This window comes from Actinomadura sp. 3N407 (assembly GCF_052245875.1).
GTDB lineage: Bacteria > Actinomycetota > Actinomycetes > Streptosporangiales > Streptosporangiaceae > Spirillospora.
Genome location: NZ_JBQQBP010000018.1, coordinates 56,800 through 167,646, shown reverse-complemented (window position 1 = coordinate 167,646; position 110,847 = coordinate 56,800). Strand labels below are relative to the sequence as shown.

Annotated in this window: 112 protein-coding genes, 1 tRNA gene, 1 pseudogene and 1 riboswitch (2 of these 115 cut by a window edge); of the genes and pseudogenes, 58 read left to right on the top strand and 56 right to left on the bottom strand. The window is 73.0% G+C overall.

Annotation, left to right across the window (positions count from 1 at the left end; genetic code table 11):
- Positions 1–659, top strand: the 3' portion of a protein-coding gene (locus ACTWPP_RS35460; RefSeq protein WP_443108778.1) for an FAD-dependent oxidoreductase. Its footprint begins 658 nt before the window's first position; only the last 659 of its 1,317 coding nucleotides appear in the window; the start codon falls outside the window, past its left edge; its stop codon occupies positions 657–659.
- On the opposite strand, the gene ACTWPP_RS35455 is transcribed toward ACTWPP_RS35460, so the two are convergent.
- Positions 656–2,107, bottom strand: coding sequence for a DHA2 family efflux MFS transporter permease subunit (locus ACTWPP_RS35455; RefSeq protein WP_443108777.1), 1,452 nt, complete (start codon positions 2,105–2,107; stop codon positions 656–658). The two genes, ACTWPP_RS35460 and ACTWPP_RS35455, sit on opposite strands and share 4 nt — an antisense overlap.
- Positions 2,108–2,187: 80 nt before the next feature.
- Here ACTWPP_RS35455 and ACTWPP_RS35450 point away from each other — a divergent pair, with 80 nt between their 5' ends.
- Entirely contained in the window at positions 2,188–2,433 is a 246-nt protein-coding gene (locus ACTWPP_RS35450; RefSeq protein WP_443108776.1) for a hypothetical protein, read from the top strand.
- On the opposite strand, the gene ACTWPP_RS35445 is transcribed toward ACTWPP_RS35450, so the two are convergent.
- Genes ACTWPP_RS35445 through moaA form a run of 3 tightly spaced genes read right to left on the bottom strand, consistent with a single transcriptional unit; the run spans position 2,430 to position 4,340 of the window.
- Positions 2,430–2,732 (bottom strand): DUF6457 domain-containing protein, encoded by a 303-nt coding sequence (locus ACTWPP_RS35445; RefSeq protein ID WP_443108775.1) that lies wholly within the window; start codon positions 2,730–2,732, stop codon positions 2,430–2,432. The genes ACTWPP_RS35450 and ACTWPP_RS35445 overlap by 4 nt on opposite strands.
- A 49-nt stretch (positions 2,733–2,781) precedes the next feature.
- Positions 2,782–3,351 (bottom strand): molybdenum cofactor guanylyltransferase, encoded by a 570-nt coding sequence (gene mobA, locus ACTWPP_RS35440; RefSeq protein WP_443108774.1) that lies wholly within the window; start codon positions 3,349–3,351, stop codon positions 2,782–2,784.
- Positions 3,351–4,340, bottom strand: coding sequence for a GTP 3',8-cyclase MoaA (gene moaA, locus ACTWPP_RS35435; RefSeq protein WP_443108773.1), 990 nt, complete (start codon positions 4,338–4,340; stop codon positions 3,351–3,353). The genes mobA and moaA overlap by 1 nt, the downstream gene beginning before the upstream one ends.
- Positions 4,341–4,482: 142 nt before the next feature.
- Here moaA and ACTWPP_RS35430 point away from each other — a divergent pair, with 142 nt between their 5' ends.
- The 4 genes from ACTWPP_RS35430 to ACTWPP_RS35415 all read left to right on the top strand — a co-directional run bounded on the left by ACTWPP_RS35430 (position 4,483) and on the right by ACTWPP_RS35415 (position 6,864).
- Positions 4,483–5,289, top strand: coding sequence for a lysophospholipase (locus ACTWPP_RS35430; protein ID WP_443108772.1), 807 nt, complete (start codon positions 4,483–4,485; stop codon positions 5,287–5,289).
- A 121-nt stretch (positions 5,290–5,410) separates the two neighbouring features.
- Positions 5,411–5,560 (top strand): hypothetical protein, encoded by a 150-nt coding sequence (locus tag ACTWPP_RS35425; protein WP_443108771.1) that lies wholly within the window; start codon positions 5,411–5,413, stop codon positions 5,558–5,560.
- Positions 5,557–6,306, top strand: a complete 750-nt coding sequence (locus ACTWPP_RS35420) for a peptidoglycan-binding protein (RefSeq protein WP_443108770.1) — start codon at positions 5,557–5,559, stop codon at positions 6,304–6,306. The genes ACTWPP_RS35425 and ACTWPP_RS35420 overlap by 4 nt, the downstream gene beginning before the upstream one ends.
- 381 nt (positions 6,307–6,687) lie before the next feature.
- The gene (locus ACTWPP_RS35415; RefSeq protein WP_443108769.1) at positions 6,688–6,864 is read left to right on the top strand and encodes a hypothetical protein; all 177 of its coding nucleotides are present in this window, start codon (positions 6,688–6,690) and stop codon (positions 6,862–6,864) included.
- Positions 6,865–6,996: 132 nt separating this feature from the next.
- Here ACTWPP_RS35415 and ACTWPP_RS35410 read toward each other — a convergent pair whose 3' ends face one another.
- The 3 genes from ACTWPP_RS35410 to ACTWPP_RS35400 form a co-directional block, all read right to left on the bottom strand.
- The gene (locus ACTWPP_RS35410; protein WP_443108768.1) at positions 6,997–8,190 is read right to left on the bottom strand and encodes an RtcB family protein; all 1,194 of its coding nucleotides are present in this window, start codon (positions 8,188–8,190) and stop codon (positions 6,997–6,999) included.
- Between the two features lie 83 nt (positions 8,191–8,273).
- Entirely contained in the window at positions 8,274–10,052 is a 1,779-nt protein-coding gene (locus tag ACTWPP_RS35405) for a SelB domain-containing protein (protein WP_443108767.1), read from the bottom strand.
- Positions 10,053–10,261: 209 nt separating this feature from the next.
- Positions 10,262–10,840: a MarR family winged helix-turn-helix transcriptional regulator gene (locus ACTWPP_RS35400; RefSeq protein WP_443108766.1), complete on the bottom strand. Its 579-nt coding sequence runs from the start codon at positions 10,838–10,840 to the stop codon at positions 10,262–10,264.
- A gap of 91 nt (positions 10,841–10,931) precedes the next feature.
- Here ACTWPP_RS35400 and ACTWPP_RS35395 point away from each other — a divergent pair, with 91 nt between their 5' ends.
- Positions 10,932–12,362 (top strand): MFS transporter, encoded by a 1,431-nt coding sequence (locus ACTWPP_RS35395; RefSeq protein WP_443108765.1) that lies wholly within the window; start codon positions 10,932–10,934, stop codon positions 12,360–12,362.
- A 190-nt stretch (positions 12,363–12,552) separates the two neighbouring features.
- Positions 12,553–14,436 (top strand): propionyl-CoA synthetase, encoded by a 1,884-nt coding sequence (locus ACTWPP_RS35390; RefSeq protein WP_443108764.1) that lies wholly within the window; start codon positions 12,553–12,555, stop codon positions 14,434–14,436.
- Between the two features lie 5 nt (positions 14,437–14,441).
- Here ACTWPP_RS35390 and ACTWPP_RS35385 read toward each other — a convergent pair whose 3' ends face one another.
- The gene (locus tag ACTWPP_RS35385; protein WP_443108763.1) at positions 14,442–14,711 is read right to left on the bottom strand and encodes a GlsB/YeaQ/YmgE family stress response membrane protein; all 270 of its coding nucleotides are present in this window, start codon (positions 14,709–14,711) and stop codon (positions 14,442–14,444) included.
- Positions 14,712–14,834: 123 nt separating this feature from the next.
- Positions 14,835–15,827, bottom strand: a complete 993-nt coding sequence (gene selD, locus ACTWPP_RS35380; RefSeq protein WP_443108762.1) for a selenide, water dikinase SelD — start codon at positions 15,825–15,827, stop codon at positions 14,835–14,837.
- A gap of 178 nt (positions 15,828–16,005) precedes the next feature.
- Between selD and ACTWPP_RS35375 the strand changes: the two genes are divergently transcribed.
- Positions 16,006–17,901 (top strand): AMP-dependent synthetase/ligase, encoded by a 1,896-nt coding sequence (locus ACTWPP_RS35375; RefSeq protein WP_443108761.1) that lies wholly within the window; start codon positions 16,006–16,008, stop codon positions 17,899–17,901.
- A 10-nt stretch (positions 17,902–17,911) separates the two neighbouring features.
- Positions 17,912–18,007 (top strand) — tRNA-Sec (locus ACTWPP_RS35370).
- 9 nt (positions 18,008–18,016) lie between these two features.
- On the opposite strand, the gene ACTWPP_RS35365 is transcribed toward ACTWPP_RS35370, so the two are convergent.
- The 5 genes from ACTWPP_RS35365 to ACTWPP_RS35345 all read right to left on the bottom strand — a co-directional run bounded on the left by ACTWPP_RS35365 (position 18,017) and on the right by ACTWPP_RS35345 (position 20,622).
- Entirely contained in the window at positions 18,017–18,385 is a 369-nt protein-coding gene (locus ACTWPP_RS35365; RefSeq protein WP_443108760.1) for a hypothetical protein, read from the bottom strand.
- Positions 18,386–18,562: 177 nt separating this feature from the next.
- A complete protein-coding gene (locus ACTWPP_RS35360; RefSeq protein WP_443108759.1) occupies positions 18,563–19,183 on the bottom strand; it encodes a dihydrofolate reductase family protein in 621 nt (206 codons plus the stop codon).
- A complete protein-coding gene (locus tag ACTWPP_RS35355) occupies positions 19,183–19,689 on the bottom strand; it encodes an SRPBCC family protein (protein WP_443108758.1) in 507 nt (168 codons plus the stop codon). Before ACTWPP_RS35355 ends, ACTWPP_RS35360 begins: the two co-directional genes overlap by 1 nt.
- A gap of 3 nt (positions 19,690–19,692) precedes the next feature.
- Positions 19,693–20,034, bottom strand: coding sequence for an ArsR/SmtB family transcription factor (locus ACTWPP_RS35350; RefSeq protein WP_443108757.1), 342 nt, complete (start codon positions 20,032–20,034; stop codon positions 19,693–19,695).
- A 279-nt stretch (positions 20,035–20,313) separates the two neighbouring features.
- A complete protein-coding gene (locus tag ACTWPP_RS35345) occupies positions 20,314–20,622 on the bottom strand; it encodes a DUF4333 domain-containing protein (protein ID WP_443108756.1) in 309 nt (102 codons plus the stop codon).
- 182 nt (positions 20,623–20,804) lie between these two features.
- Here ACTWPP_RS35345 and fdhD point away from each other — a divergent pair, with 182 nt between their 5' ends.
- From fdhD to ACTWPP_RS35320, 5 genes are all read left to right on the top strand, one after another.
- Positions 20,805–21,617, top strand: coding sequence for a formate dehydrogenase accessory sulfurtransferase FdhD (gene fdhD / locus ACTWPP_RS35340; protein ID WP_443108755.1), 813 nt, complete (start codon positions 20,805–20,807; stop codon positions 21,615–21,617).
- A gap of 155 nt (positions 21,618–21,772) precedes the next feature.
- Positions 21,773–22,708 carry a metal-dependent hydrolase gene (locus ACTWPP_RS35335; RefSeq protein WP_443108754.1) on the top strand — a complete coding sequence of 312 codons (936 nt, stop codon included), beginning with the start codon at positions 21,773–21,775 and terminating at the stop codon, positions 22,706–22,708.
- Between the two features lie 118 nt (positions 22,709–22,826).
- Positions 22,827–23,672 carry a M24 family metallopeptidase gene (locus tag ACTWPP_RS35330; protein WP_443108753.1) on the top strand — a complete coding sequence of 282 codons (846 nt, stop codon included), beginning with the start codon at positions 22,827–22,829 and terminating at the stop codon, positions 23,670–23,672.
- Positions 23,669–25,438, top strand: coding sequence for an SDR family oxidoreductase (locus ACTWPP_RS35325; RefSeq protein ID WP_443108752.1), 1,770 nt, complete (start codon positions 23,669–23,671; stop codon positions 25,436–25,438). The genes ACTWPP_RS35330 and ACTWPP_RS35325 overlap by 4 nt, the downstream gene beginning before the upstream one ends.
- Positions 25,439–25,527: 89 nt before the next feature.
- Positions 25,528–27,141, top strand: a complete 1,614-nt coding sequence (locus ACTWPP_RS35320; protein WP_443108751.1) for a phytoene desaturase family protein — start codon at positions 25,528–25,530, stop codon at positions 27,139–27,141.
- Here the strand turns inward: ACTWPP_RS35320 and ACTWPP_RS35315 are convergent.
- Positions 27,110–27,520: a hypothetical protein gene (locus tag ACTWPP_RS35315; protein ID WP_443108750.1), complete on the bottom strand. Its 411-nt coding sequence runs from the start codon at positions 27,518–27,520 to the stop codon at positions 27,110–27,112. The genes ACTWPP_RS35320 and ACTWPP_RS35315 overlap by 32 nt on opposite strands.
- Positions 27,521–27,675: 155 nt before the next feature.
- On the opposite strand from ACTWPP_RS35315, the gene ACTWPP_RS35310 reads away from it, so the two are divergent.
- Positions 27,676–28,110: a CBS domain-containing protein gene (locus ACTWPP_RS35310; protein ID WP_443108749.1), complete on the top strand. Its 435-nt coding sequence runs from the start codon at positions 27,676–27,678 to the stop codon at positions 28,108–28,110.
- 21 nt (positions 28,111–28,131) lie between these two features.
- Here ACTWPP_RS35310 and yczR read toward each other — a convergent pair whose 3' ends face one another.
- Positions 28,132–29,547, bottom strand: a complete 1,416-nt coding sequence (gene yczR / locus ACTWPP_RS35305; RefSeq protein WP_443108831.1) for a MocR-like transcription factor YczR — start codon at positions 29,545–29,547, stop codon at positions 28,132–28,134.
- Between the two features lie 146 nt (positions 29,548–29,693).
- On the opposite strand from yczR, the gene yczE reads away from it, so the two are divergent.
- A complete protein-coding gene (gene yczE / locus ACTWPP_RS35300; protein ID WP_443108748.1) occupies positions 29,694–30,329 on the top strand; it encodes a membrane protein YczE in 636 nt (211 codons plus the stop codon).
- Positions 30,330–30,333: 4 nt separating this feature from the next.
- On the opposite strand, the gene ACTWPP_RS35295 is transcribed toward yczE, so the two are convergent.
- The 3 genes from ACTWPP_RS35295 to ACTWPP_RS35285 form a co-directional block, all read right to left on the bottom strand.
- Complete coding sequence (locus ACTWPP_RS35295) at positions 30,334–31,224, bottom strand: hypothetical protein (RefSeq protein ID WP_443108747.1); 891 nt, start codon at positions 31,222–31,224, stop codon at positions 30,334–30,336.
- Complete coding sequence (locus ACTWPP_RS35290; RefSeq protein WP_443108746.1) at positions 31,221–32,318, bottom strand: S66 peptidase family protein; 1,098 nt, start codon at positions 32,316–32,318, stop codon at positions 31,221–31,223. The genes ACTWPP_RS35295 and ACTWPP_RS35290 overlap by 4 nt, the downstream gene beginning before the upstream one ends.
- Before the next feature lie 88 nt (positions 32,319–32,406).
- Positions 32,407–33,174 carry an SIR2 family NAD-dependent protein deacylase gene (locus tag ACTWPP_RS35285; protein WP_443108745.1) on the bottom strand — a complete coding sequence of 256 codons (768 nt, stop codon included), beginning with the start codon at positions 33,172–33,174 and terminating at the stop codon, positions 32,407–32,409.
- 167 nt (positions 33,175–33,341) lie between these two features.
- Between ACTWPP_RS35285 and ACTWPP_RS35280 the strand changes: the two genes are divergently transcribed.
- Entirely contained in the window at positions 33,342–34,352 is a 1,011-nt protein-coding gene (locus tag ACTWPP_RS35280) for a sulfotransferase family protein (RefSeq protein ID WP_443108744.1), read from the top strand.
- Here the strand turns inward: ACTWPP_RS35280 and ACTWPP_RS35275 are convergent.
- The gene (locus tag ACTWPP_RS35275; protein WP_443108830.1) at positions 34,349–36,346 is read right to left on the bottom strand and encodes an ABC transporter ATP-binding protein; all 1,998 of its coding nucleotides are present in this window, start codon (positions 36,344–36,346) and stop codon (positions 34,349–34,351) included. The genes ACTWPP_RS35280 and ACTWPP_RS35275 overlap by 4 nt on opposite strands.
- Before the next feature lie 315 nt (positions 36,347–36,661).
- Between ACTWPP_RS35275 and ACTWPP_RS35270 the strand changes: the two genes are divergently transcribed.
- Positions 36,662–38,590, top strand: coding sequence for a Xaa-Pro dipeptidyl-peptidase (locus ACTWPP_RS35270; RefSeq protein ID WP_443108743.1), 1,929 nt, complete (start codon positions 36,662–36,664; stop codon positions 38,588–38,590).
- A gap of 66 nt (positions 38,591–38,656) precedes the next feature.
- Here ACTWPP_RS35270 and ACTWPP_RS35265 read toward each other — a convergent pair whose 3' ends face one another.
- The 3 genes from ACTWPP_RS35265 to ACTWPP_RS35255 form a co-directional block, all read right to left on the bottom strand.
- Entirely contained in the window at positions 38,657–39,505 is an 849-nt protein-coding gene (locus ACTWPP_RS35265) for an enoyl-CoA hydratase/isomerase family protein (RefSeq protein ID WP_443108742.1), read from the bottom strand.
- Positions 39,506–39,650: 145 nt separating this feature from the next.
- Positions 39,651–39,863 carry a helix-turn-helix domain-containing protein gene (locus ACTWPP_RS35260; protein WP_021596738.1) on the bottom strand — a complete coding sequence of 71 codons (213 nt, stop codon included), beginning with the start codon at positions 39,861–39,863 and terminating at the stop codon, positions 39,651–39,653.
- 116 nt (positions 39,864–39,979) lie between these two features.
- Positions 39,980–41,578 carry an ABC-F family ATP-binding cassette domain-containing protein gene (locus ACTWPP_RS35255; protein ID WP_443108741.1) on the bottom strand — a complete coding sequence of 533 codons (1,599 nt, stop codon included), beginning with the start codon at positions 41,576–41,578 and terminating at the stop codon, positions 39,980–39,982.
- Between the two features lie 262 nt (positions 41,579–41,840).
- On the opposite strand from ACTWPP_RS35255, the gene ACTWPP_RS35250 reads away from it, so the two are divergent.
- The gene (locus ACTWPP_RS35250) at positions 41,841–42,638 is read left to right on the top strand and encodes a VOC family protein (RefSeq protein WP_443108740.1); all 798 of its coding nucleotides are present in this window, start codon (positions 41,841–41,843) and stop codon (positions 42,636–42,638) included.
- Between the two features lie 37 nt (positions 42,639–42,675).
- Here the strand turns inward: ACTWPP_RS35250 and ACTWPP_RS35245 are convergent, their stop codons facing one another.
- Genes ACTWPP_RS35245 through ACTWPP_RS35235 form a run of 3 tightly spaced genes read right to left on the bottom strand, consistent with a single transcriptional unit; the run spans position 42,676 to position 44,732 of the window.
- Positions 42,676–43,431: an AIM24 family protein gene (locus tag ACTWPP_RS35245; RefSeq protein WP_443108829.1), complete on the bottom strand. Its 756-nt coding sequence runs from the start codon at positions 43,429–43,431 to the stop codon at positions 42,676–42,678.
- Positions 43,432–43,440: 9 nt separating this feature from the next.
- Complete coding sequence (locus ACTWPP_RS35240) at positions 43,441–44,094, bottom strand: AIM24 family protein (protein WP_443108739.1); 654 nt, start codon at positions 44,092–44,094, stop codon at positions 43,441–43,443.
- A complete protein-coding gene (locus ACTWPP_RS35235; protein WP_443108738.1) occupies positions 44,094–44,732 on the bottom strand; it encodes an AIM24 family protein in 639 nt (212 codons plus the stop codon). Before ACTWPP_RS35235 ends, ACTWPP_RS35240 begins: the two co-directional genes overlap by 1 nt.
- A gap of 70 nt (positions 44,733–44,802) precedes the next feature.
- Here ACTWPP_RS35235 and ACTWPP_RS35230 point away from each other — a divergent pair, with 70 nt between their 5' ends.
- Positions 44,803–45,198 (top strand): ABC transporter permease, encoded by a 396-nt coding sequence (locus tag ACTWPP_RS35230; protein ID WP_443108737.1) that lies wholly within the window; start codon positions 44,803–44,805, stop codon positions 45,196–45,198.
- A 72-nt stretch (positions 45,199–45,270) separates the two neighbouring features.
- Positions 45,271–46,404, top strand: coding sequence for an EAL domain-containing protein (locus ACTWPP_RS35225; RefSeq protein WP_443108736.1), 1,134 nt, complete (start codon positions 45,271–45,273; stop codon positions 46,402–46,404).
- Positions 46,405–46,420: 16 nt separating this feature from the next.
- Here the strand turns inward: ACTWPP_RS35225 and ACTWPP_RS35220 are convergent, their stop codons facing one another.
- The 14 genes from ACTWPP_RS35220 to ACTWPP_RS35155 all read right to left on the bottom strand — a co-directional run bounded on the left by ACTWPP_RS35220 (position 46,421) and on the right by ACTWPP_RS35155 (position 58,389).
- Positions 46,421–46,693, bottom strand: a complete 273-nt coding sequence (locus ACTWPP_RS35220) for a hypothetical protein (protein WP_443108735.1) — start codon at positions 46,691–46,693, stop codon at positions 46,421–46,423.
- A gap of 78 nt (positions 46,694–46,771) precedes the next feature.
- Positions 46,772–47,101 (bottom strand): metal-sulfur cluster assembly factor, encoded by a 330-nt coding sequence (locus ACTWPP_RS35215; protein ID WP_443108734.1) that lies wholly within the window; start codon positions 47,099–47,101, stop codon positions 46,772–46,774.
- Positions 47,098–47,556, bottom strand: coding sequence for a Fe-S cluster assembly sulfur transfer protein SufU (gene sufU / locus ACTWPP_RS35210; protein WP_443108828.1), 459 nt, complete (start codon positions 47,554–47,556; stop codon positions 47,098–47,100). Before sufU ends, ACTWPP_RS35215 begins: the two co-directional genes overlap by 4 nt.
- 56 nt (positions 47,557–47,612) lie before the next feature.
- On the bottom strand, positions 47,613–48,932 hold the full coding sequence (locus tag ACTWPP_RS35205) for a cysteine desulfurase (RefSeq protein WP_443108733.1): 1,320 nt from the start codon (positions 48,930–48,932) through the stop codon (positions 47,613–47,615).
- Positions 48,929–49,705, bottom strand: a complete 777-nt coding sequence (sufC, locus tag ACTWPP_RS35200) for a Fe-S cluster assembly ATPase SufC (protein ID WP_443108732.1) — start codon at positions 49,703–49,705, stop codon at positions 48,929–48,931. The genes ACTWPP_RS35205 and sufC overlap by 4 nt, the downstream gene beginning before the upstream one ends.
- A 27-nt stretch (positions 49,706–49,732) precedes the next feature.
- Positions 49,733–50,050, bottom strand: coding sequence for a non-heme iron oxygenase ferredoxin subunit (locus ACTWPP_RS35195; RefSeq protein WP_443108731.1), 318 nt, complete (start codon positions 50,048–50,050; stop codon positions 49,733–49,735).
- Positions 50,050–51,186 carry a Fe-S cluster assembly protein SufD gene (gene sufD / locus ACTWPP_RS35190; protein WP_443108730.1) on the bottom strand — a complete coding sequence of 379 codons (1,137 nt, stop codon included), beginning with the start codon at positions 51,184–51,186 and terminating at the stop codon, positions 50,050–50,052. The genes ACTWPP_RS35195 and sufD overlap by 1 nt, the downstream gene beginning before the upstream one ends.
- Complete coding sequence (gene sufB / locus ACTWPP_RS35185) at positions 51,186–52,598, bottom strand: Fe-S cluster assembly protein SufB (RefSeq protein ID WP_443108729.1); 1,413 nt, start codon at positions 52,596–52,598, stop codon at positions 51,186–51,188. The genes sufD and sufB overlap by 1 nt, the downstream gene beginning before the upstream one ends.
- Complete coding sequence (locus ACTWPP_RS35180; RefSeq protein WP_443108827.1) at positions 52,595–53,392, bottom strand: helix-turn-helix transcriptional regulator; 798 nt, start codon at positions 53,390–53,392, stop codon at positions 52,595–52,597. Before ACTWPP_RS35180 ends, sufB begins: the two co-directional genes overlap by 4 nt.
- 135 nt (positions 53,393–53,527) lie before the next feature.
- A complete protein-coding gene (locus ACTWPP_RS35175; protein WP_443108728.1) occupies positions 53,528–54,529 on the bottom strand; it encodes a universal stress protein in 1,002 nt (333 codons plus the stop codon).
- Entirely contained in the window at positions 54,526–55,980 is a 1,455-nt protein-coding gene (locus tag ACTWPP_RS35170; protein WP_443108727.1) for an amino acid permease, read from the bottom strand. The genes ACTWPP_RS35175 and ACTWPP_RS35170 overlap by 4 nt, the downstream gene beginning before the upstream one ends.
- Entirely contained in the window at positions 55,977–56,912 is a 936-nt protein-coding gene (arcC, locus tag ACTWPP_RS35165) for a carbamate kinase (RefSeq protein WP_443108726.1), read from the bottom strand. Before arcC ends, ACTWPP_RS35170 begins: the two co-directional genes overlap by 4 nt.
- A gap of 21 nt (positions 56,913–56,933) precedes the next feature.
- Positions 56,934–57,122: a hypothetical protein gene (locus tag ACTWPP_RS35160; protein ID WP_443108725.1), complete on the bottom strand. Its 189-nt coding sequence runs from the start codon at positions 57,120–57,122 to the stop codon at positions 56,934–56,936.
- 25 nt (positions 57,123–57,147) lie between these two features.
- Positions 57,148–58,389 carry an arginine deiminase gene (locus ACTWPP_RS35155; protein WP_443108724.1) on the bottom strand — a complete coding sequence of 414 codons (1,242 nt, stop codon included), beginning with the start codon at positions 58,387–58,389 and terminating at the stop codon, positions 57,148–57,150.
- Positions 58,390–58,612: 223 nt separating this feature from the next.
- Between ACTWPP_RS35155 and ACTWPP_RS35150 the strand changes: the two genes are divergently transcribed.
- The 5 genes from ACTWPP_RS35150 (at position 58,613) to polX (ending at position 64,121) form a co-directional block, all read left to right on the top strand.
- Complete coding sequence (locus ACTWPP_RS35150; RefSeq protein WP_443108723.1) at positions 58,613–59,539, top strand: ABC transporter ATP-binding protein; 927 nt, start codon at positions 58,613–58,615, stop codon at positions 59,537–59,539.
- Positions 59,540–59,619: 80 nt separating this feature from the next.
- Positions 59,620–60,336: an ABC transporter permease gene (locus ACTWPP_RS35145; protein WP_443108826.1), complete on the top strand. Its 717-nt coding sequence runs from the start codon at positions 59,620–59,622 to the stop codon at positions 60,334–60,336.
- A 3-nt stretch (positions 60,337–60,339) separates the two neighbouring features.
- Positions 60,340–61,278 (top strand): EamA family transporter, encoded by a 939-nt coding sequence (locus tag ACTWPP_RS35140; protein ID WP_443108722.1) that lies wholly within the window; start codon positions 60,340–60,342, stop codon positions 61,276–61,278.
- 233 nt (positions 61,279–61,511) lie between these two features.
- Positions 61,512–62,351 carry a proteasome subunit beta gene (prcB, locus tag ACTWPP_RS35135; RefSeq protein ID WP_443108721.1) on the top strand — a complete coding sequence of 280 codons (840 nt, stop codon included), beginning with the start codon at positions 61,512–61,514 and terminating at the stop codon, positions 62,349–62,351.
- A gap of 51 nt (positions 62,352–62,402) precedes the next feature.
- A complete protein-coding gene (gene polX, locus ACTWPP_RS35130) occupies positions 62,403–64,121 on the top strand; it encodes a DNA polymerase/3'-5' exonuclease PolX (protein ID WP_443108720.1) in 1,719 nt (572 codons plus the stop codon).
- 25 nt (positions 64,122–64,146) lie between these two features.
- Here the strand turns inward: polX and ACTWPP_RS35125 are convergent, their stop codons facing one another.
- The 3 genes from ACTWPP_RS35125 to ACTWPP_RS35115 form a co-directional block, all read right to left on the bottom strand.
- Entirely contained in the window at positions 64,147–65,142 is a 996-nt protein-coding gene (locus ACTWPP_RS35125; RefSeq protein ID WP_443108719.1) for a COX15/CtaA family protein, read from the bottom strand.
- A 48-nt stretch (positions 65,143–65,190) separates the two neighbouring features.
- On the bottom strand, positions 65,191–66,414 hold the full coding sequence (locus ACTWPP_RS35120) for a PrsW family intramembrane metalloprotease (protein ID WP_443108718.1): 1,224 nt from the start codon (positions 66,412–66,414) through the stop codon (positions 65,191–65,193).
- A gap of 82 nt (positions 66,415–66,496) precedes the next feature.
- Positions 66,497–67,420 (bottom strand): heme o synthase, encoded by a 924-nt coding sequence (locus ACTWPP_RS35115; protein ID WP_443108825.1) that lies wholly within the window; start codon positions 67,418–67,420, stop codon positions 66,497–66,499.
- Positions 67,421–68,083: 663 nt separating this feature from the next.
- Between ACTWPP_RS35115 and tkt the strand changes: the two genes are divergently transcribed.
- From tkt to ACTWPP_RS35050, 13 genes are all read left to right on the top strand, one after another.
- Complete coding sequence (gene tkt / locus ACTWPP_RS35110) at positions 68,084–70,210, top strand: transketolase (RefSeq protein WP_443108717.1); 2,127 nt, start codon at positions 68,084–68,086, stop codon at positions 70,208–70,210.
- A gap of 20 nt (positions 70,211–70,230) precedes the next feature.
- Positions 70,231–71,346, top strand: coding sequence for a transaldolase (gene tal, locus ACTWPP_RS35105; RefSeq protein WP_443108716.1), 1,116 nt, complete (start codon positions 70,231–70,233; stop codon positions 71,344–71,346).
- The gene (locus tag ACTWPP_RS35100) at positions 71,343–73,016 is read left to right on the top strand and encodes a glucose-6-phosphate isomerase (protein ID WP_443108715.1); all 1,674 of its coding nucleotides are present in this window, start codon (positions 71,343–71,345) and stop codon (positions 73,014–73,016) included. The genes tal and ACTWPP_RS35100 overlap by 4 nt, the downstream gene beginning before the upstream one ends.
- Before the next feature lie 122 nt (positions 73,017–73,138).
- Positions 73,139–74,860 carry a phosphoheptose isomerase gene (locus ACTWPP_RS35095; RefSeq protein ID WP_443108714.1) on the top strand — a complete coding sequence of 574 codons (1,722 nt, stop codon included), beginning with the start codon at positions 73,139–73,141 and terminating at the stop codon, positions 74,858–74,860.
- Positions 74,857–76,548, top strand: coding sequence for a hypothetical protein (locus tag ACTWPP_RS35090; RefSeq protein ID WP_443108713.1), 1,692 nt, complete (start codon positions 74,857–74,859; stop codon positions 76,546–76,548). Before ACTWPP_RS35095 ends, ACTWPP_RS35090 begins: the two co-directional genes overlap by 4 nt.
- Before the next feature lie 163 nt (positions 76,549–76,711).
- Positions 76,712–78,238, top strand: coding sequence for a glucose-6-phosphate dehydrogenase (zwf, locus tag ACTWPP_RS35085; protein WP_443108712.1), 1,527 nt, complete (start codon positions 76,712–76,714; stop codon positions 78,236–78,238).
- A 17-nt stretch (positions 78,239–78,255) separates the two neighbouring features.
- Positions 78,256–79,293: a glucose-6-phosphate dehydrogenase assembly protein OpcA gene (locus ACTWPP_RS35080; protein ID WP_443108711.1), complete on the top strand. Its 1,038-nt coding sequence runs from the start codon at positions 78,256–78,258 to the stop codon at positions 79,291–79,293.
- On the top strand, positions 79,290–80,078 hold the full coding sequence (gene pgl / locus ACTWPP_RS35075) for a 6-phosphogluconolactonase (RefSeq protein WP_443108710.1): 789 nt from the start codon (positions 79,290–79,292) through the stop codon (positions 80,076–80,078). Before ACTWPP_RS35080 ends, pgl begins: the two co-directional genes overlap by 4 nt.
- A 124-nt stretch (positions 80,079–80,202) precedes the next feature.
- Positions 80,203–81,411, top strand: a complete 1,209-nt coding sequence (locus ACTWPP_RS35070; protein ID WP_443108709.1) for a L,D-transpeptidase — start codon at positions 80,203–80,205, stop codon at positions 81,409–81,411.
- A 60-nt stretch (positions 81,412–81,471) separates the two neighbouring features.
- Positions 81,472–81,804, top strand: coding sequence for a cupin domain-containing protein (locus ACTWPP_RS35065; RefSeq protein WP_443108708.1), 333 nt, complete (start codon positions 81,472–81,474; stop codon positions 81,802–81,804).
- Between the two features lie 289 nt (positions 81,805–82,093).
- Positions 82,094–83,236 (top strand): sensor histidine kinase, encoded by a 1,143-nt coding sequence (locus ACTWPP_RS35060; RefSeq protein ID WP_443108707.1) that lies wholly within the window; start codon positions 82,094–82,096, stop codon positions 83,234–83,236.
- Between the two features lie 48 nt (positions 83,237–83,284).
- On the top strand, positions 83,285–83,713 hold the full coding sequence (locus ACTWPP_RS35055) for a pyridoxamine 5'-phosphate oxidase family protein (RefSeq protein ID WP_443108706.1): 429 nt from the start codon (positions 83,285–83,287) through the stop codon (positions 83,711–83,713).
- A 43-nt stretch (positions 83,714–83,756) separates the two neighbouring features.
- Positions 83,757–84,422, top strand: a complete 666-nt coding sequence (locus ACTWPP_RS35050; protein WP_443108705.1) for a response regulator transcription factor — start codon at positions 83,757–83,759, stop codon at positions 84,420–84,422.
- Here the strand turns inward: ACTWPP_RS35050 and ACTWPP_RS35045 are convergent.
- Positions 84,419–85,903: an MDR family MFS transporter gene (locus ACTWPP_RS35045; RefSeq protein ID WP_443108704.1), complete on the bottom strand. Its 1,485-nt coding sequence runs from the start codon at positions 85,901–85,903 to the stop codon at positions 84,419–84,421. The two genes, ACTWPP_RS35050 and ACTWPP_RS35045, sit on opposite strands and share 4 nt — an antisense overlap.
- 134 nt (positions 85,904–86,037) lie before the next feature.
- Between ACTWPP_RS35045 and ACTWPP_RS35040 the strand changes: the two genes are divergently transcribed.
- A complete protein-coding gene (locus ACTWPP_RS35040; RefSeq protein WP_443108703.1) occupies positions 86,038–86,523 on the top strand; it encodes a MarR family winged helix-turn-helix transcriptional regulator in 486 nt (161 codons plus the stop codon).
- Positions 86,524–86,530: 7 nt separating this feature from the next.
- Here ACTWPP_RS35040 and ACTWPP_RS35035 read toward each other — a convergent pair whose 3' ends face one another.
- Positions 86,531–86,968, bottom strand: coding sequence for a hypothetical protein (locus ACTWPP_RS35035; RefSeq protein ID WP_443108702.1), 438 nt, complete (start codon positions 86,966–86,968; stop codon positions 86,531–86,533).
- 72 nt (positions 86,969–87,040) lie between these two features.
- On the opposite strand from ACTWPP_RS35035, the gene ACTWPP_RS35030 reads away from it, so the two are divergent.
- The 6 genes from ACTWPP_RS35030 (at position 87,041) to ACTWPP_RS35005 (ending at position 90,813) form a co-directional block, all read left to right on the top strand.
- On the top strand, positions 87,041–87,382 hold the full coding sequence (locus tag ACTWPP_RS35030; protein ID WP_443108701.1) for a PadR family transcriptional regulator: 342 nt from the start codon (positions 87,041–87,043) through the stop codon (positions 87,380–87,382).
- A complete protein-coding gene (locus ACTWPP_RS35025) occupies positions 87,379–88,047 on the top strand; it encodes a permease prefix domain 1-containing protein (protein ID WP_443108700.1) in 669 nt (222 codons plus the stop codon). Before ACTWPP_RS35030 ends, ACTWPP_RS35025 begins: the two co-directional genes overlap by 4 nt.
- A gap of 36 nt (positions 88,048–88,083) precedes the next feature.
- Positions 88,084–89,085: a sigma-70 family RNA polymerase sigma factor gene (locus ACTWPP_RS35020; protein ID WP_443108699.1), complete on the top strand. Its 1,002-nt coding sequence runs from the start codon at positions 88,084–88,086 to the stop codon at positions 89,083–89,085.
- Positions 89,086–89,149: 64 nt separating this feature from the next.
- A complete protein-coding gene (locus ACTWPP_RS35015; RefSeq protein ID WP_443108698.1) occupies positions 89,150–89,734 on the top strand; it encodes a dihydrofolate reductase family protein in 585 nt (194 codons plus the stop codon).
- 69 nt (positions 89,735–89,803) lie between these two features.
- The gene (locus tag ACTWPP_RS35010) at positions 89,804–90,211 is read left to right on the top strand and encodes a hypothetical protein (protein WP_443108697.1); all 408 of its coding nucleotides are present in this window, start codon (positions 89,804–89,806) and stop codon (positions 90,209–90,211) included.
- Entirely contained in the window at positions 90,208–90,813 is a 606-nt protein-coding gene (locus ACTWPP_RS35005) for a hypothetical protein (protein WP_443108696.1), read from the top strand. Before ACTWPP_RS35010 ends, ACTWPP_RS35005 begins: the two co-directional genes overlap by 4 nt.
- 3 nt (positions 90,814–90,816) lie before the next feature.
- Here ACTWPP_RS35005 and ACTWPP_RS35000 read toward each other — a convergent pair whose 3' ends face one another.
- A complete protein-coding gene (locus ACTWPP_RS35000; protein ID WP_443108695.1) occupies positions 90,817–91,188 on the bottom strand; it encodes a VOC family protein in 372 nt (123 codons plus the stop codon).
- Positions 91,189–91,395: 207 nt separating this feature from the next.
- Between ACTWPP_RS35000 and ACTWPP_RS34995 the strand changes: the two genes are divergently transcribed.
- From ACTWPP_RS34995 to ACTWPP_RS34980, 4 genes are all read left to right on the top strand, one after another.
- A complete protein-coding gene (locus ACTWPP_RS34995; protein ID WP_443108694.1) occupies positions 91,396–92,511 on the top strand; it encodes a sensor histidine kinase in 1,116 nt (371 codons plus the stop codon).
- Entirely contained in the window at positions 92,508–93,194 is a 687-nt protein-coding gene (locus ACTWPP_RS34990) for a response regulator (RefSeq protein WP_443108693.1), read from the top strand. The genes ACTWPP_RS34995 and ACTWPP_RS34990 overlap by 4 nt, the downstream gene beginning before the upstream one ends.
- A 90-nt stretch (positions 93,195–93,284) precedes the next feature.
- Entirely contained in the window at positions 93,285–93,518 is a 234-nt protein-coding gene (locus ACTWPP_RS34985) for a hypothetical protein (RefSeq protein ID WP_443108692.1), read from the top strand.
- A gap of 5 nt (positions 93,519–93,523) precedes the next feature.
- Complete coding sequence (locus ACTWPP_RS34980; protein ID WP_443108691.1) at positions 93,524–95,617, top strand: MMPL family transporter; 2,094 nt, start codon at positions 93,524–93,526, stop codon at positions 95,615–95,617.
- A 9-nt stretch (positions 95,618–95,626) separates the two neighbouring features.
- Here the strand turns inward: ACTWPP_RS34980 and pdxR are convergent, their stop codons facing one another.
- Positions 95,627–97,093: a MocR-like pyridoxine biosynthesis transcription factor PdxR gene (gene pdxR, locus ACTWPP_RS34975; protein WP_443108690.1), complete on the bottom strand. Its 1,467-nt coding sequence runs from the start codon at positions 97,091–97,093 to the stop codon at positions 95,627–95,629.
- Positions 97,094–97,139: 46 nt separating this feature from the next.
- On the opposite strand from pdxR, the gene ACTWPP_RS34970 reads away from it, so the two are divergent.
- From ACTWPP_RS34970 to ACTWPP_RS34955, 4 genes are all read left to right on the top strand, one after another.
- Positions 97,140–97,868, top strand: coding sequence for a phosphodiesterase (locus ACTWPP_RS34970; RefSeq protein ID WP_443108689.1), 729 nt, complete (start codon positions 97,140–97,142; stop codon positions 97,866–97,868).
- A gap of 192 nt (positions 97,869–98,060) precedes the next feature.
- Positions 98,061–98,402 carry a hypothetical protein gene (locus tag ACTWPP_RS34965; protein WP_443108688.1) on the top strand — a complete coding sequence of 114 codons (342 nt, stop codon included), beginning with the start codon at positions 98,061–98,063 and terminating at the stop codon, positions 98,400–98,402.
- Between the two features lie 10 nt (positions 98,403–98,412).
- Positions 98,413–99,261, top strand: coding sequence for a cytochrome P450 (locus ACTWPP_RS34960; RefSeq protein WP_443108687.1), 849 nt, complete (start codon positions 98,413–98,415; stop codon positions 99,259–99,261).
- Complete coding sequence (locus ACTWPP_RS34955; RefSeq protein ID WP_443108686.1) at positions 99,258–100,022, top strand: isocitrate lyase/PEP mutase family protein; 765 nt, start codon at positions 99,258–99,260, stop codon at positions 100,020–100,022. The genes ACTWPP_RS34960 and ACTWPP_RS34955 overlap by 4 nt, the downstream gene beginning before the upstream one ends.
- Here the strand turns inward: ACTWPP_RS34955 and ACTWPP_RS34950 are convergent.
- Genes ACTWPP_RS34950 through ACTWPP_RS34940 form a run of 3 tightly spaced genes read right to left on the bottom strand, consistent with a single transcriptional unit; the run spans position 100,019 to position 102,757 of the window.
- A complete protein-coding gene (locus ACTWPP_RS34950) occupies positions 100,019–101,455 on the bottom strand; it encodes an NAD(P)/FAD-dependent oxidoreductase (RefSeq protein ID WP_443108685.1) in 1,437 nt (478 codons plus the stop codon). The two genes, ACTWPP_RS34955 and ACTWPP_RS34950, sit on opposite strands and share 4 nt — an antisense overlap.
- A 50-nt stretch (positions 101,456–101,505) precedes the next feature.
- Positions 101,506–102,093, bottom strand: a complete 588-nt coding sequence (locus tag ACTWPP_RS34945; RefSeq protein ID WP_443108684.1) for a GNAT family N-acetyltransferase — start codon at positions 102,091–102,093, stop codon at positions 101,506–101,508.
- Positions 102,086–102,757: a carboxymuconolactone decarboxylase family protein gene (locus ACTWPP_RS34940; protein ID WP_443108683.1), complete on the bottom strand. Its 672-nt coding sequence runs from the start codon at positions 102,755–102,757 to the stop codon at positions 102,086–102,088. The genes ACTWPP_RS34945 and ACTWPP_RS34940 overlap by 8 nt, the downstream gene beginning before the upstream one ends.
- Positions 102,758–102,918: 161 nt before the next feature.
- On the opposite strand from ACTWPP_RS34940, the gene ACTWPP_RS34935 reads away from it, so the two are divergent.
- Positions 102,919–104,001 carry a GNAT family N-acetyltransferase gene (locus ACTWPP_RS34935; RefSeq protein WP_443108682.1) on the top strand — a complete coding sequence of 361 codons (1,083 nt, stop codon included), beginning with the start codon at positions 102,919–102,921 and terminating at the stop codon, positions 103,999–104,001.
- Complete coding sequence (locus tag ACTWPP_RS34930) at positions 103,985–104,797, top strand: class I SAM-dependent methyltransferase (protein ID WP_443108681.1); 813 nt, start codon at positions 103,985–103,987, stop codon at positions 104,795–104,797. Before ACTWPP_RS34935 ends, ACTWPP_RS34930 begins: the two co-directional genes overlap by 17 nt.
- Here the strand turns inward: ACTWPP_RS34930 and glyA are convergent.
- The 3 genes and pseudogenes from glyA to ACTWPP_RS34915 all read right to left on the bottom strand — a co-directional run bounded on the left by glyA (position 104,794) and on the right by ACTWPP_RS34915 (position 107,712).
- Positions 104,794–106,065: a serine hydroxymethyltransferase gene (gene glyA / locus ACTWPP_RS34925; protein ID WP_443108680.1), complete on the bottom strand. Its 1,272-nt coding sequence runs from the start codon at positions 106,063–106,065 to the stop codon at positions 104,794–104,796. The genes ACTWPP_RS34930 and glyA overlap by 4 nt on opposite strands.
- Positions 106,066–106,119: 54 nt before the next feature.
- Positions 106,120–106,206, bottom strand: a riboswitch (ZMP/ZTP riboswitch).
- 104 nt (positions 106,207–106,310) lie between these two features.
- Positions 106,311–107,111, bottom strand: a pseudogene (locus ACTWPP_RS34920) (DMT family transporter); the annotation flags it as partial.
- A 109-nt stretch (positions 107,112–107,220) separates the two neighbouring features.
- Positions 107,221–107,712, bottom strand: a complete 492-nt coding sequence (locus tag ACTWPP_RS34915) for an Lrp/AsnC family transcriptional regulator (protein WP_443108679.1) — start codon at positions 107,710–107,712, stop codon at positions 107,221–107,223.
- Between the two features lie 315 nt (positions 107,713–108,027).
- On the opposite strand from ACTWPP_RS34915, the gene ACTWPP_RS34910 reads away from it, so the two are divergent.
- Positions 108,028–109,701, top strand: coding sequence for a substrate-binding and VWA domain-containing protein (locus ACTWPP_RS34910; protein WP_443108678.1), 1,674 nt, complete (start codon positions 108,028–108,030; stop codon positions 109,699–109,701).
- A gap of 183 nt (positions 109,702–109,884) precedes the next feature.
- Here the strand turns inward: ACTWPP_RS34910 and ACTWPP_RS34905 are convergent, their stop codons facing one another.
- From ACTWPP_RS34905 to tpiA, 3 genes are all read right to left on the bottom strand, one after another.
- Positions 109,885–110,256, bottom strand: coding sequence for an RNA polymerase-binding protein RbpA (locus ACTWPP_RS34905; protein WP_443108677.1), 372 nt, complete (start codon positions 110,254–110,256; stop codon positions 109,885–109,887).
- A gap of 82 nt (positions 110,257–110,338) precedes the next feature.
- Positions 110,339–110,581 carry a preprotein translocase subunit SecG gene (secG, locus tag ACTWPP_RS34900; RefSeq protein ID WP_443108676.1) on the bottom strand — a complete coding sequence of 81 codons (243 nt, stop codon included), beginning with the start codon at positions 110,579–110,581 and terminating at the stop codon, positions 110,339–110,341.
- A 137-nt stretch (positions 110,582–110,718) separates the two neighbouring features.
- Positions 110,719–110,847, bottom strand: the final stretch of a protein-coding gene (gene tpiA / locus ACTWPP_RS34895) for a triose-phosphate isomerase (RefSeq protein ID WP_443108675.1). Its footprint extends 681 nt past the window's final position; 129 of the gene's 810 nt are visible here — the last part of the coding sequence; its start codon lies beyond the right edge, outside the window; its stop codon occupies positions 110,719–110,721.

Below are 110,847 nucleotides of genomic sequence, written 5' to 3'. Positions count from 1 at the left end.
ACCTCGACCGGTCGTTCACCTGCACGCTGTTCTGGCCCAGGGCCGACCTCGAGGCGCTGGACACGCCGGAGAAGGTCACCGCCTACTTCGAGCGTCACTATCCCGACGTCACGGGCCTGATGCCGGACCTGACGGCCGACTACGAGCACAACCCCGTCGGGTCCCTGGTGACCGTCCGGTGCTGGCCGTGGACCCGGTTCGGGGACGGCGGCGCCATCACGGCGCTGCTGGGCGACGCCGCGCACGCGATCGTCCCGTTCTTCGGGCAGGGCGCCAACTGCGCTTTCGAGGACTGCATCGAGATCGACGAGTGCCTCACCGAGACCGGAGGCGACTGGGCCCGGGCACTGTCGCTCTACCAGGAGCGGCGCAAGCCCAACACCGACGCGATCGCCGAGATGGCCCTGGACAACTTCATCGAGATGCGCGACCGCGTGTCGTCCCCGGTGTACCGGGCGAAGCAGGCCGCGACGCACGCGCTGGAGCGGCGCCTGGCGGGACGCTATGTGTCCCGTTACGAGCTGGTGTCGTTCTCGACGATGCCGTACGCGGAGATCCCGGCGCGGATCAGACGCCAGAACCTGATCCTCGCCGGAGCCGTCCTCGGCACCGCGGCCGCATCCGCGCTGACGGCACGCGCCCTCCTCCGCCGCCGCTAGCCGGCGCGGCCGGCGCGGCCGGCACGGCGGCCGGTGACCAGGTCGGCGACGGCCGCCGCCAGCGCCGCCAGGACGAACACCAGGATGACGATCAGCCCGTCGCGGAACGCCGCCGCCCAGTCCCCGCCCGTCCGGGAGAGGGTGGCGAAGAACAGGTACCCGACGGCGGCGATGCCCATCGCGGTGCCGACGCGCTGCCCCGTCTGCAGCACGCCCGCAGCGCTGCCGCCCTCGGTGTAGTGCACCTCCGACAGGGTGATCGTCTGGTTGGGCGCGATGACCAGGCCGCTGCCGAGGCCCGCCACCAGCAGCGGCGCCGCGGTCGCCCACGCCACGCCGCTCCCGGGCTTCAGCTCGACCGCGACCCACGCCGCGCCGAGGCCCAGCAGCACCAGCGCGAGCCCGGCGGCGACGAGCGGGCGGCCGTACCGCGCCACGATCCGGCCCCCGACGGCGGACGCGATGCCCGACCCCACCGCGAACGGGGTGATCGCGAGACCCGCGCCGAGCGCGCTGTAGCCGAGGCCGCTCTGCAGGTAGAGGGTGAAGATGAAGAAGATCGCGGTGAACCCGGCGAAGTACAGAAGCGCGATCGCCGACCCCAGCGCGTACGAGCGGAGCCGCAACAGGCCGAGGTCGACCATCGGCGTCCGGGCGCGGCGCTCCCACGCGGCGAACACGGCGATCAGCGCCGCGCCCGCGGGGACGAGCAGCCACTTGAGGTCGCTCCGCCACTGCTGTTCCTGGACGAACGGCAGCAGCACGCACACGACGCCCGCGCCCAGCAGCACCACCCCGAGCGGGTCGAGACCCTGGCGTTCCCCGTAGATGGGCGCGGGCAGCAGCCTCCACGCCAGCACCAGCGCCACCAGCCCGACCGGGACGTTGACGTAGAACACCCACCGCCAGCCCTCCTCCGGCCCGGCGACGGCGATCAGCCCGCCGCCGAGCAGCGGGCCGACGGCCGTCGCGATCCCGATCACGGCGCCGAGCGCGCCGAACGCCCGGCCCCGGTCGGCGCCGTGGAAAAGCTGCTGGATGAGGCCCGCGACCTGCGGGTTGAGGATGCCGCCCGCGACGCCCTGCACGAGCCGGGCCACGATGAGGAACAGGACCGTCGGGGCGATCCCGGCCAGCGCGCTCGCGGCCGTGAACAGCGCGAGCCCGAACAGGAACACGGCGCGGCGGCTGCGGGCGTCGCCGAGCCGCCCGGCCAGCACCAGGACGAGGCCGAACGTCAGCGCGTACCCCGACAGGATCCACTGCACCCCGGCCTCGGACGCGTGCAGCCCGTCGCGGATCGAGGGCAGCGCCACGTTCACGATGCTGACGTCCAGCAGGGTCATGAACGCCGCGACCAGGCAGACCGAGAGGGCCTCCCAGCGGCGCCGCCCGTCCCGGTCCTGGTCCTGGTCCTGGTCCGGGGCGCCTGAGCCCTCGCTCCGCACGGCAGGGTCCTATCCGGGGATCACCGGGTGAAACGCGGGGCGGGCACGTTCCATCCGGCGGGCTGTGCCACAGTTGACCGATGACCGACTCCGCTCCGGGAACCGGCCCCGACGAACCGCTGCGGTGTTCCGCCAAGGGCTGCCGCGCCGACGCCGTGTGGGCGGTGCGGTGGAACAACCCGAAGATCCACACCCCGGACCGGCGGAAGACCTGGCTCGCCTGCGACGCGCACCGCGAGAGCCTGGCGGCGTTCCTCGACCGCCGCGACTTCCTGAAGGACGTGGTGCCCGTCGCCGACCGGGACGCGCCCCCGGCCGGAGGCTAGGCGTCGTCGAGGACGGGTTCACCCGTCGGCCCGGAAAGCTGCTCGGGCACCTCGGCCCGTTCCCGGGCTCGGGCGTTCCAGCCTTCGGCCATCTCGGTCAGCCGGGCGGCGGCGTCCCGTGCGGGCGCGCCCTGGCCGACCGCGAAGCCGAGCAGGTACGCCGTCAGCGGCGCGCCCGGCCGCGCGACCCCGTGCGCGACGTCGCGGGCCAGGTCCAGCACCAGGTCGCGGTCGATGTCGCAGCGTTCGAGGCCCAGTTCGTCGCAGGCCGCGTTGATCCAGTCCTCAAGCACCGACATGGGTCCCCCTTCACGCATGGTTCTGGCGAATCTGCCCACTTTCGCACGATCAAAGCAGGCGTTCGGCGGCGGCCAGTTCCTCCGGGGTATCGCAGTCGTACCAAGCCGGACGGGTTCCCGCCGGCACCGCGACCGTGACGGGCGCGAGGGGGCCGAGGAGGCCGCGCAGCGACGCGCCCGTGAAGCCGTTCAGGGCCGCCCGCAGCGTCCCGGCGTCCCAGCAGCCGGCGAGCCACTGTTCACGGCCGTCCTCGTCCACGAGCACCGCCCCGGCCCCGTCCCCCATCGCGTCCAGCAGCCGGGTGAGGTGGGCGGGGCGCAGGAACGGCATGTCGGCGGCCAGCAGCGCCAGCCGCGGCGCGCGCACCTCGGCCAGCCCCGCCCGCAGCGCGGGCACCGGCCCGGCGCCCGGAGGGTCCTCCCGGACGAGCACGGCCCCCGCCAGGACGTCCCGCGGCGGCCCCACCACGATCAGCCGGGACGCCCCGGACGCGGCGGCGGCCGCCCACTCGATCAGCGCACGGCCGCCGACGGGCGCGGCGGGCTTGTCGGCGCCGAACCGGCGGGCCCGCCCGCCCGCGAGCACGACCGCGTCGAACGGCCCGGCGGCCCGGGCCATCAGCCGCCGATCGCCGACATGGGCCGGGCGGGCTGCAGGAAGGACGGGTCGTCGATGCCGTGCCCGGCGCGCTTGGCCCACACCGCCTTGCGCCACCGGTCGGCGAGTTCGGTGTCGGTGGCGCCGTCGCGCAGCGCGTCGCGCAGGTTGGACTCCTCGGTGGCGAACAGGCAGTTGCGGATCTGCCCGTCGGCGGTGAGCCGCACCCGGTCGCAGGCGCCGCAGAACGGCCTGGTCACCGAGCCGATCACGCCGACGGTGTCCGGGCCGCCGCCGATCGTGAACGCCTCCGCGGGGGCGCTGCCGCGATCGTGGTCCTCGTCGGGCGCGAGGTCGAACTCCGCCGACAGCCGTTCCAGGATCTCGTCCGCGGTGATCATGTTCTCGCGGGTCCAGCCGTGCTGGGCGTCCAGCGGCATCTGCTCGATGAACCGCAGCCGGTAGCCGTGGTCGAGGCAGTAGCGCAGCAGCGGCACGGCCTCGTGGTCGTTGATCCCGCGCATCAGCACCGCGTTGACCTTGACGGGCCGCAGTCCCGCGGCCTGCGCGGCGGCCAGCCCCTTCAGGACGTCGTCCAGCCGGTCGCGGTGCGCGAGCCGCCGGAAGGTGTCGCGGTCGAGGGTGTCGAGGGACACGTTGACCCGGTCGAGCCCGGCCTCGGCCAGCGGCGCCGCCAGCCGGTCCAGCCCGATCCCGTTGGTGGTCAGGGAGATCTGGGGCCGGGGCTCCAGCTCCCCCGTCCGCCGCACGATGCCGGGCAGGCCCCGCCGCAGCAGCGGCTCGCCGCCGGTGTAGCGGACCTCGGTGACCCCCAGCTCCCGGACGGCCAGTCCCACCAGCCGCACCACCTCGTCGTCGGTGAGGACCTCGGGCTTGGGCAGCCAGTCCAGGCCCTCGGGCGGCATGCAGTACGAGCATCGGAGGTTGCAGCGGTCGGTGAGGGAGACCCGCAGGTCCGTCGCGGTTCGGCCGAAGGTGTCGACCAGCACGGGCGCCCCTTCCTGCTGTCCGGCGGGCCAGGCTCGCTGGCCGCCGGGAATTGCGGTCGGACACTCCAGCCTATTCCGGTGGTTGACGATCCGTCGCATCGCGGGAGACGGTGACGTTCCGTCGACCATCGGGGAGGCCGGAGTGACCACGGCGCGGAAGTGGGAGTTCGCGGGGACGCGGGGAGCGATCACCGCCAGGATCTGGGCGGACGGCGATCCGCGGTACGCCGCGGTGCTCGTGCACGGCTACGGCGAGCACCTCGGCCGCTACGACCATGTCGCGGACGTCCTCGTCCGGCACGGCGCCGTCGTCTGCGGGCCCGACCACATGGGGCACGGCCGCTCGGCGGGCGAACGGGTGCTGATCGAGGACTTCGACGACGTGGTGGCCGACGTGCACACGGTCGTGGAGTCGGCGCGCGGTGACCATCCCGGGCTGCCCGTCGTCATGATCGGTCACTCCATGGGCGGGCTGATCGCGTCCCGGTACGCTCAGCTGCACGGCGGTGTGCTCGCCGCGCTGGTGCTGTCGGGGCCGGTGCTCGGCCGCTGGCACGTCGTCGAGGAGCTGCTCCCCCTGGACGAGATGCCCGACGAGCCGATCGACACGTCCACGCTGTCGCGCGACCCGGCCGTCGGCAAGGCCTACACCGAGGACCCGCTCATCTGGCACGGCCCGTTCAAGAAGACCACCGTGAAGGCCCTCGACACCGCGCTGGCGCGCATCGGCGAGCACGGGTCCCTCGGCTCCCTGCCGACCTTCTCCGTGCACGGGGAGGCCGACCGGCTCGTCCGGCCGGACGACACCCGGGTCGGCATCGAGGCGATCCGCGGCGACGGCCTCACCGAGCGGATCTACCCGGGCGCGCGGCACGAGGTGTTCAACGAGACCAACCGCGGCGAGGTCCTCGCCGACGTCACCGCCTTCATCGACCGCGTCCTCGGCTGACTTCGGGGGGCTTCGGGACTTCGGGGGACAAAGGCACCGGATCACCCCGGAAAGTCGGCAAGGTCGGCGAACGGGTCGCTATGGTCGTCACCGGCGTGAGGCGCGCCGAATGGAGGATGACATGAGCGAACCGCTGCCGCCGGAACCGGAGAACGGTGCCCGCGCCACCGAGACCGACGAGGAGGAGGTCCTCCGGAGCCTGTACGGGGAACCGGACGCCGAGGGCGTCTACCGGGGCGAAGGCCCCCCGGACCCGGACGGTGCCCGGTGAGCGCGGCGGGGATGATCGCGCAGGCCCGGCGGTCGCTGGGCTGGGGCGAGCCCAACCCGATCCACGCCTGGTACGGCGCACGCAACGGCGACTACTTCAAGCGGGGCTCCACGCCCTGGTGCGACATGGCCATCACGTACTGGGCGGCGCACTCGGGCAACTACGACGCGGTGTGCTTCGGCAAGGATTACGCTTACACCGTCTGGCACGCCGAGCGGTTCGCCGACGCGGGGCGGTGGCACACGGGCACCACGGCGAGCGTCAACCGGTGCCGCCCCGGAGACATCGTGTTCTACGACTGGTCGGGCGCCAACTCGATCTCCCGGGTCGACCACGTGGGCGTCGTCGAGCGCGTCCTGGGCGGCGGCCGGCTGCAGACCATCGAGGGCAACACCTCGAACCGCTGCCTGCGGCGCGTCCGCTCGGCGGGCGTCATCGCCGGATACGGACGCCCGGCCTACTCCGGCGGATCCGGGGGCTCCGGCGGATCCGGCTCCTCAGGCTCGTCATCGTGGATGGAGAACCTCATGCGTGACCTTCCCCTGCTCAAGCGCGGCAACCGGGGCGAACACGTCGAGACCGTGCAGGGTCTCCTGCTCGCCCGGTCGCACCCCGAGGTGACGATCGACGGCGACTTCGGGCCGGTCACCGAGCGCGCGGTCAAGGCCGTCCAGAACTGGGGCGGCGTCGTCGCCGACGGCGAAGTCGGACCGAAGACCTGGCCCGTCCTCCTACGGGTCCACTGACCCCCGGCCCGGGCGCGGCCCGGGCCGGAAGGGCTCCGGCCCTTCACGCGGATGAGCGGTTGACGAGATCAATATCACGTTGACCCGCCCTTCTGGATTGCTCACCCCTCGGAGGGGGCACGTTCGGGACACTCTGGCCCCGATCCCGGAAGAACGCGTAGATCGCCTTGCGCCTCCGCGCCTCCGCGCCTTCGCGCCTTCGCGCCTTCGCGCCTTCGCCGAGGGCATCAGGTGCCCGTGCACCCGAAGCGTGAATCCGGGGGTCGGCGTGCCCGAGCCAGTGGGCCGGCGTCCGGACGTCCACGCCGTTCGCCGGTGAGGCCGTCGCCGTGCACTGCGGAGCCCTGGGCAGGCTGAGCGCGAACGCGAGAGGATGACGGCATGAGTAAGAAGCCCGACGACCCCATCGAGCAGATGTGGGTGCACCTCGACGAGATGGGCGAGATCGTCGACGACCTACGGAAGGCGTACGGCGACCGTGCGGCCGAGCCCCTGCTGGCCCTCTCGGTCCGGATGGGCGACACGCTCACCGACATTCAGCAGGGCACGGACACCTGAGCCCGAGCCGAGTACGCGACCGGCGCTCTCGCCCTGACCCCGTGGATACGACGTCGGCCGGGAACTCTCGGGGAACATCCTGCCTGGTCATCTCGGTGATTCGGGGGTCAGTCCCAGGTCACCCCCCAGTTCCTAGCCCTTCACGCAGATGAGCTGGCGGAGGTGCGCCACGACCTCGACCAGGTCGGACTGCGCCTCGATCACCGTCTCCAGGTCCTTGTAGGCGCCCGGGATCTCGTCGATGACGCCGCTGTCCTTGCGGCACTCGACGCCGCGGGTCTGCGCGACGAGGTCGTCCACGGTGAAGTTCTTGCGCGCCTTGTTGCGGCTCATCCTGCGGCCCGCGCCGTGCGAGGCCGAGTTGTAGGCGGTCTCGTTGCCGAGGCCCCGCACGATGTAGGTGCCGGTCGCCATGGACCCCGGGATGATGCCGAGGTCGCCGGCGCCCGCGCGGATGGCGCCCTTGCGGGTGACGAGCAGTTCGGTGCCGCCGTACTCCTCCTCCGCCACGTAGTTGTGGTGGCAGGAGATGATCTGGTTCCAGCGGCAGCGCCCGTCCCCGAACCGCTTGGTCACGACGTTCTGTGCGAGCGCCATCATGACGGCGCGGTTGCGGCGCGCGTACTCCTGCGCCCAGAACAGGTCGTGGCGGTAGGCGTCCATCTTCACGGTGCCGGTGAGGAACACGGCGAGGTCGTTGTCCGGCAGGTCCTGGTTGTGCGGCAGCTTGCGGGCGGCCTCGATGTGCTGCTCGGCCAGTTCGTTGCCGATGTTGCGCGACCCCGAGTGCAGGACGAGCCAGATCGCGCCTTCGTCGTCGGCGCACAGCTCCAGGAAGTGGTTGCCGCCGCCGAGCGTGCCCATCTGGGTGCGGGCGCGGCCGAGGCGGGACCGCACCGCCGGGTGCAGGTCGTCGAACGCCTTCCAGAAGTCGTACCAGCCGCGCTCCTTCAGGTTCGGGAGCCCGTCCGGGTCGACGGCCTGCCGGTGCGAGCCGCGGCCGACCGGGATCGCCTTCTCCAGCCGGCCGCGCAGGCCGGACAGGTCGTCGGGCATGTCCTCGACGGTGAGCGACGACTTCGCGGCGGTCATCCCGCAGCCGATGTCGACGCCGACGGCCGCCGGGGACACCGCGTCCTTCATCGCGATGACGGAGCCGACGGTGGCGCCCTTGCCGTAGTGGACGTCGGGCATCACCGCGAGGCCCTCCACCCACGGCAGGGCGGAGACGTTGCGGAGCTGGTCGAGGGCCTGGTCCTCGACGGTGGCGGGGTCGGTCCACATCCGGATGGGAACGCGGCCGCCCTTGATGGTCTGGTACGGCATGCCTTCTCCTTGATCGACGGGATCCGAACCGTGATCTATGACGCCAGAGTCACCGGCCGCGTTCAACCGGTTTTCGCCCGGGGTCAGGAGCGGCGCCGTTCGGTGAGGCCGAGCCGGTCCAGGTGGCGCAGCAGGGCGACGGCGACGTGGCGGCTGGTCGACAGGGCGCTCCCGGCCTGCCCGGGCGTGAACGGCTGCGGCAGGGCGGACAGGATGCGCAGCGCCTCCCGGTCGGCGCCCGGCAGCAGGACGATGTCGGTCCCGTCGCGGTCGCCGGCCCCGCCGTCGCCGCCGATCCGCAGGACGGCGCCCGCGCGTTCGGCGTCGGCGAGGTTCCCGCCGGTGAGGCCCAGTTCCGCGAGACGGTCGGCGGCGGGCGCCGAGAACGGGGCGTCCGCGAGGTCGGCCCGGAGACGCTCCACGGCGTCCGCCCAGGGCGGCGGCGGTGCGGCCGCGATCGCGGCGGGGGGCATGGGCTGCACGTCCGGCTGCGGGGCGGGCGCGGCGGCGGGGGCGGGGCCGTAGACGCGTCCGGCGTCCACGCGCAGCGGCGGCCGGACGAGCGCGGTGACGAGCCGGCGGGCCGGGAGGCCGAGGCGCAGCCGGACGGTCTCCAGCGGGATCCCCGGGGCGTGCGGGCTCTCGGCCGCGTGCCGCGACGTCTCCTCGGTGAGGCGCTCGAACAGCGAGTCCCAGTGCGCGGGGTCGGCGACCCATTCGCCGTTCAGCGCGACGGCGTCCGGCGGCGGCGCGCAGCCCATGACGGACAGCTCGGACAGTCGGAGCACGCCGTGCCGGCGCAGGACGATCGTGCCGTCCGGCCGGTCGGGCCAAGACGCCAGCTCCCGCGCGCGGGCGGGGCCCGCGTCGCGCCGCACCAGGGTCGGCGGTCGGACGTCCAGGACGCTCACCCCGGCGATCGAGCGGCGCGCCGGGTCGCGCAGGATCCCGGTGTCGCCGAGGTGCAGGGCGACCCGCGTGTTGAGGGTCAGGCGGGCGGTGTCGGGGCCGAGGGGCCGCAGCCGGACCGGGACGGCGGCCGACCCGATGTGCAGGGTCATCCGCCGCGCGAGCCGGCCGGACGCCTCACCGAAGCGGGTGCGGACGTCGATGCAGGTGGTGTGGGTCCAGGCGCCGGCGGCGACCAGGGCCATGCCGCCGTCCACGCGTCCCGCCTCGCGCAGGGTCAGCACGATCCGCGACACGCCCCCGACGGATTGGCACGGCTCGCCGGCGCAGCCGATCGTCCGGACGCGGACGCGTTCGCCGGCGGGCATGAGCAGCAGCTCGTCCCCGACGGCGATCGTCCCGGCGGCGAGGGTGCCGGTGACGACGGTCTGGCGTCCGGCGGTGAAGGCGTGGTCGATCCACAGCCGCACCGGGGCGGCGGGGTCGGGGACGGGGAGGCGGGCGGCGAGCCGGTCCAGGGCGGCGGCCAGTTCGCGGGTCCCGGCGCCGGTGACGGTGCTGACGGCGACCGCCTCGGCGCCGCGCAGCGCGGTGCCGGCGAGCCGCTCGCGGACCTGGCGCAGCGCGAGCTTCGGGTCGGCGGCGTCCGCCTTGGTGACGGCGATGACCCCGAACCGGGCGCCGAGCGCGCCGAGGGCCTCCAGGTGCTCCCGCGTCTGCGGCATCCACCCCTCGTCGGCGGCGACGGCCAGCAGGACGGCGGAGGCGGGAGCGGCGCCGGCGAGCATGGACGGGACGGCGTGCTCGTCCCCGGGTGCGTCCACGAACGCCACGCGGCGTCCCGAGGGCAGCTCCGTCCACGCCCCCGGCTCCTCGGGCTCCTTGCCGGTGAGGGCGCGCACGAGCGCCGACTTGCCGTGCCCACCGTGGCCGGCGGTGGTGACGACATGCATCAGCGTTCCTCCCGGGGAGGGACGCGGAAGGCCGCGCGGCGAGGGGCCGGGCGGGGGAGAACATCGCGGGGGTGGTGCAGACGAAGGTCCACGGAAGGCAACCCTATGGACGCGGGAGCCCGGCGCAAAACCAGATCCCGCACACACCGCGGCCTGGAATATCTCTCTAACCTCACGTAAACCACAAACGACAAGAAATCGTCAGCGGTTCAGATCCGGCCGGACCCGGCATGGCCGGACGGCGCCGCCACCCGGGAACCCGCGCCGGCCGCACCCGCGCCGGCGGTGTCGGTGGTTTCGGCGGGGTCGGCGGGGTCGGCGGGGTCGGCGTCGGAGTGGGACTCGAAGTCGTCCACCATCCGGTTCACGAGCCCGGCCAGCCGCTCGCGCTCGGCGGGCGACCAGGCCGCGAGGGCCCCGGAGATCCAGTGCCGCCCGGACGCGCGGATGGACTCCACGGCCTCCAGCCCGGAGCCGCTCAGCCTGACCCGCTGGCACCGCCGGTCGTCGGGGTCGGGCACCCGCTCGACGTACCCGGCGCGCTCCAGCCGCTGCACCTGCCGGGTGACGTGCGGAGCCTCGACGGCCAGCCGGACCGCCAGCTCCCCCGGCCGCATGGGGCCCTCGTTCTCGGCGAGGGCGCGCAGCAGCGGCACGGCGGCGCGGTCGACCGGGACGCCCGCCGCGACGACGGTGCGGTCGTGCTGCCTGAACCTGGTCAGCATGTGCGCGACCCGGCTGAGCGCCCGCTCGATCTCCACGATGTCCGGCGGCACCGGTGATGACATGCCACCCACCCTACCGCTCTACACTTACTTAACTTAAGTAACAAGATCGCCGATCGGCCGGCTCCCCCGGCGACCGGCCGATGGAGGTTCGATGACCGGCGCCCCGACCACGGCGCGCGAGACGGCCGGGCGCCCGGCACCCGATCCCGGGCGCACCGGCCGCACCCTGCTCGCGCTGGCGTTCGCCGGGATGGCCGTGGCGGTGCAGCAGACCCTGGTGCTGCCGATGCTGCCGCAGCTCATGGACCGCTTCGACGCACCGATCACCGACGTGACGTGGGTGTTCACCGCGTCCCTGCTGGCCGGCGCGGTCGCCACCCCGCTGCTGACCCGGTTCGGCGACATGTACGGCAAGAAGCGGATGATCGTGCTCGCCCTCGCCCTGCTGCTGGCCGGGTCGGTGGTCTGCGCGCTGTCCGGCTCGCTAGTCGTCCTGATCGCCGGACGCGCGCTGCAGGGCGTCTCGGCCTCGATGATCCCGCTGGCCATCGGCATGATCCGCGACACGTTCCCGCGCGAGCGGGTCACCACCGCGATCGGCGTCGTCAGCGCCACCATGGGGGCCGGCGGCAGCGCCGGCATGATCGTGACCGGGCTGATCGCCACCCGCACCGACAGCCACCGCCCGGTGTTCTGGATCGCCGGCGCGATGGCCGCCGCCGGGCTGGTGCTGGTCGGTACCGCCGCCCGCGACGTCGGCGTCCGCGCGGGCGGGCGGCCCGACTACCCGGGCGTGGCCGTCCTCGCCGCCTGGCTGATCTGCCTGCTGCTCGGCATCAGCGAGGGCAACGCGTGGGGCTGGACGTCCGGCGGCGTCCTCGGCCTGTTCGGCGCCGCCGCCGTGCTGTGCGCCGTCTGGGTCGTGATCGAACTGCGGGTCCGCGCGCCGCTGGTGCGGCTGAACCTGCTCGTCGGCCCGCGGTCGCTGTCGGCCAACATCGCATCGGCCCTGCTCGGCTTCTCGATGTTCGCCGCGTTCACGCTCATCGCGGGATTCGTGCAGGCGAGGCCGGACGCGGTCGGGTACGGGCTGGGCGGCTCGGTCCTGGACGTCGGCCTCTACATGCTGCCGAGCACGGTCACGATGCTGGTCTTCTCCTTCATGGCCGGGCGGATCGCCGCCCGGATCGGCCCCGCGTTCACGCTCGCCATCGGGTCGGCCTTCGCGGGCCTGTGCTACGCGTGGCTGGCGGTGTCGAACTCGCACGTGTACGACATGCTCGCGTTCAGCTCCATCCAGGGGATCGGGTTCGGCATCGCCTACGCGGCGCTCGGCACGCTCGCCATCCAGCACGTCCCGATGGACCAGAGCGGCATCGCCAGCGGAATCAACTCGCTCGTCCGGACCACGGGCGGCAGCATCGCCGGCGCGGTCACCGCGTCGGTCCTGGCCGGGCAGGTCATGGCCGGCACCGACGTGCCCTCCCTCGCCGCGTACGAGCTGTGCTTCTGGGTCGTCGCCGCGGGCTCCGTCGTGGCCGCGATCGTCGCCCTCGTCCACGGCTTCCGCCACCACGATTAGACCGCCGCCCGGCGCGGTTCCCCCGCTTTGTCCGGTGCGTACCGGGCGCACGCCGGGTGCGCGCGCGGCGGAGGCCCGGCGGCGCGGGCCCTTGACGAACGGCACCCGCGCCATGCCCTATAGGGGTGCGGCCCAAAATCGCCGAGCGGGCCGGAGACAGCCGGGCCAGGACACGCAACCGGGAGACGACATGGGCGCCTACGCGGCCGCGTACGAACGCAGCATCGCCGATCCGACCCGATTCTGGGGTCTGGCGGCGCGGGACGTGCGCTGGCTCGTCCCGCCCGACCGGGTGCTGGACGACGGGGCGCCGCCGTTCTACCGCTGGTTCACAGGCGGGGAGCTCAACACCTGCGACAACGCGCTGGACCGGCACGTCGAGGAGGGACGCGGCGACCAGGCCGCGCTGATCTACGACAGCCCCGCCACCGGAACCGTCCGGACCTACACCTACGGCGAGCTGACCGGCCTCGTCGCCCGGTTCGCGGGCGCGCTGCGGGCGCAGGGCGTCGACCGCGGCGACCGCGTGGTCATCTACCTGCCGATGGTGCCCGAGGCGGTCGTGGCGATGCTGGCGTGCGCACGGCTCGGCGCGGTCCACTCGGTCGTCTTCGGCGGATTCGCGGCGCGTGAGCTGGCCGTCCGCATCGACGACGCCCGCCCCAAGGCGGTCGTGTCGGCGTCCTGCGGCATCGAGGCGGGCCGGGTCGTCCCCTACAAGCCGCTGCTGGACCGGGCGCTCGACCTGGCGAAGCACAAGGTCGAGCGGTGCGTGATCCGGCAGCGTGAGCAGCTGCACGCCGACCTCGTCCGGCCGCGGGACGTGGAGTGGGACGAGGCCGTCGCGGCCGCCGAGCCCGCCGAGTGCGTGCCCGTCGCCGCCACCGACCCGCTCTACATCCTGTACACGTCGGGCACGACCGGGCGGCCGAAGGGCGTCGTCCGCGACAACGGCGGGCACGCGGTGGCGCTGCGCTGGTCGATGGAGAACGTGTTCGGCGTCGGGCCCGGCGACGTGTTCTGGGCCGCGTCCGACGTGGGCTGGGTCGTCGGGCACTCCTACATCGTGTACGCGCCGCTGCTCACCGGCTGCACGACCGTCCTGTACGAGGGCAAGCCCGTGGGGACGCCGGACGCGGGCGCGTTCTGGCGGGTCGCGGCGCAGCACCGGGTCAAGGCGCTGTTCGCCGCGCCGACCGCGATCCGGGCCGTCAAGAAGGAGGACCCGGAGGGCGCGCTGCTCGCCGGGCACGACCTGTCGGCGCTGGACACGCTGTTCCTCGCCGGGGAGCGCCTCGACCCCGACACCCACCGGTGGGCGTCGCGCGTCCTCGACCGGCCCGTCATCGACCACTGGTGGCAGACCGAGACGGGCTGGCCGATCGTGGCGAACCTGCGCGGGCTGGAGCCGATGCCGGTCAAGCCGGGATCCCCGTCGGTGCCCGTCCCCGGGTACGACGTGCGGGTCCTCGGCCCGGACGGGTCGCCCGTCCCGCCGGGCGCCGACGGCGACATCGCGATCCGGCTGCCGCTGCCGCCCGGCACGCTGCCCACGCTGTGGCAGGACGACGAGCGGTTCGTCGAGTCGTACCTGACCCGGTTCCCCGGGCACTATCTGACCGGCGACGGCGGGCACGTCGACGAGGACGGCTACGTGTGGGTGATGGGCCGCACCGACGACGTGATCAACGTGGCCGGGCACCGGCTGTCCACCGGGACGATGGAGGAGGTCATCGCCTCCCATCCCGCGGTCGCCGAGTGCGCGGTCATCGGCGTCCAGGACTCCCTCAAGGGGCAGGTCCCGCGCGGGCTGGTCGTGCTCAAGAGCGGCGTCCTGGCCGAGCCGGACGAACTGGGCCCGGAACTGGTCCGGATGGTGCGCGACCAGGTCGGGCCCGTCGCCTCCTTCAAGGAGATCACGGTCGTCCCGGCGCTGCCGAAGACCCGCTCCGGCAAGATCCTTCGGGGGGTGATGCGGGGCATCGCCGATGGGCAGGAGGTCTCGGTCCCGTCCACGATCGAGGATCCGGACGTCCTGGAGACCCTGCGTCCGGTCCTGCGGAAGGCGCCGTAGGCGCTCTACCGGTGGGTGCGCTCGGGCCAGAACGCCGCCACGAGGAAGACGCCGACCACGGCCAGGACGATCTGGAGGATCGTCGCCCAGAGGCTCCAGCCGTCGCCCGCCAGGCCGAACAGCTGGGCCAGGCCCGTCCCGGCGAACGCCGCGACGATGCCGGCGCCGATGGTCAGCCAGATCGGCATGCTCTCCCTGCCCGGGGCGAGCAGCCGTCCCAGCGCCCCGATGACGGCGCCCAGGACGACGGCCGCGGCGAGCCCGGCGATGGTCATGGCCGCCCCTCACCCCCTCCGGCCCCGGTGGCGACCCGGTCACCGCAGTCCCCTACCCGCGTCGTGATCGGCGACACGGGGGCGGGCCGGCGCGTGAGACCCGGCATCGGCGCGGGGGCGGTGTCAGCGCACGACGAGCGTGTGGCGTCCCCGGGCGACCAGCTCGCCGATGACGGGGGCGCCGGGGATCTCGCCGGCGATCAGGAGGCCGCCGGAGGTCTGCGCGTCGGCCAGCAGCAGCCGCTCCTCCTCGGCGATCCGGCGGAAGTCGGCGTGCGGGGACACCCACGACAGGTTCCGCCGCGTGCCGCCGGGGACGAAGCCGTCCCGCACGGCTTCCCGCGCGCCGTCCAGGTACGGCACGGCGGAGGCGTTCACGACCGCCGTGACGCCGCTCGCCCGCGCCAGCTTGTAGAGGTGGCCGAGCAGCCCGAAGCCGGTGACGTCGGTGGCACCGGTGACGCCGCGTTCGAGTGCCGCGAGCCCGGCCTCCGCGTTGAGCCTCGTCATGGTCTCGACCGCCTGCGGGAACACCACCCCGGTCACCTTGTGGCGGGCGTTGAGGACCCCGATGCCGAGCGGCTTGGTCAGCGACAGCGGGAGGCCGGGACGCGCGGCGCCCAGCCGCAGCAGCCGGTCCGGGTCGGCGACGCCGGTCACGGCCAGGCCGTACTTGGGCTCGGGGTCGTCGACGCTGTGCCCGCCGGCGATCGCGCAGCCCGCGAGCGCCGCCACGTCCCGTCCGCCGCGGAGCACCTCGCGGGCGAGCTCGGCGGGCAGCGCGTCGCGGGGCCAGCCGAGCAGGTTGAGGGCCATCAGCGGCTCGCCGCCGACCGCGTACACGTCGGACAGCGCGTTGGCGGCGGCGATGCGGCCCCAGTCGTAGGCGTCGTCCACGACGGGGGTGGAGAAGTCGGCGGTGGACACCACGGCCCGGCCGCCCTCGATCCGCAGGACCGCCGCGTCGTCGCCGTCCGCGCCGCCCACCAGGAGGTCGTCGCCGCCGCCGGTGAGGCCGGTCACGACCCATTCCAGCTCCGCCGGGGGGATCTTGGACGCGCAGCCGCCGCCGTGCGCGTACTGCGTGAGGCGGGCGACGGGTGCGAGGCGGGTCACTGGAAGATTTAACGCACAACCATCTCAAATGATCAAGAAACGGACAGTACGGGTCCGGTCACCGAGGGCCCGGATCGCGGTCCGACCAGTCCGGAAAACCCGGAAACCCTTGTCCGAACGACGTTCGGCATGGTGCGATTCAACCCTAGCAAGTCATCACTTACTTCCAAGGGGCGACATGGGGATCCAGGAACAACCGGCCGAGCGGAGCTCGTCGTTCGGACGGCGGCGGGCGGGGGCCGGAGGACGGTCGGCCGAACTCGACCGGGCCCTCGCAGGGCAGACGATCTGCACCGGCCTCGCCGAGACCGCCGAGCGGCACGGCGACCTGCCCGCCTACTCCGAACGCGTCGACGGCGAATGGAAGACGCTCACATGGGCCGCCACCCGGGCCCGGGCGCTGGAGACCGCCGCCGGCTTCGCCGCCCTCGGCCTGGAGCCGGGCGACGTGGTCGCCCTGATGATGCCGAACCGCACCGAGCACGTCCTGGCCGACCTCGGCGCCGTCCACGCCGGCGGCACGCCCACCACCGTGTACGCGACCCTCGCGCCCGACCAGATCGCGTTCGTCGCCGGCGACTGCTCCGCCAGGTACGCCGTCCTCAACGGCAGGGACCAGCTCGACCGCTGGCTCCCGGTGCTCGACCGCCTCCCCGGCCTCCGCAAGATCATCGTCGTGGAGGCGGCCGACTGCCCGGCCGGCGACCGCTACCTCACCTGGGACGCCCTCACCGAACTCGGCCGCACGGAACTCGCCGCCGACCCCGCCGCCGTCGACCGCCGCTGGCGGGCCGTCAAGCCCGGCGACACCGTCACGCTCCTGTACACCTCCGGCACGACGGGCGACCCCAAGGGCGTCCTGATCACGCACTCGATGGCGCTGCACGAGGCCGCCATGGTGAAGCGCAGCTCGGTGCTGCCCGACCACCCGTCCGGCATCTCCTACCTGCCGTTCGCCCACATCGCCGACCGCGTCCTCAGCTACTACCTGCCGGTCGGGCTCGCCTCCCACGTCCACTTCTGCCCCGACCCCGCCCAGCTCACCACCATCCTCGGCGAGGTCCGCCCGCACTCCTTCTTCGGCGTCCCCCGCGTCTGGGAGAAGATCATGGCCGGCATCCAGGCCGTCCTCTCGGCCGAGCGGGACGAGTCCAGGAAGCGGGCCGTCGCCGCAGCCCTCGACGCCGGCCGCGCCTACGTGACGGCCCAGGAGTTCGGCAACACGCTCACGCCCGAGATCACCGCGGCCTTCGAGAAGGCGAACGAGGCGGTCCTCACCCCCATGCGCGCCATGCTCGGCCTCGACCGCGTCCTCCAGGCGTCCAGCGCCGCCGCCCCCCTGCCCGTCGAGGTCGCCCGCTTCTTCGCCGGCCTCGGCCTGAAAATCTTCGACGCCTACGGGATGACGGAGACGACCGGCGCGGTCACCGCCAACCTCGCCGACTCCTTCAAGCTCGGCACGGTCGGCCGCCCCTTCGACGGCGTCGAACTGAAACTCGCCGACGACGGCGAGATCCTCGTCCGCGGCGCCACCTGCACCCCCGGCTACCTGCGACGCCCCGAGGCGACCGCCGACCTCGTCGACTCCGGCGGCTGGGTCCACACCGGCGACATCGGCCGCCTCGACCCCGACGGCTTCCTCACCGTCGTCGACCGCAAGAAGGAACTCATCATCACCGCAGGCGGCGAGAACATCGCCCCCTCCATGATCGAGAACCACCTCAAGGAGCACCCGCTCGTCGGCCAGGCCCTCGCCTTCGGCGACGGCCGCCCCTACGTCGTCGCCCTCATCACCCTCGACGGCGAGGTCGCCCCCGTCTGGGCCGCCGCCCACGGCATCGACACCGCCGACCTCGCCGCCCTCGCCGACAACCCCCTCGTCCTCGACGAGGTCGCCAAGGCCGTCGAGGACGCCAACACCCGCCTCGCCCGCGTCCAGCAGGTCAAGAAGTGGCGCCTGCTGCCCGCCGAGTGGACCGCCGAGAGCGAGGAGCTCACCCCGACCCTCAAACTCAAGCGCCGGGTCGTCCACTCCAAGTACTCCACGGCCATCGACGACCTCTACACCGGCTAAGATCACCGGCGGAGGCGTGTGAGCGCCTGGTGGCCTCCCCGGCCTTCAAAGCCGATGGTCCCGAGGATCTCGGGACGGCGGGTTCGATTCCCGTACGCCTCCGCCACCGGCCGGTTCACCGGCCGCGGCCGGTGCGGCCGGTGCGGCGGGCGGCCGTGGCCGCTCCGGCGGAGGCCGCCAGTGTCAGCAGGACGCCGAGGTTGAGAGACCGGGGCACGCGGGTCACCGTGGAGCCGTCCGCCCATCGGCAGGTCGCCTGGGGCAGGAGCGCTCTGCGGTCCATGTCGACGAAGTCCGGCCCCTGGGAGGCCGGCACGTCGGACGTGTCGTAGCGCCACTGGTTGCAGGAGTGGTAGTCGTTCTCCCACGGGATGAGGAAGGCCAGGCCGGCCAGGTAGAGGCTCGCGGCGGCCATCACGAGCGCGGTCGCGGCACGGCGCCACTTGACACTGGACGGGCGGGCCTCGGGCGTCCTCGTCCTCATGGCGACTCCATCCGCTGAGGGGCGCTGGGCGCTCATGATCGCGTGTGTCGGCCCGGTGCTCAACCCGCCGGTCAGCGTGAGGCATGAGGCGTCGCAACGGTCGATCCCTGACTCGGCTCACGATTCGGGCTGGTTCCTGGCCATTCCACCTGGCGAACCTTCGCGTCCGCCGTGCGCCTACCGCTCCCGGACGGCGTAGGTCAGGTGCGTCACCCTCGGGGAGGGCTCCGCGCGGACCGGCTCCAGGGCCACGCGGCCCGCGTCCACGCCCTCGAACAGGCGGATTCCGGAGCCGAACAGCACGGGTGAGAGCGCGATCGAGAACTCGTCGATCAGGCCGGCGTTCACGTACTCCAGGATCGTCGCGCCGCCGCCCGCGATGCGGACGTCGCGGTCGCCGGCGGCCGCGCGGGCCTGGTCGAGCGCGGGCTCGATGCCGTCGTTGACGAAGTGGAAGGTGGTCCCGCCCGGCCGCTCCCAGGGGTCACGCTTCTCGTGGGTCACGACGAAGACCGGCGTGTGGAACGGCGCCTCCTCCGGCCACGCCCGCTCGCCGGCGTCGAACATGCGCTTGCCCATGACGCTCGCGCCGGTGCGCTCGAACGTCTCCCGCACGATGTCGTTGTCGCGCCCCTCCTCGCCGCCCTCGCCGAGCTTCAGGTTCTCCCGGAGGAACCGCTGCGGGAAAATCCACTGCTGCAGTTCCATCCACTGCTGCCCCATCAAGTCCTCGAGGGACTCGGGCGCGATGAAACCGTCCAGCGACATCGACACGCTGAAGAACACCTTCCCGGCCATCAGCCCTCGGCTCCCTTCCGAACGATCTCGGTGACGTGGGCAGCCAGCTTGCTCAGGGTCTGCCGGCCGCCCTCGATCGCGTGGTACTTCTCGACCGCCTCGTCGCGCAGTTCCTTGGTGGGGAACACCGTGCGCATCTCGATCCGGGTCGCCGCACCGTCCGGCGCGAAGGTCAGGACCGACTCGAAGGCGTTCGGGTCGCCGCGGGACTCACCGTGCAGCAGCGCGATCCGCTCCGGCGGTGCGATCCGCAGCCAGCGGATCCATTCGGCGTAGTCGGTCCCGTCCGGTCCGTGCATCACGAAGTCCCACTCCCCGCCCTCGCGGAACTCGAAGGACCGCGTGGTCGTGGTGAACCCCTCCGGTCCCCACCACCGCGACAGGTGCCGGACCTCGGTGAACGCCTCGAACACCAGCTCCCGCGGTGCGTCGATGACCCGGGAGATCACGATCTCCCGGTCGGCCGTCGCCGGCTCCGCCCGCGCTTCCTGCCCTGCCCCTGCCATCGGTCATTCCTCCTGTCGTGTCTGCTTGAGGTCCTGCACGTAGGCGTCCAGCCGGTCGAAGCTCTCGCTCCAGAACCGCTCGAACCCGCCGGTCCACTCGTGGACCGGCCGCAGCCCGCGGGCGTCAAGGCCGTACAGGCGCAGCTTGCCCGCCTTGCGGTCCCGCACCAGCCCGACCTCCCGGAGCACCCGCAGGTGTTTGGACGCCCCCGGCTGGGTCATCCCCAGCTCCCGGGCCAACTCGGTCACCGGCCGCTCACCCGCCCGCAGCACCATCAGGATCTCCCGGCGCTGCGGCTCGGCGATCGCGTTGAAGACGTCCGACGTCGTCGCTGCTCGTGCCATGGCCGCCATCATATGCCGATATCGGCATGCGTCAACCCGGAGGAATCGGGCGGGTCTGTCAGATGACGATCGTGACCCTTGTCACCTGACTCGGCTCAGGCTGTTGCGCACCTCGTCAGTTGATCTGTGCCAGCGCGTCGCGTAGGTCAGGCGGCAGCGGGGTCTTCGGCGGCCAGGGTGTGGGTGCCGGCCCTGATCTGTACCGTGCGGTAGCGCCGCGCGGGGCGCACGAAACGCCAGATGTGGCGGGCGCCCGAGGGGTCGCCCGGCCCGGGTCGGCTACTGCGCCTCCTTCATGGTGAAGTTCACCTGGTCTCCGTCGACGGAGGTGACGGTGACGATCATCGGGTAGGGGCGGCCCGTGGCGTCATGGACCGTGCATTCGAGCGTGGCGCCGACCTCGCCCGTGAGGTCCTCCGGGCAGTCGCTGGTGGCCGGGCCGATGCCCGCGTCGTCGAACGGCGGGCTGAACTTGGCGTTGAGCTGCTCCTCCACCTGGTCGGCGGAGACGGTCCCGCTCACCTCGCAGCCGGCGGTGGCGAGAACGAGGCCGCCGAGCAGTGCGGGCAGGACCAGGAACTTGCGCATCGGTGTCTTACCCCCGTGTGTCTGCGGCGTCCCCCCGGGAGACGCCTTGGTGCGTTCCAATGCTCGGTCTCCGGGAGCCCGGGAGCCAGGGGGCCCGGTCCCGAGGAGCAGAGGACACGAAACGGGACGCACCGGTGCGAACTTGTCTGTTACCGGTGAGTTTCCGGGGTACCGTCACGCCTATGGGGCGGATCACCGTGCGCAGGTCCGTGCTCCGGCTGAGCACCTCCGGGTCGCGGGGACGCAGGCCCGACACGCTGGCGGTGGAGGAGCCGCTGGAGATCCGCGTCGCGGGCAAGCCGCTCACGATCACGATGCGGACGCCCGGGCACGACTTCGATCTCGTCGCGGGTTTCCTGGCGGCCGAGGGCGTGATCGGCGGCGCCGGTGATCTGGCGACGATGCGCTACTGCGCCGACACCGAGGAGCAGAACACCCTGGACGTCGCGCTCGCCCCCGGGGTTCCGGCGCCGGACGATTCCATGACCAGGGCGTTCACGACGACGAGTGCGTGCGGGGTGTGCGGGAAGTCGAGCATCCAGGCGCTGCGCGCCGACCGGCCGTACGAGGTGCGCGAAGATCCGGTACGGCTCACACCGGATGTGCTGGCGGCGCTTCCGGAGCGGCTGCGGCAGGCGCAGCGGGTCTTCGACCGGACGGGCGGGCTGCATGCGGCCGGGTTGTTCGATGCCGGCGGTGAGCCGCTCGCGGTGCGGGAGGACGTCGGGCGGCACAACGCGGTCGACAAGGTGATCGGGTGGGCGCTGCGCCAGGGGCGGCTGCCGCTGGCGGGAACGGTCCTGATGGTGAGCGGGCGCGCGTCGTTCGAGCTGACGCAGAAGGCGATGACGGCGGGCGTGCCGGTGCTGGCGGCGGTGTCGGCGCCGTCGTCGCTGGCGGTGGATCTGGCCGAGGACGCCGGGATGACGCTCATCGGGTTCCTGCGCGGCGAGACCATGAACGTTTACGCGGGAGCGGAGCGTCTCGCCCTGTGAGGGTCCCGAGTTATCACCCCGGACCGAAAACCAAGCGGTAACTTGTTGGCTGCGCCCCAAGAAACAACCGGGCCCTCTGGAGTTGACTCGGCCCCCAATGGATACGCGCGCGTTCTGCTTACGCGGCGCGACGATGCGTGGAAGCGAGGACCCGAATGACGAGGCCCCTGACAGGCGGCGGACCGGCGTCCGGGATCGACGAGCGCCATCCTCCGATCAAGCCTCGGCGCGTGTCCTTCGACTGGTCGGATACGCCGCTGCACTGGGTCCCCGGTGATCCCGTCGCCACCCACATCATCAACTCGTTCCACATCGTCCTGCCCGAGGGCGAGAAGTGGTTCATCCAGTGCGTGAAGGACGCCCGTCCCTACATCAAGGACGAGCGGCTCCTGGAGGAGATCAAGGGGTTCATCGGGCAGGAGATGGTGCACGCCCGTTCCCACCAGGGCGTCCTCGACCAGATCCTGGAGTCCAACGGGATCGACGTCTCCAGGATCACGGACGCGGCGGCCAAGGGAAACGCGGAGCGGCCCGCGCAGATGGCCGCGCTGAAGAAGAGGAACCCGCGGGCCTGGCGGCGGAGGCTGCGGTTCGAGCTGGCCGCGGTCGCCTCGATCGAGCACTACACCGCCGTCCTCGGCCAGTGGATCATGGACAACGACCGGTTCGAGAAGGCCGGGGTCGACCCGACCATGCTGGACCTGCTGCGCTGGCACGGCGCCGAGGAGGTCGAGCACCGGTCGGTGGTGTTCGACGTGTACAAGGCCGTCGGCGGCGGCTACGTCACCCGGGTCGCCGCGTGGGTGGTGTCGCTGTTCTTCCTGTACTGGGCGCTGATCGGCGGGTCTCTGTACCTGCTCGGGCAGGACCCGACGATCAAGAAGCGGGTGACGCCGCTGCGCGTCTACCGGTCGTACCGGCGGTCGGTCCGGCTGGGCCACGTGCCCGGCATCTTCAAGCTGCTGCTCGGCGAGGCGCCGGTCTACCTCAAGCCGAACCACCACCCGTCGAAGGTGTGCTCGACGCCGCGGGCGCTGGACTACCTGATGCAGTCCCCCGCCGCGCGGGCCGCGGGCTACGACCCGTACTAGACCCGCCTCCCGCCGAGGGCCCGTACCGCCGCGCCGTACGGGTCCTCGGCCATGTCGTGGCGGGCGTCACGCCGCGTCCCCCCTTGACCGGGGGACGATTCGGCGATTTATTAACACCGTGTCCAATAAAGTCGCGCTCGCCCGCGTTCACGATCCGGCGGAGCTCGAGCGATTCCGTGACGTCCAGCGCCTGTGCTACCGGTGCGCCGACGAGGTCGCCGCCACGCTGGAGCCGGGCGTGACCGAACGCGAGGCCTGCCGGCGCATGCGCGGGTGGCTGCGCGAACGCGGCGTCGACGACTGGCTGCACACCCCGTTCGCGTGGTTCGGCGACCGGTCGGCGTTCCGCGGGTTCAAGGTGCCGACGCAGTTCCTCCCGAGCCGGACGCGGCTGGAGGAGGGCATGCCGTTCATCCTCGACATGGCGCCGGTGCGGGACGGCTACTCCGCCGACATCGGGTACGGCGGCGTCCTCGGCGCGAACCGGATCTGGGAGCGCCTGGACGCCGACCTCGCCTCCTACAGGACGCTCATCCTCGATCTGGTCCGCGAGCGCCGCACGTTCGCCGACATCTACGCCGAGGTCGACGCGCTCATCGACCGGCAGGGCCACGAGAGCAGGCACCGCAAATATCCCGGACGGGTCATCGGCCACCAGGTCGGCGTCATCGGCGGAATCCTCCCCAAGCGCGTGGGATTCCCGTTCGGTGTACGGTTCCTCCAGACCATCGGCCGCGAACTGGTCAAGGAGCGACTGGAGGGGCGCTCCCCGCTCTGGAACGGGGCCGCGCAGTCGCAGCATCCCCCGACGCCGGGCCTGTGGGCGGTGGAACCGCACATCGGGTTCCGCGGCGTCGGCGTGAAGTTCGAAGAGATCCTCGTGGTCACCGAGGACGACGCGTACTGGCTGGACGACGACCTGCCCCATGTACGGCGGTGGGCACGACGGGAGACGACGACATGACACCCCCGGCTTCACCCGTCACCCGGCGGAGAGTCCGCGGCGACGGCGTCGATCTGGCCGTCTACGAACAGGGCGACCGGTCGCGCCCGACCGTCCTCCTCGTCCACGGCTACCCCGACACCCACGCGGTCTGGGACGAGATCGCCGAGCGGCTCGCCGGGCTGTTCCACGTCGTCCGCTACGACGTGCGCGGCGCCGGAGCGTCGTCCCGGCCGTTCGGGCGCAAGCGCTACACGTTCGAGTACCTGATGGCCGACATGCAGGCCGTGCTCGACGCCACCGCACCCGACCGCAAGGTGCATCTGGTCGGACACGACTGGGGCTCGATCCAGTCGTGGGAGGCGGCGTGCACGATGCCGGACCGCTTCGCCTCCTTCACCTCCATCTCCGGGCCGTGCCTGGACCACGTCGCGCACTGGGTGCGCCGCAACCTGGCCCGCCCGACGCCGTCCAGCCTGAAGCGGGCGGCCGGGCAGGCCGCCCGGTCCTGGTACATCTACTTCTTCCAGACGCCGCTGCTGCCGGAGCTGATGTGGCGGGCCGGGCTGTCCGCGGTGTTCACCCGCGCCCTGAAGCTGGGCGAGGGCGTCCCCGCCCGCCCCGGGCATCCGGCCAGGACGATGGCGCGCGACGGCGCTTCCGGGGTCGGCCTGTACCGCGCGAACATGGTCCGGCGGCTGCGCAGGCCGCGCGACCGGCGGACGGACGTGCCGACGCAGGTCATCGTCCCCACCAAGGACCTGTTCGTCTCGCCGCATCTGGTGGGCGGGCTCGCGGGGCGCGTCCCGAACCTGTCGCTCCGGCCCATCGCGGCAGGCCACTGGGTGACGCGCAGCCACCCGGACGTCATCGCCCGCTGGATCACCGAGCACATCACCGGTGTCCAGGGCGGACCGCTCACCGCCGCCGAGTCGCGCGCCCTCCGGCGTGCCAAGGTCAGGGGAGATCGGCTCCCGTTCGACGGTTCCCTCATGGTCGTCACCGGCGCCGGCAGCGGGATCGGCCGTTCGACCGCGCTGGCCTTCGCCGAGCGGGGCGCCGAGGTCGTCGCGGCCGACATCGACCTGGCCGCCGCCCAGCGGACCGCGGAACTCGCGGGTCTGCTGGGCCCGGAGGGCCATGCCTTCCAGGTGGACGTGTCCGACCCCGCCGCGATGGAGGACTTCGCCAAGTCGGTCATGCACGAGCACGGGGTACCGGACGTCGTCGTCAACAACGCCGGGATCGGCATGGCCGGGTCGTTCTTCGACCACTCCACCGAGGACTGGAGGGCGATCCTGGACGTCAACCTGTGGGGCGTCATCCACGGCTCACGGCTCTTCGCCGCGCAGATGGTGGAACGCGGGGAGGGCGGCCACATCGTCAACACGTCCTCTGCCGCCGCGTTCACGCCGTCCCGCGCACTGCCCGCCTACGCCACCAGCAAGGCGGCCGTGCTGATGCTGTCGGAATGCCTGCGCGCCGAACTGAAGGGCAAGGGCATCGGCGTCAGCGCCATCTGCCCGGGCATCGTCAACACCGGGATCACCCGGACGTCCCGCTTCGTCGGCCTGGGCAACGACGAGGAGGCGCGCAGCCGGGAGCGGGTCGCGCGGGCCTACGCACGACGCAACTTCGGCCCGGACGGGGTGGCGAAGCGGATCGTCGCCGCCGTCCAGAACGACCGGGCCGTCGTCCCGGTCACGCCGGAGGCGCGCCTGGGCTACGTGACGTCCCGCGTGTCCCCGCGTTTCATGCGGCTCCTGGCCCGCCTCGACCTGGGCTGAACACCGGCGTTGGCTGAACACGGGCGTTGGCTGAACACGGGCGCCCCGGGTACCCGTAGGGTGATCACTCACCGGGGAGGCGGTACCACATGGCGGACGCCGTGGTCGTCGGCGCGGGACCCAACGGGCTCGTCGCCGCCAACATGCTGGCCGACGCCGGCTGGGACGTGGAGGTCCTCGAAGCGCAGCCGGAGCCGGGCGGGGCGGTCCGCAGCGACCGGGGCGTCGACCCCGGCTACGTCAGCGACCTGTGCAGCGCGTTCTACCCGCTCGGCGTCGCGTCCCCGGCGATGCGCGCCCTGGACCTCGAACGGCACGGGCTGCGCTGGCGGCACGCGCCCGCCGTCCTCGCGCATCCGCTGCCGGACGGACGCTGCGCCGTCCTCGAACGCGACGCGGACGCGACGGCCGCCGGCCTCGAAGCGCTCGGCGAGGGCGACGGCGAGGCTTGGCTGCGGCTCTGCGGGCTGTGGGACGAGATGGGGGAGGACGTCCTCCAAGCCCTGTTCACGCCGTTCCCGCCCGTCCGTGCCGCGCTTCCGCTGGCCGCGTCGGCGCGGCGCGCCGGGGGGCTCCGCGTCCTGCGCTCCCTGCTGGCGCCCGCGCGGACGTTCGGCGAGCGGGAGTTCACCGGACCCGGCGGCCCGCTGCTGCTCACCGGGTCGGCGCTGCACACCGACATGCTGCCCGAGACGACCGGCGGTTCGGTGTTCGGCTGGCTCCTCGCCATGATCGGGCAGCGGTACGGCTGGCCGGTGCCCGAGGGCGGCGCGGGCGAGCTGACGGCGGCGCTCGTGCGGCGGCTGGAGTCCCGGGGCGGACGCGTCCGCTGCGACACCCCCGTCGCGTCGGTGATCGTCCGCGAGGGCCGGGCGCTGGGCGTCCGCACCGCGTCCGGTGAGCCGGTGCGCGCCGCCAAGGCCGTGCTGGCGGACGTGTCCGCTCCCCTCCTCTACGGCGGCCTGGTCGGCTGGTCCGACCTTCCCGCCTCGCTCCGCGCGGACATGCGGCACTTCGACTGGGACCACGCCACCTTCAAGGTCGACTGGGCCCTGTCGGGCCCCATCCCCTGGGCGTCCCCGGGCGCGGCGCGGGCCGGAACCGTCCACCTCTCCCCCGGCATGGACGCGCTGAGCGACTACAGTGCGCAGCTCGCCACCGGCCGCGTCCCGTCAGAGCCGTTCGCGCTGCTCGGCCAGATGACGACCGCGGACCCGTCCCGCTCCCCCGCCGGAACCGAGTCGGTCTGGGCGTACACCCACGTGCCCCACCGGGTGAAGGCCGACGCCGGACCCGACGGCATCACGGGAGTCTGGGACGAACGCGAGCAGACCGCCATGGCCGCCCGCATGGAGGACGTCCTGGAACGTCTCGCGCCGGGTTTCCGCTCCCGGATCACCGGCCGCCGCGTCACGGCGCCGCCCGCGTTCCAGGAGCACAACGCCAACCTGCCGAACGGCGCCCTCAACGGCGGCACCGCGATGCTCCACCAGCAGCTGGTGTTCCGCCCCGTCCCCGGCCTCGGCCGCGCCGAGACCCCGGTCGCCGGCCTCTACCTGGCCTCCGCGTCCGCCCACCCGGGCGGCGGCGTGCACGGCGCCTGCGGAGCCAACGCCGCCCGGGCCGCCCTCGCCCACGCCTCCCCGGCGGGCCGCCTGCTGACGCCCGCCCTCAACGCGCTGACCCGGCTCCTCGCCCCCTAGCCGGCGTCGAGGCTGTGCCCGAGGTCGGCGAGGCCGCTGGTCCGGGTGTCGACCAGCCGGTACCCGCGGGTGAGGACCTGGGCGGGCAGGCCGACCGGTCGACCCCGAACGGGCGCGCGACGACCCGCCCGCCGCCGGGGTCCACGACGAGGCCGAGGTCGCGGTGCCGGTACACGCCGAGGTCGCGGCCGTCCAGCGACGCCACCACGTTGCGGGCGGCGGTGCGGGCCTGCCGGGTGGCGTGCTGCGCGGTGGGCCCGCACCCCGCCCCGTTCCCGCGCTCGAGATCGGGGACGGCGGCGGCGTCGCCGAGCGCGAACACGTCGGGGTGGCCGGCGAGCCGCAGGTCCGCGCCGACGACGAGCCGTCCCTTGTCCATGGGGGGCCGTCGGCCGTGTTCGGGGAGGGGTTTACCGCCGCGGGGTTTTCCCAGAGCCCGGAACATGCGACCTTGGCAGAACAAGCCCGGCGACCGGCCCCCGCCCCCGGCGGCCGTCGTCCCACGGGCCCCGAACCGGTACCGGAGCGTGAGGCATGCGGATTCGCGACATCCTGCGGCGGAAGGGAGACACGGTGGCCACGGTGCGGCCCGAGGCCACCGTGCGGCAGCTGCTCGCCGTCCTGGCGGAGCACAACATCGGGGCGGTGGTGGTCTCATCGGACGGCGCGTCGATCGCCGGCATCGCCTCCGAGCGCGACGTCGTGCGGTCCCTGCACGAGCGCGGCGCCGCGCTGCTCGACCGTCCCGTCTCCGACATCATGACCGCGGAGGTGCGCAGCTGCGGCCCCGCCGACAAGGTGGAGGACCTGCGCCGCGCCATGACCGAGCACCGCTTCCGGCACGTTCCCGTCATCGAGGACGGGCGGCTCGTCGGGATCGTCAGCATCGGCGACGTGGTCAAGAGCGCCATCGACGAACTGGAAAGCGAACGCGAACACCTCGTCGGCTACATCCAGCGGGCTCCGTAGGGTTCCGGCGCCTTCGCGGGATCAGACGTAGGCGGGGAGCGGGCGGGCGGCCGGGGCCGACTCGACCTCGCGGTAGGCGAGGGCCAGGCGTTCCACGGCCAGGCGCAGCGTGTCCGGCGGCAGCACGTACGGCAGCCGGACATAGTCCTCCAGCACCCCGTCCACGCCGAACACCGGGCCGGCGACGACCCGGACGCCGAGCCGCTCGGCGGCCTCGGCGAGCGCCGTGGCGACCGGTGCGCCGATCCGCGCCCACAGCGACATGCCTCCGGCGGGCAGCCGGAACTCCCAGCCGGGCAGCAGCTCGCGCAGCGCCCCGGCGAGCGCGTCACGGCCGCGCAACAGGCTCTCCGCCCGCTCGGCGCGGACCTCGTCCACCCGCAGCAGCAGCTCTCGGACGATCAGCTGGTCGAGCACCGGGCTGGCCATGTCGTACGGTTCACGGGCCAGCACCAGGCGCCGGGCCAGCGGCGCGGTGGTGCGGATCCAGCCGATCCGCAGGCCGCCCCACATCAGCTTGGACGCCGAGCCGATGGTGACGACGCGGCCGCCGGAGTCGTAGGACGCCAGCGGCGCCTCGCGCGGCGCGGCGGGATCGTGCGCGAGGTCGGCGAACGTCTCGTCGGCGACGAGGAACGCGTCGGCGCGGCGGCCGGCGTCGACGAGAGCGGCCCGGTCGGCGGAGGCCATCAGCAGCCCGGTCGGGTTGTGGAAGTCGGGGATCGTGTACGCCATCCGGACGGCGGCCTGCCGCATCGCACCCGCGGCGAGCTCGACGTCCCAGCCCTCGTTGACGCCGACGGGGACGAGCCGGGCTCCGCGGCGGCGCAGCGCCTCGAGCGCGTGCGGGTAGGTGGGGCGCTCGACCATGACGGCGTCACCGGCCTCGACGAGGGCCTGTGACAGCAGCGTGAACGCGTGCTGCGCGCCGGTGGTGACGACGATCTGGTCGGGCCGGGTGGGGACGCCGCGCGCCGTGTACCCGTCCGCGACGACCTGCCGCAGGCCCGGCAGCCCGGCGGGCTCGTAGCCGGGGCCGGAGCTGTAGCGGGGCAGCTCGTCGACGGCGGCGGCGACGGCCTCGCCGAAGATCGCCGGGGCGCCGGGGGTGGCGCAGCCGAGGTCGATGAACGTCGCGTCGTCGGGGACCGGGTGCGCCTTGCCGAAGCGGCCGCCGGCCGGCGTGCTCCGCGGCTCGGCCGACGACATCCGTATCGGGGGCAGCACCGTCCAGCTTCCCGCGCCCTGGCGGCTCTCGATGTAGCCCTCGCCGCGGAGCCGGTCGTAGGCGGCGGTCACGGTGGTGCGGCTGACGCCGAGCGCGGCGGCCAGGTCGCGTTCGGCGGGCAGCCGGGTCCGCAGCGCGAGCCGCCCGTCCAGGACGAGGGCGCGCACCGACCGGGCCAGCGCCGCGTAGACGGGGCGTTCGCGCGACATGTCCCCCAGCAGCCGGGCCAGGTGCGGTCCGCTCACGTATCGAGTGCTCACATAAGCCACTTTCGCACATTGGCCCTATGAAAACCAGTCCACTCTGGCCAGAGTGAGCCTGGTTACGTAGCCGGTTTTCCACGTTGGAGCGGATAATGGCCTTGATGGCGCGCCGTCTGGTGCAGCTTTATATCGGATTGGCCCTCTACGGGCTCGGGATCGCCCTGCAAGTGTCGTCGGGCCTCGGCAACGACCCCTGGGACGTCCTCCACCAGGGTCTGTCCCGGCGGCTCGGCCTGTCGATCGGCGCCTGGATCATCATCGCCGGCGCGCTGGTGATGCTCGCGTGGATCCCGCTTCGGCAGCGGCCCGGCATCGGGACGATCAGCAACGTCGTCCTGATCGGCGTCTTCGCCGACCTGTTCCTCTGGGTGCTGCCCACACCGGACGCGCTCGGCGCGCGCTGGGCGTATCTGGTCACCGCCGTCCTGGTGGGCGGTTTCGCGACCGGCTGCTACATCGGCGCCGGGCTCGGGCCGGGCCCGCGCGACGGCCTGATGACCGGGATCGCGGCGCGGGGCCATTCCCTCCGCGTGGTCCGGACGGCGATCGAGCTGACCGTGCTGGCCGCCGGCTGGCTGCTCGGCGGCACCGTCGGCGTCGGAACCCTGCTGTACGCCGTCGCGATCGGCCCGCTGACCCATGTCCTGCTGCCCGCGCTGACGATCAAGCCCCGCGTCCCCGGGACGTCCCCGGAACCGGACCCCGAGCCCGAACCCGCCCGCGCCTGATCGCTCAGTGCTCGGCGGCCAGGGTGGCGAGGACGGAGGAGAACTCCTCCGGCAGCACCAGGGAGTCGCCCTCGTAGCGGGTCTCCAGATAGACCAGCTCCCCGGCGCGCCACCAGTACAGGTGCGGGCTGAGGGAGCCGGGCCCGTCCTCGTAGGCGCGGTGGGCCTGGGCCTGCAGCTCGTTGGCCGCCGCGACGGCCGCGCGGTAGCGGGCCCTCGGGCAGCCCTCGTTGATGCGGAGGGGGTGCGCCACGATCAGGCTGCGGTTGGGGGCGATGACCAGCGCGCCGTACGGGCCGATCGGCAGGTACTCCTCCAGCCACGCCAGGTGGGTCACGGCGTAGAACGTCCAGCCGTGCAGGACCGAGACGCGGACGCCGCCGAGGTCCTGCTCGTCCACCTGGAGCGGTCCGTCGGCACGGACGTTGGAGCGGCCGAGCATGAACAGCGCGTCGCCGGAGACCGGCCAGCCGTTCATCTCCTCGGTGCTGACCGTCCGGACGGAGGTGGGCGTGTCGACGACCACGACCTCGATCAGGCCGGGCGCGAACGGGCGCGCGGCCAGCACGCCGTTGTCGGCCTCGGCGGGGTAGATGCGGGTGCGCAGCAGATGCTGGGCGAGGTCGAAGTCGCTCAGGTCGAGCGGCTCCTCCATCGCGGTGACGATCGTGGTGACGTGGTCGGAGACCAGCGCCGGCCAGTCGTCGCGGGGTACCAGCCGGGCGAGCTGCCGCAGGTCGCGCATGCTCACCGGCAGCCGCCGGGCGCCCTCCAGCAGCATGATCTCGCCGGGCGCGCGGTGGCAGGAGTAGCCGAGGCTCTCGGCCACCAGCACCAGCAGCGAGTCGAGGGTCCCGTCGTCCGACGGTTCGGGACGGGCATGCCGGCCTCTCATCGCGCACCTCCCGGCGCTCGGAGGGTGAGCGCGGCCGCGTCCGGAGGGCCCAGTGCGGTCGTGTCGAGCACGGCGGGGGCGCCGAGTTCCATTGTGCGCTGGTGCGGGCCGTGCCCGGCGGGGACGCCCGCCAGGACCGGGACGCCGAGCGGCCCGAGCCGCGCGGCGAACACCGAGTCGAGTTCGGCGGGGTCGCCGCAGTCTCGCCATGAGCCGAGCGCGATCCCGGCCGCGCCGTCGAACCAGCCGGCCTGGAGCAGCTGGACGAGCATGCGGTCGATCCGGTAGGGCGCCTCGGTCACGTCCTCCAGGAAGACGATGCGGCCCGCGGCGGGCGGCGGCGCGTAGGGGGTTCCGAGAAGGGCCGTGAGGAGCGACAGGGTGCCGCCGGTGAGCGGACCCTCCGCGCGGCCCGGCCGCAGCGCGTGCGTGCCGGGCAGGGCCGCCGGGCCGCCGAACAGCGCGGCGCGGAGACCGTCCAGCGTGCCGTCCGCCCCGCCGTCCGGCGCGGCGGCGCCGAGGTCGGCGATCAGGCCGGCGGGCATCGGGCCGAACGACGTGGTGACGTTCAGGCGCGTTCCAAAAGCGGTGTGCAGGGCCGTGACGTCGCTGGAGCCGTGCAGGATCTTCGGGCCGCCGCCGGACGCCGCGGACGCCTCCGTCGCGGCGTGCAGGGCGTCCCAGTCGAGATGGTCGAGGACGCGGGTGGCGCCGTAGCCGCCCCGCGCGCAGATCACCGCGCGGACGCGGGGGTCGCACCAGGCGGCCTGGAGGTCGGCGGCCCGGTCGGCGTCGCCTCCGGCGAGCCGGTGCCAGTCGTCGCGGACGGGGCCCGGAGGGCCGAGGTTGACACGGTCGAGGGCGTGTTTTCCGACCACCGCGTCAAGGCCCATGTCACGGAGCACGGCGCAGCCGGCCTCCAGGCGGGCGGGCTCGGCGGGGCCGCTGGGGGCGACCACCGCGACCCTGTCGCCGGGTCGCAATCGCCGGTACCTGCGGGTTTGTCGCGTTCGCGGCAGCCCGCCGGGCATGCCGACGGCGGGCGCGTCGGCCGGCCCCTCGACCGCCTCCGCGCGGGCGCCCCCGCTTTTCAACCCGATCCCTCCTCGCACCGCGACGGATAGAGCTTGTCAGGATCCGGACGCCAGTGGAAGAGGCGCACGGTCACGACCCGCCAACAGATCATCGCCCGGTACCGAGCGCGATGCCGGCGAGACGCGGCAGGGCCTCGCCGATCGGCCGGCGCAGCACCGCGTCGGCCAGCCCATCGTACGGCGTCTCCTCCGCGTTGATGATCGCCAGGCGGGCGCCGTGGTCGACGGCCTCCAGGCACAGCCCGGCGGCGGGCTGGACGGTCAGGGACGTGCCCACGGCCAGGAACAGGTCGCAGGAGCGCGCTGCGGTGACCGCCGCGTCGAGGACGTCCCGGTCCAGGGCCTGGCCGAAGGAGATCGTCGCGGACTTCTGGATGCCGCCGCAGTCCGCGCACGGCGGGTCGTCCTCGCCGGCGTCGACCCGCTCGAGGATCTCGGGCATCGGGGTGCGCAGGTCGCAGGACAGGCAGACGGCGTCCCGGACGGTGCCGTGGATCTCGATGACCGTCCCGGCGCCCGATCCGGCGCGCTGGTGCAGGCCGTCGATGTTCTGGGTGATCAGGGCGCGGAGCCGTCCGGCGCGCTCCAGCTCGACGAGGGCGGCGTGCGCGGCGTTGGGCGCGGCGTCCCACACCGGGTTCTCGCGCCGGGACCGCCAGGCGCGGCGCCGCACCTCCGGGTCGCCGAGGTAGGCGCCGATCGTGGACATCGCCTCCGCCGCCGGGTCCCTCGTCCAGATGCCCTGCGGACCGCGGAAGTCCGGGATGCCGCTGTCGGTGGATATCCCGGCGCCGGTGAGGACCGTGATCGCCTCGGCCTTCGGCAAAAGCTCGGCGAGCGTCAGGGGAGCGTCCATCTTCCCCATGGTAGGTCCCGGACGGCCCTGCCCGCCCCTGCCGGAACGGTCCTGTCCGTCTTGGGCGGAACGGCCGGGCCGGCCCTGTTTAACAGATGGATATCGGTCGGTCCTTACGGAGGGTCACGGACGGAGCAGACCTCAAAAGGTGACAAACTTGGCCTCGTATGAGGTCGACGCCGCACATCCTGGTGATCAACGGCACCAAGGTCCGCCGCCCGGTGTTCATCCTGGGCGCGCCGCACTCGGGTGCGGGCTTGCTGGCGCGTGCGGTCAAGCGCTCCCCCGGCTTCCATCTGACCACGGGCCGTCCCGGTGTGCTGCGCGTCACCTACGCCTTCGCCCGGCAGCCGTCGATCGCGACGGAACGCGGGAAGGGGGCGGCGCGGGTCTTGCGCGACGCCTACGCCGAGGCGTGGCTGGTCTCCGCCCGCGCCTGCGCGCAATGCCCGGACGAGTGCCGGGAGCTGGGCGGGCTGCCGCCGCGGCCGCCCGCCGTCCCAGGACGTCCCGGCCAGGGCGGCGACCCTGCGGAGCCGTGCGTCGAGCCGCGCGGGCTGGCCAGGTTCGCCGACGCCTCCCCCGACCTGATCTACAGCAGCGACGTGCTGCTGGACGCCTTCCCCGACGCCCAGCTCGTGCAGGTCATCCGGGACGGCCGCGACGTCGTCGCCGACATGCTGGACGACGAACGCTGCCTGGCCTGGTTCAAGCCGGGCCTGGCCAACCTGGACACGGTGTTCCCCAACGCGTTCCTCGGCGTCGAGGACCACACCGAGCGCAACCGGTGGCCGCGCGCCGCCACCGCCGTCAAGTGCGCGCTGCGCTGGCGGGGTGCGGTGCGGCTGAGTGCGAGACTCCGCCTGCAGGTCCCGGAGGAGCAGCTGTTCACCGTCCGTTATGAGGAACTCGTGGCCAGGCCGCGCCGCGTCGGCGCGGACCTGTCGGAGTACCTGGACGCGCCGCTGTCCAAGTCGGCCCTGTCAGGCCTTTCGGGCCTGGTCCGCGTCGGGGCGCCGGACACCGACCACGGCGTCGGGTCGTGGCGGGACCGCCTGACGCCGCGGCAGGCGGCCCAGGTCGAGAAGATCGCCGGGACCGAGCTGCGGCGGCTCGGCTACCAGCTCGGCTCCGACGCCGGACCCGGCCGGGCGGCCGGTCCGTCCGCCGGGCGCTAGTCCGCGCCGAGCGGCTCGGTCCGCCGCTCCTCGTCGTGCTGGTGCGCGAACTGCGTGCGGTACAGCTCGGCGTACAGGCCGCCCTCCAGCAGCAGTTCCTCGTGCCGCCCGCGCTCGGCGACCCGGCCGTCGTCGATCACCAGGATCAGGTCGGCCTCCCGGATCGTCGACAGCCGGTGCGCGATCACCAGGGACGTCCGCCCGGCCAGCGCCGTGCGCAGCGCCCGCTGCACGGCCGCCTCGGACTCGGAGTCCAGGTGCGCGGTCGCCTCGTCCAGCACCACCACCGACGGCGCCTTGAGCAGCAGCCGGGCGATCGCGAGGCGCTGCTTCTCCCCGCCCGACAGGCGGTAGCCGCGGTCGCCGACGACGGTGTCCAGGCCCTCGGGCATGTCGGCGACGAGGTCGCCGATCTGCGCGGCCGCCAGCGCCGCGCGGATCTCCTCGTCGGAGGCGTCCGGGCGGGCGTAGCGCAGGTTCTCGCGGATCGAGTCGTGGAACAGGTGGGCGTCCTGGCTGACCACGCCGATCTCGGCGCGCAGCGATTCGAGGGTGACGTCGCGGACGTCGGCGCCGCCGATCCTCACCGCGCCGTCGGAGACGTCGTACAGCCGCGACACCAGGTGCGTGATCGTCGACTTGCCCGCGCCGGACGGCCCGACGAGCGCGACGAGCCGGCCGGGCGCGGCGGTGAAGTCGATGTCGTGCAGGACTTCGCGTCCGAGGGCGGTGTCGGTACGGGCGATCGACTCCAGCGAGGCCAGCGACACCTCCTCCGCCGACGGGTAGGCGAACCGGACGTGGTCGAACTCGACCGACGGGGCGCCCCGGCCCCCGGAGCCCTTCGGGTCCTTGGCGTCCGTGAGGCCCTTGGGTTCCTTGGTCAGGCGCGCGCCGTTCCCGGCGGGCTCGCGCGCCTCGCCGAGGGTGCGGGCGTCGTCGCGGTCGCGGATCAGGGGCTTGAGGTCGAGCACCTCGAACACGCGGTCGAAGCTGACCAGCGCGGTCATGACGTCCACGTGGACGTTGGACAGGGCCGTGAGCGGCCCGTACATCCGCGTCAGCAGGGTCGCGAGGGCGACGAGCGTGCCGAGCTGGAGGGCGCCGTCCGCGACGAGGAAGCCGCCGACGCCGTAGACCATGGCGGTGGCCAGGGCCGCGACCAGCGTCAGGGCGGTGAAGAAGACCCGGCCGTACATGGCCGCGATGACGCCGACGTCGCGGACCCGCGCGGCGCGCCCGGAGAAGTTCTCCTCCTCCTCGGCGGGCCGCCCGTACAGCTTGGCCAGCATCGCGCCCGCGACGTTGAACCGCTCGGTCATCAGCGAGCCCATCTCGGCGTCCAGCACCATCTGCTCGCGGCTGACGCGCTGCAGGCGCTTGCCGACCCACTTGGCCGGCAGGATGAAGATCGGGAGCAGCAGCAGCGCGATCAGCGTGACCTGCCACGACAGGATCAGCATGGTGATCACCACCAGCACCAGGCTGATCACGTTGGAGACCACCGACGACAGCGTGGTGGTGAGGGCGCGCTGCGCGCCGATGACGTCGTTGTTGAGGCGGCTGACGAGCGAGCCGGTCTGCGCCCGCATGAAGAACGCGACGGGCTGCCGCTGGACGTGCGCGAAGACCTGGCTGCGCAGGTCGTAGATGAGGCCCTCGCCGACGCGCGCCGAGTACCAGCGCTGCACGAGGCCGAGCACGGCCTCCACCAGCGCGAGCCCGGCGACGGCGACGGCGAGCCAGATGACCAGGCTCTGCCGCCCCGGCACGATGCCGCGGTCGATGATCGCCTTCAGCAGCAGCGGGTTGGCGACGATGATCAGCGCGGACAGCGAGTTCAGGGCGAGGAACAGCCCCAGCTCGCGGACGTAGGGGCGGGCGTACCCCGCGATCCGCCCGACCGTGCCGGGCTTGAGCTTCTGCCGGGTGACGGTGCTGTCCTTGCGGAACGAGGCCATCACCTGCCAGCCGTTGCCCGGCATTCCCGGCATTCCCACAAACGCCTCCGAGGTCCTGCCGCGCGGTCGCGGGAACGGCGGCCGCGCATGAACGTAATCAAGTAAGCATCTCAGTATCCGGCCGGGACAACGCGCGCCGGACAAGCCCCCTTCCCGCGTCCGCTCCCGGCGTAACCAGGGGGCGCGCGGACGGCGGGTCGAGCCGCCGGCGGGTCGGGCGTAGCCCGTCGTTCGAATGGCGGCGGGGGGCGGCCGGAGGACGGTGGAAATCGCTTGTGGACTTCGCTTCACCCACGGAGTAAAAGTGATCAACCCCTTACGTCAGGCTCACACCCCCCGGGAGCCCCAATGACACAACGCCTCCCGCGAGGCGGCGCCAGTGTGATCACCCTCACCGCCGCGCTGCTGGCCCTCACCGCGCTCCCCGCCGGGGCCGCGGGCCCCACCGGGTCCTCGCCCCCGTCGGCCGCCCCGACGCCCACCGTGAAGGGCGGCGAGACACAGCCGGTCTTCCCCCGTGCCGAGGCCGTCACCCAGACCGTCGACATCGAGACCACCGCCGACAGCGACCGGGACGGTGTCCGGGACCGCGTGCAGATGCGGATCATGCGCCCGAAGGAGACCGACACCGCCGGCCTCAAGGTCCCCACGATCCTGGAGCCGAGCCCGTACTGGGCCGGCGGCAACGAGGTGAGCAACCACCCCGTCGACATCGGCGACGCACGGGCCGGAGCCTTCGCCGCACCGCGGCGCGACCTCTCCGCGCTCTTCCCCGGGTACTACGACAACTACTTCCTGCCGCGCGGATACGCCGTCGCCGACCTCGACAGCATCGGGACGGGCGGTTCCACCGGCTGCCCCACGTCCGGCGACCGCAGCGAGCAGGCCGGCGCCAAGGCGGCGGTCGACTGGCTGAACGGCCGCGCCCGGGGCTGGGCACCGGACGGGACGCCCGTCACGGCGGACTGGTCGACCGGCCACGTCGGCATGATCGGGCAGTCGTACAACGGGACGCTGCCCAACATGGCCGCCGCGACCGGCGTGACGGGGCTGAAGGCCATCGTCCCGATCGCGGCCATCTCCAGCTGGTACGACTACTACCGCGCGAACGGCGGTGTGCTCGCCCCCGGCGGATTCCAGGGCGAGGACCTGGACGTCCTGGCCAAGTACGTGCTGACCCGCGAGAACCCGGAGGTCTGCGCGGAGATCATCGATGAGATCGAGGCGACGCAGGACCGCGAGACCGGCGACTACAGCGAGGTCTGGGCCGCCCGCGACTACGTCGGCCAGGCGAAGAACGTGCGGGCCGCGGTCATGGTCGTGCACGGCCTGAACGACTGGAACGTGAAGACGAAGAACTCCGTCCAGTGGTGGAACGCCCTGAAGAAGACCGGTGTCCCCCTCAAGCTGTGGCTCCACCAGGGCAGCCACGCGACGCCGTTCCGCTGGCGGATCGAGGAGTGGCTGCGGCAGACGCACCGCTGGTTCGACCGCTACCTGTACGGCATCCGCAACGGCATCGAGCACGAGCCCCGCGTCGACGTCCAGCACGAGGACGGGACGTGGGAGACGGCGCGGGACTGGCCGGTCCCGGGCACCCGCACCGTGCCGCTCGCCCTGAACGCCGGCCCGTCCGGGCAGCCCGGAAGGCTGGCGCTGTGGCCCCGCCGCGGCGCCACGCAGTCGTTCGTCGACGAGGGCAGGACCCGCACCGCCGAGCAGCTGCTCGTGAACGAGGACCGGGCCGATCCTGGGCGCCTGGCGTTCCTGACACCGCCGCTCCACGCGCCCGTCCGGGTGAACGGCACACCCGGGATCACGCTCCGCGCGTCCCTCGACGGGCGCTCGCCGTACCTGACGGCCCTGCTGGTCGACTACGGGACCGGAACCCGCCCCACGGGCCGCCGCACCGACACCGGCGAGCGGGTCTGCTACGGCCAGGGCGTGCCGGGCGACGACGGCTGCACGACGCGTCAGGCCCTGGCGACGGAGACGGCCCCCTACAAGATCATCTCGCGGGGCTGGCTCGACGTGCGGAACCGGTACGGCCCGGACCGCACCGTGCCGATCAGGCCCGGCAGGACCTACACGTTCAGGTGGGACTTCCAGCCGACCGACTACACGGTGAAGCCCGGGCACCGGCTCGGCCTGATCGTGCTGTCCACCGACTACGACTACACGCTGCGTTACCCGGCCGGGACCAAGGTCACCGTGGAGCCGGGCGTCAGCCGGGTCCTGCTGCCGCTCGCGAGAGGCGCCCGCAGGGCGCTGAGGTAGCCGGGACGCGGTCGCGGCGGGCCGCTCTCATGGACGCCCATCGGGCGGCCCGCCGCCACCCGGCGGTCAGCGCGCGAACAGCTCGCGCAGCCGGCCGATCTGCTCACGGCGTTCGGCGGCGCACTGCTCGCCGAGGGTGTTCTCGGCGGCCCGCCACAGCAGCCGCTTGGTGGCGACGGCCGCGCCCGGGTTCACCGCGAGCAGCGCGGTGACCAGGTCGCGGACGGCGTCGTCCAGGCCGTCGCGCGGGACGACCACCTCGGCGAGCCCGATCCGGGACGCCTCGTCGGCGAGAACGGTGCGGGTGGTGAGGCACAGCTCCAGGGCCCGCCCGATGCCCACGAGCTCGACGAGCGGCTTGGTGCCGGTCAGGTCGGGGACGAGCCCGAGCGCGGGCTCCTTCATGCAGAACTCGGCGTCGTCGGCCACCACGCGGATGTCGCACGCCAGCGCGAGCTGGAACCCGCCGCCGATGGCGTGGCCGTGCACCGCCGCGACGGTGACGATCTCGGGCCGCCGCAGCCAGGTGTAGCCCTCCTGCAGCTCCGCGATGAAACGGTCGGTGGCCTCGGCGTCCGAGCCGTCGGCGAATCCCTCGCCCTCGCCGGAGAACATGCCGAGGTCGATGCCCGCCGAGAAGCTCGGGCCCTCGCCCCGCAGCACGACCACGCGGACGTCCCCGGGCAGGGCGCGCCCGATCGCGGCGAGGCCGCGCCAGGTCGCGAACGTCATCGCGTTGCGCCGCTCGGGCCGGTTCAGCGTGACGGTCGCGACGGCGCCGTCCACGTCGAACCGCAGCCCGCCCTCATCGAGCACCGCGTCATCGAGCACCGCCTGATCGAGGTCGGCGAGGGTGGCCTCCACCGCCGGGTCCGTGACCGTTTCCGGCCGTCCGTCCGTATTCGCGTCCGCCATTGGCCTCCCTCTCGATGAGCACCACGGGCCCGCCCCGCCGTCCACGGGGCGGGACCCGGCGCCTGTCCGCCGCCGCGACCGAACCTTACTCGGCCGGTCGCGGCGCCGGTTCAGGCGGTGCGCTCATCCGGGGGCCGGTGTCCGTTCAGGACTTCTTGCCCCGGGTCGCGCCGCCGCGACCGCGCAGGTTGACTCCGGACTCGGTCAGAATCCGGTGGATGAAACCGTACGAGCGGCCGGTGGCGGCTGCCAGGGCGCGGATGCTCTCGCCGGAGTCGTACCTCTTCTTCAGGTCCGCCGCCAGCTTGTCGCGCTCGGCACCGGTCACGCGGGTGCCCTTCTTAAGGGTCTCGGCCACGAGTACCTCCCGTAGTGATGTGGTGACCGCTGCGTTATCCCCCGCCATGATCAGTCATTCCCGCCGGTTCGGCTACCCACTCGGCCAGAAAAGATCTGCGGAAGTCACCCCGCAGGTCACGCGAGCGCCACCAGATCGGCAAACTCGTCACTCCAGATGTCTTCCACCCCATCCGGCAGCAAAATCACTCTTTCCGGCGCGAGCGCGTCGACGGCCCCCTCATCGTGGGTCACCAGGACGATCGCCCCGGCGAACGTCCGCAGCGCCCCGAGGATCTCTTCGCGGCTGGCGGGGTCGAGGTTGTTGGTGGGCTCGTCCAACAGCAGGACGTTCGCGCTGGACACCACCAGCATCGCCAGCGCCAGCCGGGTCTTCTCGCCGCCGGACAGGACGCCCGCGGGCTTGTCGACGTCGTCGCCGGTGAACAGGAACGAGCCGAGGATCTTGCGGACCTCGACGGGCGCCATGCCGGGCGCGGCCGACTGCATGTTCTCCAGGACGGACCGTTCGACGTCCAGGGTCTCGTGCTCCTGGGCGTAGTAGCCGACCCGCAGGCCGTGACCGGCCAGCACCGACCCGGTGTCGGGCTCGTCGACGCCCGCCAGCAGCCGCAGCAGCGTCGTCTTGCCCGCGCCGTTCAGGCCCAGGATGACGACGCGGCTGCCCCGGTCGACGGCCAGGTCCACGTCGGTGAAAATCTCCAAAGATCCGTACGATTTCGACAAACCCTCCGCGGTGAGGGGGGTCTTGCCGCACGGCGCCGGTTCCGGGAAGCGGATCTTGGCGACCTTGTCGGCCCGCCGCTCGCCCTCGGCGCCCGCCAGCAGGCTCCTGGCGCGCCGGTCCATCTGCTGGGCCGCCTTGGCCTTGGTGGCCTTGGCGCGCATCTTGTCGGCCTGCGACAGCAGCGCGGACGCCTGCCGCTGCGCGTTCGCCGTCTCGCGCTTGCGGCGCCGCTCGTCGGTCTCGCGCTGCTCCAGGTACTTCTTCCAGCCGACGTTGTAGATGTCGACCACGCTGCGGTTGGCGTCCAGGTGGAACACCCGGTTGACCACCGCGCCCAGCAGCTCCACATCGTGGCTGATCACGACGAGGCCGCCCTGGTGGGACTTCAGGAAGTCGCGGAGCCAGACGATGGAGTCGGCGTCCAGGTGGTTGGTCGGCTCGTCCAGCAGCAGGGTGTCGGCGCCGGAGAACAGGATGCGCGACAGCTCCACCCGGCGCCGCTGACCGCCCGACAGCGTCCCGAGGGGCTGGGTCATCACCCGGTCCGGCAGCCCGAGGCTGGAGGCGATCGAGGCGGCCTCGGCCTCGGCGGAGTAGCCGCCGAGCACGTGCAGCCGCTCCTCCAGGCGGCCGTACCGGCGGACGGCCTTGTCGCGGTCGGCGCCCGTCGCGGCCGCCATCGCGTCCTCGGCGGCGCGCAGCTTGCGGATGACCTCGTCCAGCCCGCGGGCGGACAGGATGCGGTCGCGGGCCAGCTCCGTGAGGTCGACGCCACGGGGGTCCTGCGGCAGGTAGCCGATGGTGCCGGAGGACGTCACGGCTCCCTGCGCGGGCTGCGCCTCCCCGGCCAGCACCTTGGTGAGGGTGGTCTTGCCGGCGCCGTTGCGGCCGACGAAACCCACCCGGTCGCCGGGGTTGACCCGGAACGTGGCGGTCTCGATCAGCAGCCGGGGCCCGGCGCGCAGCTCGATGTCTTTCGCGATGATCACAGTGACAGGGCTCCCCTGACGGACGGCTCGGTGGACAGGCACGAAGAAGCGCGCCTCTCGGTCACCGTGAGACCGGGGCGCGCTGGGCGCACTGTCAGTTCGGGAGCGGAACCATGCCACCAGTGTACGGGACGGCGCGCGGGGCCCGCCCCGCCGCCCGGTCCGTGCCGACCGGCGCGGAACCGATGTGTGAACGCTCCGCCCCAGGCCAGGATGGGGGTGACGGGCGTGCGGCGAATCGACACGAAGGAGTGTGAGCGGGATGACCCAGGTCACGAGCAACGCGCCGGAAGGGACGCCCACCTGGCTCGACATCGGCGTCCCCGACATCGACCGCGCCAGGACGTTCTACGGGACGCTCCTCGGCTGGGAGTTCCAGGACGCCGGCCCCGAGGCGGGGCACTACAACCAGTGCAGCCTGCGCGGGGAGCCCGTTGCCGGGATGATGGAGAACCCGGCGGACCAGCCCGACGTGTACTGGTGGGGCGTCTACTTCGCCGCCGACGACTGCGACGGCGTCGTCGAACGCGCCACCGGCGCCGGCGCGGACGTCGTCGCGCCGGCCATGGACGTGATGGGCCTCGGCCGCATGGCGATCCTCACGCACCCTCACGGCGGGCAGTTCGGCCTGTGGGAGGGCCACGCCCATCCCGGCTCGCGGATCGTCAACGAACCCGGATCGTTCGTCTGGAACGAGCTGTTCACCCCCGACTCGGGACCCGCCTGCGAGTTCTTCCGGGCGGTGTTCGGGTACGAGCTTGAGCCGATCCCGGAGGGCGACATGGACTACACCGTCCTGCGGCGCCCCGACGGCCGCTACGTCGGCGGCGTCCAGGGCGGGTCCGGGATCGTCCTCGGCGGCGGCGACGCTCCGGTCCCGTCCTGGACGACGTACTTCGCGGTCGACGACGCCGACGCGGCGGTCCGGGCGGTGCGGGACGGCGGCGGCACGGTCGACGCCGAGCCCGTCGACAGCCCCTACGGGCGGTTCGCCGCCGTCCGCGACCCGTTCGGCGTGCCGTTCATGGTGATGAAGCCGGCACCCGACGCCGGCACGTGACCCGGCACCCGGTCGCACCCCCGGCCGGGCGCCCCGGTCAGCCCTGGCGCTCTGCCGCGAGCCGCTGGGTGATCGTCTGCTGGAGCCGCTGGAGCCCGGACGTGCCGACCAGCCCGATCTGCCCTTCGAGGTCGCGCAGCAGGACGTCCTCGCGCATCACGACCTCGGACGACTGCATCAGCACGGTGCCCTCGCCGGTGAAGTCGAACTGGTGCTCCTCGCCGGACGAGCCGCCGATGCCGAGGACCATCCGGGCGGCGCCGAACGCACCGCGCATGTAGGAGTGGTCGTAGTGGTGGCATGGGGACGGGCAGTCGGCCCAGCCGAGCAGGGCCTGCGGGTCGATCCTGATCGGCGGCTCGACGAAGTGGACCGGGCCGTTGGAGGCGGCGACGAACCGCCCCGTGCCGATCAGCGTCAGGAACCCCGGGATGATCGACTGCTTGAGCTCCAGGCCCGGCTCGAACGCCAGGAGGTTCCCGGCCCGGACCGTCAGGTTCCCGTTGTCGAGGTCGAAGGAGTTGACGTCGAACCCGCGGTCGGCGAGGACGAGCTTGCCCTGCCCCTGCGCGACGATCCAGTCCTGCGCGTACAGCGGGGAGTTGAAGGTGTGCGCGACGAGGGAGTCCAGCGGCCCCGCCGACAGCGCCTCGAACTTGATCTGCCCGTAGTAGGCGATCATCTTGCCCTTCTGCGCGAACCACTGCCCGTTGAGGTCGACGCTGAAGGCGTAGGGGTTGACGTTGTCGTTGGACGGGAGCGTCCCGGCGTTCCAGGTCTGCGTGCCGAACATGCTCACGGGTCAGATCTTCCTCTCGCTGGCCTGGACGTAGACGACGCCGGTGCCGCTCAGCTGGAGCTGGAAGCCCTCGCCGGAGCCCCGCCCCATCATCTCGCGCAGGCCCACGGCCGTGGTGAGCTTGTTCTCCACCTGGCCGCGGTGCGCGACGTACGCCTGCGGGTCGACGTGGACGGGCCGCTGCGGGCTGATCGGCATCTCCATCACGCCGCCGTGCGACAGCAGCGCGCACGAGCCGTGGCCCATGAGCGTCGTGGTGAACAGGCCCTGCCCGGTGACCGCGCCGCGGACCATGCCGCGCACGCCGCCCTGCTCGCCCATGAACATGGTGCCGACCTGCAGGGCCGCGTCGTGCACGAGCAGCCGGTCGGCCTCGGCGTAGAGCGTGTCGGCGCCGTGCAGGTCGATGACGGTGATCTCCAGCCCGGCGTGGCCGAACAGGACGCTGCCCTGCCCGGTCACGTGCATCATCGCGGTGCGCTCGCCCGCGACGGCGCGTCCGATGGTGCCGCCGATGCCCTGCCCGGCGGTGGTGGACGGCGCGAACGACACCGGCCCGGTGTAGCCGAGCATCGCGCCGCGCTTGCTGTAGACCTCCTGGCCCGGCCCGATCGGCACCTGGAGCATCTTCGAGTTGATCGACTGGTAGCCCGGCATCAGATCTCCAGAATTCCGCCGCGTTCGGCCGGCTGGACGTACACCAGCCCGTGCCCCGAGTACCGGAACTGCACGCTCTCCCCCGATCCCTGGCCGATCACCGTGCGCCAGTTGACGTCGGTGACCACGTCCTGCTGGAGCTGGCCGTGATGGCAGACGTAGGCGTGGGGGTCGACGCACAGCGGCGACTGCGGCGACACCTCCAGCGCGATCGCCGGCCCCTCCGACAGGACGGCGACCGTCCCGTGCCCCTCCACCTTGGTCGTGGCGAGGCCCTGGCCGGTGCCCATGCCCCGCAGCCCGACGAACTGGACGCCGGTCTGCAGGTTCCCGTCGAGGGCCAGGAGGCTCTCCGACTCCACGAACAGCGTGTCGCCGGTGAGCTGGACGAGCGTGACCTCCGTCGCCTCGCTCGCCAGGTAGACCGTCCCCTGCCCGGTGATCTCCATGAGGGTCATGCCCTCACCGGCGATCCTGCGTTTGAGGGCGCCGCGGAGCCCCTCGCCACCCGTCATGCCCTGCCGCTTGAACGCCATCTGGCCCTCGTAGGCGACCATGGACCCGTTCAGCGCCCTGATGGTCTCGCCGCCGAGGTCGACGGCGAGCATCTTCGAGCCGTTCATCCGAAATTGCGCCACGGAGCGAGAAGATACAGGCCCCGGCGCGTTGACGGCTCGCCTTGACCCCGGATCGGGAAGGATGGGGACCATGTGGATCGCTCCCGAACGCCGCAGCCTCGGCCGGTGGGCCGTACCCGGGCTCGTCCTGAGCGCCGGTGTGGTGGTGGGGGCCGTGCTGGCCGCCGACGGGCGGTCCGGGACGGCCCTGACCGCGCTCGCCGCGCTGGCCGGCTACGCGGCGTACCTGGCGTACCGGCGCAACGAACCGGCGCTGCCGGTCAGCGAGGGCTTCGGGTCCGGCACCCGGGCCCGCGCGCACCTGCGGGCCGCCGCGATGACCGGCGACGTGCTGACCGTCGCGGTGGTCGGCGCGCTGATCGTCCAGTCGCTGCGCGGCGCCGACATCACCGCCTACGTGTGGCTCGCGGCGGTCGCCGGGGTGACCTACTTCCTGTCGGCCCTCGCCGGCGGCCGCGGCCTCTGAGCCGCGCGAACTGTGGGTTAACTTCTTCTGACAAGTCCGGTTTCACGGTCAGGTGGGCGGCATGACGCGGCTGTGTCAGCCGTCGAAGTCCCAGACGCCCTCCTCCCGGCCCGGGCGGTGTTCCGGCCCGTCGTCGACCTCGGCACCGGCACCGTCGTCGCCGTCGAGGCGCACGCCGCGCCGCCCGGCTCGTCCGGCCCGATGCGGTTCGATCCGGCCTCGGAGGACGTGCGCCGCGCCGTGGAGGCGGCCCGCGCCGCCGCCGGCCTCGGCACCCCGCTGCCGCTGCAGATCGGCCTGCGCGCCGAGACCCTCTCCGGCGGCGACGACCTCCTCGCCGAACTGCACCGCGGCCTCGGCGAGACGGGCCGCCGCCCCCAGGAGATCATCATCTGCGTGGCGGGCGGCTTCCCGCCCGCGATGCGCCCGCCCGTCACCGCCGCGCTGGCCGGGCTGCGCCGGGCCGGCTACCTCGTCGGGCTGGCCGGGCTCGGCGCCGCCCACGCGCCGCTGGACCTGCTCGCGGACGGCACGTCCTACCTGCTGAAACTCGACCCGGAGCTGGCCCGCAGATCGGTGGCCGAGCCGCGCCGGGCGGCGCTGGTGCAGAGCCTGGTCGAGTTGGCGCACCGCCTGGAGACGCACGTCCTGGCGCCGCAGATGGCGACCCGGGAGCAGGTGCTGCACATGCGCGACACCGGTGTGCGGCTCGTCCAGGGTCCCGCGCTGGCGCCGCCCGGGTGGCTGCCGGGGGCGCCGGTCACCATCCCGGTCGCGGCCCGTGAGGAGCCCGCCCGGGCGGACGCGGGGCTCGGGCCGCGGGTCTCGGAGTTCACGCTCCCGGCGGTGACCATGCCGCATACCGCGACCGCCGGCGAGGTGCTCGACGCGCTGAACGCGGAGACCGGCATCACCAGCATCGTCCTGGTCGACGAACGGCAGCGGCCCCGGTGCGCGGTGGACCGGACGCGTTTCCTGCTGGGGCTGTCCGGCGCCTACGGGCACGCCCTGCACGCCCGCAGGCCCGCCGCGCGGCTGGCCGACCCGCCCCGGCCGGTTCCGCGCACCGTCCCGGCGGTCGCGGCGCTGCGGGCGGCCGGGCGGGAGGACGAGCGCGTCTACGACGACCTGGTCGTCGTCGACGAGGTGGGCCGCTGCCTGGGCATCGTCCGCGTCGCCGACCTGATCCGGGCCCTGGCGCGCTGAGATCGCCCGTGCGGCGTCAGCCGGCCCCGGATGATCCGTCATGCGGAACGGGCCCGGAAAACCCGGACGCGGCCGTCTCCTGCGCGAGAATGGCTACCGACACCGACGCGGCCAGCGTCGTCCCGAGCAGCCACTCCGACGTCCGCCGCCGCCCGTACAGGCTCGCCGCGTACAGCGCGTCCCCGTAGATCATCGCGGTGGCGATGCTCGGGCCGAGCACCACGTCGAAAACGTTGAACAGGGTCGCCACGGCCAGCCCGGGGAGCGGCGCCGTCCGCCTCAGCAGCATCGCCGAGCACAGCCCGAGCAGCGGGAGAATGCGAAGAGGCCGCGCCCCGGACGGGGTGCGGCCTCTTCGCGGTGCGGATCAGATGTTGAAGCCGAGGGCGCGCAGCTGGTCGCGGCCGTCGTCGGTGATCTTGTCGGGACCCCACGGCGGAAGCCAGACCCAGTTGATCTTGACGTCCTTGACCAGGCCCTCCAGCGCGCTGTGCGTCTGGTCCTCGATCACGTCGGTGAGCGGGCACGCGGCGCTGGTGAGCGTCATGTCCAGGGTGGCGACCTCGTCGGCGAGGTTGACGCCGTACACCAGGCCGAGATCGACGACATTGATGCCGAGCTCGGGGTCGACGACGTCCTTGAGGGCCTCAAGGATCTCTTCCTCGGGGACGGTGCCGGTGGCGGGCGTATCGGTCATGGTGCCTCTCCGAGTGCGCGGGCGGTCGCGTCCTTCCACGCCATCCAGGCGAGCAGGGCGCATTTGATCCTGGCGGGGTACTTGGAGACCCCGGCGAAGGCGATGGCGTCCTCGAGGACGTCCTCGTCGAGCTGGACGTCCTGGCCGCGCGACTGCATCAGCGCGAGGAACTCCTCGCCGACCGCCATCGCCTCCTTGACGGACTTTCCGATGATCAGGTCGGCCATCACCGAGGCGCTGGCCTGGCTGATCGAGCAGCCCATGGCATCGTAGGAGACGTCGGCGACCGTGGCGTCCTGCCCAGCGCCGTCCAGGTGGACGCGCAGCGTCACCTCGTCACCGCAGGTCGGGTTGACGTGGTGGGCCTCCCCCTCGAACGGCTCCCGCAGCCCTTTGTGATGGGGGTTGCGGTAATGGTCCAGGATGACCTCCTGGTACATCGCCTCCAGCTGCATGTCGTCCCTTTCCAAGCCTTTCTCGCTACAACCGGGCCCGGGCCCAGCGTGTTCCGCTAGGTGGTGCCGAAGAACTTCTGGGCCTGCCTCACCCCGTCGGCGAGGGAGTCCACGTCGGCGAGGGTGTTGTAGACGTAGAACGTCGCGCGGGTGGTCGCCGGGATGCCGAAGCGCCGGCAGATCGGCCACGCGCAGTGGTGGCCGACGCGGACCTCGACGCCGAGGTCGTCGAGGACCTGCCCGACGTCGTGCGGGTGGATGTCCTCGACGGTGAACGACACGGCGCCGCCGCGGGCCTCGGTGGTGCCGGGGCCGATGATCCGGACGCCGGGGATCTCCGTGAGCCGCTCGAGCGAGTAGGCGACCAGGGCCTCCTCGTGGGCGTGCACCCGGTCCATGCCGATCTCGGCGAGGTACTCGCAGGCCGCGCCGAGCCCGACCGCCTGCGCGGTCATCGGCACCCCCGCCTCGAACCGCTGCGGCGGCGGCATGAACGTGGTGTCCTCCATGTGGACGACCTCGATCATGGACCCGCCGGTGATGAACGGCGGCATGGCCTCCAGCAGCTCGGTCCGGCCCCACAGCACGCCGATGCCGGTCGGGCCGAGCATCTTGTGCCCGGAGAACGCCAGAAAATCGGCGCCGAGCCGGGACACGTCCACCGGCTGGTGCGGCACGGACTGCGCGGCGTCCAGCAGGACGAGCGCGCCGACGGCGTGGGCACGCTCCACGATCCGCTCGATCGGCGGGACGGTGCCGAGCACGTTCGACTGGTGCGTCAGCGCGACGATCTTCGTGCGCTCGCCGACGAGGTCGTCCAGGTTCTCCAGATCGAGACGGCCCTCGTCGGTGATGCCGAACCAGCGCAGCGTCGCGCCCGTCCGCCGGCAGAGCTGCTGCCAGGGGACGAGGTTGGCGTGGTGCTCCATCTCCGACACCACGACCTCGTCGCCGGGGCCGACCACGAACCGCTCCGCCTCCGGGCCCGCCGTGGCGGCGTTGCTCATCGCGTACGCGACCAGGTTGATGCCCTCGGTGGCGTTCTTGGTGAACACGATCTCACCGGGCGTCGCGCCGATGAACCGGGCGATCGACGCGCGGGCGTTCTCGTAGGCCTCCGTCGCCTCCTCCGCCAGCAGGTGCGCCCCGCGGTGCGGCGCCGCGTTGTGCCGCACGTAGAACTCCCGCTCCGCGTCCAGCACCTGGACGGGCTTCTGCGACGTCGCGCCCGAGTCGAGGTACACCAGAGGGCGCCCGCCGCGCACCGTGCGGTGCAGGAGCGGGAAGTCCTTCTTCAGCTCCTCCGGCAGCAGGTTCGCGCTCTCCTGCGGGGGGCCGACCCCCCACACCCCCTGGTTCGCTTCGCGAAGGCTCATAGGGAAGCGCCCGCCCCTCGCACCGGCTCCGCGTACTTCTCGTAGCCCTCGTCCTCGAGCTCGTCGGCCAGCTCGGGCCCGCCCTGGGCGACGATGCGGCCGCCGGAGAAGACGTGCACGAAGTCGGGCTTCACGTACCGCAGGACACGCGTGTAGTGCGTGATGAGCAGGACGCCGGTGTCGCCGGCCGCGAACCGGTTCACGCCCTCCGCGACGACCTTGAGGGCGTCGACGTCGAGGCCGGAGTCGGTCTCGTCCAGGACGGCGACCTTCGGCTTCAGCATCTCCAGCTGCAGGATCTCGTGCCGCTTCTTCTCACCGCCGGAGAAGCCCTCGTTGAGGCTGCGCTGCGCGAACGCCGGGTCGATGGACAGCCCCTCCATCGCCTGCTTCATCTCCTTGGAGAACTCGCGGAGCTTCGGGGCCTCGCCGCGGACGGCGGTGACGGCCGAGCGCAGGAAGTTCGACACCGACACGCCCGGCACCTCGACCGGGTACTGCATCGCGAGGAACAGCCCGGCGCGGGCCCGCTCGTCGACCGACATGGCGAGGACGTCCTCGCCGTCGAGGGTCACGGTCCCGGACGTCACCTCGTACTTGGGGTGCCCGGCGACCGCGTACGCCAGGGTGGACTTGCCGGAGCCGTTGGGCCCCATGAGCGCGTGGGTCTCGCCGGCCTTCACGGTCAGGTCGACCCCGCGCAGGATCTCCTTCGCCCCGTCGGAGCCGTCGCCGACGGAGACGTGGAGGTCGCGGATCTCTAGCGTGGCCATAATGCTCGTGGTTCCTTCGTCGTGGGCCTAGTCGTCGGCGGCGAGCGAGACGTAGACGTCGCCGTCCTCGACCTTGACCTTGTATGTGGCGACCGGCTGGGTGGCCGGCGGGTTCGTGGGCTTGCCGCTGCGCAGGTCGAAGCAGGACCCGTGCAGCCAGCACTCGATGGTGCCGTCGTAGATCTCGCCCTCGGAGAGGGAGACCTCGGCGTGCGAGCAGATGTCGTTGACGGCGTACACGTCGTCGCCGCTGCGCGCGATGGCGACGGGCGTGTCGTCGACCTCCACGGCGATGGCCCCGTCGACGGGGACCTCGGCCAGCGGGCACACCTTCACGTACGCCATCACTCACCCGCCCCCTGGTCCAGTTCCTCCTCGATCGCCTCGGTGACCTTCTCGCGCACCTCGGCGACCTCGATGCGCTGGATCAGCTGCCCGAGGAAGCCCCGCACCACCATGCGGCGCGCCTCGTCGAAGGTGATGCCGCGCGCCTGCAGGTAGAACAGGTGCTCGTCGTCCAGCCGCCCGGACGCCGAGGCGTGGCCCGCGCCGGCGACCTCGCCGGTGAGGATCTCCAGGTTCGGGACCGAGTCGACCCGCGTCCCGTCGGTCAGCACGAGGTTGCGGTTCAGCTCGTAGGTGTCGGTGCCCTCCGCCTCCGCGCGGATGATCACGTCCCCGATCCAGACGGCGTGCGCGTCCTGGTCCTGCAGCGCGCCGCGGTAGTCGACGCGGCTGCGGCAGTGCGGGACGGTGTGGTCGACGAGCAGGCGGTGCTCCAGGTGCTGGCCGCCGTCGGCGAAGTACACCCCGTACAGCTCGGCGTCGCCGCCGGGCCCGCCGTAGGCGACCGACGGGGAGATCCGGACGACGTCGCCGCCGAGCGAGATGTTGTGCGACAGGAACCGGGCGTCGCGGCCGAGCCGGGCGTGCTGGTGCGAGACGTGGACGCTGTCGTCCGCCCAGTCCTGCAGGCTGATCACCGAGAGGCGGGCCCCGTCGCCGACGACGAACTCGACGTTGTCGGCGTAGGTCGCCGATCCGCGGTGCGCCAGCACGACGGTGGCCTCGGCGAACGGCTCCACGACGACCGTGGTGTGCCCGTAGGCGGCGGAGGAGGCGTCCTCGCCGCGCAGCCGCAGCACGGTCGGCGCGGAGGCGACGGCCTCCTTCGGGACGGTCACGACGGTGGCCTGGGTGAAGGAGTTCCACGCCTGCGCGCTGACCCGGTCGGCCGGCACGTAGGACCTGCCGAGGCGGGCGTCGTCGCGGCCGACGGTCTCGACCGTCACCTCCGGCGCCGCCTCCACCTCGACCAGCACCTTGCCGTCGGCCTCGGCGGTGCCGTTGTGCAGGCCGCGGAGGCGGCGCAGCGGGGTGAACCGCCACTCCTCCTCCCGGCCCGTGGGCACCTCGAAGTCGCCGAGGTCGTACGACGCCTTGTCGTGCAGCGTCGAGAGAGGCTTGGTGTCGAGCCCCATCAACCCACGGCTCCTTCCATCTGCAGCTCGATGAGCCGGTTCAGCTCGAGGGCGTACTCCATCGGCAGCTCGCGCGCGATCGGCTCGACGAACCCGCGCACGATCATCGCCATCGCCTCGTCCTCGGTGAGGCCGCGGCTCATCAGGTAGAACAGCTGCTGCTCCGACACCTTCGAGACGGTCGCCTCGTGGCCCATCTCCACGTCGTCCTCGCGGACGTCGACGTAGGGGTAGGTGTCGGACCGGCTGATCTGGTCGACCAGCAGCGCGTCGCACTTGACGGTGGACTTGCTGCGCTCGGCGCCCTCCTGGACCTGCACCAGCCCCCGGTAGGACGTGCGGCCTCCGCCGCGCGCCACCGACTTGGAGATGATGCTGCTGGAGGTGTTCGGCGCGGCGTGCACCATCTTGGCGCCGGCGTCCTGGTGCTGGTCCGCGCCGGCGAACGCGATCGACAGCGTCTCGCCCTTGGCGTGCTCGCCGAGCAGGTAGACCGCCGGGTACTTCATGGTGACCTTGGAGCCGATGTTGCCGTCGACCCACTCCATGGTGGCGCCCTCGTAGGCGACGGCGCGCTTGGTCACCAGGTTGTAGACGTTGTTGGACCAGTTCTGGATGGTCGTGTAGCGGACGCGGGCGTCCTTCTTCACGACGATCTCCACGACGGCGGAGTGCAGCGAGTCCGACTTGTAGATCGGCGCGGTACAGCCCTCGACGTAGTGGACGTAGGAGCCCTCGTCCGCGATGATCAGCGTCCGCTCGAACTGCCCCATGTTCTCGGTGTTGATCCGGAAGTACGCCTGGAGCGGGATCTCCACGTGCACGCCCGGCGGCACGTAGATGAACGAGCCGCCCGACCACACGGCGGTGTTGAGCGCGGCGAACTTGTTGTCGCCGACCGGGATCACCGAGCCGAAGTACTCCTGGAAGATCTCCGGGTGCTCGCGCAGGCCGGTGTCGGTGTCGACGAAGATGACGCCCTTCTCCTCAAGGTCCTCACGGATCTTGTGGTAGACGACCTCCGACTCGTACTGCGCGGCGACGCCGGCGATGAGGCGCTGCTTCTCCGCCTCGGGGATGCCGAGCTTGTCGTAGGTGTTCTTGATGTCCTCCGGCAGCTCCTCCCAGGACGTGGCCTGCTGCTCGGTGGAGCGCACGAAGTACTTGATGTTCTCGAAGTCGATGCCCGACAGGTCGGAGCCCCAGGAGGGCATCGGCTTCTTGCTGAAAAGCCGCAGCCCCTTCAGCCGCAGGCCGAGCATCCAGTCCGGCTCATCCTTCTTGCCCGAGATGTCGCGGACAACGTCCTCGTTCAGCCCGCGCCGCGCCGAGGCCCCGGCCTCGTCGGAGTCGGCCCAGCCGAACTTGTACCTGTCGAGCCCTTCAAGCTCAGGATGGGCTGCAGTAGTCATAGGGAGGTCCCTCCGGACTCCTCGTCACTGATCTGTGTTCGTTCGGGGGACGCCGCCCCCGGCTCGCCGTCCCCCGCGTCCCCGCCAGGGGTGACGCTCGCGGCGGGATCGCCCTTCTCGCCCGCCCCGCTCAGGGAGCGGGAGCTGACGTGGGTGGTGCAGATCCCGTCGCCGTGCGCGATCGTGGCCAGCCGCTGGACGGGCGTGCCCAGCAGCCGGCTGAACGCCTCGGTCTCGGCCTCGCACAGCTGCGGGAACTCCGCGGCGACGTGCGCGACCGGGCAGTGGTGCTGGCACAGCTGCTCGCCGCCGCCCGGCTGCGGGGCCTTGGCCGCGGCGGCCGCGTACCCGTCGCCCGACAGCGCCTCGGCGAGCGTGCGGACCCGCTGCTGGGGCGGGGCGGCCTGCACGACGGGCCGGTAGCGCCGCTCCAGGTCGGCGATCTGCCGACGGGCGAACTCGGCGACCGCGTGGTCGCCGGCCGTCTCGGCGAGGAACCGCAGGGCGCCGGTCGCCAGGTCGTCGTAGGCGTGCACGAAGGCGCTGCGCCCGGCGTCGGTGATGGCGAACCACTTGGCGGGACGTCCCCGGCCGCGCCGGGTCTGCGTCGCCCGCGCCTTGCGGACCTCGATCATGCCCTCGGCCAGCAGGGCGTCCAGGTGCCGGCGGATCGCGGCCGGTGTGAGGCCGACGCGCTCCCCCAGCGTGGACGCCGTGACCGGGCCGTGCTCAAGGATCAGCCGGGCCACCCGCGCGCGTGTGTCACGCTCGGTGTGACCGGCCCCGGACGGCATGCCGAGAGGCCGCGCGGCGGCGGCCTGGGCATGCGTCTGGTCCTCGCTCACGTATTTCACAACATCAGTGTGCCGTAATTCCTTCCCTCGAAACACCGGATCGCCGATGTCATAGCTCACGCAGGCAAGCCTTACCTAACCTGGGCTTTCCCGTCCGGCCGGGGATCCGGCGCCGCGCGGCAGGACCAGCACCGGGCAGGGCGCGGATCGGACGATCTTGCCCGAGTTCGCCCCGAGGAAGACCTTGCGCAGCGGCCCGTCATGGCTGGACAGGCAGACCAGCACCTCGCCCGGAAGCATATCGACGGCGGCGAGGGCCTTGCCGATGCCCGTCCCGACGGTGGTCAACCGCTCCACCGGCATCCCGCCGCCGAACTGACCGGCGGCATCGCGGAGGTCCTCGTCGGCCTGGGCCACCTGCCGTTCCAGCACGCCCCCCGCGGTGTGGAACTTCGCCGCGAGCCCGGGCGGCCTCAGCACCATCGTGAGCAGCCGCATCGGGAGCCTCAGCGCCCCCGCGAACTCGGCGGCGACGGCCAGCGGGCCCTCGACGTCCCGGCGCCGCCAGTACGCGACGGTCATCCGTTCGAGCCGCCTCGGGGACCGGTGGGGCAGGCCCATGCCGGGGTGATGCGACGACCCGGCGGCGTATCCGCGCGGCGCGAGCATGACCGGAACGGGCGAACCGTGCAGGAGCTGGTCGGCGGTGCTTCCGATGGTGATCCGCCCGCGCCGTCCGCGCGGTGCCGAGCCGGCCACGATGAGGTCGGCGCCGACGTCCCTGGCGACCTCGATGAGACCGCGCCCGCTGCTGCGGTGGGCATGGGCGCGCAGGTCCAGGTCCGGCCTCGGCACCTGCAGCTCGCCGAGCCGCCCGACGGCCTCGGCGAGCGCCTCGTCCGCCTGCCCCTTGAGGTAGGCGACCCATTCGGCGTCGACGTTGCCGGGGCCGCGGGCGGGCCAGGCGGGCGGATGGACGTGCACGACGGTCACCGGCGCGTTCGCCGTCTTCGCGACCATGGCGGCCAGGGCCAGCGCGTCCTCGCCGCGCTCGTCGGGCGAGTAGCCGACGAGCACCCGCATGACCTTCGTCCCGCTCGTGTCGCTCGTGTCGTTCATGGTGTTCGTCTCGCTCATGGCAGCCCCCTTCCCGAGGACGCGGAAGCCAGGCGCGAACGGCGGCGCCCGTACAGGAAGTACGCGACCAGCCCGACGAGGATCCAGAGCAGGAACACCGTCCACGTCACGCCGCCGAGGCCGATCATCAGGTAGACGCAGAACGCGACGCCGAGCAGCGGCGTCAGGGGGAAGAGCGGCACCCGGAAGCTGCGCGGAAGCTCGGGCCGGGTGCGGCGCAGGACGATGACGCCGACGCTGACCAGCGCGAACGCGAACAGCGTCCCGATGCTGGTGGCGTCCACCAGCCGGCCGAGCGGGATCACCGCGGCGAGGATCCCGATGAACAGCGCCACGATGACCGTGTTGGCGACCGGCACCCGGCGTCCCGGGCTGACCTTCTTGAAGACGGGCGGGATGAGCCCGTCCCGCGACATCGCGAACAGGATGCGGGTCTGCCCGTACATGACGGTGAGGACGACGCTGGCGATGGCGATCACGGCGCCGAGCGACAGGATGATCGCCGGCCAGGTCTGCCCGGTGGCGGCGTCCAGCACCCGCGCCAGCGACGCCTCGGCGCCGCTCACGTCGAACCGCTCCCAGTGCATCGCGGCCACCGCGGCCAGCGCGACCAGCACGTAGATGACGGTCACGATGACCAGCGAGAAGACGATCGCGAGCGGCAGGTCGCGGCGGGGGTTCCTGGCCTCCTCACCGGCGGTGGAGGCGGCGTCGAAGCCGATGTAGGAGAAGAACACCCGGGAGCCGGCGGCGCTGAGGCCCGCCCACCCCATCGGCGCGAACGCGCTGAGGTTCTGCGACCGGAACGCGGTGAAGGCGACCCCGCAGAAGAACAGCAGCACGCCGATCTTGAGGAACACCATGATCGTGTTGGCGGTGGCGCTCTCCGACGCGCCGCGCAGCAGCAGGAGCGTGGCCAGCAGGACCACGATCACGGCCGGGATGTTGACGATCCCCCCGTCGCCCGGCGGGCTGCTGATCACGGCCGGGATCGTGAAGCCGGACGCGGCGTCGAAGAACGCGTTGAGGTAGGCGCCCCAGCCGACCGCGACGGCCGAGACCGACACGGCGTACTCCAGCAGCAGGCACCAGCCGCACACCCACGCGACCAGCTCGCCGAGCGTGGCGTAGGCGTAGGAGTACGACGAGCCGGACACCGGGATCGTCCCGGCCAGCTCGGCGTACGACAGGGCCGAGAACAGGGCGGTGACGGCGGCGAGGACGAACGACAGCACGACCGCCGGGCCGGCCAGCGGCACCGCCTCGCCGAGCACGACGAAGATGCCGGTGCCGAGGGTCGCGCCGACGCTGAGGAAGGTGAGCTGCAGCAGGCTCAGCGTCCGCTTCAGCTCGCCGCCCTCGCCCTCCCCGCCCTCGGCGACGATCCGCTCGACCGGCTTGGTCCGCAGGAGGCTGTGCGCGAAGGACCCGCGCGCGGTTCCGGCGGTCACAGCGTGCTCGCCAGCGGCCAGGTCGCGTTGGGGGTGACGATCGTCCCGGCGGTCCCGTCGAGGATCCGCACGCACTGGTCCAGCAGCCCGATCGCGGCCATGTCGCCCGTCCGCTCGACGAAGCTCGCGGCGGCCTCGACCTTGGGGCCCATCGACCCGGCGGGGAAGTCCACGGCCCGCAGCTCGTGCGGGGTCGTGTGGGTGATCTCCTCCTGGTCCGGGGTTCCGAAGTTCCGCATCACGTTCGGCACGTCGGTGAGGATCAGCAGCGCGTCCGCGTCCATGCTCTCGGCCAGGACGGACGCGGTGAGGTCCTTGTCGATCACCGCCTCGACGCCCTCCAGCCGCCCGACGTCGTTGCGGAAGACCGGGATGCCGCCGCCGCCCGCGCAGACCACGACCGTCCCGAGCCGCACCAGCTCCCTGATCAGCCGGGTCTCGATCACCCGCTGCGGCCGCGGGGACGGCACCACGCGGCGCCACAGGTCCCCGTCCTGCCGGACCGTCCACCCGTACTCGGCGGCGAGCTTGTCCGCCTCGTCCCGGTCGTAGACCTGACCGACGAACTTGGTCGGGTCCTCGAACGCCGGGTCCACCGCCGACACCAGCGTCTGGTTGATCATCGCCATCACCTGACGGCCGGGCAGCGCGTTCTGCAGCGCCTGCAGCATCCAGTAGCCGATCATGCCCTGGGTCTCGGCGACGACGGTGTCCAGCGGATACGGCCGGGTCAGGCCCGGGTCGTTGACGCTCTCCAGCGACAGCACCCCGACCTGCGGCCCGTTCCCGTGCGTGATGATCAGCTCGTGCCGCTCGGCGAGCGGCGCCAGCGACCGCACCGCCCGGTCGACGTTGGCGCGCTGCGGTTCCGCGTCGGGCGTCTCGCCCCGTTTGACCAGCGCGTTCCCCCCGAGCGCTACGACCACGCGCATACTTTCCTCCCCCTGCCCGGCTCAGCCGGGCGTCGCGACCATGACCACCTTGATCGTGTGCATCCGGTTCTCCGCCCCGTCGGAGACCGGCGAGGCGCCGCTGGACCTGCCCGGCTTCGGATCGGCCGCCAGACCGAGCAGGAACCCGAACTCCCCGGGCGTGAAGTCCGGTTCCCTGGGGAAGCCGCGGCCGCGAAGGTCGAACGCCATGCATCTCTCCCGTTGGTCGCGGCCGTCAGGCGTCCCGCTGGATCGGGCAGGTCATGCAGCGCGGCCCGCCGCGCCCCCGGCCCAGCTCGCTGCCGCGGATCGTGATGACGTCGATCCCGTTCGCGCTCAGATGGTTGTTGCTCGTCGCGTTGCGCTCGTAGGCGACGACCACGCCGGGCGAGACGGCCAGGACGTTGTTGCCGTCGTCCCACTGCTCGCGCTGGGCGGCGAACACGTCCTGCGTCGGGGTGAGCACCCTGACGTCGTCCACGCCGAGCGCCGCCGCGATCGCCCGGTACATGTCCTCCGGACGATGGTCGGTGATCTTCAGTTCCTTCTCGGTGTCGCCCGGCTCGACGGTGTGGGACGGCAGCAGGCCCAGCCCGGCGTAGGTGGTGAACACGCCGTGGTCGACCATCGTCATGACCGTGTCCAGGTGCATGAACGCCCGTTTCTGCGGCATCCGCAGCGCGACGATCCGGGAGCAGGAACCGGCGGCGAACAGCGACTGGGCGAGCATCTCGACCGCCTGAGGCTGCGTCCGCTCGCTCATCCCGACCAGGACGGCGCCGTTCCCGATGACCAGGACGTCGCCGCCCTCCAGCGTCGCCGGCGCCATCGCCGTGCCCCGGTTCCACACGTGGAACCCTCCCGCCGCGGGACGGTCGTAGCCGTCCGCGAACATCGGGTGCCACCGGTAGACCGCCTCCATGTTCACCGTCTCGCGCATCCGGGCCTTCTTGCGCATGGTGTTGATCGACACGCCGTCGTAGATCCAGCAGGACGTGTCGCGGGTGAACAGGTGGTTGGGCAGCGGCGGCAGGACGAACCCGTCCGGCCCGATCGAATGGAACGCGATGGACGCCGGCTCGGGCATCCGCTCCAGCATCTCCCGCTTGGTGATCCCGCCGATGAGGAACGAGGCCAGGTCCTTCAGGTCCATGGCGTCGAAGCAGTTGCGGATCGCGTCGGTGGCGACCGGGCCGAACCAGTGCGGGTCGACGACGGCGTCGAGGATGTGCTTGCGGGCCTCGGGGATGTCGATCGTCTCGCGCAGCAGGTCGAGCAGCAGGTACGTCCGCACGCCCTGCGAACGCAGCACGTCCTCGAACTCCCCGTGCTCCTCGACGGCCCGCCTGACCCACAGCACGTCGTCGAACAGCAGACCGGCGGCGTTGGACGGGGTGAGCCGCTTCAGCGACAGCTCCGGCCGGTGCAGCAGGACCGACCGCAGCCGGCCGGTCTCCGAATCGACATGGAACGGCATCCCCCACCTCCTCGGGGCGCGGCCACGGTGCCGCCAGGCCCCAGGCCGCCGGCGACCGCCCGGCGACAGGCGGTCAATTCCCCCGGCTCACGGGGCGAAACTGGGCGGATCCCGCCCCGGCTCACCGGATCCGCGTTCACCCGGCGGCTTTACCGGATCTTCACGGGCGGCACCGGCGGGACCCGGCGCGGGGCGGTCGTCCCCCAGATCTAAACTCGTCACCATGACACCCCCCGGAGACGGCGCCGTCGAGCTGGACTCGCTCGTCAAGCGCTACGGCGCGGCGACCGCCGTGGACGGCCTGTCGCTCAGCGCCGCCCGGGGCGCCGTCACCGCGCTGCTCGGCCCCAACGGCGCCGGCAAGACCACCACGATCGAGATCTGCGAGGGGTTCCGCCGCGCCGACTCCGGCGCCGTCCGCGTCCTCGGCCTCGACCCCGTCGCGGGCGGGCGGGCGCTGAAGCCGAGGGTGGGCGTGATGCCGCAGTCCGGCGGCGTTCCGGGGACGGCCCGCGCCGGCGAGTTCCTGCGGCTCGTCGCCTCGTTCCACGCCACGCCGCTCGACCCGTCCGCCCTGCTGGAACGGCTCGGCCTGACCGAGCACGCCCGCACCCCGTTCCGGCGCATGTCGGGCGGCCAGCAGCAGCGGCTGTCCCTGGCCGTCGCCGTCGTCGGGCGGCCCGAGCTGGTCTTCCTCGACGAGCCCACCACCGGGCTCGACCCGCAGGCCAGGCACGCCACCTGGCGGCTCATCGAGGAGCTCCGGGCCGCGGGGGTCTCGGTGGTCCTCACCACGCACAACATGGAGGAGGCCGAGCGCCTCTCCGACCACGTCGTCATCGTCGACCACGGCAGGGTCGTCGCCGAGGGCGCCCCCGAGGAACTGACCGGCGCCGAGCGGCAGCTGCGCTTCCGCGCCCGCCCCGGCCTCGGCCTGGAGGAGCTGCTGTCGGCGCTGCCCGCCGGCTGCGCCGCCAAGGAGTCGCCCGCCGGGCACTACCTGATCGAGGCGGACGTCCGGCCCGAGCTGCTGGCCACCGTCACCGCCTGGTGCGCCTCGCACGGCGTCATGACCGAGGACCTGCGGATCGAGCGCCGCACCCTGGAGGACGTCTTCCTGGAGCTGACCGGACGGGAGCTGCGCCCGTGACCACCCCGCACGAGGCCGCTCCGCGGAATTCCGCGGTTCTGGACTTCACCCCGGCACCGGCCGCCGTGCCGCTGCCGCGGATGATCCTCTCCCAGGCCGGCTACGAGTTCCGCACGACGCTGCGCAACGGCGAGCAGCTGCTGCTCACGCTGATCATCCCGGTGGTGCTGCTCACGCTGTTCAGCGCCACGTCCCTGCTGGACCTCGGCACCGGCCGCCGCGTCGACTTCCTCACGCCCGGCATCCTCGCGCTAGCGGTGATGTCCACGGCGTTCACGGGCCAGGCGATCGGCACCGGCTTCGAACGGCGCTACGGCGTCCTCAAGCGGCTCGGGGCCACACCGCTGCCGCGCGGCGGGCTCATCGCCGCCAAGACCCTCACCGTGATCGCGGTCGAGGCGGTGCAGGCCGTCGTGATCTGCGCGGTCGCGCTGGCCCTCGGCTGGCGGCCGCACGGCGACCCCCTGTCGGTGATCGTCCTGCTGCTGCTCGGGACGGCCGCGTTCAGCGGGTTCGGGCTGCTCATGGCCGGGACGCTGCGCGCCGAGGCGACCCTCGCCGCCGCGAACCTCGTTTACATCCTGCTGCTGGCCGCCGGCGGCGTCGTCTTCCCCCTGGACGAGTTCCCCGGCCCGGTCCGGACCGTCCTGGAAATGCTGCCCATCTCGGCGCTGGCGGAAGGCCTGCGCGACGTCCTGCGCGACGGCGCGGCGCTCCCGGGCGGGCCACTGCTCGTGCTCGCGGTGTGGGCCGTCGCGGGGCTCGCCCTGGCCGCACGGTTCTTCAAATGGGAGTAGTACATGGCACTCGCTGAGGCGCCCCAGTCGTTCGGCGGGGCGTCCCGGGCGGCGGGCCGTGCCCGGATCCTGTCGCTGGGGTCGGTGCCGCCGCCCGCGTTGATCCTGTTCGGCATCATCTCCGTGCAGACCGGGGCGGGCCTCGCCAAGCACCTGTTCGACCGGATGCCGCCGAGCGTCGTCGTGACGGTCCGGCTGCTGACGTCGGCGATCGTGCTGGGGTTCTTGGCGCGCAAGGCTCTGCGGACCGTCCTGCGCGACCACTCCCGCTCCAACCTCGCCATCGCCGCCTGCTTCGGGCTAGCGCTGGCGCTGATGAACTTCTCGATCTACCAGTCGTTCGCGCGGATCCCGCTGGGCGTGGCGGTGACGATCGAGTTCCTCGGTCCGCTGACGGTGGCGATCGTCGCGTCCCGGCGTCCCCGGCACGCGCTGTGGGCCGTCCTGGCGGGCGTGGGCGTCGTCCTGCTGGCCAGGGGCGGCGCCGGGGCCCTCGACCCCGTGGGCATCGCGTTCGCGCTCCTGGCCGGGGCGTGCTGGGCCGCCTACATCCTGCTCACCGCCGCCACCGGCGAGCGGTTCTCCGGCTCCACCGGCCTCGCGCTCGCCAGCATCGTCGGGACGGCCGCCATGCTGCCGATCGGCGTCGCGTCCGCCGGTCCCGCGGTGCTCGACCCGCAGCTGCTGCTGATCGGCCTCGGTGTCGGCCTGCTGTCGTCGGTGATCCCGTACTCGCTGGAGCTGGAGGCGCTGCGGCGGATGCCCGCCCGCGTCTTCGGCGTCCTGATGAGCCTGGAGCCCGCGGTCGCCGCGCTGGTCGGGATGGCGCTGCTCGGCGAGATCCTCACCGGACGCCAGTGGGTCGCGATCTGCTGCGTCATCGTCGCCTGTGCGGGCGCGACCCGTGGCCAGAAGGACCCGCCGGAGGCGCCAGAAGCATGAGCGGCAGCGAACCGGGGGGTGTGGGGGGTCGCCCCCCCACAAGCGTCAAGCATGAGCGGCAGCGAACCGGGGGGTGTGGGGGCGCCCCCCACAAGCGTCAAGCATGAGCGGCAGCGAACCGAGGGTGTGGAGGCGCGTCCCCACGAGTGTCGGGCGTGAGCGGTTGGCAGGTGCGTGTGGCAGCGTGGAAGGATCAGACCGCGAAGGTCATCAGCGAGGGGAGAGGAGCCGCCGTGATCGGCCGGACCGAGGATCAGGGAATACCGCCCGAGTTCTTCGAGGCGGGGTCGGCGTCGTTCGTCGACCTCCTGCGCCTCCACTCCCCCGAGCTGCTGCCCGTCAACCGGGTACCGCACGCCGGCGACCTTCCGGAACTGCCGCACGGCACCACCGTCCTGGCGCTGACGTTCCCGGGCGGGGTCATGATGGCCGGCGACCGGCGCGCCACCCAGGGCAACCGGATCGCCTACCGCGAGCTGGACAAGGTGCAGCGCGGCGACGAGTACTCCGCCGTCGCGTTCGCGGGGACGGTCGGGCTGGCGCTGGAGATGGTCCGGCTGTTCCAGGTCGAGCTGGAGCACTACGAGAAGATGGAGACCGTCCCGCTGTCGCTGCCGGGCAAGGCCCGGCGCCTCGGCGCCGTCATCCAGGCCAACCTCGCCCAGGCGCTGCAGGGCCTCGCCGTCGTCCCGCTGTTCACGGGGTACGACCCCGACACCGGCGAGGGCCGGATCTACACCTACGACATCACCGGCTCCCCGCAGGAGGCCCGCGACTACCACGCGGACGGTTCGGGCTCCCCGTACGCGCTGGGCGCTCTGAAGAAGCTCTACCGGCGCGACCTCTCCCTGGCGGACGCCGCGACGGTGTGCGTCCAGGCCCTCTACGACGCGGCCGACGACGACACCGCCACCGGCGGGCCCGACCCGGCGCGGCGCATCTACCCGACGATCGCGGTCGTCACCGACGACGGGTACCGGCGCCTGCCCGAGGACGAGGTGTCGGCGATCGCCGACGAGGTCGTCCGGGGCCGGATGGACAACCCCGGCGGCCCCATCGCGCCGCTGCGCTGACAACGCCGCCGATCACCGGGAACGTCGTACCGGGCTTCTAGACTCGGCCGTATGGCACGGGCTAACGACGAGGCTGCGGCCCTCATCCAGGAACTGGCCGATCTGCTGTCCATCACGGGCGGCGACGCGTTCAAGATCAGGGCGTACGAGAAGGCCGCACGGGCGATCGCGGGCCATCCCGACGACATCTCCGGCATGGACCTGGCCGGGCTGCGCACGATCCCCACGGTGGGCGAGGCGATCGCGAAGAAGGTCCTCGACTACACCACCACCGGCACGATCCGGCAGGTGGAGGAGCTGCGCACCCAGATCCCCGCCGGGGTCAGGGCGCTGACGGCCATCCCGACCCTCGGCCCGAAGAAGGCCCTCGCCGTCTATGAGGCGCTGGGCATCTCCTCGGTCGACGAGCTGGCGGCCGCGATCCGCGACGGCCGCCTGCGCGGCCTCAAGGGCTTCGGCGCCAAGACGGAGGAGAACATCCTCCACGGCATCGAGCTGCTGCGCAGCTCCGGCGAGCGGGTGCTGCTCGACGCCGCCGCCGGCGTCGCCGACGAGATCGTCGAGGTGCTGTCCGCGCTCCCCCAGGTGGAGCGGTGCGAACACGCCGGGTCCCTGCGCCGGATGCGGGAGACGATCGGCGACGTGGACGTCCTGGCCGCCTCCGGCGACCCGCACCCGATCATGGAGGCGTTCGCCGCGCTGCCGTTCGTCGCCGAGGTCATCGCGAGCGGCGACAAGAAGACCTCGGTCCGCACGACCAAGGGCCTGCAGGTCGACCTGCGCGTCGTCCCGCCCGAGTCCTGGGGGGCGGCCCTGCAGTACTTCACCGGGTCGCAGGCCCACAACATCCGCACCCGCGAGATCGCCGTGAAGGCGGGCCTGAAGCTGTCCGAGTACGGCCTGTTCCACGCCGAGTCCGACGAGCTGATCGTCTCTGAGACCGAGGAGGAGGTGTACGAGCGGCTCGGCCTGCCCTGGGTCCACCCCGCCCTCCGCGAGGACACCGGCGAGATCGAGGCGGCCCTGAAGGACGAGCTGCCCCGCCTCGTCACCGTCGGGGACCTGCGGGGCGACCTGCACAGCCACACCGACCTCACCGACGGCATCGCCTCCCTGGACGACATGGTCGCCGCCGCGCACGCCCGCGGCCTGGGGTACTACGCGATCACCGATCACGCGCCCAACCTGTTCATGCAGCGGATGACGGACGAGAAGATGCTCGCCCAGCGCGACCAGGTCGCCGAGCTCCAGCGCAAGTACCCCGGCCTGACGCTCCTGCACGGCACCGAGCTGAACATCGACCCGGACGGCGCGGTCGACTGGGACGCCGATTTCCTCTCCGGGTTCGACGTCTGCGTCGCCTCGGTCCACTCCCACTTCACCCAGGACCAGGACGCCATGACCCGGCGCCTCGTCCGCGCCTGCGAGAACCCCCACGTCCACGTCATCGGTCACCCCACGGCCCGCAGCATCGGCCGCCGCCCGCCGGTCGACGCCGACTGGGACGAGGTGTTCCGCGCCGCCGCCCGCACCGGCACCGCCATGGAGATCGACTCGTTCCCGGACCGCCTCGACCTGCCCGCCGACCTGGTCCGCCGCGCCAAGCGGTTCGGCGTGAGGTTCTCCGTCGACACCGACGCCCACTCCGTCGGCCACCACCGCAACATCCGCTACGGCGTCGGCACCGCCCAGCGCGGCTGGCTGACCCCCGACGACGTCATCAACACCTGGCCGCTGGACCGCCTCCGCGAATTCCTCCGCAAGCGGTGACGCGGCCCCCGGGTCCGCGGCCGCGTCAGGCGGGCTGGGGCGATTCGGTCTTCGGGGCGGCGGCCGGGGACGGTTCTACGGCGGGGACGGGGCCGCGGTCGCGGAGCGCGAAGAAGAGGCGGAACGCCGCGATCCACATCAGCACCGAGCCGAGCATGTGCAGGAGGACCAGGCCCTCGGGGACGCCCAGGGAGTACTGGACGTAGCCGACGGCGCCCTGGAGGACGATGATGGCGGTCAGCTCGTGCGCGCGGCGGCGCGCCGCGGCCGGGGCACCGGTGCGGTACAGGGCGATGACCACGATCACCGTCAGGGCCGTGGTGACCCAGGCCAGCACGCTGTGGATGCGGGCGACGTCGGTGATGTCGAAGCCGTACCGGCGGGAATCCGCGTCGCCCGCGTGGGGGCCCGTGCCGGTGACGACGGTTCCCGCGACGAGCACGGCGGCGCAGGCCACCAGGAGCGCGGCGGTGAGGCGGCGCGTCCAGGGGCCGGTGAGCCGCCGGGGCGGGGCGTCGCCCTCACCGGCGCGGATCCACAGGGCCACGCAGAAGACCAGCAGGGCCGGCGAGACGAGGAAGTGCAGGGACACGGCGGCCGGGTGCAGTTCGGTGAGCACCACGATCCCGCCGATGACGGCCTGCGCGACGACGCTCATCGGCTGGGCCAGCGCCCACCAGACCAGTTCCTTGCGGCGTGGCCGCAGCCGCAGCGCCGCGATGAACACCAGCAGGCCCGCGGCGAGCACCACGAAGGTGATCAGGCGGTTGCCGAACTCGATCGACATGTTGAGCACGTGGTGCTCGGGATTGTGGGTGGGGACGAGGCTGTCGCCGGAGCAGCGGGGCCAGTCGGGGCAGCCGAGCCCCGACTTGGTGACGCGGACGGCGCCGCCGCTGACGACGATCACCACGTTGCCGATGACGCCGAGGAGCGCGAGCAGCCGCAGCGACCTGGGGGTCGGACGCCACACGGCGTTCCAGATCCGGCGCGGGGGGTTGGACGACCGTCGCTCTGCCACGGCACCAATCGTATGGCCGGGCCCCGGTGATCGTGATCCGGCCCCCGGTCACCGTCCGTAGGGGCCCGGCGGGCTGGGCGGAAGGAATCCGGACGGGCCCTGCCCCGCCCAGGGAGGGCCGGAGGTCCGGTTCGTCCCGGGGCGCGGCGGGGTGCGCAGGAACGCCTGCCTGGCCAGCGACATCAGGTTGAGCAGCGAGTCGCGGCGGGTGACGAACCAGCGCTGGTCGGCGACGCCGCGGTCGGCGCGCTTGTGCAGCAGCGCCAGCTCCGTCGCGGCGAGCTGGTAGTCGGTCATGGCGCGCCCGGCGGGCGGGCCGCCGACGACGCGGGCCCAGCGGCGGGCGGCGCGGCGGGCCGGGAGGGAGCGCAGCATCCGGATGTCCTGCGGTGTCACCAGGCCCGTCGCGGCGTACGTCGGCAGGTACGTCTCGATGCGGCGGACGGTGCCCCGGCGCTCGACGAACACGACCACGACCAGGGCGACCAGGATGCAGAAGTCCAGCGCGTAGACGATGCCGAGGCCGCCGAGCCCGAGCGTCGCGGAGCCGTTCCACAGCCCGTGCAGGATCATCGCGCCGAGCAGCCCGGCGAGCGGCGCGATGATCTGGCCCCGCCGGTGCGTGGCGGCGTAGGCGACGCCGAGGCCGATCATCGAGGTGAACAGCGGGTGGCTGAGCGGCATGATCAGGCCGCGCAGGATGAACACGGCCCCGAGCTGCTCCGTGCCGCCCTCCTCGAACGCCCGCATGTAGTACGTGATGTTCTCCATCATGGCGAAGCCGAGGCCGACCATGGCGGCGTAGATGATCCCGTCGGCGAATCCGTCGATCTCGTTGCGGCGGAACCAGAGCATGCCGAACAGGACGGCGCCCTTCAGCGTCTCCTCGATGACGGGGGCGCCGAAGGTGGCGCTGACGAAGTGGCCTTCGGGCTCGCCGAAGATGGGGACGGTGACGTACAGCAGGCCGGCGGTGTTGAGCACGAGGGCGCCGAGCACGGCGACGCCCGCGCCCCACATGAACGAGAACGCCAGCGCGCGCGGCGGTTCCGGCTCCAGCCGGTCCAGGGTGAGCGCGAGGGCGATCAGCACGGGGATCGGGACGATGGCGAGCAGCGCGCCCACCCAGAACCCCGGTCCCCCGTACACGGCGGTGACGCCGAGCGCGATCACGGCGCACAGCCCCGACACGGTCATGCCGAGGATGAGGCCGACCGGGGGCCTGCCGGGAATCCGCCCTTCGAGCACCGCCTTGGGGTCCACACGCGCCATGACGCGAAGCGTAACGGCAGGTAGGGCGAAGTGCTAAGCCCGGGCCATCACGGACGGTCACCGTCCGCGGGGAAAACCGTGGTCAGTGCAGGATCGGGTCGATGGCCACGGCGGTGAACAGCAGCGCCAGGTAGACGTTCGAGAGGTGGAAGAACCGCATCGGCCGCAGATGGACGCCGGTCACCCCGGCGCGGACCGCGTTCAGCAGCCGGTGCCCCTCGGCGAGGAAGACCAGGCCGAGCACGACCGCGACGGCGCCGTACACCGGGCCCATCCCGGCCACCGGCCACAGCAGCAGCGAGCACGCCACGGTCGCGTAGGTGTAGGCGAGGCTCTCGGTGACGACGCGCCGCTCGGTGGCGACGACCGGCAGCATGGGGACCTTGGCGACCGCGTAGTCCTCGCGGTAGCGCATCGCGAGCGTCCACGTGTGCGGCGGCGTCCACAGGAACACGACGCCGAACAGGACGAACGGGGTCCAGGCGAGGCCGCCGGTGACCGCCGCCCAGCCGATGAGGACGGGCATGCACCCGGCGATGCCGCCCCACACGACGTTCTGCGGCGTGCGCCGCTTGAGCAGCAGCGAGTACACGAAGACGTAGAAGAGGATCGCGAACAGCGACCCGGCCGCGGCGACCGGGTTGACGGCGAGCAGGAAGCCCGCCGTGGACAGCGCCGCGAGCGTGACCCCGAAGATCAGGGCGCGGGCGGGGGTGACCTGGTGGCGGGCCAGCGGGCGGCGCCGGGTGCGGCGCATCTTGGCGTCGATGTCGCGGTCGATGTAGCAGTTGATCGCATTGGCGGCCCCGGCGGACATGGTCCCGAACGCCAGCGTCAGCAGCACGGTCGACAGCGGCGGGACGCCCCCGGCCGCCAGGAACATCACCGGGATGGTGGTGATCAGGAGCAGTTCGATGACGCGCGGCTTGGTCAGCGCCACGTAGGCGCGTACGCTCGCGCCGATCGTCCTGGGGACGGCCTGTTCGGCGGGCGCGAGCGGGGTCACGGGCGCCCCCGGCACCTGCTCACCGTCCTCCAGCCCCCACCCGCCACCGTTCAACCGACCGGCGTCGAGCTCTCCGTCGATCTCGACCCCGCGCTTGTTACTGAGCACCGTCACAATCGGGTCCACGTCCAACTAGGGATGAGAAATCGCGTACCAACTCGGCGGCGCCCCCGCGATCCGGGCCGGCCTCGGCTGGGTGCAACTTCGGCTTCGGTCTTGCTGCCGCGGCCGCTGTCGTCAACCGCGCCCTCACTGTAGTCCGCCCCCTCCGGGGGTCGCGCACCGGGTCACCGGACGCCCCGCGCGGCGTCGCCCGTCCGGCGCGCGTCCCCGCGTGTCCCCCGGACGGACCCCTTCCCGGAGAGTCGCCGGATCCCCCGCGGGATCACCCGTGCGGGGGGTTAGCCCCCGGGGCGTTCGGGCAAGGGTGCTTGAAGCGGCGCGGCCCCCCGAGGACGCGGCGCCTCGTGCCCGCCTGCGGCGACCCTCCCGCGCGATAGGCTCGCTGGGGGCGCGGCATGATCTTCGCCGGCCGCGGACGCGGCCGGCGCACGGGGCCAGCGGGAAGACCGATCGCGTGCCCGGGCCGTGCCGTGCCCGGCCGTGGCGGCGGCACAACCTACAGAGTGTCATTACACCGGTTCGAGAGGAGCCTGGCGTTCCGTGAGCAGGGACAACAGCACGTTTGAGTGGTCCGACCAAGACCGGCGGGCGGTGGATCTGATCCGCGTCCTCGCCATGGACGCGGTCGAGGAAGCGGGCTCCGGTCATCCTGGAACGGCGATGAGCCTCGCGCCCGCCGCCCACCTTTTGTTCCAGCGGTTCCTCCGGCACGATCCGACGGATCCGCACTGGCCCGGCCGGGACAGGTTCGTGCTCTCCTGCGGGCACTCCAGCCTGACCCTGTACATCCAGCTCTACCTGTCGGGCTACCCGATGACGCTGGACGACCTGAAGGCGCTGCGCAAGTGGGGCAGCCTCACCCCCGGCCACCCGGAGTTCGGGCACACGGCGGGCGTGGAGACGACCACGGGCCCGCTGGGGCAGGGCGTCGCGAACGCCGTCGGGATGGCGATGGCGGCGCGCCGCGAGCGCGGCCTGTTCGACCCTGACGCGCCGCAGGGCGAGTCGCCTTTCGACCACACGGTCTGGGCGTTCGCGTCCGACGGTGACATCCAGGAGGGCATCAGCCACGAGGCGAGCGCGCTGGCGGCCCATCAGCGGCTCGGCAACCTGGTGCTGCTCTACGACGACAACCACATCTCGATCGAGGACGACACCGCGATCGCGCTGTCGGAGGACGTGCCGGCCCGCTACGCGGCCTACGGCTGGGACGTCCACCGGGTCGACTGGACCGAGGACGGCGACTACGAGGAGAACGTCACCGCGCTCGCGGCGGCGTTCACGGCGGCGAAGGCCGACACGTCCCGCCCGTCGTTCATCGCGCTGCGGACGATCATCGGCTGGCCGGCGCCGAACAAGAAGAACACCGGCAAGATCCACGGCTCGGCGCTCGGCGCCGACGAGGTCGCCGCGACCAAGCGGATCCTCGGCGTCGACCCGGCCGAGTCGTTCCACGTCCCCGAGGACGTCCTGGCGCACACCCGCAAGGTCTGCGACCGCGGCCGCGCCGACCACGCCGAGTGGAACAAGGCGTTCGGCGCGTGGCGGGAGGCCAACCCCGAGCGGGCGGCCGAGTTCGACCGGATCGCGGCGCGCACGCTGCCGAACGGCTGGGAGGGCGCGCTGCCGGAGTTCGACGCCGGCACCGACGTCGCGACCCGCAAGGCGTCCGGTGACATCCTGGCGGCGCTGGCGCCGGTGCTGCCGGAACTGTGGGGCGGCTCGGCGGACCTGGCCGACAGCAACAACACGACGATGAAGGGCGAGCCGTCGTTCATCCCCGAGGAGTTCCAGACCAAGGAGTTCCCCGGCCACCGCTACGGCCGCACGCTGCACTTCGGTGTCCGCGAGCACGCGATGGGCGCGATCTGCAACGGGATCGCGCTGCACGGCGGGACCCGCCCGTACGGCGGCACGTTCCTGATCTTCAGTGACTACATGCGCCCGGCGGTCCGGCTGGCGGCGCTGATGAAGCTGCCGGTCACGTTCGTGTGGACGCACGACTCGATCGGCCTCGGCGAGGACGGCCCGACGCACCAGCCGGTCGAGCACCTGTGGGCGCTGCGGGCGATCCCGGGCCTGGACGTCGTCCGGCCGGCGGACGCCAACGAGACGGCGGTGGCGTGGCGGACCGTCCTCGGGCACACCGACCGCCCGGCGGGCATCGCGCTGACCCGGCAGAAGCTGCCGACGTTCGACCGCGGCGGCGAACTCGCGTCCGCGGAGGGCGTCGCCAAGGGCGGCTACGTGCTGGCGGACGCCGACGGCGGGCAGCCCGATGTGATCATCATCGCCACCGGCAGCGAGGTCCAGCTCGCGCTGGAGGCCCGGACGGCCCTGCAGTCCGAGGGCACCCCGACCCGGGTCGTGTCGATGCCGTGCGTGGAGTGGTTCGAGGCGCAGTCCGACGCCTACCGGCAGGAGGTCCTGCCGCCCGGGGTGCACGCCCGCGTGTCGGTGGAGGCCGGGGTCGCGCTCGGCTGGCGCGGCTTCGTCGGCGACGCCGGCGAGTCGGTGAGCCTGGAGCACTTCGGCGCGTCGGCCGACCACAAGACGCTTTTCCTGCAGTTCGGCATCACCTCCGAGCGGGTCGTCGCGGCGGCGAAGGCCAGCCTGATCAAGGCCGGCGTCAAGCACGCCGGGCGAGGCGAGACCACCGGCAACTAGGACCGTGACGAGGAGCATCGATGAGTGAGATTCTGAAGGAGCTCTCGGACGAGGGCGTGTCGATCTGGCTGGACGACATCAGCCGTGAGCGGCTGCGGACGGGCAACCTGGCGGACCTCGTCAAGGACAAGCACGTCGTCGGCGTCACGTCCAACCCGACGATCTTCGCGAAGGCGCTGAGCAAGGGCACCGCCTACGACGACCAGGTCCGCGACCTGGCGGTGCGGGGGGTGGACGTCGAGGAGGCGTCCCGCGCGATCACCACCTACGACATCCGCTGGGGCTGCGACGTGCTCCGCCCGGTGTACGACCGGACGGACGGGCTGGACGGCCGCGTGTCGATCGAGGTGGACCCGCGGCTGGCCCGCGACACCCGCCGGACGGTCGCCGAGGCGCGGGCGCTGTGGTGGCTGGTGGACCGGCCGAACCTGTTCATCAAGATCCCGGCGACGAAGGAGGGCCTGCCGGCGATCACGGCGGCGCTGTCGGAGGGCATCAGCGTGAACGTGACGCTGATCTTCTCGCTGGAGCGCTACGGCGAGGTCATCGACGCGTTCTTCGCCGGGCTGGAGAAGGCGCGTGAGAACGGCCACGACCTGTCGAAGATCGCGTCGGTGGCGTCGTTCTTCGTCAGCCGGGTGGACACCGAGATCGACAAGCGGCTCGACAAGATCGGTTCGGAGGAGGCGAAGGGGCTGCGCTCGAAGGCGGGCCTCGCCAACGCCCGGCTCGCGTACGCGCTGTACGAGGAGAGGTTCGGCACGGACCGGTGGAAGGCGCTGAAGGACGCCGGGGCCCGTCCCCAGCGTCCGCTGTGGGCCTCCACCGGGGTGAAGGACCCGGACCTCAACGACACGCTGTACGTGGACGAGCTGGTCGCGCCGGGCACGGTCAACACGATGCCGGAGGCGACGCTGGCGGCCGAGGCCGACCACGGCCAGGTCCGCGGCGACACCGTCCGGGGCGCCTACGACGAGTCCCGCGCGCACATGGCGGCGCTGAAGGACGCCGGCGTCGACTACGACGACGTCGTGAAGGTGCTGGAGGACGAGGGCGTCGAGAAGTTCGCGGTGTCGTGGAAGGAGATGCTCGACTCCATCACCGGCGAGCTGGACTCCAAGAGGGCCGGCGCGTGACCTCGGTGGTGACCGCCGGGGGGATCTCGGTCACCATCCGCGGCACCGTCGTCGACGAGAGCGAGACGGTCCTGGACCGCCTGGTCTCCGACGGCGTGCCGGGCTCTCTGACGTCCGGCAACGCGAAGCTGTGGGGGCCCGACGCGGCCCCGCTGGCCGCCCGCCGGCTGGGCTGGCTGGACCTGCCGGAGGCCTCGCGGTCTCTGACGGGCCTGCTGGCCGAGCCGGCGGGCGAGGCCCGTGAGGCAGGGCTCGACCGGATCGTGCTGGCGGGCGCGGGCGGGCCCGCGGTCGCCGCGGAGGCGATGTTCCGGTCCGCGTTCCGGTCCGCGGCGGAGCCGGCAGAGCTGATCGTGCTGGACACCACCGATCCGCACGAGGTGTCGGGCGTCCTGGCGGGCGACCTGCGCCGGACGGTCGTGGTCGTGGTGGGCGAGAGCATCGAGGCGGAGTCGCTGCGGCGCGTCTTCGGGCGCGCGTTCTCCGAGGCGGGGCTGGGCGGCGCCGAGCTGGCGCGCCGGTTCGTCGTCGTCGCGGAGGAGGGGTCGGCGCTCGAACGGGCCGCCCGGGAGGTGGGCCACCACCTCGTCCGCGCCGAATCCGACGTCGACGGTCGTTTCGGCGCGCTCGGCGCGCGGGCGCTGGTCCCCGCCGCGCTCGCCGGCGTCGACGTGGACGTGCTGCTGGACCAGGCGTCCCGGCTGACGCCGACGCTCCGGCAGCCCTACGACAATCCGGCCCTGGCGCTGGGCGCGGCGCTGGGCTCCTCCGCGCTCGGCGCCCGCGACAAGCTCGTCATCGCCGACCACGGCTCCGGCCTGGACGGCTTCGCCGGGTGGGCGGAGCAGCTGATCGGCGGCGCGCTGGGCAAGGACGGCAAAGGCCTCCTGCCGGTCGTGGTGGAGAGCGCCGACGCGCCCGGCTTCGAGCTGTCCGGCGACCTGCGGCGCGTCATCCTGGGCCGCCGGCAGGACGAGCCCGGCCCCGGACGCGAGGCGGGGGTGAACGTCGCGGGCCCGCTCGGCGCGCAGTTCCTGCTGTGGGAGTACGCGGCGGCGGTGGCGTCCCGCGTGCTGGGCGTCGACCCGTTCGACGAGCCGGACGTCGGCGAGTCGGTGCAGAGCACGGCGGCGCTGCTGCGGTCGGAGGAGGGCACCGCGCCCACGGTCGTGCGGAGGCCGCCGGAGCTGGTGTCGGGGGCCGTGGAGGTGCACGCCGCCGAGGACGCGCTGCGCGGCGCGCAGACGCTGCCCGAGGCGCTGGAGGTGATCCTGGACGGCGTCCCGGACGGCGGCTACCTCGCCGTCCTGGCGTACCTGGACCGCCGTGGCGATGCGGCGGCGGCCGGGTTGCGGCCGCTGCTGGCGGCGCGGTGCGCGAAGGTCCGCAGGAGTCCGGCGCCCGTCACGTTCGGGTGGGGGCCGCGCTACCTGCACACGGCCGGCCAGTACCACAAGGGCGGCCCGCAGAACGGGGCGTTCCTGCAGGTCACCGGTGCCTTCACCGAGGACGTCCCGGTGCCGGGGCGGCCGTACAGCCTCGGGGAGCTGCAGCTCGCGCAGGCGTTCGGCGACCTGCGGGTGGTCCGGTCGCTCGGCCGTCCCGTCTACCGCCTGCATCTGCGCGACCGCGCGGAGGGTCTCGCTCAGCTGACCGAGGCGCTCGCCTGACGCGGGCTCTCCCGTCGCGGTGCTCCGTGTGGCCCGGCGCTCACCCGACGCGGTGAAGAAGATCGAGGGAGAGGTCGCCAATGCCCATTCTCTCCTGAAACGATGGGGGGCAGGAGGGAACGGTGTCCGGATTCGACGTATTGACGCGCGGCGACGTGCTGGACTCGGCGCTGCAGGCGAGGGACTACCTCGTCAGCTGCGGCGTCCCCGGCGCGCTGGCCGCCAAGGACCCGCGGCTGTGGGGGCGGCGCGCGGTCGACCACAGCAGGCTGGGCTGGCTCGACCTGCCGTTCGCCTCCCGCGGCCTGCTGAGCCAGGTGGACGGCCTCGTCGCGGAGGCGCGCTACTCGGGCCTCGACCACATCGTGCTGATCGGCGTCGGGGCGGAGAGCCTCGCCGCCCAGGCGATCATGGAGGCGCACGCACCGGCGGTCGCCGCCGGCGCGGCGGGACAGGGCGCGGCGGGACAGGGCGCGGGCGGTCAGAGCTCGAGCGGGCAGGGCACGGGCGAGCTGACCGTGCTGGACGGCAGCGATACCGCGGCGCTCACGTTCGCGATGGAGCGGCTCGACCGCACGCTGGTCGTGCTGGCCAGCAAGGCGGGCGTGTCGCTGGAGGGCGACGCCTACCGGCGGATCTTCACCGGTGCGTTCCGTGAGCGGGGGCTGTCGGAGCGGGAGATCGCGGGCCGGTTCCTGGTGATCACCGATCATGGGAGCCCGCTGCACGACTTCGCCCGGCAGTGCGGCTACCGGATCGGGCTCACCGACCCGTACCTTCCCGGGCATTTCGGGGCGCTGTCGGCGTACGGGCTCGTCCCGGCCGTCCTCGCGGGCGCCGACGCGGAACGGCTGCTGGACGAGGCGGCGTCGCTGGTGCCGTCGCTGGGCAAGGACGAGGACAACCCGGGCCTGCTGCTCGGCGCGGTCCTCGGTGGCTGCGCCCAGCAGGGGCCGGGCGGCCTGGCCCGCGACAAGGTGCTGCTGCGCGAACCCGGCGGGCCGGGCGCGCTGAGCAGCTGGATCTCCCAGCTCCTCGCGGTCGGCACCGGCAAGCGGGGCCGCGGGGTGCTGGCGTTCGAGCCGCCGGGCGGGCGGGGCGACTTCCCGGACGTGCACGGCGTGTCGATCAACCCGCGGTCGGCGGCGCAGGACGAGTCCGACACCTCGGTGTGGGCGCCGCTCGGCGCGCAGTTCCTGCTGTGGGAGTACGCGACGGCGGTCGGCGGATGGCTGCTCGGCGTGAATCCGTTCGAGGCGGGCAGCACCGTCGTCCAGGAGTCCGAGGACGACGCGGCGACGATGCTGCGCTCGGCGGGCGGCGGCCCGCTGACCGCGGAGGAGCCGGTGTACGCCGAGGACGGCATCGAGGTGTACGCCGACTTCCCGTGGCCGCCCGGCGCGGAGCTGCGGACCGTCCTCGGCGGGCTGGTCGCCTCGGTTCCCAACGACGGGTACCTGTCCGTCATGACGTACCTGTCGGGCGACTTCTCCGGCCGCTACCTCGCGCCGTCCATGGCGCGCGGGTCCGGTCGTCCCGTCGCCTACGGGCCGGGCCCGGCGTACCCGCACGCGACGGGGCCGGTGCACAAGGACGGACCGGGCAACGGCGCGTTCCTCATCATCACCGGCGACCCCGCGCCCGGCGACACGCTGGCCTCGCACCCCATTCCCGGCCGCCCCTACAGCCTCGCGAAACTGCAGCTCGCGCGCGCCCTGGCGGAGCTGCGGGCGCTGCGGGAGCGCAGGCTGCCGGTGATCCGGCTGCATCTGCGCGACCCGGTGGAGGGCGCGGGCAAGCTCACCGAGGCGATGCGGTCGGTGGCGGGAGCGCGCCGGCCGTGACCTTCACCGCCGTCGTCTCGGGGGAGACGGCCATCACCGCCCGCGGCCCGCTGAAGGAGGCCGCCGAGCGGGTCCTGGGCCGGCTGTGGATCGACCAGGTGCCGGTCCGGCTGGCGTCGGAGGACGCGTCGCTGTGGCCGTCGACCGCGACCGCCGGGCTGGAGGGCCGGCCGCTGTGCTGGCCGGGGCAGCCCGGGCCGGCCCGCGCGGTGCTGGACCGTGCCGAAGAGCTGCGTGCGCGGGCCCGCGCGGACGGGCTGACCGAGGTGGCGCTGCTGGGGCGCGGCGCCCCGGCCCGCGCCGCGGAGCTGATCGTCGCGGCGCACCGGCTCACCGAACGGGACGCGGCCGCGGCCACGGCCGCCCGGGAGGACGGGGACGAGGACGACGACGCCCCGGCCGGCGCCGGCGTGTCACCGTTCACCGTGCTCGACGGCCCGGAGCCCGGCCCGCTGCTGCGCATCCGCGACGACCCCGAGCGGCTGAACCGGACGATGATCGTCGTCACCGGCGACGATCCCGGCACCGACACGCTCCGCCAGGTGTTCGCCGAGACGCTCCGGGACCTCGGCCTGTCCCCCGCCGAGATCGCGCGGCGGTTCGTCACCGTCGCCGAGCCGGGCGCGGCGGCGGCCAAACGCGCGACGGAGGCGGGCCATTCGCTGGTCGAAGCGCCCGCCCCGACCGCGTTCGGCGCCCTGTCCCCCTACGCGCTGGTGCCCGCCGCGCTGGCCGGCGCCGACGTGGGGCCGCTGCTCGACGCGGCCACCGCCGTCCTGCCCTCGCTCACCAGGCCGGAGAACAATCCGGGCCTCGTCCTCGGCGCCATCCTCGGCGGGGCGGTCCGCACCGGCCGGCGGACGGCCGTGCTCGGCGGCTACCCCGCGGCGCTGCCGGGCATCGCCGGATGGGTCGCGCTGCTGCTGGAGGAGACGGTCCGCGGGCGTCTCACCCCCGTCGTCCAGGGCGGCGGCCTCCCGCTGAGCCCGGCCGACGACCTGTTCCTCGTGACGTTCGACGGCCGCCCGCACCAGGACGACTCCACCGTCACCGGTCCGCTCGCCGCCCAGCTCGTCGTGTGGGAGTACGCCGCCGCCGTCGCCGCCTACCTGCTGGAGCTGGACCCCCTCGCGCCGCGGGACCGCGCGGCCCCGATGACGCTCGACGACGGGTCGGGCGACCCGCTGTTCGCCGACGGCGACCCCGGCCGGGCCGTGGAGGTGCACACCACCGTCCCCGCGCTGGCGGCGGCGACCGACCTGCCGCGGCTTCTGGACGCGCTGACCGTGGGGATCGGCGCGGACGAGCACCTGGCGATCGTCGCCTACCTGGACCCTGACGAGACGCGCGGGCAGGGGACGCAGATCCGCAGGCTCGCCGCGCTGCTCGCCGCCCGCTGCGGCCGCCCGGTGACGGTCGGCTGGGGCGGCCGGCAGCCCGCGGGCGGGAATGATCAGCCGGACGGAGGCGTATTCCTGTTGGTGACCGGGAACGTGGTTCGCGACGTACCCGTCCCGGACCGGCATCACCGGCTCGGCATGCTGCAGCTCGCCCGGGCGCTCGCGGACGCCCGCGACGCACGCGCGGCGGGCCGCCCGGTGGTCCGGCTGCACCTGCAGAACCGCTGGGCGGGGCTCGCCCGGCTCCTCGACTCCGCCAGGGCGGACCCCGCAAGAGGAGGGGATTGAACGCGCCGCCCCCGCGGCGCGCACTCGCTTCAGTTCTTTCTCGTTTCGTTCGTTCACGCACAGAGCACGGGGTCAGGACCAAGATGTTCGAAGGACTGGTACGACTAGTCCCAGCGCCGTCAGAGGCGGCGCCGTTGAAGGCAGTGCCACCGGAGGGGGCCACGTGACCGACCCAGCCAATCCGCTCCGCGACCCGCGGGACAAGCGCCTGCCGCGAGTGGCCGGGCCGTGCGTCCTCGTGCTGTTCGGGGTCACCGGGGACCTGTCCCGCAAGAAGCTGCTGCCGGCCATCTACGACCTGGCGAACCGCGGGCTGCTGCCGCCGGGCTTCTCCCTGGTCGGCTTCGCCCGCCGCGAGTGGGATCACCAGGACTTCCGGGAGATCGCCCACGAGTCGGTCAAGAAGCACGCGCGGACCCCGTTCCGCGAGGACGTGTGGACGCACCTGTCGGAGGGCATGCACTTCGTCCCCGGCACGTTCGACGACCCGGGCGCGTTCGACGCGCTGTCGATGGCGGTGAAGGAGCTGGACGAAACGCGCGGCACGGGCGGGAACTACGCGTTCTACCTGTCGATCCCGCCGAAGTTCTTCCCGCAGGTCGTGGAGCAGCTGCAGCGCTCCGGGCTGGCCGAGCCCAACGAGGAGGCCTGGCGCCGCGTCGTCATCGAGAAGCCGTTCGGACACGACCTGAAGAGCGCGGTGGAGCTGAACGACACCGTCCACCGCGTCTTCCCCGAGGAGTCGATCTTCCGGATCGACCACTACCTCGGCAAGGAGACGGTGCAGAACATCCTGGCGCTCCGGTTCGCCAACGCGATGTTCGAGCCGATCTGGAACCGCTCGTACGTCGACCACGTGCAGATCACGATGGCCGAGGACATCGGCATCGGCGGCCGCGCCGGGTACTACGACGGGATCGGCGCCGCCCGCGACGTCATCCAGAACCATCTGCTGCAGCTGCTGGCGCTGACGGCCATGGAGGAGCCCACGTCGTTCAGCGCCGAGGCCGTCCGCGCCGAGAAGGCCAAGATCCTGTCCTCGGTGCGGGTGCCCGGGGATCTCGCGGAGTCCACCGCGCGCGGCCAGTACGCGGCCGGATGGCAGGGCGGCGTGAACGTCAGCGGCTACCTGGAGGAGGACGGCATCCCCGCCGACTCCCGCACCGAGACCTACGCGGCGATCAAGCTGGAGATCGAGAACCGGCGCTGGGCGGGCGTCCCGTTCTACCTGCGCACCGGCAAGCGCCTCAGCCGCCGGGTGACGGAGGTGGCGATGGTGTTCCAGAAGGCGCCGCACCTGCCGTTCTCGCACACCGACACCGAGGAGCTCGGGCAGAACGCCCTGGTCATGCGGGTGCAGCCGGACGAGGGCATCACGGTCCGGTTCGGCTCGAAGGTGCCCGGCACCTCGATGGAGATCCGCGACGTCAACATGGACTTCGCCTACGGCGAGTCGTTCACCGAGACCTCTCCGGAGGCCTACGAGCGGCTGCTGCTGGACGTGCTGATCGGCGACCCGCCGCTGTTCCCGCGCCAGGAGGAGGTCGAGCTGTCCTGGAAGATCCTCGACCCGATCGAGGAGTTCTGGGCGAGCCGCGGCGACCTCGACCAGTACAAGTCCGGCGGCTACGGGCCCGACAGCACCGATGAGCTGATGGCGCGCGACGGGCGCGTCTGGCGGCGGCTCTAGATGAACGGGGGCTCTGCATGAACATCGACCTGACCGGTACCACCACCCGCAAGATCCAGGACGCGCTGACCCAGTCGCGGCACCTGATGGGCGGCCCCGCCGTCGGCATGGTGCTCACCCTGATCATCGTGACGGACGAGTCGGCGCAGTACGACGCGGTGCGCGCGGCGACGGAGGCGGCCCGCGAGCATCCCTGCCGGGTGCTGACCGTCATCTCCCGCGACCCGCGCGGCAGTTCGTCCCGGCTGGACGCCGAGATCCGGATGGGCGAGACGGGCCCGGGCGAGACGGTGCTGCTGCGCATGTACGGGCCGCTCGCCGAGCACGCCGACTCGGTGGTCGTCCCGCTGCTGATGCCCGACACCCCGGTGGTGACGTGGTGGCCGGGCGGCAAGGTGCCGAAGGTGCCGGCCAAGGACCCGCTCGGGACGCTGGCTCAGCGCCGGGTGACCGACTCCTACGCGGCCCGCGACCGGCTCGGCACCCTCGCGCAGCTCGCCGAGGGGTACCGTCCGGGCGACACCGACTTCACCTGGACGCGGCTGACCTCGTGGCGGTCGCTGCTGGCCGCCGCGCTCGACCAGGACCACGACGAGGTCACGGGCGGCGAGGTGGCGGCCGAGCCGGACAGCCCGAGCGCGGAGCTGCTGGCGGCGTGGCTGTCGGTCCGGCTGGGCGTCCCGATCGGCCGGACGGTCTCCGAGGGGCCCGGCATCACGGGCGCGCGGCTTGCGACGACGGGCGGCGACATCCAGATCCACCGGCCGGACGGGCGGGTCGCGACGCTGTGCCGGCCCGGCCAGCCCGACCGGCAGGTGTCGCTGATGCGGCGCCCGATGGCCGAGCTGCTGGCCGAGGAGCTGCGCCGGCTCGACCCCGACGAGGTGTACCGCGACGCCGCCGCCCGGTTCGCCAAGGACCTCGCGGGCGGGTCGACGAGGGAGGGCGTGGCGAGCGAGCCGCTGTCGGCGACGGCGGAGGCGGCGCGGACCGAGCCCGCCATGGACGCCGTCGAGAGGGACGAGGACGCGCCCGGCGAGCGGGGGGACGCGTGAGCGCCCCGTCGGTCCTGGTCCACCGCGACCAGGATGTGCTCGCCGAGGCGGCCGCGGCGCGGCTGGTGACGCGGATCGCGGACGTCCAGGCGGCCCGGGGCTGGGCGTCGGTGGTGCTGACCGGCGGCGGCGTCGGCACGGCGGTGCTGGCCGCGCTGGCCGGCACCGGGGCGCGCGACGCGATCGACTGGGGGCGCCTGGACGTGTGGTGGGGCGACGAGCGGTTCCTGCCCGCCGGCGATCCGGAGCGCAACGAGACCGGTGCCCGGGAGGCGCTGCTCGACCGCGTCCCGGTGGATCCGGCGCGGGTGCGTCCGATGCCGGCGGCGGACGGGCCGGACGGGGACGATCCGGAGGCCGCGGCGGAGCGGTACGCCGCCGAGCTGCGGTCGGCCGCGCGTCCCGGCGAGGACGGTCCCGCGTCGTCGTTCCCGGTGCCGTCGTTCGATGTGCTGATGCTGGGGGTGGGCCCGGACGCCCACGTGGCGTCGCTGTTCCCGGAGATGCCGGCGCTGCGCGACGAGCGTCCGGTGGTGGCCGTGCGGGGCGCCCCGAAGCCGCCGCCGACGCGGATCTCGCTGACGTTCCCGTCGCTGCGCGCCGCACGCGAGGTGTGGTTGCTGGCGTCGGGCGACTCGAAGGCCGAGGCCGTCCGGCTGGGGCTGTCGGAGGCGGAACCCGTGAAGGCACCGGTCGCGGGCGCGCGGGGCCGGGAGCGGACCCTGGTCCTGCTGGACCGGGCGGCCGCCTCACGGCTTCCGCCCGGACGCGTCACCGAACCCTGACCGTGATGGTCGGGTCTTGACCCGGCTGAGAGAAAACTGAAGAGTACGGCTCCTTTCGCATGCCCTCCGCAAAACCGTGCATACCCTGACGAGGGGGTAACCCGCGTCTAGTGAGGAGTCTCAGGTGCTGAAGGGTCGGACCGGGACGGCGAGTGCGGCGATCATCGGGGCGGCGGTCATCGCGGTCGCCGGCTGCTCATCCGGTGGCGACGGTGACGGCGGCGAGGGCGGGGGCGGCGGCAAGGCCGCGGACCCGGTGAAGCTGTCCATCACACCACCGACCGGTACGAAGCAGGTCGCACCGGACAAGCCCGTCGTCGTCCGGGCGGAGAACGGCAAGCTGACGAACGTCACCCTCACCCACGGCCAGAAGGACGAGAAGGCCGAGGGCAAGCTCGCCGCGGACGGCACGTCGTGGCGGTCGTCGTGGACGCTGAAGCCGTCAACGACGTACACGCTCACCGCGAAGGGCACCGGCCAGGGCGGCGAGCAGGTCGACGCGACCTCCACGTTCACGACGCTGAAGCCGGACGAGAAGCTGGAGAGCGGCATGTCGCCGCTGGACGGCGAGACCGTCGGCGTCGGCATGCCGGTCCAGCTGCTGCTGTCGCGGCCGGTGAGCACGAAGGCCGGCAAGATCGCGGTGGAGAAGGCCCTGGAGATCCAGATGTCCGAGCCCGTCGAGGGCGCCTGGTACTGGATCAGCGACAAGGAGGTCGACTTCCGTCCCCGCGAGTACTGGCCGACCGGCCAGGAGGTGAAGGTCACCGCTCACCTGGCGGGCGTGAAGGTGGCCGACGGCGTCTACGGGGTCGAGGACCGCACGGCGAGCTTCACCGTCGGTGAGCGGCACATCACCACCGTCGACGCCGAGAAGCACCGCGCGACGGTGACCAAGGGCGGCGAGACGGTGAAGACCATGAACGTCAGCCTCGGCAAGCCCGGCCACGAGAGCTACAGCGGGACGATGATCGCGCAGGAGAAGGCGAAGAAGATCATCATGGACTCGGCGACGACCGGCAACCCGGGCGAGTACCGGATCCCGACGAAGTGGAACGTCCGCCTCACCTACAGCGGCGTGTTCGTGCATTCGGCGCCGTGGTCGACCGCCTCGCAGGGCGAGGACAACGTCAGCCACGGGTGCGTGAACATGTCCCCCGGGAACGCCAAGTGGTTCTACGACTTCACCAACCGGGGCGACATCGTCAAGGTGACGGGAACGTCCCGGAAGCTGGAGTTCGGCAACGGCCCGACGCCCTGGGCGAAGTCCTGGGAAGGCTGGCTGGAGGGCAGCGCGATCGGCAAGCCGGTCATGGGCACCCCGCTCAAGTGACTCCGCTCAGGCGGCCCCGCACCGCGGGCGGCCGGTGAGGTCACTGGCACACTTGGTGACATGCAGAAGCTCTCGTTGGACGCACTGGTACGGGACCATCTGAAGCGCGCCGCCGCGGCCTCCACGGGACGCAGCGCCGACACCGTCTACGGCGGTCACGAGCACGTCCTGCGCCAGACGCTCATCGCGCTGACCTCGGGCACGACGCTGTCGGAGCACGAGAACCCCGGCGAGGCGACGATCACGGTCCTGCACGGGCGGGTGCGGCTGCTGAGCGGCGGCAACGCCTGGGACGGGATCTCCGGCGACCTGCTGATCATCCCGCCGGCGCGGCACAGCCTGGAGGCGCTGGAGGACTGCGCGATCCTCCTCACCGTCGCCAAGACCCCCTGAGCGGCGCCGCCTGCCGGAACCGGGAACCGCCGGTCCGTCCGGGCAGGCCGGCGGGGCCTGCCCGAGGGTCAGCCGCGGCCGCGGGTGCGCGAGGCAGGCGCCGGGTCCGGCGAAGGGCTCCGGCCGGTCGGCCTCGACCGGCGCGTCCAGTTCCGTCCCGTCGCGGCGGCGGGGACGCCCGGTCGCCATGGCGCTCATCCCTCCGCGCGGCCGGGTGCCTACCAAAGTCGATGGCCGGGCCGACCTGCGGCCGCTTCCCCGGCGGGGCGGCGTGGCTAACGTTGACCCCGTGCATCTCAGGCGATCGTCGCGCGACTGGCTCGGTGACCTGGCGGTCACCGCCGGGGCGGTCCTGCTCGGGGTGTTCATGCTCCTGGCGTCCCTGAACGACTTTCCCGAGGGCTCCAAGACCGCGATACCCCGGGACGTCGCGACCGGGGTGGTCTCCTGGATCGTCATGCTGCTGTGGCGGCGCCGGTACCCGGTCGCCGTCGCCCTCCTGATGATCGTTCTCCAGCTGACGGCGGCGACCGTGCTCGGGACCGCCGCCGCCGCGGTGTTCTCCGTGGCGATGCTCCGGCCCTGGCGGACGAGCATCCCGGTCGCCGGCACCGCCGTGCTGGTGTTCGTCGGGCTGTTCTGGCTCGCGCCGCTGTCCGAGCGCGAGTTCCGCGAAGGGGTCGTCTCCTTCGGCCTGCTGTACGCGGTGCTCGTGTCCTCGGGGATGCTGGTGCGGTCCCGGCGGCAGCTCATCGCGTCGCTGAAGGAGCGGGCCCGCGCCGCCGAGACCGAGCAGCGGCTGCGCGTCGAGGAGGCCCGGCTCCTGGAACGCGAACGGATCGCCCGCGAGATGCACGACGTCCTCGCGCACCGCATCTCGCTGCTCGCCGTGCACGCGGGGGCGCTGGAGTTCCGCCCGGACACGCCCGCCGACCAGCGCGAGGCGGCGGGAGTCATCCGGCAGAGCGCCTACGAGGCGATGGAGGACCTGCGCGAGGTGATCGGCGTGCTCCGCGACGACACGCCCGGCACCGACCCGGAACGGCCGCAGCCGACGCTCGCCGACGTGCCCGGGCTCGTCCGGGAGTCGCGGCGCGCCGGGGGCCGCGTCACGCTGGACGAGCACGTCCCCGAACCGGGCCGCGTCCCGTCGCGCGTCGGGCGGCACGCCTACCGGATCGTCCAGGAGGGGCTGACCAACGCCCGCAAGCACGCGCCCGGCGCCGACGTCCGGGTCCGCCTCGACGCCGGGACGGACCTGGACATCGAGATCGTCAACGCGCTGCCGCCCGGCCCGCCCGCGCTCACGATGCCCGGGGCCGGCGCGGGCCTCGTCGGACTCTCCGAGCGGGTGGCCCTGCTCGGCGGCACGCTGGAGCACGGCCGCACCGGCGACGGCCGCTTCCGGCTGCGCGCCCGCCTCCCCCTGTAGCCCTTCCCCGTCCGCATGGCCCCGCGGGACGGTGGGAAGGGGGGAGGCATGGCATCGAACTCCTCGACCCAGCCCGTCCTGGAAGAACTCGACCGCGCCGCCTGCATGCGGCTCCTCGGCGACGCCGGCATCGGCCGCGTGGCCTTCGACGACGGCGAGGGTCCCACGGTCGTCCCGGTGAACTACGCCGTGGACGGGGACGCGGTGGTCTTCCGAACGTCGGTCTCGGGCCGGCTGAACCGCAGCCTGCTGACGACCGTGGTGGGCGGCGAGGTCAGGGCGGCCTTCGAGGTCGACCGGTTCGACGAGCCGAACCGCGAGGGATGGAGCGTCCTGGTGCGCGGCGGCGCCCACCCGCTGAGCGAGGAGGAGAAGGCGACCGCCGCGCAGGTCCAGCCGTGGCCCGGCGGCGACCGCGAGGCCTGGTTCCGGCTTTCGGCGCTGGAGGTCAGCGGGCGGCGCCTGCGCCGGCCGTAGGCCGCGCACGGGCCGTGGGCCCGCGGGCCGTTAGGGTGACGGGATGGACTCCCCGCCCGTCCGCGTGCTGATCGTCGACGACGACGCGCTCGTCCGCGCCGGCCTGTCGATGATGCTGTCGAACGCCGGAGACCTCGAGGTCGTCGGGGACGTCGCGGACGGTGCGGAGGTCGTCGGCGCCGTCAACCGGCACCGGCCCGACGTCGTCCTGATGGACATCCGGATGCCCCGGCTGGACGGGCTCGCGGCGACCGAGCTGCTGCGCGCCCGCCGCGACCCGCCCGAGATCATCATCCTGACGACGTTCGACACCGACGACCACATCGTGCGCGCGATGCGGGCGGGCGCGAGCGGCTTCCTGCTGAAGCACACCCCGCCCCCGGACATCATCCGCGCGATCCGGGAGGTCGCCGCCGGAGAGCCGATGATGTCGCCGGCGGTGCTGCGCAAGATGATGTCCTATGTCGCGGGCTCCGGCGCCGACCCCCGCCAGGCCCGCGCCCGTGAGCTGCTGGACCGCCTCAGCGACGGCGAGCGCGCCGTCGCCGCGCTCGTCGGACGCGGCCGCACCAACAGCGAGATCGGCAGGGAACTGTCGCTCAGCGTCGCCACCGTGAAGGCGTACGTGTCGCGGCTGCTGACCAAGCTCGATCTGAACAACCGCGTCCAGGTGGCCCTCCTCGTCCACGACGCCGCCCTCGACGACTAGCTCTTCGGCCCGCGCGGCGCCAGGGGGACGTTGCGGAGGAGCAGGGCCGCGGCGAGGCCCGCCGCCAGGACGGGGAGGGCGGTGAGGAACAGGTCGGAGAAGGCGGCCGCGAACGCCTCCGCGACACCGTCCTGCACGGGCCCGGGGAGCGTGGACAGGACCTCGGGCCGGACCGCGTCACCGAACGCGGGCACCTGGCCGCCGGGGACGCGCCGCCCGATCTCCTCGGCGAACCGGCTGGAGACGATGGCGCCGAAGACCGCCATGCCCGCGGCGGTGCCGAGCATCCGCGTCGCGAAGACACCGGAGCCGGCCGCGCCCAGGTCGCGGCTCGGGGCGGCGTTCTGCGCGATGAGGATGACGACCTGCTGGGACAGCCCCGCGCCGAACCCGAGCAGCGCCATGTAGCACCCGGCGGTGAACAGGCCCGTGCGGGCGTCCATCGTCGCGAGCAGCGAGACGCCGGCCGCGCTGAGCGCCATGCTCGCGGCGGGCAGCCGGTGGTAGCGGCCGGTCCGGTGGATGTACTTGCCGGCGCCCATCGCGGCGGCGACGAGGCCGACCATCATCGGCAGGAGCAGCAGCCCCGAGTCGGTCGCGCCCACTCCCCCGACGACCTGGAAGAACATCGGCAGGTAGGTGGCGAGCCCGAACCCGGTCGCGCCGCCCACGGCCGCGACGGCGCAGGCCACGGCGAACGACCGGTCGCGGAACAGCCGCGGCGGGATGACCGGCTCGGCGGCCGTCCGCTCGGCGAGGACCCACGCGGTGAACAGCACCGCCGCCCCCGCCCCGAGGCCGAGGACGACCGGCGAGTCCCACGCGTACCGCGTCCCCGCCCAACTGGTGAACAGGGTGAAGCAGGTGACCGCCGCGCCGAGGAGGACGATGCCGAGGTAGTCGATCCGCGGCCCGCGGTCCGGCCTGGGCAGCCGCAGGAACAGCACGGTCGTCGCGGTGGCGGCGACGCCGAGCGGCAGGTTGACGTAGAACACCCAGCGCCAGGAGGCGTGGTCGGTGAGGAAACCGCCGATGAGCGGGCCCGCGATGCTGGACACCGCGAAGATCAGCGCCGAGTATCCCTGGTACTTCGCGCGCTCCCGCGGCTCGAACAGGTCGCCGGTCAGGGCGAACATCGAGCTCAGCAGGCATCCGGCGGCGGCGCCCTGGACGACGCGGAACACGATCAGCCAGTTCATCGACGGAGCCGCCCCGCACGCCGCAGATCCCGCCATGAATCCGAGGAGCCCGATCAGCAGGACCGGCCGGCGTCCGAACAGGTCCCCCAGCCGTCCCGACAGGGGGACGGTGACGCTGGTGGCGAGCACGTAGGCGGTCGAAACCCACGCGAGCCGGTCGAGCCCGCCGAGCTCCCCGACGAGCATGGGCAGCGCGGTGCCGAGCACCGTCGCGTCCAGCGAGGACATGAGCCCGGCGAGCATCAGCCCGCCGAACACCAGCAGCCGATGCCGGCGGCTCATCGGCGCCGCCTTGCCGGGACCCGGCCGTCCGGGACGGGGTGTCGTAACCATGTGCACCTAACATTCATATGCTTAACGCAAATGAATGCTAGACACATACAGATGAGCGACGCAACCTAGCTAGACTTGTCACCATGAGCGACGAGGCGTTGCACGGCGGAGCGGTGGACGGCGGAGCGGTGGACGCCGTCGAGCGGAGCATGGTCAAGCTGCGGCGCGGCATGTCGCGGCAGCGGCTCGGCAAGGCGGCGATCCGGGAGCACAACCTCCCCGTGGACGTCCAGGTCCTGCACGTCGTGGACGTCATCGACGAAGGCCCCGACCACGCCGGCCAGGAGATGAGCGTCGGCCTGGTCGCCGCGCGCCTCGGCGTCGACGCGTCCCGGGGCAGCCGCATCGTCGCCGAGGCCGTCAAGTCCGGCTACGTCCGCCGCGTCGCGTCCCAGGAGGACGGCCGCCGCATCCACCTGGAACTCACCGACGCCGGGCGGGCCGTCGTGGACGCCACCCGCCGCACCCGCCACGAGCACTTCGCCAAGGCCATGAGCGACTGGACGGACGAGGAGCGCACCGAGTTCGCCCGCCTCCTGTCCCGCTTCGTCCACACCTACGACGACTGACCGGCGCTCACGACCCCGTGGTCGAGCCGGGGCGCACGATCATGAGGACGACGACGATCGCCCACAGCAGGTTGAAGACACCGGTGAGGGCGGTCAGCCGTGTCACCACGCCGTCCCGGGCGGCGGCCTTCAGCAGCCGCTGCTGGGCGGGCAGGATCGCCACCGCCAGGATGCCGGCCGCGATCGCGGTCAGGATGATCGAGGCGATCAGCCACGCGTCGGTGAGGACGCCGAGCTGCGCGGCGGTCGCGAACCCGAAGGCCGGGACGGCGAGGCCGAGCAGGGCGTAGCCGCGGCAGATCCGGTGCAGGAACGCGGCCGTCCCGGCCGATTCCCCCGCCTCGGGCTGCTTCACGTAGCGGGGAAACAGCGAGGCCGCGACGGTGATCGGACCGATCGCCAGGATCGCCGCCAGGACGTGCACGGACAGCAGGAACTCCGTCATTGGGTACCCTCCAAATATGTTGGCTGCCAATACGTACCACGTCTACTCAAAGGTTGTGTAGGCTGCCTACCTATGAGGGCGGACGCGGTACGCGGGCATCTGGACGGGCTGCTGCTCGCCGCGCTCGAAGGCGGCCCGCTGCACGGCTACGCGATCATCGCGGCGGTCCAGGAACGCAGCGGAGGGGCACTGGAACTGCGCACGGGCACGATCTATCCGGCGCTGACGAAGCTGGAACGGCTCGGCCTGCTGCGCAGCACCTGGGATTCCGTCGGCGAGCGGCGCCGGCGCTCCTACGAGCTGACCGACGCCGGACGCCGGCGCCTGGCCAGCGAGCGGTCGGCGTGGGAGGAGTTCACGGCCGCGATCGGCTCCGTCCTGAACCCCGCGGCACCTCCGCACCCGGCCTCATGACCGCCACCGGAGACGTCGTCGAGGACTACGTCGCGTCCCTGGCGGCGAACCTGCACGGCCCGGCGCGGGTCAAGGGCCGGATGGTCGAGGAGATCCGCGACGGTCTCCGCGACACCGTCGAGGCGCACGCGGTCGGCGGCATGCCCTACGACCGGGCCGCCCACCAGGCCGTGCGCGAGTTCGGGACCGGAGCGGAACTCCTCCCCCACTGCCAGCGGGAACTCACCATCGCGCAGACCCGGCACACCGCCCGCACCGCCGCCCTGACGGTCCCGTTCCTGATCGGGTGCTGGCTGCTGATCTGGACCGCCGACCTCGACCGGGAATGGCCGTCACGGCTGCTGACCGTCCATCTGGCCGGTGTCGCCGCCACCGCCGGGCTGCTCGCCGCGACGACCCTGGCCGCGACCGGCCCCCTCGCCCTCCGCGTCCCCACGCCGCGCCGGCTGCCCCTCGCGGTCGCCTGGACCGGCACCACCGCCGGAGCCGCGATGGGGATCGCCGCCCTCGCGCTCGTCGCCGCCTCGATCCTGGCCGCGCACTGGCCGCTGATGGTCCTCGCCGGCGCCCTCACCGCCGCGTCGCACGCCATGGTGGCGTCCTCCGCCCGCGCCTGCCGCCGGTGCGCCCGCCTGCTCCCTCCGCACGGCGCAGGCCAGGCGTAGTAAAGCGCCACCCGCGACGGGACTAGGCTCGCCCGGGTGGACGAGGCCGAACTGCTGACGAAGGCCCGCGCCGGCGACCCGGCGGCGTTCGACAGGCTCGCCGCCCCGTACCGGGGTGAGCTGAAGGCGCACTGCTACCGCATGCTCGGCTCCCTGCACGACGCGGAGGACGCACTCCAGGAGTCGATGCTCGCCGCCTGGCGCGGCCTGGGCGGGTTCGAGGGACGCAGTTCGCTGCGCACCTGGCTGTACCGGATCAGCACCAACGCGTGCCTGCGGCTGGTCTCGAAACGCCCGCGGCGCCTCCTGTCCCCCGACCACGGCCCGCCGCGCCGCGACACCGGCGACCTCGGCGAGCCGGTCACCGGCCCGGTGTGGCTGGAACCGTGGCCGGACGACGTTCCCGACGACGATCCCGGCCCGGCCACCGCGTTCGCCCGCCGCGAGGGTGTGGAACTGGCCTTCGTCGCGGCGTTGCAGCACCTGCCGGCCACCCAGCGCGCGGTGCTCATCCTCCGCGAGGTGCTGGAGTTCTCCGCCGCCGAGGTCGCCGAATTCCTCGACATCACGCCCGCCGCCGTCAACAGCGCCCTGCAGCGCGCCCGCAAGGCCGTCCGGGAACGGGTACCGCCCACCGCACAGCAGACCGAACTGTCGGCCCTCGGCGCGGACGGGCGGCGCGAACTGATCGACGCGTTCGTGACGGCGTGGGAACGCGCCGACGTGGACACCATCGTCACCCTCCTCGCCGACGACGCCCGCTTCACGATGCCGCCGCTGCCCGCCTGGTTCGACGGCCGCGACAGCGTCGTCCGGTTCTTCACCGAACGCGTCTTCGCCACCCCCTGGCGCCTCGTGCCGATCCGGGCCAACGGGCAGCCCGCGTTCGCCTGCTACCAGCAGAACCCCGACGGGCGCTTCCGCATCGGCGCGATCAACGTCCTCGGCCTCCGCGACGGCCTGATCACCGAGCTCGCCGGCTTCCTCGACCCCGCCCTGTACCCCCTCTTCGGCCTTCCGGAAGAATTTTCGCCCTGACCGATGAATCCGCGGCGCCCGCCGTCTCTCCCCCCGTGAAAGCACATCCAAGAGGAGAGCACCGATGCGCAAGCTGATCGTCATCAACATCATTTCGCTCGACGGCTACTTCGAGGGACCGGGCAACGACGTCATGGCCCTTCCGATCGACGAGGGATTCAGCGAGTACAACGTCGAACGCCTCCGCGCCGCCGGGACCCTCCTGCTGGGACGCGCCAGCTACGAAGGCTTCAGGAGCTACTGGCCGCCGATCGCGGACGACGCCTCCGAGCCGCCGGTGGAGCGTGAGATCTCCCGCCTCAACAACGCCATCGACAAGGTCGTCGTCTCCGACACCCTCACCCCGGAGGAGACGGCCCCCTGGCACGACACCGAGATCGTCAAGCGCGCCGACGCCCACGCCCGGGTCGCCGCCCTCAAGGAGAGCCCCGGCAAGGACATCGTCATGTTCGGCAGCCACACCCTGTGGAACGACCTCCTCGCCGCCGGCCTGGTCGACGAACTGCACACCATGATCGGAGCGGGCGTCCTCGGGGCCGGGACCCCGATGTTCGAGGGCGCCGCCCCGGTCCGGCTGCGGCTCCTGGAGGCCCGGGCCCTCCCGGGCTCCGAACTCGTCCTCATCCGCCACGCCCCCGCCGCCGCGTGACGCATCCGCCCCGGCGGCCCTCGCGCCGCCGGGGTGGCCACGCGAACCGGGCCGCACTACCTTGGGTCGGTGGATTTCGTCAAAGCCGCCGCCTTGATCGCCGTCGGCTCCGGCTTGCTGTGGGGCTGCTGGGTCGAAGTACTCGCATGGTCCCGGCGCCGCCGCCGCGGAGTACGGACGACCGGGGTCGTCGTCGGGCACCGCACCCCGGCCGCGGCGAGCCCCGGAACCATGCAGCGGTCGGGCGTCTTCGAGTTCACGACCGAGGACGGCCGGGCGGTCCAGGCCACCAGTTCCCTGTCCACGCCGCGCGGCCCGCGGATCGGAGCCCGGATCCCCGTCGTGTACGACCCGGCCGACCCGGCGGGCACCGCGGACCGTCCCGGCGTCCTCGCCTTCAAGATGATCGCGCTTCTTCCCCTCATGCTCGTCATCGGCGCGGCCCTCGTCGTTTACGGCGTCACGTTCCTGACATGACCGGCCTCAGCGATCAGCTCACCGCGACGCTGATCTCCGGAGGGGTCGCGCTGATCGTCGCCCTCCTCGGGATCGGCGGCGCCATCACGGCCCAGCTCGTCACCACCAGGCGCACGTTCCGGAACTCGCTCGCCCTGTTCGAGCGGCAGCACGCCGAACAAGAACGCGTACGCCAGGAATCGCTGCACCGAGAGGACGCCCACCGGTTCACCGAGCAGAGACGCGTCGTCTACGGCAGGCTCCTCCGGACCGCGAACGACCTCGTCCTCGCAGGCGACGCGGAACGCGCCGCCGAAAAGCACTGGGAGCGGCTGCAACGGCAACTGGACCGCACCCGGAATCCGACCGCCGCCCTGCGCGACGCGGCGGCCGAGTCCCGCCTGGCGGCCGATGAGGCACGGGAAGCGAGGAAGAAGCTGGCCACCGAGACCACTGACCTGCTCGAAGAGATCCAGCTCATCGCCGACGACGCGGTGAGGGCCGCCGCCGATGCCCTGAACGCTCGAGCGCGCGACGCCCCGGACGTCTCCGACCGGGGCTACGGCGACGCCAGGGCAGGTTTCCTCAACGCGGCCCGGCAGGAACTCGGCATGGGTGCCTGACGGTCATTTCAGGCGCGCGCGGAGCAGGCAGAACTCGTTGCCCTCCGGGTCCGCGAGGACGACCCAGCTCTCCTCGCCCGTCTGCCCGACGTCGGCGTGCCGCGCCCCCGCGGCGAGGAGGCGCTCCAGCTCCTCCTCCTGGTCGCGATCGGTGGCGTTGACGTCGATGTGCAGCGGCAGCTTCCCGGCCTTCGCGTCGTCACTCCGGCTCAAGAGGAGTGTCGGCTGAAGCCCGCCGAAGCCCTCCCGGGGACCGATCTCGACGTCCTCGCCGTCCCGGTCCAGCACCACGAACCCCAGTACCTCGCACCAGAACGCCGCGAGCCCCTCCGGATCGCGGCAGTCGAGCACGAGCTCACTGATCCGACACGCCACAGCCCACCTCCAGATCCTCGTCGCGCAGCCGCGCCGCTCTTCGGTCCGGGCACGGGCGCTGCCCACCGTAGCGGCGCCGTCTTCCTCATGCCTACATCTGTGGTCGCGGGTCGGGCGCCTCGCGGTACCCCAGGAGTTGCGGTGCCGCCGGGGCGGTCGCGCCTTGCGGGGGAATGCCCTGGCCAGGCCGCGGTCTAGGCTGGTCGCATGGGTGGTTGGTCGGGGCTGAGCGGCCGGGCGGCGGACGAGGCCCTCGCCGGCGGCGTCCTGCTGCTGGTGGCCGCCGGCAGCCTCCGCTCGGTGATCGGCGCCCGCGAGGAGTCCTGGCCGGCCACCGCGCTGTCCTGGGGCCTCATCGTGGTCGCCTGCGGGGCGCTGTACTTCGGCCGCCGCCACCCGGTGGCGGTCGCGGGGGTCGTGGTGACGGCCACCGGCGTCTACTACGTCACCAGCGCGTACGACGGGCCGCTGATGATCGCGCCCATCGTGGCGCTGTACCTGATCGCGTCCGCGGGGCGGCTCCAGGCCGCCGTCGCCGTCGCCGCCCTGGTCGTCATCGGGACGGGGGCCGGGACGCTCGCGGGCAACGACGACGTCAACGGGGTCGCCGTGTTCATGCTGACCGGATGGGTGGTGGCGATGGTGGCGCTGGGCTGGGTCCGGCACAGCCGCCGGGTCTACCTGCGCGAGGCCGAGCGGCGCGCCGCCGGGGAGGAACGGCTGCGCATCGCCCGCGACCTGCACGATGTGGCCGGGCACCACATCTCGCTCATCAACGTCCAGGCCGGGACGGCGCTGCACCGCTTCCGGCGGGACCCGGCGCAGGCGGAGGCCGCCCTCGCCGCGATCAAGGAGTCGAGCCGGGACGCGCTGCGCGACCTGCGCGCCACGCTCGGGGTGTTGCGGCAGGCCGACGAGGAGGCGCCGACGGCGCCCGCGCCGGACCTCGACCGGATCGGCGAGCTGGTCGAGTCGGCGCGGGCGGCGGGGCTCACCGTCCGTACCCGCGTCACGGGCGACGCCGGGCCGCTGCCCGGCGGGGTGGAGCTCGCCGCGTACCGGATCGTGCAGGAATCGCTGACCAACGTGGTCCGGCACGCCTCGGCGGGGACGGTCACCGTGCGCATCGAGCGCGGGCCTCGGTCGGTCCTCGTCGAGGTCGCCGACGACGGCCGGGGCGCGGCCGCGGGCGCCACCGGCGGCGGCGTCCGCGGGATGCGGGAACGCGCCCGCGCGCTGGGCGGCGAGCTGACCGCGGGCCCGGGACCGGACGGCGGCTTCCTCGTCCGGGCGCGCCTCCCCCATGGGAACGGAGCTTCATGATCAAGGTTCTGCTGGCCGACGACCAGCGGCTGGTGCGCGCAGGATTCGGCTCCATCCTCGACGACGAGGACGACATCACGGTGGCCGGTGAGGCCGGGGACGGCGAGCAGGCCCTCGCCGCCTGCCGCGCGCTGCTGCCGGACGTGGCGCTGATGGACATCCGGATGCCCGGCATGGACGGCCTGGAGGCGACCCGGCGGATCACCGCCGACCGGCGGCTCGACGGCGTCCGGGTCGTCATCCTGACCACGTTCGACCTCGACGAGTACGTGTACGGCGCGCTGCGGGCCGGTGCCGCCGGCTTCCTGGTCAAGGACACCGATCCGCAGGAGCTGATCCACGCCGTGCGGGTCGCGGCGCGGGGGGACGCGCTGATCACCCCGTCCGTCACCCGCCGCCTGATCGCCGAGTTCGCCGGGCGGGTCAGGGCGCCCGCCCCCGGCCCCCGGCTGAAGGCCCTCACCGACCGCGAACGCGAGGTCATGCTGCTGGTGGCCGCCGGGCTCAGCAACGACGAGATCGCCGCCCGCCTCGTCCTCAGCCCGGCCACCGCCAAGACCCATGTCAGCCGCATCATGTCCAAGCTGGACGTGCGGGACCGCTCGCAGCTGGTCGTCCTGGCCTACGAGTCCGGCATGGTCAACCCGGGCTGGATGACCGGCGGGCCGCAACCGCCGGGGTAGGCGCGCCGCGGGCCCGCAACCGGCGGGGTAGGGCAGGTGCCCGCCGCAGGCCGATGCCGCGCGGCATGCCGTGACCCGAGGCTGGCCTGCATGAGCGCACGATCCAGACAGGCCACCGGCGCCTTCGTCGGTCTCCTCGCCGGCGGGGCCGCGGGCTTCTTCCTCACCGAGTCGGTCGCCGTCTTCTTCCATTTCGTCCTTGACCGCACGCTCGACGTGGAAGGCACCGGCATCCTGCTGGCGGTCTTCATCGGCGTGCCGATCCTGTGCGCCGTGGCCGGCGCCGTCGCCGGTGCGCGCCTCGCCGCACGCCAGGGGGGTTGACCGCCATGTCGTCGAACACGCGCACGGGCACGTTCGGCCGGCTGGCCTCCTGGTCGCAGCGCCACCGCTGGGGCGCGCTCCTGCTGTGGGTGCTGGCGGTCGCGGCGATCACGGCCGGCTCGCAGGCCGCGGGCGCCGCCTACCACAACGACTTCTCGCTGCCCGGAACCGATTCCCAGGCCGCCGCCGACCTGATGGAGGAGCACGGGTCGCTCCGGGCGGGCGCCACCGTCCAGATCGTTTTCAAGGACGCCCGGGGATTGAGCGGCGATCGCGCCGTCATCGACCGGATGCTGGAGAAGGTCCGCGAGCTGCCGAGCGTCGCCGACGTCCGCGCCCCCGACGCCGCCGCCGTCTCCGAGGACGGCACGATCGGCTACGCCACCGTCACCCTCGACGGCCCGGCCGAGGACGTACCGTCCGCGCACGTCACCGAGATCATCGATACCGCGAAGGCCGCGGGCGGGGACGGCCTGCGGGTCGAACTCGGCGGGGACGCCGTCCGGGGCGCGCAGGAGGGAGGCGGCGGAGGCGCCGAGGGCGCGGGGATGCTCGCCGCGCTGGTCATCCTGATCCTGCTGTTCGGCTCCATCGTGGCCGCCGCGGTCCCGCTGGTCACCGCCCTGTTCGCGGTCGGCGGCGCGGTCGGGCTCATCGCCCTGGCCTCGCACGTGTTCACCGTCGCCGACTTCACCCCGCCGATCATGATGCTGATCGGGCTCGGCGTCGGCGTGGACTACGCGCTGCTGATCTTCTACCGCTACCGGCACGAACTGCGCGGCGGCGCGGACCCGGCGGCAGCGGCTCGCGCGGCGCTGGACGCGGCCGGCCGGACGGTCTTCTTCGCCGGCTGCACCGTCATCATCGCCCTGCTGGGACTGATCGTGCTCGGCCTCGGCGCGCTTCAGGGGGTCGCCCTGGCGGTGGCGCTGACCGTGCTGGTCACCATGGCGGCGTCGCTGACCCTGCTGCCCGCGCTCCTCGCGGTGTTCGGCGGCCGCATCCAGCGGCAGGTCCGCAAGCGCGCGGACCGCTCCAGGGACGACGGCTGGCGGCGGCTGGCCGCGGCCGTGCAGCGCCGTCCCGTCCCCGCGCTGCTCGTCGCCGTCGCGGCCCTGCTCGCCCTGTCGGCCCCCGCCCTCGACATGCGGCTCGGCTTCGCGGACGCGGGCAACGACGCCCCGTCCTCCACCACCCGGCAGGCGTACGACCTGCTGGCGGAGGGGTTCGGCCCCGGCTTCAACGGGCCCCTGGTCATCGTCACCGAAGGCCCCGCGGCGCAGTTGCGGCCGACGCTGGAGCAGACCGGGGGCATCGCCGCCACCACCCCGCCGCTGCCGTCGAAGGACGGTGCGGTGTCCACCGTCATCGCCTTCCCCGCCACCGCGCCGCAGGACGAGGCCACCGCCGACCTCGTCCACACCCTGCGCGACGACGTGCTCCCCGCCCTCTCCCAGCGGACCGGCGCGGACTACCTGGTCGGGGGGCCCACGGCCGCCACCCAGGACTTCGCCGACTCGGTCTCGGAGCGAATGCCGCTGTTCGTGGCCGTGGTCGTCGGCCTGTCCGCCGTCCTCCTCATGGCGGTGTTCCGGTCGGTGCTGATCCCGATCAAGGCCGCGCTGCTGAACCTGCTGTCCATCGCCGCCGCGCTGGGCGCCGTCACCCTGGTCTTCCAGGACGGCCGGTTCGGCGCGCAGCCCGGCCCGATCGAGGCGTTCATCCCCGTGATGATCTTCGCGATCGTCTTCGGGCTCTCCATGGACTACGAGGTGTTCCTCGTCTCCCGCATCCACGAGGAGTGGGAGCGCACCGGGGATCCCGCGCACGCCGTCCGCGAGGGCCTGGCGGCCACCGGCAAGGTCATCACCGCCGCCGCCGCCATCATGATCGTCGTGTTCGCGGCGTTCATCCTGAGTCCCGGCCGGATGCTGCAGCAGTTCGGGCTGGGGCTCGCGGTCGCCGTCCTCCTGGACGCCGTGGTGATCCGCTGCCTGATCGTCCCCGCGGTCATGCAGCTGCTCGGCAGGTACGCCTGGTGGCTCCCCCGCCCCCTGGCGAAGCGCCTCCCGAGGGTCGCCCTGGAACGCCCGAGCTGAAGGCACCGGTCAGGCCAGGACGGTGCAGAGGGCGTCAAGGGCGGCCGGGTAGGCGCGGCCCTGCGGTGTGCTGTAGCCGATGATGAGGCCCTGCGGGCGTCCGGCGGGGTCCTGCCAGTGGTCGCGGAGGGGCATGAGGGCGAGGTCGAGGGCCGCCGCGCGGCGCATGATCTCGTCCTCTCCCGGGCCGCCGTCCGGGAGCAGGACGAGGGCGTGCAGGCCGGCCGCGACGCCCTGCACCCGGACATGCGGCGCGCGGGCGTGCAGCATCTCGACCAGGAGGTCCCGGCGGCGGCGGTAGCGCAACCTGGACGCGCGGACGTGCCGGTCGTAGGCGTGGCCGCCGATCAGGTCGGCGAGGACGAGCTGCCCCAGCGACTGGGTGTGGGCGTCGGTGACGCGCTTGGCCTCGACGACGGGCTCGACCAGGCGCTCGGGGAGCACCAGCCAGGCCAGGCGCAGCGCCGGGGCGAGGGTCTTGGACGTGGTGCCGGCGTAGACGACGTGGTCGGGGGCCGTCCCCTGCAGAGCGCCGACGGGCTGCCGGTCGAAGCGGAACTCGCCGTCGTAGTCGTCCTCGATGACCGTCCCGCCGGTGTCGCGCGCCCAGGCGGTGAAGGCCCGGCGGCGGTCGGGGTGGAGCGTCGCGCCGCACGGGTACTGGTGCGCGGGCGTCAGCACGGCCGCACCGGCTGGGCCGAGGGCATCGGCCCGCGCTCCCAGGTCGTCGACCGGCAGCGGGACGATGTCCGGCCCGGCGCGCCGGACGGTGACGCGGTGGAGCGGGTGGCCCGGCTCCTCCATCGCGGCGGCGGTGGTCCCGGCGCCGGCGAGGACGGCGGCGAGCAGCCCGAGGGACTGCGCGTAACCGGACGTGATCACGACCCGGGCGGGGTCGGCGTGGACGCCCCGGGCCCGGCCGAGGTAGCCCGCCAGTGCCTCGCGCAGTTCGGGACGGCCGCGCGGGTCACCGAGCGCGTGCACTTCGGGCGGCGCGGCCGTCAGGACGCGGCGGGTCGAGCGCAGCCACGCCGCGGAAGGGAACGCGCTGAGGTCGGGCCGTCCGGGCAGCAGATCATGCGCGGGGTTCCCGTGATCTCCAGGAAACGCCTGTCCGTGCGGGATGGGCGGAGCCGACGCAGACCGGGCCGTCGCGGAACCGGCCGACGTGCGGCCGTCCCCCCGCGCGGGTGGAGTGGCGTCCGGGCGGGCGACTTCCGCCACGCGCGTGGACGAGCCGGGCACGGCCGTCAGGTATCCCTCCGCCGCCAGCTGGTCGTACGCGGCGCTCACGGTGCCGCGTGAGAAGCCCAGTTCAGCGGCGAGCGCACGCGTGGAGGGCAGCACGGCGCCGGGGGCGAGCCGTCCCGTCGCGACGGCGGTGCGGAGAGCGCGTTCGAGGCCCGTCCGGCGGCCACCGGACGTGTCCAGATCCAGATGAAGATCGACCCCGGAACCGGACCGGTTTCTCGGCATGGAACTGGATCTTAATCCTGGGCCGGTCGAGCCTTACGTTCGCGGCATGATTGTTTTCGCCCAGTTCAGCGACACGCATCTCGACACAGGGGACGACCGGGCCGAGCGCGCGGCGCGGGTCATGGAGCATCTGAACGGCCTGCCGGTCGACGCCGTCCTGGTCACCGGGGACATCGCCGACCATGGCGAGCCCGCCGAGTACGAGCAGGCGCGCAAGGTGCTGGAATCCCCGCACCCGGTGCTGATGTGCCCCGGCAACCACGACGCCAGAGGGCCGTACCGGGAGGTTCTGCTAGACCGACCGCCAGGAGACGGGCCGGTCAACAGGGTCCACAAGGTAGCGGGCGCGCTGTTCGTGATGTGCGACTCCACGGTGCCCGGCGAGGATCACGGGTTCCTCGACGACGCGACCCTCGGCTGGCTCGACCGGACCCTCGCCGGGGAGCCGGGCACCCCGGCGTTCGTCTGTTTCCACCACCCGCCGGTGACGCTGAGCATCCCGTATGTGGACGGGATCCGGCAGTTCGGCGCGGGACGGCTGGCCGAGGTCATCGCGCGGCATCCGCAGGTCGTGGCCGTCCTGTGCGGGCACGCGCACACGGCGGCGGCCACGACGTTCGCGGGACGGCCCCTGCTCGTCGCGCCCGGGGTCGTCTCAACGCTCGTCCTGCTGCGGCCGGAGGGCGACATCGCCGACCATGACGCGCCCCCGGGGCTGGCGTTGCACGTCCTGGACGACGAGGCCCGCCTGACCACGCACTACCGCACCGTCTAGCGGCGGTCCGTCCAGGTTCGGGTGATCTCTTCGGCGGCGTCGCGGACGAGGGTCCGGTAGCGGCCGACGGCCTCGGGGGTGAAGCGGTGGCGGGGTGACGGCATGGACCCGTGCCCCGGCACGGCGACGCAGGGAGCGTGGCAGGCTGGTCGGTGCGGTCAGAAACGGGCTGCGGCGCGGTATCGAACAGGAGTGGAAGTGGAGCATCTCGGCATCCTCGCCCACAGCGCGGAAGGCGCCGCGTTGTACTTCCGGGCCTTCTGCCAGGAGGGTTTCCGTGAGCTGGGTCCCGACGACCATCCCGACGTGACGCTCGACCTCATCGCGCCGGCGCGGAGCATGCCCGCCTGGGACGCCGGAGACCACGACTCGATCCGGGTGACGCTGGCCGAGAGCGTCCGGTCTCGCCGCTGCCCACGCTCGACTCCACCCGCCTGCTCGCACGCGCCGCCTTCGACGTGGCGGTGGGCCGCCGCCCCCTCCCCGCATGGCGCGGCGGACACTTCGACCGGCGCTGAAACGAACCGTCCCTAGATTCGGGGACGTGGAGAACACAGATCTGCTCGTCACCGGGCACGCCGACGTCACGGCCGTCCTGAGCGACGCCCGCTTCGCCGTCCCGCCGGCCCCGGGCGGCGCCCGCCCGCACTCGCTGGCGTGGCTCCGGCAGACGGTGTGCCGGTTCAGCGAGGGCGCCGACCATGCACGGCGCCGCGCCATCGTGGTGGACGAACTGGATGCCATCAGCCCTGATCACCTGCGGCTTCGCGCCCGGGACCGCGTCCTGGCCGGGGACGGCCCGGAGCGGGTGCCGGTCATCGTGCTCGGCGAGGCCCTCGGCGTCACCGACCTCGGCACGCTCGGGGACGCCGTTCCCGTCGCCGCGTCCGGTTACCTCACCGGCGAGGGGCGGAGCGGCGCGGACGCGGCCGTCGCGACGCTCGTCCGGCTCCTCGGCCCGGGTCCGGACGAGCGAGTCGCGGGCCGCGTCGCCGTCCTCGTGCAGGCGTGCGAGGCGACCGCCGCGCTCGTGCGGGCGACGCTGCCGTACGCCCGGCGCCCGGAGTTCCGCGGCCGGCCCGTCGACCGCGTCGTCGCCGAGACGCTGCGGTTCGACCCGCCCGCCCCGGTCCTGCGCCGCGTCGCCGCCGAGGGCGCACGGCTGAACGGCCGCGCGATCCCCCGGGGCGCCGTCGTCACGCTGGACCTGCGGGCCGCCAACCGGGACCCGGACGTGTTCGACGAACCCGGCCGTTTTGATCCTGACCGGCGGGAACGTCCCCATCTGACGCTCGGCGCGGGCCGGCGGCCGTGTCCCGGCGGCGGCCACGCGCTCCATCTGGCCGCCGGTGTGGTCGAGGCGGTCCTGCACGGAACGGAGGACGGCCGGTGAACTTCCACGAACTGCACCACGGTGACCGTCCGCTGGTCCTGCCGAACGCGTGGGACTTCGCGAGCGGCGCGGCCCTCGTCAAGGCCGGGTTCCCCGCGATCGGGACGACCAGCCTCGGCGTCGCGGCGGCGGCCGGGAAGACCGACGCGGCGGGCGACACCCGGGAGGAGACCCTCGCGCTCGCCCGCGTCCTGTCCCGCCTGCCCGTGCCGGTCACGGTCGACATCGAGGGCGGGTTCTCCACGCGGGTCGCGGACGTCGCCGAACTCGTCACCGAACTGGCCTCGTGCGGGATCGCCGGGATCAACCTGGAGGACGGGCGGTCCGACGGTACCCTCGCGCCGCTCGACCACCAGACCACCGTCATCGCCGCGGTGAAGCGGGCCGCGCCGCAGGTGTTCCTGAACGCCCGCACCGACACGTTCTGGCTGGGCGACCCGGACCGCGACGAGACGCTGCGGCGGGCCCGCGCCTTCGCGGAGGCGGGCGCGGACGGGGTCTTCGTCCCGGGGATCGTGGACGACGCCGACATCCGGGCCGTCCTCGACGCGGCGGACGTCCCGCTGAACGTCCTGTTCATGCCGGGCAAGACCGAGTACTCGCGGATGGACCGCCTCGGCGTGCACCGCCTCAGCACCGGTTCGCAGCTGTTCCGGAAGGCGCTGCAGGCCACCGTCACCGCGGCCCTCGGCGTCGCGGGCGGAGACGGCGATCAACCCGCGCCCTCGTACGGGGACGTCCAGGAACTCGTCCGGCCCTAGTGCCCGGTGATCCTGTCGGCGACGCGGGCCAGGACGGACGTGCTCGGGGACGGTGAGGACGACTCGCGGGCGTCGGCGGCGCGGTAGAGGCCGTACATCGCGTGGACGCCGAGCCAGCGCAGCGGTTCGGGTTCCCAGCGGCGGACGCGGCGGTCCACCCACGGCAGCGCCGTGAGGTCGGTGTCGTGCCGCAGGACGAGGTCGCGGAGGGTGCGGCCGGCGAGGTTGGCGGTGGCGACGCCGTGGCCGGTGTAGCCGCCGGCGTGGCCGAGGCCGGTCGCGTGGTCGAGGACGACGGTCGAGCACCAGTCGCGGGGCACGCCGAGGACGCCCGACCACGCGTGGGCGACGCGGCCTTCGCCGGCGACGGCGGGGAACATCGCGGTCAGCGCCGTCCAGAGGGCGTCGATCGTGGACGGCCGCGTCCGGCCGCCTTCGTCGATGCGGGAGCCGTACCGGTAGGGGCGGCCGCGGCCGCCGAACGCGATGCGGTCGTCGGCGGTGCGCTGCGCGTACATGTAGTAGTGCGCCATGTCGCCGAGGAGTTCGCGGCGTTCCCAGCCGATCGTCTTCCACGTCGTGTCCGGCAGCGGCGTGGTGACGATCATGGAGCTGTTCATCGGGAGCCAGTCGCGGCGGTGGCCGGGGAGCCCGGCGGTGAAGCCCTCGGTGGCGCGCAGCACGTACTCGGCGGTGACGGTGCCGAACGGTGTGACGGCGGCGGCCTGGACGCCCGCGCGGCGCGGGTCGATCCGGACGACGGGCGTCCCCTCGTAGATCGGCACGCCGAGGCCCCGGACGGCGCCGGCGAGGCCGCGGACGAGTGCGGCGGGCTGCACGCGGGCGCAGTGCGGGCTCCACGCGGCGCCGGTCGCGCCCTCGACGCGCAGCCGGTCGTCGCGTTCGCCGGCGGGCAGCGGGACGAGGTCGGCGTCCGTCCAGCCCCAGTTGTGCGCCTCGTCGACCAGCGCGGCGAGGCGGGCGCGCTGGGCGGCGTTGCGGGCGACGTGCAGCACCCCGCCTTTGACGAGGCCGGCATCGACGCCCTCGTCGGCGGCGACGCGGGCGACCTCGTCCACCGCGCCGAACATGGCGCGCTGCAGCGCGATCGCGGCGGGACGGCCGTGCTCGGCGGCGTAGCGCTCCCGGGACCCGGCGATCTCCCCCAGCACCCAGCCGCCGTTGCGGCCGGACGCCCCGAACCCGGCGAATTCGCGTTCCAGCACGATGATCCGCAGGCCGGGGCGGGCGCGTTTGAGGTAGTAGGCCGTCCAGAGCCCGGTGTATCCGGCGCCGACGACGCACACGTCCGCGGTGCGCGGCCCCGGCAGCCGGGGGCCCGGCTCGGGACGCCCGGCCGCCCGGTGCCAGTGGGAGACCCCGCCATTGCCGAAGCCGGGGGCGAGGGGCGCGCGACGCAACGAGGAGCTCATGCGCTCATAGTGCTGGATTCGGCACCAAAATCAACAGCAGGCAACGGATTCTAGGGAACGGCATCGACAATTCGACGGGATCCGATCCAGCGGGAGCGGTCCGCCGCATAGTAGGCCGCGCCGTCGGGGCCGCCCGCCCCGTCCGGCCGGCGGCGCATCCCGAGCTGCAGCGCGATCTCCGCCGACGCCGGGTTGGCCATGTCGATCTCGGCGGTGACGCGGTGCACGCCGACCACCCCGAACGCGTAGTCGAGCACCGCGCGGGACGCCTCGGCGGCCAGGCCCTGGCCCCACCGGTCCGGCTCCAGGCTGTAGAGGATCTCCACGTCCACGCCGTGGCCGAGCGGCCCGTCGTGGTGGCTGAGCCCGGCCACGCCGATCAGCGGCCCGCCCGGCGCGGTCCCGTCGATTCCGGCGGTCCGGTGGGCCGGGCGCAGCGCCCACAGCCCGTAGCCCTCGGTGGCGAAGTCCCGTTCGCTGGCGTCGATGATCTCCGTCACCTGGACGGCGGAGATCATGCGGTCGGCGAACAGGTGGCGGCGGACGAGCGGGCCCGTCCAGTGCGTCAGCAGCGCGCCGTGGTCGCGCATGGTCACCGGATGCAGCACGAGCCGGACCGTGCGCAGGACCTCAGTCATCCCCGTCCTCCGCGGCGGGCCACCCGGGCGGGGTCTCGCCGTCCGGGACGCCCACCCGGAACACGCGCAGCTGAAGCGCCAGCGCCTTGTAGTAGCCGACGAGGGTGACCAGCTCGACGACGGCGGTGCGCCCCAGCGTGGCCGCCGCCTCGGTGAACACGGCGTCGCCGAGGTCGTTCTCGGCGACGAGCTGCCGCGTCGCCTCGTAGACGACGCGTTCGCGGACGTCGGCGAGCATGGGGGCGCGGCCCTCGCGCAGCGCGTCCATCTCGTCGTCGCCGAGGCCAGCGCGGCGCCCGATCCGCTCGTGCGCGTACCACTCGTAGTCGGACCGGAGGTGCGCGGCGACGACCAGCGTCGCGATCTCCCGCTCACGTTTGGTGAACGCGGTGCGGAAACGCAGCGCGACGCCCAGGTCCTGGAGCGGCAGGCCCACGGACGGGCTGTAGAGCATGGCGTTGAACGGGCCGTGCAGGCGGCCCGACTCGTCGGCCATGCCGAACGGCGGCGTGCGGCCGGTGGCGCGCGGGCCGCCGGTCAGGGCCTCGTAGACGGTTCGTTGCTCGTCGCTGAGCGAACCGGGCAGCAGCAGAGGGAGCCGGGTCGTGGAGGGACCGGGCGGAGGTCGGTCGTTGACAGGCTCACCGCTCACGGGGTCGATCACTCACCGCACGGTAGGCGGTCGGCCCGGGCCGCTCAAGTCCCGTCCGCTATGTGAAACCCCTGGCACACGCTGACGTAGCGGTCGCGTAACACACGTCGGCGAACCTGGTCGCCGACCGCATCGCAGACGGACGGGCCCCGGCCCGCGAAGGGAACGTTCCAATGCCGTTGCTGCGCATCCGCACCGCGATCGAGGACCGACCCGGCCGCCTGGCCCTGCTCACCGCCGCACTCGGCCGGCGCGGCGCCAACATCCTCGGCCTGTCCGTCCAGATGGACGCCGACGGCGTGGTGGACGAGTTCATCGTGGACGTCCCCCGCGGCGGCGCCGACGCGCGCGACCTCGCCGAAGCACTGGGCGCCGCGGGCGGGACCCGCACGGCCGTGCGGCCCGCCCGCCCGCACGAACTGGTGGACGAACCGACCCGCGCCCTCGTCCTGGCGTCCCGGCTGCGCACCGAGCCGCACGCCGTCCCCGCGGTCCTCGGCGAGCTGCTCCGCGCCGACGAGGCCGCCTGGGCGCCCCCCGGCCGAGACGGGACCGGCCCGGACGCAACAGACGCGTGCGTCCTCACCGTCCCGGTGGGGCGCGGCCGCTCCGTCCGTCTCCGCAGGTTCGGCCTGCCGTTCACCACGACCGAGGCGGCGCGCGCGGACGCGCTGGTCAGGGCCGCGCTGCCCGCCGGACCGCGGCGTCCCGCGTCCCACCGCGTCGTGCTCGGCGACGGCACGCGTGCCGTCGTCCGGCCGATCCGGCCGCGCGACGGCGACGCCGTCCGCGCCCTGCACGAACGCTGCTCGCCCGGCAGCCGCCGGATGCGGTACTTCAGCCCGAAGCCGTACCCGCCGCGGCGGGCGATCGAGCGGTTCTGCGACTCCGCGTACGGCCTCACGCTGGTCGCCGAGGGGCCGGACGGGTCGCTGCTCGCCCTCGCGCACCTCATCCACGTCCTCGACCCGGGCGTCGCCGAAGTCGCGTTCCTGGTCGAGGACGGCTGGCAGGGCCGCGGCCTCGGCCGTGCCCTCGCGGACCTCCTCATCGCGCTGGGCCGGGACCGCGGCGTCGTGGAACTGCGCGCGACGGCGCTGAGCGAGAACGCGCGGATGCGGCGCCTGCTGACCTCGCTCGGCGGCCGGACCCGGCGCACCGCCGACCCCGCCGTCGTGGAGATCCGGCTCCGGCTGGACGGCCGCCCGGCAGGCCCCGGCACGCTGGCAGGATGGCCGGGTGACCGGCATCTATGACGATCCCTGGGCGTACGAGCTGGCGTGCTCGTTCCGTGACGTGCCCGCCGAAGTGGACGTGCTGCTCGGCTGGTGCGCCGAGCACCGCCCGGCCGGGCGGCCCGGGACCGTGCTGGAGCTGGCCGCCGGGCCGGCCGAGCACGCCCGCGAGTTCGCCCGCCGCGGCCTGGCCGCGACCGCGCTCGACCTGAACCCGCAGATGTGCGCCTACGCCGCCCGCGAGGCCGCGCGCGCCGAGGTCGAAGTGGAGGTCGTCCAGGACGACATGACCCGGTTCGATCTGGGCCGCCGGTTCGACCTCATCGTGACGATGCTCGACTCCACGTCGCACCTGATGACCCTGGACGCGTTCGTCGCGCACCTGCGCCGGGCCGCCGCGCACCTGTCCCCCGGCGGCCTCTACATCGTCGAGATGTCCCATCCCCGCGACCGGCTGGGCGACGAGCCGACCGTCAGCACCGGCTGGACGGTCGAGCGCGGCGGTGTCCACGCCAGTGTGCGCTGGGGCGAGCCGGGCGACCGGCTCGACCCGGTGACGCAGATCGCCGACGACCACGTCACGGTGACGATCACCGGGGACGGCGACGTCGTCGCCCCGGGCAACGGCGATGCACGGGTGCTGCGCGACGTCGTCCCCTACCGCTTCTGGACGGCCACCGAACTCGACGCCGCGATCCGCCTGGCCAGCGGCCTGGAGGTGGTGGCGCAGTACGGCGACTTCGGAGCCGGAGCGGACACGGTGGCCCTCACCGACCCCGAAGCCTGGCGCATGATCACGATTCTGCGCGGCGCCTAGGGCGTGGACGTCCAGCCCGGCATCGGATAGGACGCGAGAAACTCCCGGATCTGGGCGGCGACCCTGTCGACGACCGTCTCGTCCCCCTTGGCGGCGGCCTGCACGACCTCGTCGATCCAGGCCGCGACCCGCGGCATCTGCGCCTCCCCCAGCCCGCGGGTGGTGATCGCGGCGGTGCCGAGCCGCAGGCCGGACGGATCGAACGGCTTGCGCGGGTCGAACGGGACCGCGTTGTAGTTCAACTCGATCCCGGCGCGGTCGAGGGCCTGCGCGGCGGGCTTGCCCGCGATGCCCTTGTTCGTCAGGTCGATGAGGATCAGGTGGTTGTCGGTGCCGCCGGAGATCAGGTCGTAGCCGCGTTCCAGGAGCGCCGCCGCGAGGGCCCCGGCGTTCGCGACGATCTGCCGCGCGTACCCGGAGAAGTCCCGCTGCGCGGCCTCCCGCAGCGCGACGGCGATCGCGGCGGTGGTGTGGTTGTGCGGGCCGCCCTGCAGGCCCGGGAACACGGCCTTGTCGATCGCCTTCGCGTGCTCGGCCGTCGACATGATCATGGCGCCGCGCGGTCCGCGCAGCGTCTTGTGCGTGGTCGTGGTGATCACGTCGGCGTGGCCGACCGGGGACGGGTGCGCGCCGCCCGCGATCAGGCCCGCGATGTGCGCGATGTCGGCGGCCAGCACCGCGCCGACCTCACGGGCGATCTCGGCGAACGCCGGGAAGTCGATCGTCCGCGGGATCGCGGTGCCGCCGCACCAGATGAGCTTCGGCCGCTCCTTGAGCGCCAGGTCGCGCACCTTGTCCATGTCGACCCGGCCGGTGTCGGCGCGCACGTCGTACCGGACGGGGTCGAACCATTTGCCGGTGGCCGACACCGACCAGCCGTGCGTGAGGTGGCCGCCCATCGGCAGCGACAGGCCCATCACGGGGTCGCCGGGCTCCAGGAACGCCATGTAGACGGCGAGGTTGGCGGGCGACCCCGAGTACGGCTGGACGTTGGCGTGCTCGACGCCGAACAGTTCCTTCGCGCGGCCGATGGCCAGCAGCTCGATCGGGTCGACGTTCTGCTGGCCCTCGTAGTACCGCTTGCCCGCGTAGCCCTCGGAGTACTTGTTGGTCAGGACGGAGCCGGTGGCCTCAAGGACGGCCGGCGACACGTAGTTCTCCGAGGCGATCAGCCGGATCTTCTCGTACTGGCGGCGGGCCTCGGCCTCCACCAGCCCGGCGACCTCGGGGTCCCGGCCCTGCAGATGGGAAATGGACGTTTCGTGCATCGCGAGCCTCCGCGCTGTTCGCGCCGGGACTTTCGGGCGCCCCGGCGAAGGGGACCCGTACACCCAGGCGCGCGGCGTGCGGACTACTTTCGCTCCCCGGTGGTCGTCTCCACCTTGACTGCGCCAGTCGCGTGGACGCCATCATAGCGAGCCGCCGCCCTCCCGCGCGGCGGCCGCGCCGGGAACGAGACGACGAACAGCCCGCCCAGCAGGAGCAGCGACCCGGCCGCGACCGGCGCCGACATGCGCTCGCCGAGGACGACGATGGCCAGGCCCGCCGCCACCAGCGGCTCGGCGAGGCTGAGCGTCCCGGCGGCCGCCGCCGTCACGCGGCCGAGCCCGGTGACGAAGCACATGTACGCGGCGGCGGTGGCGGCGATACCGAGCCAGGCCACGAGCGCCGCCGACCGGGGAGCCGCGAGGGCCGGCAACTCCGTCAGCGTCCACGGCAGCAGCGCCGATCCCCCGGCGAGCAGCGTCACCGACACGGCGGCGGCCATCCCCACGTCCCGCCCGGTGAGGACCTTGGCCGACACGGTGTAGACGCCGAAGCACGTCCCGGCGACGAGGCTCAGCGCGATCCCGGCGGGATCGGCCTCGACGGCGGAGCCGGGGACCATCAGCAGCGCGACGCCGCCGATCGCGCAGGCCGTCCCCGCCCACCAGCGCCGGCTCAGCCGGGAGCCCAGCACCAGCCGTTCGCAGAGCCCCGTCGACACCGGCGCCAGCCCGAACACGACCGCGGTCGCGACGGCCGCGCCCGTCCGGTCGACCGAACTGAAGAACGCCGCCTGGAACGTACCGGTGGCCGCCGACGCGGCCGCCAGCGGCGCCCAGGTCCGCCGCGAGAGGGCGAGGAACGCCCGCCGGTTCGTCACCAGCACCAGCGCGGCGAGGATCAGGCCACCCGAGAGGATCCGGGCCCCGCCGACCGCCACCGGGCTCGCGGACGACCCGGCCATCACCTGCGCCGGGCCGACCGTCCCCCAGAGCACTCCCGCGGCGAGGACCAGCAGCGTCCCAGATGATTTGTTTCGTCGGTCCATACCCGCAACGCTAAAAGAAAATGCGGATATAGAGCCGCTCAGCCGTCGTTCATACGGCCAGGCAGGCTGTACCCGTTAATCGTTCACCATGGATGCCCGAAACCTGAAATCAGGTGTAGGACGTTCGGCCCTCATGCCGCTCCGCCAACGGAAGTTCGGCCTGCTCCACGGGCTGGACGTAGTCGTAGACGACCGTGGTGCGCACGTCCACGAACTCCTTGCGCCGCGCCAGCCGGTCGAGCACGAAGTCACGCAGATAGGCGGTGCTCGGCACCGCGACGTGAACGAGCAGATCCTCATTGCCCGTCACCACGAACACTCCGATGGCCTCGGGCATCGCGGCCATGCTGTCGCGCGCCGACTCGATCGCCTCGCGCGACTGCGGCCGGATCCGGATCGAGATCAGCGCCTGCACGCCCCGGTCGAGCCGCTCGAAGTCGACGGCGGCGTGGAATCCCGTGATGACGCCACGGGAACGCAGCGCACGCGTCCGCTCCAGCGCCGTGGACGGCGCGATCCCCACCGCCTCCGCCAGCTCCCGATTGGTCTGCCGCCCGTCCCGCTGCAGCCGCCGCAGGATCGCCTGATCGACCGCGTCCATGGTCTCCCCTCTCGAAACGCCGCCCGGACGCCGAACTCTCACGCGCGAAACGCGCCCGGACGCCCCATCCCCCGAAGAATATTCGACCAGGACGCGGAGAGTTCGAACCGCCGCCACAACGCCGCGACGACCCGAACCACCGCGATGATCGCGCAGCGGACCGCAACGCGAGCCGCCTCCAAGGCCCGAAGGAAGAGAAAGTCCGAACAAGCAGGCGATTTCGCCGATGCCGTGGGGCCCGGGATGTCCCGACAATGGGCGGCTCACAGTTTCCGGTGGCGCGGGTCTCCGCCGGACGGGGAGTCGAGGTCGACCTTGAGCGGAGCACATCGCGGGAACGGCGGGCGCCCACGGCGGCGGGTGCGGCGGGCCGCCGCGGTCACGGGCGTGGCGCTCGCGGCCGTGCTCGGCACCTCGGTGTACGCGCTGTCGGAGGCCCAGGGGTGCTCCGGCCCCGTGCTCGGGCTCGACGTCGCGGTCGCCCCGGAGATCGCCGGCGCGGTGTCGGCGGTGGGCGCGGACTTCAACCGGCGGGAGCACCGGGCCGGGGGCGGCTGTGTGCGGGTCACCGTGCGGGCCTCCGGACCTGCGGGGGTGCAGGCGCTGCTGGCGGGACGGATTCCGCGTGACGCGGGCGTCCGGCGGCCGGACGTCTGGGTCCCGGACTCGTCGCTCTGGCTGCGGATGCTCGACCGGCCGCCCGTCGCCGTGGGCGGCGCCCTCGCGCGCTCGCCGCTGGTGGCGGCCCTTCCGCGGGCGGAGGCGGGCCGGGTGAGCGGGTCGTGGGAGGACCTGCTGGGCGCGGCCGTACCGGGATCGGAGGGGTCCCGCTCCTTCCGGCTGACGCCGGCGGACCCCGCCCGGACGGGCGCGGGGATGATGTCGCTGCTGATCGCCCACGAGCTGTACCGGAAGTCGGACGGGTCCTTCGCCACGTTCGCGCGCTCGGTGCGGGGGGCCGCCGCGCCCGATGTGCGGGGGCAGTTCGACGCGTTCGGGAAGGGCGCGGACGGGCGTGTCCCGATCCTGCTGACCCCCGAGCAGGCGGTGTGGGCGCACAACCATGGTGAGCCGCCGATCCCGGCGGAGGCCGTCTATCCCCGTGACGGCACCCTGCACCTCGACTTTCCGCTCACGCTGATCGACGACGGGCCCGCGGGACGGCTGTTCGCGCGGACGCTGCGCACCGACCGGGCCCGGGAGATCTTCCGCTCGCACGGATTCCGGGACCCCGACGGGGAGCCGCCGGCGGTGTTCGCCGAGGCCGACGGGGTGGAGGCGTGGCAGCCGCCGAACCTGCCCGGCCCGGACACCGCGGAGGTCCGGCGGGTCGCGCAGGCGTGGGCGCGGCTGGCGCTGAGCTCACGGATGCTGTCGGTGATCGACGTGTCCGGGTCGATGGCCCTGCCGGTCCCGGGCGCCCGCCTCACCCGCCTTCAGGCGATCGCCCAGGCGTCGCAGCGGGGACTGGCGCTGCAACCCGACGACACCGAACTCGGCCAGTGGGTCTTCTCCACGCGGATGGACGGCGACCGGGACTGGCGGGAGACCGTGCCGATGGGGCCGCTCGGCCGGCGGATCGGCTCGGCGACCCGCCGCCAGCGGATCCTGAGCACCCTCTCCTCGCTGCGCCCGAAGCCGGACGGCGACACCGGCCTGTACGACACGCTGCTGGCCGCGGTCCGGTACATGCGCGAGACCCACAAACCCGAAATGATCAACACGGTGCTGGTGTTCACCGACGGCCGCAACGAGGACCCGGACGGGCCGGCGCTCGCCGCGACGCTGACCGCCCTGCGCAAGGGACGCGACCCGGCCCGGCCCGTCCAGATCATCGTGATCGGGTTCGGCCCGGACGTCGACACCGGTGAACTCGGCAAGATCGCCGAGGCGACCGGCGGCAGCGTCTACACCGCGCAACGCCCGCAGGACATCCTGCGGATCTTCGGCCAGGCCACGGCCCGCCGCCTCTGCGCCCCCGACTGCTGACGCCCGCTGACACGACGGTCCCGGCGGCGTCACTGATCGCCGGTCACCACATGCACGGGCTCCCGCCTGTGATGGCACGGGAGCCCGTTCCCTCGAAGGTCATCGACCGGGACGCAGTGCCCGCCGATGGAGGGCCTCAAGGCCCCAGGGAGGAGGGCACTGCGATGAACACGGCCATGAGGATTACCGCCCCGCGGACTCCAGGGCCCGCTTGACGGCGGCGCGCTTCTCGCGGAGCTTGGCGAGCGCCTCCTCGAGGATGGCCTCGCCGTCCTCGTCGCTGCGCCGCTCCTTCACGTACGCCAGGTGCGTCTTGTACGGCTCGGTCTTCGGCGGGGCCGGAGGGTTCTCCGAGTCCTGGCCGGCGGGGAACCCGCAGCGCGGGCAGTCCCATGTCTCCGGGACCGCGACGTCGGTCGCGAAGCTGGGACGGGTCTCGTGCCGGTTGGCGCAGTAGAACGTCACCCAGACGCGGGGGGCGGCGTCGCCGCGCTCCGCCTCTCCCATCGGACCGGCCCCGACACGGCTGCCCCGAATCGCGTTACCACTACCCACGGAGTTACTCCTCGCTCAGTGTTTCCGCCGCCGCCCGTGCCCTCCAGGACGGCGCGGCGCTCGCATATGCCTGACGGGTCGTTCAGCCGGCGCCGTTGCTCTTGACCAGCAGCCCCAGAACGACGATGGAGGCGAACCAGACCAGGCCGACACCGACGGTCAGCCGGTCGAGGTTGCGCTCCACCACCGACGACCCGCCCAGGGACGTCGAGATGCCGCCGCCGAACATGTCGGACAGTCCGCCGCCCTTGCCTTTGTGCATCAGGACGAGGACCACCATCAGCAGGCTCGACAGCACGAGCACGATGGACGATGCGATGATCACGTTTCTTCAGCGCCTTGTCTTCGTAGTCAGGACGGTGGATCGGGCCGGGCGGTTTACCCGTCAGGTACGAAGGGTACGACGAACAACCCGCTGGTTCGGCAAGAACCCCCAGTTGACACAGAATTGATCAGTTTTGATCAGACGGGGAGATCCCGGTACCGGCAGATTTTGACGAACTCTCCCGGGTCCAGGCTGGCACCACCGACCAAGGCGCCGTCCACGTCGTCCTGTGTCATGAGCTTGGCGACGTTGCCGCCCTTGACCGA

Excerpts from the sequence above, each read along its gene's own strand:
- ACTWPP_RS35415 (WP_443108769.1), top strand. The coding sequence starts at position 6,688 with ATGAGTAAGAAGCCCGACGACCCCATCGAGCAGATGTGGGTGCACCTC.
- ACTWPP_RS35220 (WP_443108735.1), bottom strand. The coding sequence starts at position 46,693 with ATGCTGCTGAGGCGGACGGCGCCGCTCCCCGGGCTGGCCGTGGCGACC.
- ACTWPP_RS35450 (WP_443108776.1), top strand. The coding sequence starts at position 2,188 with ATGACCGACTCCGCTCCGGGAACCGGCCCCGACGAACCGCTGCGGTGT.
- ACTWPP_RS35320 (WP_443108751.1), top strand. The coding sequence starts at position 25,528 with ATGGCGGACGCCGTGGTCGTCGGCGCGGGACCCAACGGGCTCGTCGCC.
- ACTWPP_RS35405 (WP_443108767.1), bottom strand. The coding sequence starts at position 10,052 with ATGCATGTCGTCACCACCGCCGGCCACGGTGGGCACGGCAAGTCGGCG.
- ACTWPP_RS34935 (WP_443108682.1), top strand. The coding sequence starts at position 102,919 with ATGCCGTTGCTGCGCATCCGCACCGCGATCGAGGACCGACCCGGCCGC.
- ACTWPP_RS35015 (WP_443108698.1), top strand. The coding sequence starts at position 89,150 with ATGCGCAAGCTGATCGTCATCAACATCATTTCGCTCGACGGCTACTTC.
- ACTWPP_RS34995 (WP_443108694.1), top strand. The coding sequence starts at position 91,396 with ATGGGTGGTTGGTCGGGGCTGAGCGGCCGGGCGGCGGACGAGGCCCTC.
- ACTWPP_RS35195 (WP_443108731.1), bottom strand. The coding sequence starts at position 50,050 with ATGGCGTACGTGAAGGTGTGCCCGCTGGCCGAGGTCCCCGTCGACGGG.
- ACTWPP_RS35080 (WP_443108711.1), top strand. The coding sequence starts at position 78,256 with ATGAACATCGACCTGACCGGTACCACCACCCGCAAGATCCAGGACGCG.
- ACTWPP_RS34980 (WP_443108691.1), top strand. The coding sequence starts at position 93,524 with ATGTCGTCGAACACGCGCACGGGCACGTTCGGCCGGCTGGCCTCCTGG.
- ACTWPP_RS35335 (WP_443108754.1), top strand. The coding sequence starts at position 21,773 with ATGACGAGGCCCCTGACAGGCGGCGGACCGGCGTCCGGGATCGACGAG.
- ACTWPP_RS35160 (WP_443108725.1), bottom strand. The coding sequence starts at position 57,122 with ATGGCGTTCGACCTTCGCGGCCGCGGCTTCCCCAGGGAACCGGACTTC.
- pdxR (WP_443108690.1), bottom strand. The coding sequence starts at position 97,093 with ATGCCGAGAAACCGGTCCGGTTCCGGGGTCGATCTTCATCTGGATCTG.
- ACTWPP_RS35350 (WP_443108757.1), bottom strand. The coding sequence starts at position 20,034 with ATGGCACGAGCAGCGACGACGTCGGACGTCTTCAACGCGATCGCCGAG.
- ACTWPP_RS34915 (WP_443108679.1), bottom strand. The coding sequence starts at position 107,712 with ATGGACGCGGTCGATCAGGCGATCCTGCGGCGGCTGCAGCGGGACGGG.
- ACTWPP_RS35150 (WP_443108723.1), top strand. The coding sequence starts at position 58,613 with ATGACACCCCCCGGAGACGGCGCCGTCGAGCTGGACTCGCTCGTCAAG.
- ACTWPP_RS35295 (WP_443108747.1), bottom strand. The coding sequence starts at position 31,224 with ATGAGAGGCCGGCATGCCCGTCCCGAACCGTCGGACGACGGGACCCTC.
- ACTWPP_RS35285 (WP_443108745.1), bottom strand. The coding sequence starts at position 33,174 with ATGGACGCTCCCCTGACGCTCGCCGAGCTTTTGCCGAAGGCCGAGGCG.
- ACTWPP_RS35155 (WP_443108724.1), bottom strand. The coding sequence starts at position 58,389 with ATGCCGTTCCATGTCGATTCGGAGACCGGCCGGCTGCGGTCGGTCCTG.
- ACTWPP_RS35250 (WP_443108740.1), top strand. The coding sequence starts at position 41,841 with ATGACCCAGGTCACGAGCAACGCGCCGGAAGGGACGCCCACCTGGCTC.
- ACTWPP_RS35120 (WP_443108718.1), bottom strand. The coding sequence starts at position 66,414 with ATGGCGCGTGTGGACCCCAAGGCGGTGCTCGAAGGGCGGATTCCCGGC.
- ACTWPP_RS35230 (WP_443108737.1), top strand. The coding sequence starts at position 44,803 with ATGTGGATCGCTCCCGAACGCCGCAGCCTCGGCCGGTGGGCCGTACCC.
- ACTWPP_RS35315 (WP_443108750.1), bottom strand. The coding sequence starts at position 27,520 with ATGGACAAGGGACGGCTCGTCGTCGGCGCGGACCTGCGGCTCGCCGGC.
- mobA (WP_443108774.1), bottom strand. The coding sequence starts at position 3,351 with ATGGCCCGGGCCGCCGGGCCGTTCGACGCGGTCGTGCTCGCGGGCGGG.
- ACTWPP_RS35030 (WP_443108701.1), top strand. The coding sequence starts at position 87,041 with ATGAGGGCGGACGCGGTACGCGGGCATCTGGACGGGCTGCTGCTCGCC.
- ACTWPP_RS35400 (WP_443108766.1), bottom strand. The coding sequence starts at position 10,840 with ATGTCATCACCGGTGCCGCCGGACATCGTGGAGATCGAGCGGGCGCTC.
- tal (WP_443108716.1), top strand. The coding sequence starts at position 70,231 with ATGAGTGAGATTCTGAAGGAGCTCTCGGACGAGGGCGTGTCGATCTGG.
- ACTWPP_RS35365 (WP_443108760.1), bottom strand. The coding sequence starts at position 18,385 with ATGAGGACGAGGACGCCCGAGGCCCGCCCGTCCAGTGTCAAGTGGCGC.
- ACTWPP_RS35280 (WP_443108744.1), top strand. The coding sequence starts at position 33,342 with ATGAGGTCGACGCCGCACATCCTGGTGATCAACGGCACCAAGGTCCGC.
- ACTWPP_RS35385 (WP_443108763.1), bottom strand. The coding sequence starts at position 14,711 with ATGACCATCGCCGGGCTCGCCGCGGCCGTCGTCCTGGGCGCCGTCATC.
- sufU (WP_443108828.1), bottom strand. The coding sequence starts at position 47,556 with ATGCAGCTGGAGGCGATGTACCAGGAGGTCATCCTGGACCATTACCGC.
- ACTWPP_RS35345 (WP_443108756.1), bottom strand. The coding sequence starts at position 20,622 with ATGCGCAAGTTCCTGGTCCTGCCCGCACTGCTCGGCGGCCTCGTTCTC.
- ACTWPP_RS35270 (WP_443108743.1), top strand. The coding sequence starts at position 36,662 with ATGACACAACGCCTCCCGCGAGGCGGCGCCAGTGTGATCACCCTCACC.
- fdhD (WP_443108755.1), top strand. The coding sequence starts at position 20,805 with ATGGGGCGGATCACCGTGCGCAGGTCCGTGCTCCGGCTGAGCACCTCC.
- sufC (WP_443108732.1), bottom strand. The coding sequence starts at position 49,705 with ATGGCCACGCTAGAGATCCGCGACCTCCACGTCTCCGTCGGCGACGGC.
- ACTWPP_RS35035 (WP_443108702.1), bottom strand. The coding sequence starts at position 86,968 with ATGACGGAGTTCCTGCTGTCCGTGCACGTCCTGGCGGCGATCCTGGCG.
- ACTWPP_RS35310 (WP_443108749.1), top strand. The coding sequence starts at position 27,676 with ATGCGGATTCGCGACATCCTGCGGCGGAAGGGAGACACGGTGGCCACG.
- ACTWPP_RS35265 (WP_443108742.1), bottom strand. The coding sequence starts at position 39,505 with ATGGCGGACGCGAATACGGACGGACGGCCGGAAACGGTCACGGACCCG.
- ACTWPP_RS35240 (WP_443108739.1), bottom strand. The coding sequence starts at position 44,094 with ATGCCGGGCTACCAGTCGATCAACTCGAAGATGCTCCAGGTGCCGATC.
- ACTWPP_RS35005 (WP_443108696.1), top strand. The coding sequence starts at position 90,208 with ATGACCGGCCTCAGCGATCAGCTCACCGCGACGCTGATCTCCGGAGGG.
- ACTWPP_RS35325 (WP_443108752.1), top strand. The coding sequence starts at position 23,669 with ATGACACCCCCGGCTTCACCCGTCACCCGGCGGAGAGTCCGCGGCGAC.
- ACTWPP_RS34990 (WP_443108693.1), top strand. The coding sequence starts at position 92,508 with ATGATCAAGGTTCTGCTGGCCGACGACCAGCGGCTGGTGCGCGCAGGA.
- ACTWPP_RS35360 (WP_443108759.1), bottom strand. The coding sequence starts at position 19,183 with ATGGCCGGGAAGGTGTTCTTCAGCGTGTCGATGTCGCTGGACGGTTTC.
- ACTWPP_RS35175 (WP_443108728.1), bottom strand. The coding sequence starts at position 54,529 with ATGAGCGAGACGAACACCATGAACGACACGAGCGACACGAGCGGGACG.
- ACTWPP_RS34950 (WP_443108685.1), bottom strand. The coding sequence starts at position 101,455 with ATGAGCTCCTCGTTGCGTCGCGCGCCCCTCGCCCCCGGCTTCGGCAAT.
- sufD (WP_443108730.1), bottom strand. The coding sequence starts at position 51,186 with ATGGGGCTCGACACCAAGCCTCTCTCGACGCTGCACGACAAGGCGTCG.
- ACTWPP_RS35390 (WP_443108764.1), top strand. The coding sequence starts at position 12,553 with ATGGGCGCCTACGCGGCCGCGTACGAACGCAGCATCGCCGATCCGACC.
- ACTWPP_RS35355 (WP_443108758.1), bottom strand. The coding sequence starts at position 19,689 with ATGGCAGGGGCAGGGCAGGAAGCGCGGGCGGAGCCGGCGACGGCCGAC.
- ACTWPP_RS34945 (WP_443108684.1), bottom strand. The coding sequence starts at position 102,093 with ATGACTGAGGTCCTGCGCACGGTCCGGCTCGTGCTGCATCCGGTGACC.
- ACTWPP_RS35215 (WP_443108734.1), bottom strand. The coding sequence starts at position 47,101 with ATGACCGATACGCCCGCCACCGGCACCGTCCCCGAGGAAGAGATCCTT.
- ACTWPP_RS35445 (WP_443108775.1), bottom strand. The coding sequence starts at position 2,732 with ATGTCGGTGCTTGAGGACTGGATCAACGCGGCCTGCGACGAACTGGGC.
- yczR (WP_443108831.1), bottom strand. The coding sequence starts at position 29,547 with ATGTCGCGCGAACGCCCCGTCTACGCGGCGCTGGCCCGGTCGGTGCGC.
- ACTWPP_RS35395 (WP_443108765.1), top strand. The coding sequence starts at position 10,932 with ATGACCGGCGCCCCGACCACGGCGCGCGAGACGGCCGGGCGCCCGGCA.
- ACTWPP_RS35055 (WP_443108706.1), top strand. The coding sequence starts at position 83,285 with ATGGCATCGAACTCCTCGACCCAGCCCGTCCTGGAAGAACTCGACCGC.
- ACTWPP_RS35025 (WP_443108700.1), top strand. The coding sequence starts at position 87,379 with ATGACCGCCACCGGAGACGTCGTCGAGGACTACGTCGCGTCCCTGGCG.
- polX (WP_443108720.1), top strand. The coding sequence starts at position 62,403 with ATGGCACGGGCTAACGACGAGGCTGCGGCCCTCATCCAGGAACTGGCC.
- yczE (WP_443108748.1), top strand. The coding sequence starts at position 29,694 with ATGGCCTTGATGGCGCGCCGTCTGGTGCAGCTTTATATCGGATTGGCC.
- ACTWPP_RS35245 (WP_443108829.1), bottom strand. The coding sequence starts at position 43,431 with ATGTTCGGCACGCAGACCTGGAACGCCGGGACGCTCCCGTCCAACGAC.
- ACTWPP_RS35140 (WP_443108722.1), top strand. The coding sequence starts at position 60,340 with ATGGCACTCGCTGAGGCGCCCCAGTCGTTCGGCGGGGCGTCCCGGGCG.
- ACTWPP_RS35040 (WP_443108703.1), top strand. The coding sequence starts at position 86,038 with ATGAGCGACGAGGCGTTGCACGGCGGAGCGGTGGACGGCGGAGCGGTG.
- ACTWPP_RS34970 (WP_443108689.1), top strand. The coding sequence starts at position 97,140 with ATGATTGTTTTCGCCCAGTTCAGCGACACGCATCTCGACACAGGGGAC.
- ACTWPP_RS35050 (WP_443108705.1), top strand. The coding sequence starts at position 83,757 with ATGGACTCCCCGCCCGTCCGCGTGCTGATCGTCGACGACGACGCGCTC.
- ACTWPP_RS35045 (WP_443108704.1), bottom strand. The coding sequence starts at position 85,903 with ATGAGCCGCCGGCATCGGCTGCTGGTGTTCGGCGGGCTGATGCTCGCC.
- ACTWPP_RS35145 (WP_443108826.1), top strand. The coding sequence starts at position 59,620 with ATGATCCTCTCCCAGGCCGGCTACGAGTTCCGCACGACGCTGCGCAAC.
- ACTWPP_RS35275 (WP_443108830.1), bottom strand. The coding sequence starts at position 36,346 with ATGCCGGGAATGCCGGGCAACGGCTGGCAGGTGATGGCCTCGTTCCGC.
- ACTWPP_RS35425 (WP_443108771.1), top strand. The coding sequence starts at position 5,411 with ATGAGCGAACCGCTGCCGCCGGAACCGGAGAACGGTGCCCGCGCCACC.
- sufB (WP_443108729.1), bottom strand. The coding sequence starts at position 52,598 with ATGACTACTGCAGCCCATCCTGAGCTTGAAGGGCTCGACAGGTACAAG.
- ACTWPP_RS35205 (WP_443108733.1), bottom strand. The coding sequence starts at position 48,932 with ATGAGCCTTCGCGAAGCGAACCAGGGGGTGTGGGGGGTCGGCCCCCCG.
- glyA (WP_443108680.1), bottom strand. The coding sequence starts at position 106,065 with ATGCACGAAACGTCCATTTCCCATCTGCAGGGCCGGGACCCCGAGGTC.
- arcC (WP_443108726.1), bottom strand. The coding sequence starts at position 56,912 with ATGCGCGTGGTCGTAGCGCTCGGGGGGAACGCGCTGGTCAAACGGGGC.
- ACTWPP_RS35410 (WP_443108768.1), bottom strand. The coding sequence starts at position 8,190 with ATGCCGTACCAGACCATCAAGGGCGGCCGCGTTCCCATCCGGATGTGG.
- ACTWPP_RS35065 (WP_443108708.1), top strand. The coding sequence starts at position 81,472 with ATGCAGAAGCTCTCGTTGGACGCACTGGTACGGGACCATCTGAAGCGC.
- ACTWPP_RS34985 (WP_443108692.1), top strand. The coding sequence starts at position 93,285 with ATGAGCGCACGATCCAGACAGGCCACCGGCGCCTTCGTCGGTCTCCTC.
- ACTWPP_RS35375 (WP_443108761.1), top strand. The coding sequence starts at position 16,006 with ATGGGGATCCAGGAACAACCGGCCGAGCGGAGCTCGTCGTTCGGACGG.
- ACTWPP_RS35180 (WP_443108827.1), bottom strand. The coding sequence starts at position 53,392 with ATGCCGTCCGGGGCCGGTCACACCGAGCGTGACACACGCGCGCGGGTG.